We start from the raw sequence: 98,182 nt of genomic DNA, 5'->3' as shown, positions 1-98,182 counted from the left end.
GCCTCCGTTTTCCACTTCCGTACTGTGCGGGGTCGGGTCCTACTGGCCCGCGCCCCACTCGCTCCAGTTCATGTTCCAGCCGCTGAGGCCGTTGTCCGGGGCGAGGATGTCGTCGTTGGAGTTGATGACCTCGACCACGTCGCCGACCAGCGAGTTGTCGAAGAACCAGGCGCCGTCGGTGGAGGAGTCGCCCGCGCCCTGGGTGTCCCGCAGGCCGATGCAGCCGTGGCTGGCGCGGCCGTTGCCGAAGATGTCGCCGCCCCAGTAGTTGCCGTGGATGAAGGTGCCGGACTGGCTCAGCCGCATGGCGTGCGGGACGTCCGGGATGTCGTAGTCACCGTCGAAGCCGACGGTGGCGCCGTCCATCCGGGTCGTCTTGAGCTTCTCGGAGATCACCATCTTGCCGTTCCAGGTGGTCATGCCGGGCGCGCCGGTGGTGACGGCGATGGTCTTGAGCGTTGCACCGTCCCGCACCACCTCCATGCTCAGCGTGGCGTCGTCGACGGTGGTGATCTGGCTGCGCCCGATGGCGAAGGTCACGTCCTGGCTGGCGGTCCCGTACACGCCCTCGGAGCCCTCGACGCCGCGCAGCCGGAACTGCACGCCGACCTCGGTGCCGGGCTGCCAGTACTCGGCGGGGCGGAAGTCCACCCGGTGGCTGCCGAACCAGTGCGGCTCGACCTCGACGGCCGGCTCGGTGGTGATCCTGATGGCGTCGGCGACCGCGGCGGTGTTGGCGATCGGCGAGTCGAAGGTCACCGAGAGGATCATGCCGACGCCGTACTCGGAGCCATCGGCGACGTTCCAGTTGGTGGAGAAGGTGGTGCCGGCCGCCACGGTGGTGAAGGTGGAGGTCTCGTCGGCGCTCTTGCCTTCCTTGTCCTCGGCGGTGGCGGTCACCGTGTACGAGACGCCGTTGGCGAGGTGGTCCAGCGCCTGCCAGCCGGAGTTGTCGTCCTTGAGTTCGCCGTCGACCTCGGCGCCCTCGGCGTCGGTGACGGTGACCCCGGTCAGGGTGCCGTGCTCGACGGCCACCGCGATCTCGCCGGTGGTCGGCACGTCGGTGGCGCCGTCCTCGGGGGTGATGGCCAGGGATATGACGTTCTCCGTGCCGCCCCCGCTCTTGCCGTCGTCGGATCCGTTGTTCTCGGCCGCGCTGCTGCCGCTGCACGCCGATACCGCCAGCAGCACCACACCGAGCAGCGCCGCGACCCCGCTGGATGCAAATCTGCCACCCGGCCGCTTACGCACCATGCCTGCGTTCTCCCTCACTCAACCCACACACCCCAGGGATACCCAGCCCAATGGAAATCCCCTCTCCGGCCAGGTAATCACACTGTGCGGACGGGAACCGCCGTGGATTGTCACCGTTCCGTCGCAGTTCGGCGCCCCGATGTCAACAGTCCTGATGGCCGCCATGGCAAAATGCGCTAATCCGGTCAAAGGGGACTCGTTTTCGGCGGGTTCACCCGCCACCGGAACACCGTCAGCAAACAGCAATCCCAAGCGACTTCAGGAGGCCCGGACGTGTCCCGGACACCCCAGGACGAACGGCGCACCCAGATCTGGCCCGGACGCCCCCAGCCGCTCGGCGCCCGCTTCCACACCGGGCCCGGCGGCACCGAGGGCACCAACTTCGCCCTGTGGGCGGGCGGCGCCGAGGGTGTCGAGGTCTGCCTCTTCGACGATCCGGGCGGTGGCGGCGGCGGTGGCGACGGGGGCGGCGACGGGGGAAGGGTCGAACACGAGACCCGCTACCCCCTCGAAGAGGTCACCCACGAGATCTGGCACGGCTTCCTCCCCGGAGTACGGCCCGGCACCCGGTACGGCTACCGCGTGCACGGCGCCTGGGACCCCGCCACCGGCGCCCGCTGGAACCCCGCCAAACTGCTGCTCGACCCGTACGCCCGCGCCATCGACGGCGAGTTCGCCGCACTGCCCCCCGAGGTGTACGGCCACACCCGCGACTGGCCCCGCCAGGACGCCGCCGACACCGTGCGCGACGACCGCGACTCCGCCCCGTACGTACCCAAGGGCGTGATCACGGACGACCGCGACACCCCGTGGAACGACCCCTGGGCGGAGGACCGCCGCCCCAAAACCCCCTGGGCCGACTCCGTCATCTACGAACTCCACGTCCGCGGCTTCACCATGCGCCACCCCGGCATCCCCCCGCACCTGCGCGGCACCTACGCCGGACTCGCCCACCCCGCCGCCATCGACCACCTCACCTCCCTCGGCGTCACCGCCGTCGAACTGCTGCCCGTCCACCAGTTCGCCCACGAGGACCACCTGCTGCGCCGCGGCCTGCGCGACTACTGGGGCTACAACTCCATCGGCTACTTCGCCCCGCACGCCGGGTACGCCGCCACCGGCACCCGCGGCCAGCAGATCGGCGAGTTCAAGGCCATGGTCGCCGCCCTGCACGCCGCAGGCATCGAAGTCATCCTCGACGTCGTCTACAACCACACCGCCGAGGCCGACGAACGCGGCCCCACCCTCTCGCTGCGCGGCATCGCCAACCCCGGCTACTACCGGCTCGCCGACAACCCCCGCCACTACACCGACTACACCGGCTGCGGCAACACCCTGCACGTCGTCCAGCCCCAGGTGCTGCGGCTCATCACCGACTCCCTGCGCTACTGGGTGCAGGAGATGGGCGTCGACGGCTTCCGCTTCGACCTCGCCGCCGCCCTCGCCCGCTCCATGCACGACGTGGACATGCTCTCCCCGTTCCTCGCCGTCATCGCCCAGGACCCGGTACTGCGCCGCGTCAAACTCATCGCCGAACCCTGGGACATCGGCAGCGGCGGCTACCAGGTCGGCGCCTTCCCACCGCTGTGGACCGAATGGAACGACCGCTACCGCGACACCGTGCGCGACTACTGGCGCGGCGCGCTGCCCGACGTGACCGGCCTCGGCTCCCGGCTGGCCGGCTCCAGCGACCTGTACGCCTGGGGCGGCCGGCACCCGTACGCCTCCGTCAACTTCGTCACCGCGCACGACGGCTTCACGCTGCGCGACCTCGTCTCCTACGACCGCAAGCACAACGAGGCCAACGGCGAGGACAACCGCGACGGCACCGACGACAACCGCTCCTGGAACTGCGGGACGGAGGGCGAGACCGAGGACAAGGAGATCACCGCGCTGCGCCGCCGGCAACTGCGCAATCTGCTCAGCACCGTACTGCTGTCCACCGGCGTGCCCATGCTGGTGGCCGGCGACGAGATGGGCCGCACCCAGCGCGGCAACAACAACGCCTACTGCCAGGACAACGAACTGAGCTGGATCGACTGGAGCCTGTCCCGCGACCCGGCGTGGCGCCCGCTGCTCGACCTCACCCGGCGGCTGATCCAACTGCGCCGCACCCACCCCGTACTGCGCCGCCGTGCCTTCTTCTCCGGACGGCGGCACGGGCCGGGCGGGATGCGCGACCTGGGCTGGTTCACGGCGGACGGCGCCGAGATGACCGAGGAGGACTGGCACCGGCCCAGCCGGACGCTGGGGATGTTCCTGTCCGGGCGCGACATCCCGCAGCGCGACGCGCAGGGCCGGCCGGTGACCGACGACAGCTTCCTGGTACTGCTGCACGCCGGCGCCGAGCCCGCCCGCTTCCCGCTGCCCGGGCCGCCCTGGGCGACGTCGTACGAACTCCTCGTCGACACCGCGCGCGAGGAGCAGAGCACCCCGCCCGGCAGCCACCACGACGGCGGCGCCGAACTGCCGCTGCCGGCCCGCTCCGTACTGCTGTTGCGCGCACTGCCGCCGGGCGCCGACACGCCCCCGATCGGGTGATATTGCCCGGGGTGGGGCGGCGCCGGGACCAGGGTGTGCGGCATGTTCATCAAGCGAATCACCCGCCGGGCGGCGGCCGTTGCGCTGCCGCTCGCCCTGCTGTTCACCACGGCAGGCGTCGCCACCGGCACCACCGGCACCGCGACCGCCGCCGTCGCCTGCCCGGTGGTGGAGGACAAGCTGTACGCCGCCGCCGTCGAGGGCGTGGACCTGGACCGGATCAGCCCCGCCCCGGTCTACCGCGACAACTGCCGCCAGCTGTACCGCGCCGAGACCCGGGCGCCGGAGATCATCTTCGAGGAGGGCTTCCAGCCCCGGGACGTGGTGGACGGGCAGTACGACCTGGAGGCGTACGTCCTCAAGAACCAGCCCTCGCCGTTCGTCTCCACCACCTACGACCACGACCTGTACAAGGACTGGCGCAAGGCCGCCTACAACTACTACATCGACGCCCCGAACGGCATCGATGTGAACGAGACCATCGGCGACACCCACCGCTGGGCCGACCAGGTCGAGGTCGCCTTCCCCGGCGGCATCGACTCCGTCTTCATCGTCGGCGCCTGCCCCGTCGACCAGGCCACCCACACCGAGATCATGTCGCGGTGCGTGGACAACCCGTACTACGAGCCCTGGCGTAACTGATCACGCGGCGGGACCACTTGCGCGTGCTTGTGCCGGTTCTGACAGCAACCTGAGCGGCCCGCCTGCAAGATCCTGCCGCCACCACCCCTCCCCACGCCGCACACCGCGTCCGTACCGTCCGGAGTACCGAACAGGGCGGGCGAGTCGAACCGGACGAGCCGGCGAAGACGCGGGGAGGGGTGGTGTGGTGGCCGTGCGGTTCCAACTGCTCGGGCCGCTCAGTATCACCGACGGCACCGACACCGTCGTCCTGGGACCCTCCAAGCCCACCAACCTGCTGGCCGCCCTGCTGCTGCGCTCCAACACCATCGTCTCGGCCGGCTACCTCCAGCAGATGATCTGGGGCGACGACCAGCCGGCCACCGCCAAGGCGGCCCTCCAGACCTGCGTGCTGCGGCTGCGCCGGCTCTTCGAACGCCAGCACGTGCTGGACACCCCGATCGAGGCCGCCCCCGGCGGCTACCGGATCACCGCCGACGAACGCACGCTGGATCTCATCGAGTTCCGCTCCCGGGTACGCCACGCCGCGGCGCTGGCCGACGACCCGGCCGCCGAACTCACCACGCTGCGACACGCGCTGACCCTGTGGCAGGGCGCCCTGCTGGCCAACGTCCGCTCCGAGACCATGCACCGGGACGAGGTGCCGCGCCTGGTGGAGGAGCGGCTGCGCATCGTGGAGCGGGTGTGCGACCTGGAGCTGACGCTGGGCAACTGCGGCGCGGCACTGGTCGAGCTGTGGAGCGCCACCAGGGCCCATCCCAGTCACGGCCGGTTCCGGGAGCAGCTGATCGAGGCGCTGTACCGCACCGGGCGGCAGTCGGAGGCGCTGAGCGAATACCGGGGCTTCAAGGCGTATCTGCGCGACGAGCTGGGCGTCGATCCGTCTCCGGCGTTGCAGAAGCTGGAGCTGGCGATCCTGCGCGGCGAGAGCATCGGCGGGCCGGTGCCGGTGCCGGTGCCGGTGCCCGTGCCCGTGCTTGTGCCGGCGGTCCCGGTGCCGGACGCCGATTCCGTCCCGGCGGCGCTGCCCCCGGCGCAGCTGCCCGCCGCGCTGCCGGCGCCGCCCGTGCTGCCCACGCCGGTCGCGCCGGTCGCGCCGGTCGCCGGGCCCGCCGCCGCCCCGCCCACCTGGACCCCGGTGCCGTCCTTCACCGGCCGGACGGCCGAGGTCGGCGCCCTGGTGGCACGGCTCACCGCACACCCCGGCACCGAACTCATCTGCGGCGCCCCCGGCATCGGCAAGACCGCCCTGGCCCGGCACGTCGCCGATCTCGTACGCGACCACTTCCCCGGCGGCTGCCGGCTGATCGACATGGCCGCCCCCGACCCCGGTCACGACGCCGGCCACAACCCGCCCGAACCGGTGGACGCCGACCCCGGTACCCTGCTCGTCCTCGACGACGTCAGCGACGCCGACCGGGTCCGCCCGCTGCTCTCCGCCCGGCGCGGCGCCGCCACCCTCATCACCAGCCGGCGCGGCCTCGGCGCCCTCATCGCCACCCACGGCGGCCGGGTCACCCGCCTCGACATCTTCACCCGCGCCGAAGCCCACGACCTGCTGCGCGCCGCGCTCGGTACGGAACGGGTCGCCGCCGAACCCGGCGCCGCCGCCGAACTCGCCCTGCTGTGCGGCCGGCACCCGCTCGCCCTGCGCATCGCCGCCGCCCGGCTGCTCACCCGCCCCACGCTGCGGCTCGCCGACGCCGTCAGCTGGCTCACCGACGACCCGCTCGATCCGCTGGCCCGGCTCACGCTGCCCGACGACCCGCGGCTGTCCGTACCGCGCGTGCTGGAGGGGGCGCTGGAGCGGCTGGCGGCGCCGCTGCCCGAGGTGTTCGCGGCGCTGGGGCGCCTGGGCCACGACCGGTTCCACCCCGCCGACGCTGCCGGTGCCGTGGCGGGCGTGGCGGGCCTGGCGGGCGGCCCGGCCGGGATGACCGTCTCCGAGACCGAGACCGCCCTGGAGCGGCTGGCCGACGCCGGCCTGCTGGAGGACGGGCCACCCGGCCCGTACCGCATGCATCCGCTGCTGCGGGGCTACGCCCGAACCCGTGACCCGGACCCAGATCTCGACCTAGACCTTGACCTAGACCGACAGAAGGTGTGAGACAGGCATGGCCGCAGCGTTCGACAACCTCGCCGGCACCCGCCCGCGCATCCGGCGCGATGTGCTGTACACCCAGACCCCGGGCGGGGTGCTGTTCCACAACGCCGACGGCGGCTTCCATCTGGCCGGGCGCACCGCGTACCGGTTCGCCACGCTGATCGTGCCGCACCTGGACGGCGGGACGCCGCTGCGCGAGATCTGCGCCGGGATGGGTGACGCGCAGCGCGACATGGTCGCCTCGCTCGTCGGCTCGCTGTACGAACGGGACTTCGCGCGTGACGCCAAGGAACCGGCGCCGGGCGACGCGCAGGCGCTGCCGGCCGACGTCGCGGAGCGGTTCGCCGCGCAGATCGCCTATGTCGACCACTACGCGGACGACGCGCGGCGCCGCTTCGCGCGGTTCCGCGCCACCCGGGTGCTGGTGCTGGGCACCGGCGAGACCGCCGAGTGGGCGCAGCTGAGCCTGATCCGCAACGGGGCCGCCGCCGTCGCCGCCGAGCGGGTCACCGCGCGGGTACGGGCCGAGGCGGCCGGCTTCCCGGCGGTCGAGGTGCGCGAGAGCACGGAGTGGGCCGGCGCCGATGTGGTGCTGGTGACCGGCGCCGACGCGCTGATCCGCACCCACGCGATGCTGGCCGCCGGGCTGCCGCAGGGGCAACTGGTCATCCCGGTGTGGACCTTCGGCGAGCGGGTCATCACCGGGCCGCGCGCGGCGGCGGGCGGCGGCGGGTGCGTGTCCTGCGCGCTGCTGCGGCTGGGCGCCTCGGTGGACGCCTCCGCCGCCGCCGAGCGGTGGCGCGAGATCGCCTCCGGCGCGGTGGCCGAGCCGGGCGCGCCGGGCGGCGGGCCGCTGAGCGGACCGATCGCGGCGATGACCGGCAATCTGCTGGGGTACGAGGTGTTCCGGGCGGCGACCGGCGCGCTGCCGGCCGAGACGGACGGTCAGATCCTCATCCAGGACCTGGAGTCGCTGGACGTGGTCGCCGAGCCGCTGCGCCCGCATCCGCGCTGCCAGCTGTGCGGGGCCGGCGCCCCCGCCCCGGACACGGACGGGCTGCCGGACGCCCTGACGGTGTCCCGCACCGCGACGGTGGCCTCGGCGCGCGACGCCGAGGAACTGGTGGACCGGCTCAACGGCCTGGCCACCGCGCTGGTCCGGCCGAACGCCGGGGTCTTCGCCCGCTACGACGACGAGTCGCTGACCCAGCTGCCGCTCAAGGTGGCCCGGGTGGAACTGCCGCTGGGCGCGGCGGGCGGCGGCCGGCGCACCATCGCCGCCTTCGACGTGCACCATCTGGCCGGCGCCCGGCTGCGGGCACTGCGAACGGCGGCCGCCGTGTATGTGGAGCGGGTCGTGCCTGCCCCGCTGCTGCCCGGCGGCCCCGGGGAGCTGCCCGTACTGCTGGCCGGCGGCGAGCGCGCCGAGGTCGCGGCGTGGAGCGCGGTCACCTCGCTGCTGACCAAGGAGCGGGCCGCCGTACCCGCCGCGGCGCTGCGCCCGTACGGCCCGCACAACGGTGACCGGCGGCGGCTCGCCGGGGCGGGGGGCACCGGCGCGGGGGAGAGCGCGGCCGAGGCGGCCGGCCACGCGCTGCTGTCGGCGCTGGCGCTGGACGCGCTGACCCGCGCGGTGCGCGGTACGACGCGGGTCCGGCCGGTGGCGGCGGAGGGTGAGGAGGATCCGGAGCTGACGTTCCTGCACACCTCGGCCCAGCGCCTGGAACTGGCGGCGGAACTGCTGGACCTGGGCGAGGCGGAACGTTCCGGCGCCCATGTGGTGCTGGCCCGCGCGGCCGACGGCCGCTGGGCGATCGGCGCCGACCTCAGCCGCCGGGCGGCGGCGGTCACCGCGCTGCGCGACCTGCTGGGGCAGGCGCAACTGCCGGACGCCGACCCGGGCGATGCGCTGCTCCCCGATCTGGCGCCCGGCACCATCGCCACCACCGACGGCCCCGCCCCGGCCGGCCCCGACACCACCCCCGGGGCGATCCTGGACCGCTTGCGCGCGGCGGGCCGTGACGCCCTGTACGCGGACACCACACCCACCGACCTGCGCACGGGCGGCCTGTACACCGCCCGCGTCCTGCTGCCGGAGGCCGACACCGATGCGCGTCACTGACGTGAAGTCCGATGCCGGGCGCCGGGCGCCCGGCGGGCCGCCCCCGGCCGGCCCGCTCCGCCCGCCCCGGGCCGCCACGGCGCGGATCGCGCCCCGTACCGCCCTGGAGGTGACCCATGCCGGCCGCTGAACTCGCCACGCTGATCCGGCGGGCACGGCCCGGCACGGACGTGGCGGCGCTGGGTGTGCGTGACGCCTTCGCCGACACCGCTCCGCTCGCCGCCGGGCAGGACGTTCCGGTACGGATCTACGGCCGTTACGCGATCGTCGGCCCGCTGCCCTCTCCCGACCACGCCCCCGGCCGGCCGCGCCCGTGCGCCCGCTGCCTGGAACGCCGCTGGCAGTCCGTCAGGTCGGTGGCCCTGCGCGACGCCCTCGAACTGAGCCCCGCCGCCGGGGCGACCCGCGCCGCCGGGGCATACCCCTACGCCACCCCCTTCGCCGCCGACGCCGTCACCGCGCTCATCGCCGCCCGCGAGGCGGCAGCCGGACCGTACGCCGCCGTCCACCTCGTCGACCTCCAGACCCTCGGCGTACGCCGCTACCCCCTGCTGCCCGATCCCGAGTGCCCCGCCTGCGGCCGTACCGAGCCCGACACGGCCGAGGCCGCCACGCTCACGCTGCGTCCCGCGCCCAAGCACAAGCCGGGCACCTTCCGGGTCCGCGACATCGACTCCTACGAACTCCCCACCGACGCCTACGCCAACCCGGTGTGCGGCGCGCTCGGTTCCACCGTCGTGTACGACGTGTCCTCCACCTCGACCTCCGCCACCATCGGCTGCTTCTCGATGCGGTCGGGCGAGTATCTGCGCGAGACGTTCTGGGGCGGCCACGCCGACACCTTTGCGAACAGCGTTCGCATCGGGATTCTGGAGGGCCTGGAACGGTACGCCGGCATGCGCGCCCGCGGCCGTACCGCCGCCGTGCACGACAGCCTGGACGGGCTGCGCGCCCGCTCCGTACCCGCCCTCGATCCGCGCACCTGCGGCCTGTACTCCGACGCCTTCCACGCCGCCAACCCGCACATCCCGCCGTTCACCCCCGACCGGGTCATCCCCTGGGTCTGGGGCCACTCGCTGCGCGAGGGCCGCCCGCTGCTGGTGCCGGAAGTGCTGACGTACTACCACGCGCCGGGCCTGGAGAACCGTTTCGTCCAGGAGTCCTCCAACGGCTGCGCCTCCGGCGGCTCACTCGAAGAAGCCATCTACTTCGGGCTCATGGAGGTCATCGAGCGCGACGCGTTCCTGCTCTCCTGGTACGGCCGCGCCGCGCTCCCCGAACTCGACCCGTACAGCAGCACCCGCCCCGCCACCCGCCACATGGTGGACCGGCTGGCGATGTACGGGTACGAGGCGCGGTTCTTCGACACCCGGGTGAGTTTCCCGATCCCCGTCATCACCGCGGTCGCCGCCCGCCCCGACGGCGGCATGGGCCGGATGTGCTTCGGCGCCGGCGCCGGCCTGGACCCCGAATCGGCCCTCGCCTCCGCGCTGTGCGAGATCGCCACCGACGCCGTCAACCTTCCCGGGCGCACCGAGCGCGACGAGGCCCGGCTGCGCGCCATGGCCGCCGACTTCGACCTGGTGCAAGCCCTGCACGACCACCCCCTGGTGTACGGCGTCCCGGAGATGGGCGAACACGCCGGCTTCCTGCTGGACGGCCCGCGCGGACGGCGGCATCCGCTGGGCGAGCGGTTCGGGTTGGACGGTGTGGTCCCGGCCACCCCCGCGGTTTCCGCCGACATCCGCGAGGACCTGACCGTCTGCGTGAACGCCGTCACCGACGCCGGATTCGAGGTGATCGTCGTCGACCAGACCATGCCCGAACAGCGCGACCTGGGCCTGACCACGGTCTCCGTACTCGTTCCCGGGCTGCTGCCCATCGACTTCGGCTGGGCGCGGCAGCGCGCGCTGGGCATGCCCCGGCTGCGCACCGCGCTGCGCGAGGCGGGGCTGCGCGCCACCGACCTGACGCCCGCCGAGTTCAACCCCGCCCCCCACCCCTTCCCCTGATCGGAGCAGACCCATGGGGTTCGCCCATGACTACGCGGACGCGATCATGTCGCGCGGCCGGGTCCCGATGGAGCCGGTGAATTTCGTACCCGACTGGAGCGACGGGCCGCGCAAGACCAAGTTCTATCCGGGCACGGAGATCGTGCCGCTGCCGGCGGACGACGGCGTGCCGGACGACGCGACGCTGGCGAGCGGCCTGTTCGGGGACGGCGAGGCGGCCGGTGGCTTCACCCTGCCGGCGCTCTCCGGGCTGCTGCGGGACTCGTACGGGCTGACCGGCCGGCGCCTCGGCGTCCAGGCGAACACCGATCTGAGCGCGCTGCCCAGCTACCCGATGGCCAACTGGTCGCGCGGCACGGCCTCCGGGGGCGGCCTGTACCCGGTCGCCGTCTACTGGGCCTCGGGGGCCGGCGGGCCCGGGCTGCCGGGGCTGCACTACTACTCGGCGCGGCACCACGGCATGCGGCGGCTGCTGACGGGCGATGTGACCGGGGAGATCCGGGCGGCGCTGGGGGAGGGCGCGCCGGGGCCCGAGCGGACCGACCAGTACCTGGTGCTCGGCATCAAGTACTGGCAGAACTCCTTCAAGTACAACAGCTTCTCCTTCCACGCGGTGAGCATGGATCTGGGGGCGCTGCTCGGTACGTGGCGCACGTGGGCGCGGGCGCGCGGCCTGGAGATCGAGCCGGCGCTGTGGTTCGACGAGGCGCGGCTGCAACGGCTGCTGGGGGTGGACCCGGAGGCGGAGGGCGTCTTCGCGGTGGTGCCGCTGTCGTGGGCGGGCGGCGCCGCCACGGGCGCGCCTGCCGCGCCCGCGCCGCCCGTAGCGGTGCGGCACCGGGACGCCGAACGCTCCCGTACGGTGCTGACCTTCGACACACTCAAGGAGATGCAGCGGACGACGGCGGCCGGGGCAGGTGACCGGCCGGCGCCGGGCGCGCTGGCCCCGGCGGCGGCGCGCCCGGCGGCGGCGGAGACCGCGGCGTACGAGCTGCCGGAGGCGGCGCCGCTGACCATGAACGTACGGCGCGCGCTGCGCTCCCGGCGCAGCAGCTTCGGCCGCTTCGCCGCTCAGCGCCCGCTCAGCGCCGCCCAGCTGACCGCCGCGCTGGCCGCCGCCCACGCGGGCGCGGCGCTCGGCGGCGACACGGCCCGGGCGGGCGGCGGGCCAGGACTGGCCACGCTGTACGCGTTCGTCAGCCACGTGGACGGCGTACCGCCGGGCGCGTACGCCTACGACCCGGAGCGCGGCGCGCTGCGTCTGGTGAGCGCCGGGCCGCCCGGTCCCTTCCTTCAGAAGAACTACTTCCTGTCCAACTACAACCTGGAGCAGGCGGGCGTGGTCCTGGTGCCCACGCTGCGCACCCACGCCGTCCTGGACGCGGTCGGCGACCGTGGCTACCGCGTGGTGAACGCCACGGTGGGCGCCATCGCCCAGGCCACCTACACCGCCGCGGCGGCGCTGGGCATCGGCTGCGGGGTGGCGCTGGGCTTCGACAACATCTCCTACCGCGAGGAACTCGACCTGCTGGCCACGGACGAGGCCCCGCTGCTGATCATGCTCCTCGGCCACGAACGCCCCTCACCCGCCGACTTCCGCTACGAAATCGCCTGACGGCGCAAAGGAGACCACCCCCGTGCGGAGCCATCCCCACCCCCCGCCACCCCCGGCCGGCGAAGACCCTCGGGCGACGACGCCGCGCGGCCACGCCCCCGGAACCCCCCGGGACCGCACCGGCCGCCGGGCGGCCGACCCCGGCGCGGCCCGGCGGTCCCCCGCAGGCGCCGGAGCGGCGCGGGGCGCGGGTGGTGCCGGTCCGCCGGGAGCGGTGCAGGGGAGCAGGCCCGCTGCGGGGCGGACGTTCGAGGCTCCGGCCGGCTCGCGGGCGACGGGTCGCCGATGGGGCGTCGCGCCGCGCGGGCCCGGGGCCGGACCCGGCCGGGACCGCACCGGGCGCCGGGTGCCCGACCCCGGCGCGGCCCGGCGGTCCCCCGCACGCGCCGTCACCGGGTCGTGGCGCGCGGCCGGTTGGTCGCAGGCACCGTGTGTCGGCCCCGGTGGCCGGCACTCCGGCCCGGTGTCCGAAGGCGCGGGCGGCATGCGACGCCATGGCGGCCGGCCCGCCACCGGCCGGCCCGGGCGGGCGTTCGACGCGTCGGCCGGCCGGCGGCCGGTACCGGCACCGCAGGCCGCTCGCCGGGGTCACCTGTCGCACGCGCTCGATGTCACCCACGCCCCGGAACGGTCCGGCAGCCGGGGTCCGCTGCCGGGCGCCGCCCGGACTGCGGGACACCGCCGTGGCGGGCGTCGCGGCCCGCTGTCGGCGCGCGGGCCGTTCGGGTCCGGGAGGGGATGTCGCGGCCCGGCCCGGCCGGGCGCTCCGCGCGCCATCGGCCGGTACGGACCGGGAAGCCGCGGCCGGCTGCCGCGCACACGCCCGGAGCGGGTGGTCGCCTCGCCGGGGCGGTATGCGCCGGCCGGGTCTGCCGGTCCGCCCGGCATCGAGGCACCGGCGCCCTCGGCCGCCACCGGCCTCCGGCGTGGCGTTGGCGCGGTCGGGGGGTGTGGGCGATGAGCGGGCTCGGACGGCATTTCATGCTGCGGGTCGGGGGGTTGCCCGTCGAGGCGCTGGAGGGGCTGCGCTGTCCCGCGTCGCGGGGGTGGGCGGACGAGGTGCTGGAGCGCACCGGGCGACTCGGCGCCGAGGGGGAGCGGATCGGGGATCTGCTGCACGATCTCGTCGCGCTGACCGGCGAGGACGACAGCGGCACCCGCCGGGATCTGCTGCGGTTGCGGCGTGAGGTGTTCAACAACCGGCTGCCGCGCGCCGCCGAAGCCGGCCTCGCGCTGGTCGAACGGCTCGACCCGGTCACCGGCGCCGCGCTCGGCGGCTGGCTCACCGAACGCCGCGCGCTGGCCGCGCGGATCGACGACGGCGCCGCCCTGCTCGCCGCCGAGACCGGCGACGCCCGCGCCGCGCTGCGCGAACTCGCCGCGCGGGAGCGGCTGCGCTCCGGGCTGCTGCTCGCCTCGCCCGCGCTCGACGGTCAGCTCGACGGCTATCTGCGTGCCCCGAAGGACGACAAGCGGTCGCGGAAGATCGAGCGTTCGCTGCTCGCCTACGTGTACCGGACCGCCGCCAAGACCAGCCCGTTCGCCACGTTCACCGGGGTGGCACTCGGCGAGTTCACCGCCGATCCCGACCCCGAACCCGCCCCCGACGCCCACGTCGCCAGCGCCGCCGCCCCGGACCGTAGCCTCGACGCCGCCGGCCCCTGGCACAGCCACCCGCGCCTCAACGTCCTCGCCCTCGGCCGGATCGCCGAGGCCATCACCGCCGACCCCGCCCGCCGCGCCGATCTCCCGGTCGCCCTCGCCTCCGGCTGGGGCCGCGAGGAGGACCGGGTGCGGTACGTACGGCGCTGGGTGACCGCCGGCGACGACGACACCGCCGTCACCTTCGACACCGTCAAGGACCGGCTGTTCTTCCTGCGCCGCAGCGGCGCCCTGGAGCGGATGCTCGGCCTCTTCGAGCGCCGCCCCGAACTGCGCTACGGAGAACTCGCCGCCTGGCTCACCGAGGTGAGCGGCGCCGAACCCACCGAGGTGGACCGCTACCTGTCCGCCCTCCTCGACGTCGGCATGGTGCAGATCCCGGCCCTGCGCACCCAGGTCCACGACACCGATCCGCTGCGCGCCTTCCAGGAGTCCCTGCGTACGCTGCGCCGCCCCTGGGCCGACCGGGTCGCCGCCGCCCTCGACGAGCCCGCCGCCGCCCTGGACCGCTACCCGGCGGCCGGACCCGCCGAGCGCCGTACCCTGCTGGACCGACTGCGCGCCCAGCTCGCCGCCGTCCAGAGCGACCTCGGGGCCACCACGCCCCGGGTGCCCCGCACACTGCTGTACGAGGACGCCCTGGCCCCCGCCGTACGCACCCCGCGCGCCGCCTGGGAGCGGCCGGTCGCCACCGGCCTGCGCGCCGTGGAACGCGTGCTGCCCGCCTTCGATCTGACCCTGCCGCAGCGCATCACCTTCCAGGGCTTCTTCCTGGCCCGCTACGGCCGCGGCGGGCGCTGCGACGATCTGCTGAAGCTGGTCCACGACTTCCACGAGGACTTCTTCGACCAGTACCTCTCCTTCACCGCCCGCCGCACGCCCTTCGACGCCGCCGGGCGCTACGTCCCGGAGCCCAACTGGCTCGGACTGCCCGCCCTCACCGCCCTGGACACCGCCCGCCGCGCCTTCGCGGACGGCATGCGCGAGCGCTGGGAGCGCTGGGAGGGCGGTCAGCGCGCCGATACCCACCCCGACGACGATCTGCTCCTCGACGAGGCGCTCCTGGACCAGGTGGCCGGCGCCCTCGCCCCCGCCGCGCCCACCCGGCCACTGCACAGCCACCACATCCAGCTCGCCGGCCGCCTCGCCGTTCTCAACCGCTCCTACGGCGGGCTGTCGTTCCCGTTCAGCCGCTTCACCCACGCCCTGGGCCCCGACACCACCGCCGCGCTGCGCGACCGCAACCGCGCCCTCCAGCCGCCCGGCGCGGTCTTCGCGGAGGTCACCGGCGGCCCGGTCACCTCCAACCTCAATCTGCACGCCCGGCTCACCGACCACGAGATCGTCTGCCCGGGCGAGACCAGCGGCGTACCCGAGGAGCAGCGGCTCCATCTCGACGATCTGTATCTGGAGCACGACCCGGCCGCCGACCGGCTCACGCTGCGCTCCGCGCGCCTGGGCGGCACCGAGGTCATCCCGGTCTACCTGGGGTACCTCGTCCCGCTCGCGCTCCCGGAGATCCCGCGCACCCTGCTGCTGCTGTCCCCCAGCTCCATGGCCCCGGTCGATGTGTGGGGCGGGGTTCCGGAGTCGGCGCCGGACGAGGGCGTCACGCACCGCCCCCGGGTGCGGCACGGCGAGCTGGTGCTGGCCCGGCGCAGCTGGAGCGCGCCCGCCTCCGTACTGCCGCTGCGCGCCCCGGGGATGGCCGAGCCGGAGTGGTTCCTTGGCTGGCACCGCTGGCGGCGCCGGCACCGGCTGCCCGCGCGGGTGTTCGTCACCGTCGCCGACAGCGGGGCGCGCGGCGCCACCGGCGCCAAGCCGCAGTTCGTCGACTTCGACAGCCCGCTGTCGCTGGCCGCCTTCGAGGCGCTGCTGAAGTCGCCGGCCGCCCGGGCCGTCTTCCGTGAGGCGCTGCCCGGCGAGCACTCGCTGCACACCCGTACCGAACGCGGCACCCATGTCGCCGAGCTGTCCGTGGAGACCTTCTGATGCCGCAGCCCATGACCACCACGGCGCCCGGCGCCTGGCAGGCCACCCACATCCACTACGCCGCCAACCCGCGCCCGCTGCTGCTGCACTGCGTCCGTCCGCTGGTCGCCGAACTGGAGGCGGACGGGCTGCTGGCGGGCTGGTTCTTCATCAACTACTGGCTGGAGGGGCCGCATGTGCGGCTGCGCCTGAAGCCGGTGAGCGCCGCCGCCGAGCCGGAGGTACGCCGCCGCACCGGCGCGGCGATCGACGCGTTTCTCGCCGAGCGCCCGGCGCTGTACGAGGTGGACGCCGGCTTCCTGAAGGACTTCTACAACCAGCTCTTCGAGATCGAGTTCCGCGAGGACGAGCGTGGCGCGTACCTGAACGCGGAGGGCCAGATGAATCTGCGGCCCAACAACAGCCACGCGCCGATGCCGTACGAGCCGGAGTACGGCAAGTACGGCGGCCCGGCGGGAATCGAGCTGGCGGAGTGGCACTTCCGGCACTCCAGCGAGCTGGTCATCGACGCCTTCCGCACCAAGAATCTGCATCTGCGTACCGTGCTGCTGGGTACGTCGGCGCAGCTGATGATGGTGATGTCGGCGGCCTTCGTGCCCGGCGAGCGCGAGCTGGCCGACTATCTGGACAGCTACTACACCTTCTGGCACCGGGCGTTCCCCGGCACCGGGTTCATCGGCTCCACCGAGTACGAGCGCAAGACCGCCGAGGTCGGCCCGGAGCTGGCGCGGTGGTACGCGCGGATCCGGGCGGCGATCGCCGCCGGGGAGCCGCGGCGGCTGCCCGGGTTCCTGGCCGGCTGGGCCACGCACTGCGTGGAGCTGCGGGAGCGGGCGCACGCGCTGGCGGTGGCGGGGCAGCTGGTGTTCCGGTCCTGGGACGGGGACCGCGACGAGTGCGTCACCGATCCGGACGAGGCGCTGGTCCGGCTCCTCTCCCCGTACATGCACATGACCAACAACCGGCTGCATGTCACCATCCAGGACGAGGCGTATCTCTCCCACGTCCTGGGCCGCGCGCTGCGCGAGTGGGTGATGACCCCGTGACGGGCGCCGCCGCGATGGCCGACTACCGGCCGGCGCTGCGCGCGGGGGTGCTGCTGAGCGAGCCGCTGCTGTACGGGCCCCGCACCGTGCATCTGGTCCACCACCCGGGCAGCGGCCAGTCGTTCGAGATCGGGGTCCGCGAACACTTCCTGCTGGTCCGGATGGACGGTCACCGCACCCTCACCGAACTGGGTACGGCGTACGCGGAGCAGTACGGGCGGCGGCTCGGCGACGCCAACTGGCGGCAGCTGCTCGCCCTGCTCGGCACCAAGGGGCTGCTGGCGGACTCCCCGGAGCCGGCCGCCGACGCCGACGCCGCCGACCCGATCGCCGGCCCCGCCACCGACGCCGCCCCGCCGCCGGAGCGCCCCGCCAACCGCCTGCTGCGCGGCACCCTCCCCCTGGTCGCCGACGCCGGCGCCACCGCCACCCGCCTGCACCGAGCCGTACGCCCGCTCCTGACGCCCCGCCGCATGGCACCGCTGCTGGCGCTGATCGCCGCCATGGAGATCACCCTCGCGCTGCACGCGGGCCAACTGCTCGACGGCGCCGTCACCGTCCTCACCCACCCCGTGCTGCTCGCCGGCGTCTTCGCCCTGCTGTGGCTGAGCACCGCCGCGCACGAACTCGCCCACGGCGTCGCCGCCCGGCACTACGGCGGCACGGTCAGCGAGATCGGCTTGCGCTGGCGGCTACCGATGGTGATCATGTATTGCACGGTCGACAACTACCGCTATCTGGCGACGCGTTGGCGCCGTATCCACATCGCGGCGGCCGGGGCCGTGATGAACGCCCTGCTCCTGCTGCCCTTCTTCGGCTGGTGGCTGCTCGCCCCGGACGGCGCCACCAGGGACGCCCTCGCCGGGCTGCTCCTCCTCGGCTCCCTCCACGCCTTCACCATGCTCATCCCGCTCCCCCCACTGGACGGCTACACCATCGTCTGCCAAGCGGTCGGCGCCACCGGCCTCGCCGCCGCCAGCCGCACCTACCTCGCCGCCGCGGCGCGCCGCGACCGTACGGCGCTGGCCGCCTACCCGCGCCGCGCCCGCCGGGTGTACGCCGGGTACGCCGCCACCGCCGTGCTCACCGTCCTCGCCGTGCTCACCGTCCTCGCCGTCCTCGCGCACACCCTGCTCACCCGCTGAACCGCTGAACCGCTGAACCGCCAGAAGGAGATCCCCCCGTGCCCACCCCCGACCCGGCCGTCGAACTTCTCGACATCCACAAGAGCTACGGCGCCAAGCGCGCCGTGGACGGTATCTCCTTCACCATCGCCCAGGGTGAGTTCTTCGGACTGCTCGGCCCCAACGGCGCCGGCAAGACCACCCTCATCGAGATCATGGAGGGCCTGCGCCAGGCCGACGACGGCACCGTCACCGTCCTCGGCCACCGCCCCTGGCCGCGCGACACCGCGCTGCTGCCCAGGATCGGCCTCCAGACCCAGAGTTCGGCGTTCTTCGTCCGGCTCACCGCGCACGAGCACCTGCGCACCGTCGCCGCCCTCTACCGCGCCGACCGGGCGGCCGTGGACCGTACCCTGGCCCGGGTCGGGCTCACCGAGCAGGCGGACGTACGCGTCGAGGACCTCTCCGGCGGCCAGCGGCAGCGCCTCGCCATCGCCTCCGCCCTCGTCCACGACCCCGAACTGATCTTCCTGGACGAGCCCACCGCCGCCCTCGACCCCCAGGCCCGCCGCGAACTGTGGCAGGTGCTGCGCGAACTCAAGGGCGCCGGCCGCACCATCGTCTACACCACCCACCACCTCGACGAGGCCGAAGCGCTGTGCGACCGGGTCGCCATCGTCGTGGACGGCAAGGTCACCGCGCTGGACACCCCCAACCGGCTGATCGCCGCCGGCTCCGCCGCCACCCGCCTCGTCGTCCCCGCCGACCGGCTCACCCTCGACGCCGCCCGCGCTCTGCCCGGCGTCATCGCGGCGTCGCTGGACGGCGACGCCGTGATCCTGGAGACCGCCGACGCCGGCCCGCTGCTCGCCGCCGTGGAGAAGGCCGCCGGCGGCCTGCACGGCGTCCAGACCCGCACCGCCACCCTGGAGGACGTCTACCTCCAGCTCACCCACCAGCCCTGAAACCGGCCCGGAAGCGACGGAGTACGACCACACATGAGCGCCTACGCGGCCCTGAGCGAGGCCGGCTACCGGGCCTACACCCGCGACAAGACCACCCTCTTCTTCACCTTCGCCTTCCCGCTGCTCTTCCTGGTGGTCTTCGGGCTGATCTTCAGCGGCCAGACGGTGGAGGAGAGCGGCCGTCCCTACATCGCGTACATCGCCCCCGGCGTGCTGTCCTGGGGCGTGGCCAACGCCGCCGTGTTCGGCGTCGGCTTCGTGCTGATGCAGTGGCGGCGTGATGACCTGCTGCGCGTCATCCGGATGACCCCGACCCCGCTGACCACGGTGCTCGGCTCGCGCTATGTGCTGTCGATCGGCATCGGCCTCGTCCAGGCGGTGCTCTTCGTCGCCGTCGCGCTGCTGCCCGCCTTCGGCCTCGAACTGGCCGCCGGCTGGCCGCTGGCCGTCCCGGTGCTGGTGCTGGGGGTCACGGCGTTCCTGGCGCTGGGCGCGATCGTCGGCAGCTACGCCCGCACCCCCGAGGCGGTGGCGGCGGTCGCCAACTGCCTGATGGTGCCGATGGCGTTCCTGTCCGGCTCGTTCTTCCCGCTGGACGCCATGCCGTCCTGGATGCAGACCCTGTCGTGGATCTTCCCGCTGAAGTATCTGAACAACGGCGTCTCCGCCGCCCTCACCGGCTCCGGCTCCGGCGCCGACATCGCGGTGGGCGCGGCCGGGCTGGCGCTGTTCGCCGTGGTCTTCGGCGCGCTGGCGCTGAAGACCTTCCGCTGGAGCGACCGCACCTGAGAAGGGGCCACCCCACGTCATGCGTAACCCCACCGCCACCCCCCTGGAAGCGGCCCGCGCACAACTGGCGGACGCCCTGGGCACCACCGTGGTCCCGCTGGGCGCCACCGACGCGCTCCAGTCCGCCGGGTCCGACCCGTACGCCGACGACCGCCCCGCCGCCACCGTGCACCTCAGCTCCCGCGCCGTGCTGCTCGGCCCGTGGGGGAGCGGCGGTACGGGTACGGGTACGGGGACGGGTACGGACGCGGGCTGCGGGCACTGTCTCGCCATGCGCTGGCAGCGGCTGCGCACCCGCTCCGAACGGGAGGCGCTGGAGCTGGGCTTCGCCCCGGACGGCGGCACCGCCTGGCCGGTCCTGACCGACTACGCGCTGGACGCCATCCGGGCCACCCGCACCGCGCTGGCCACCCGCGCCGTGCCGCCCGGCGAACCCGCCCGCGTCACCCGGATCGACCTGTCCACCCTGGCCCTGGCCACCTTCCCGCTGCTGCCGGACCCGCTGTGCCCGCACTGCGTACGCCGTACCCAGGAGTCGGCGGAGCGCGCCCGCATGGTGCTGACCCCCTCACCCAGGACGGCCGGGCACCGTACCCGCCCGCTCGCCTCCTACCCGCTGCCCGAAACCGCCCTCGCCAACCCGGTGTGCGGCGCGCTCGGCTCGCGCACCGAACTCAACCCGGTGTCCACCACCACCGCCCCGGTCTCCGGCAGCCACTTCGTACGCGGCTACGCCGGGCTCAACGACGTGACCTGGAGCGGCCAGGCGTCCCGCTACGACACCAGCCGCCGGCTCGCCTTCCTGGAGGGTCTGGAACGCTACGCCGGCACCCACTCGCGGCGCGGCACCGAGCCGGTCCGCGCCTCGTACCACGCCCTGCTGCGCACCCACGGCGCGGCGGCGGTGCTCAACCCGGCGGAGTGCGGCTTCTACCCGGAGGCCACCTACCGGGCGGACCCGCTGCTGTCCCCCTTCGACCCGGACCGCGAACTGCCCTGGCTGTGGGGCCACTCGCTGCGCGCGGACCGCCCGATCCTGGTGCCGGCCCGGCTGGCCCACTACGGCGCGGGCGAACGTTCCGACAACTTCGTCTTCGAATGCTCCAACGGCTGCGCCACCGGCGGCACCCTGGCGGAGGCGATCCTGTTCGGGCTGCTGGAGCTGATCGAACGCGACGCGTTCCTGGTCGCCTGGTACGGGCGGACCCGCCCCACCCGGATCGACCTCGACAGCTGCCGCGACCCGGCGGTCCGCACCGCCCTGGACCGGGCGGCGCTGCTCGGCTACGAGGTGCGGGCCTTCGACACCCGCGCGGATCTGCCGATGCCGGTGATCACCGGCGTTGCGGTACGGCGCGACGGCGGCCCCGGCTATCTGTCCTTCGGCGCGGCGGCCGGTCTGGACGCGGAGTCGGCGGTGGACGGCGCGCTGTCCGAGGTGCTCACCTACATCCCGCACCTGCCCTACCAGGTCGGCGAGCGCATCCCCGAACTGAAGGCGATGGCCCAGGACTACAGCAAGGTGGAACACCTCAAGGACCACGCCCAGCTGTACGGCCTGCCGGAGATGGCCCGGCACGCGGAGAACTTCCTCGCCCCGTCCCCGGCCGTACCGCTGCACGAGGTGTTCGCCGACTGGGAGGCGGCCCGGCCCCGTACCGGCGATCTCCTGGACGACCTGCACGCGGTGCGCGACGCGCTCACGGCCGCCGGACACGATGTGATCGCGGTCGACCAGACCACCCCGGAACAGCGCGGGATCGGCCTGCACACGGTGGCCGCCATCGTCCCCGGACTGCTGCCGCTGGACTTCGGCCACCGCCGCCAGCGCGCCCCCCTGATGCCCCGCCTGCACCGGCTGGCCGCGACCCGGGACCTCAACCCGGCCCCGCACCCCTTCCCGTGACGGTCAGTGCGGGCGGGCGGGGCGGGCGGGGCGGGCGACGGTGATGATCTCGGTGCTGTCGTCCGCCGCCGGGGAGCCGTCCCACTCGCCGTGCTGGGTGACGATCTCCAGGCCGGCCCCGGTGAGGAAGCCGGCCAGCTCCGGGCGGTCCAGGAAGCGCAGGGTGCTGTGACTCAGTTCGGGCGGGCCGCCGTCGGTGGTGTAGGCGGTGGTGAAGCTGACGGTGCCGCCGCCGACCGCCGTCACCCGGTGCTCGGAGCGGACCCGCTCGCCGCCCGGCCCGGTCACCTCGCGCGCGTACGCGGCGGACCAGCGTTCCCAGGCGCGGTCCGCCGGGTTGCGGGTGTCGAACGCGAAGCGGCCGTCCGGGCGCAGCGCGGCGCGGATCGCCGCCAGGTTCGTGCGCAGGTCGTCATCGGTCACGAACACCTGGAAGGCGTGGCCGGACATCACCACCAGATCGAACTCCGCCACCCAGCCCACCGGGGGGAGGACGCCGTGCACCCACTCGATGTCGGTACGCCGCCGGGCCACCTCCAGCATCCCGGCGGCCGGATCGAGCCCGGTGAGCCGCCCGGTGTGTCCGGCCTCCCGGGCCCGGTGCAGCAGCATCCCGGTGCCGCAGCCCACATCCAGGACGCTGTCGGCCGCCATTACCATCGGGAAGTAGTACCCGAAGTCGCCGCGCGGATCCCACGGGCAGAACAGGTCGTACAGCGCGGCGAGGCTCGTGTCCTCGAACTGTCGGTCGGCCATCGGGGAAGTCTCGCAGCCCCTCCGTCCCGAGGGCCAACATTTTTCTCCGCGGAGGTCCGGCGTGGGCAGAGGAACATCGGGCGTACTACGGGGCGAGGACGGCAGGTTCGAGCTGGCGGACGGCGTGGTGACCTTCCAGGACCCGGACGGTGCCGTCGCGCTGCCGGTGGCCCGGCTGACCGGGGTCACACTGCTGCGCGAAGCGGGCCGGCTGGGGATCCGGCTGGACCTGACCCGGGGGGCGCACACCGTCTCGTACACCGTACGCAGTGCGGACGCGCCCGACGTGCGTGCCTTTCACGCCCTGCTCGTCCAAGCGATGGAACCGCCGGCACCGACCGGGCGAGGGCTCGCCGCCCCGCCGCCGGTCCCCGAGGCGGCCCCCGAGGCGGCCCCCCGGCCCGACCGGGCCCGGTGCGGGCCGTGGCGCGCCCTGGGCTGGGCGGTGTCCGGCTATGCGCTGCTGGTCACGCTGTCCGCCCTGCTGCTCACCGATCCCCGGCCCGGGCTCGGCGAACTGGCCGTCCCGCACGGTGTGCTCCTGGCCGGCCTGCTCCTCCTCGCGGCGGCCCGCTTCGTCGCGCTGACGCCGCTGATCCTCGCGCTGCGCGGGGCGCCGGCCCGAGCCACCGTCGTCGACAACCACATCACCAAGGACGGGGTGTATCCCTGGTACCGGTTCACCACCGCGGACGGCGCGGTGCACACCGCGAAGTCCGCCCGCCGGCTCTACGCCACCCACGAGAGCGGCGTGGTACGGGTCCGGTACGACCCGCGCCGGCCGAGCCGGGTGGCGGCCGGTCTCCCCGTGCTGGACCTGACCGGCGGGCTGCTGGTCGGTCTGCTCGGCGCCTTCCTCGTCGTCGGGGCGCTGGAACGGCTGTTCACCGCCCTGACGTAGCCGGTGTCCCGGCACGCGTACGGCCGCCGCCGGGGAGCGGAAAGCGCGTCCCGGCGACGGCCGTTGTCCTGGGGTTGCCCGGAATCAGGCGGAGCAGGAGGTGGTGCTCGTGGTGCTGGAGCAGGTGGAGGTGGAGGAGGAGGAGGTGGAACCGGCCAGCACGACCTCGGCCTCGTCCGAGTAGTCCGAGATCTCGAAGGTCTCCGACTCCAGCTCCAGGATCTCGTCGGCGAGGGTGGCCAGCTCGGGCTTCTTCGACATGGGAATCTCCTTTGCGGAAAGCGGGATTCGGCCCCGGAGCACCACCGCGAGCGGCGTACCCTGGGGCACCCGCTCATTCCAGCCGCACCCGCTGGCAGATGGGCCCGCCAACCGCTGTCAGTACGCTGACACCTTCTGTCGGCGGCCTGACCGGCCGCTGCGGCACCGCACCGCGATGATCGATGCCCCGCTGAGTGAGGAGGGAGCCGCCGTGGCCGTACCGCCCGTACCGCCCGTACCACCCGACGTGCTCCGCCCCGCCCTGGAGCTGTATCTCGACCTGCACTCCCACCCCGAACTCTCCGGCGCGGAGCACCACACCGCCGCCCGCTTCGCCGACTGGCTGGCGCAGGACGGCTACGCGGTCACCCGGGGCATCGGCGGCCACGGAGTGGCCGGCGTACTGCGCCGCGGCGAAGGACCCGTCGTCGTGCTGCGCGCCGAGCTCGACGCGCTGCCGGTGACCGAGGACACCGGGCTGAAGTACGCCAGTACGGTCCCCGGCGTGATGCACGCCTGCGGGCACGATCTGCACCTGGCGGCGCTGGCCGGCGCCGCCCGTACCCTGGCCCGCTCCGCGGACTGGCACGGCGGCACCGCCGTGATCGTCGGACAGCCCGCCGAGGAAACCCTCAGCGGCGCCCGCGCCATGCTGGCCGACGGCCTGTACGAGCTGATCGGCGGCCCGCCCGACGCCGTACTGGCCCAGCACGGTGCGCCGTTCCCCGCCGGGTACCTCGCGCACGCCGCGCCCGGGGCGCCCGTGCTGGCGGGCAGCGTCACCCTGGACGCAGTGCTGCACGGCAGCGGCGGCCACGCCGGTACGCCGCAGCTGACGGTGGATCCGGTGGTGATGGCCGCCGCCGCGGTGCTCCGGTTGCAGGGCGTGGTGGCACGGGAGATCGCTCCGGCCGATCAGGCGGTGCTCACCGTCGGACGGCTGCGGGCCGGGGACCGTGCCAATGTGGTGCCGGACCACGCCGAACTGGGGATCAGCCTGCGGGCGTTCAGCGAGCCGACGCTGGAGCGGATGACGGCGGCGGTACGGCGGATCGTGCGCGCCGAGAGCGCGGCGTCCGGGGCGGACCGCCCACCTGAGTTCACCGAGACCTCACGGTCACCGGTGCTGGCCCCCGACGCGGGGCTGACCGCGGCGCTGCGCGCCGCACACGGGGAGTTGTTCGGAAAGTCCAGGGTGTCCGGCCTGCCGCCGGGGACCGCCACCGAGGACTTTCCCTGGTTCGGCCCCGCGGGTGCGGGCGCCGGACTGCACGGGGGACGGGGCATCCGGAGCGCGTACTGGATGCTGGGCACGGTCGGCGCCGCCACCTGGCGCGCCGCCCATGCCCCGGCCGGCCCGGAGGACCAGCCCTCCGTGCTGCCGCCCAACCACTCGCCGCGGTTCGCCCCGGACGTCCGTACCGCCCTGCCGACCGGCATCGAGGCGATGACCGGGGCGTTCCGGTGTGCTCTGCGGCACTCCCGGGAGACGGTCGGAGGCATCGAAGAGCATGTTCCGTGAGCATGAGTACGAACAGCGCCGGAAGCACGGGCGCGCACGGCCCGTGGACATCATCGCCGTGCGCCGCGACGACCGGGCACCCGGTGGTGAGACGACCGCCCTGCGGCTGCTGTGGCTGCTGCCCGCGCAACTGTCGTGTCAGGCGGTGCGGGTGGAGCCGGACCGGGTACGGCTGCGGTTCGACACGGACGCGGCGGCGGCGCGGGAGGCGGTGCGGCGGGCACTGGCGGACACGGCGCTGCGCGGCTGGGCCCAGGAGTAGCCGAGAAGAATCCGAACACCACACCTAGATCCAGCCGCGTTCGCGGGCCAGCAGAGCGGCCTGCGCGCGGCTGGTGGCGCCGAGCCGGCGCATCACGTCGGCGATGTAGCGGCGGTAGGTCCGTACCGACACACCGAGCCCCCGCGCCCCGGCCTCGTCCTTGCCGACGGTGCACATGAGCTGGAGCACCCGCAGCTCGCCCTCCGACAGCGGCGCGGCGTCGTCGCCGGGCCGCTCCAGGCGGACCGCGATGTCCTCGGCCCGCTCCCAGGTCTTCTCGAACAGTCCGACCAGGTTGGCGACCAGCGTGGTGCCCCGGGTGAGCAGCGCGCCCCGGATGGAGTCCCACGGGTCGAGCGGCATCAGCGCGGAGTGGCCGTCGAAGACCAGCACATGCTCGGTGACCGACTCCGCCACCCGGATCCGGGCGCCGCGCGAGACCAGCTTGCTGAGCATGGCGGCGGTCGGCTGGTGGTCCAGCGCGGCGGCCGGGACGACGGCGCGGATGCGTACCCCGCGGCGCAGGGCGCGCAGGGCCAGCGGCTCGCAGTAGGCGATGCGTTCGGCGGGCACCTCGCCCATCGGCTCGGCGTACAGCACCTCGGCGCGGCTGAAGAACGCCAGATCGTCGATCCGGTCCCTGATCTGCGGCCAGCCGTCCAACTGCTCGATGCCGCGCGGAGCGTTGGGCTTGATGGTGGTCTCCGCGCGTAGTGTGGCAAGAATGTGCTGGTTCTGGGTGAGCCGCTGCACCTCCTGGTACAGCTCGCGCAACCGGAGTTCGGCGAGCCGGGCGACGGCGGTCTCCGGGGTGGCGGGGGTGATCCGGCCCGGGGCCGTCCCGGGTCTCAGCAGGCCGAGGCCGGCGAGCCGGTCGAGGGTGGCGCGTACGGTCTCCTCGCCGAGGTCGAACAGCCGGTGCAGATGCCCGGGATGGGTGTCCGGATTGCGGAGGAAATGCCGGTACACGGTCTCATCCGCTGCGGAGATTCCGAAGACCGCCATCTCATGGGCATGCACAACTGAACCTCCTGGTGTGGGGGACATGAGGAGACCTGGTCTCAGGGTAAAGGCGCAAAGTGTGACGGTGGTCGTTCAAGACCAAGAAAACTCCTGCCCGTTGGGGGCACCCGATGAACGCTTGGCGAATGGCCGGTAGCTGCCTGAACTGGCATTTAGGTTAGCCTTGCCAAAGTTTGCGGGCGTGGTGGCCGGGCGGCGTGGCTCCGGCTGCCCCACGGCACTCGTCACCCCCATCCCACCCCGCCGGTCGCACCGACCCGGGTCGCTCCGCTCCACGAGGCCGCACCACCGCCACCGCCACCGGTACCCACCCCGCCCCGCCGGCCGCTCAACCGGCTGCCCCCACCACCCGGACACGCCGAGCGACCCGGCGGGGATTCCCGCCGGGTTCGGCGCACGCCCGATTCGCACCGCGCGGGCACGGTTCCGCCCCCGGCCCCGCCCAGCCGTAACGGCAGGGCCGGGGCGGGGGCCGGCGCCGGCCCCGGCTCAGCCGCGGAACGCGTCCCGCGCGTCCTTGAGCCGGTCCCGCATCGACCGTCCCCCCTCGCTGCCCTTGGCCCGCTTCGCCCGCTGGTCGGCGACCTTGTCCCGGGCCCGCCCCAGCGTTTCCTTGGCCTTGCCGCTCGCCTGCTGCGCCTTGGCCCTGGCCTTCTCCCTGTTCGCGTCCGACTTCTCGCTCACGGTGCCGCACCTCCTGTGCTGCTCCTGTGCTGCTCGGTCAGGGGACTTTCTCCCGGTTGACCGCGATCGCCCGGGTTTAAACCCCACCGGGTCCCGGGGTACTCGCAGCCGCGCCCCCCGAGGGCCGAGGAGGAGGAGACAGACCCATGATTGCGATGCTGCTGGTACTGCTGCTCGCCGCGATCCTGTTCGTGATCGGCTTCGCCGCCAAGGTCCTGTGGTGGATCGCGGTGCTGGTGCTGATCGTCTGGGTCGCGGGTTTCGTCGTTCGCCCGCTGACCGGCCACGGCCGCCGCGGTCGCTGGTACCGCTGGTGATGAACACCTTCTCCCCGCCCTCGCGCGCCCGCCGCGCGAGGACGTTCTCGGCACCCCGCTGACACCGGGGAAGCGCACCGCCGGCGACGCCGCGGAAAAAGTTCCGGCACAGCTGTGACACGGACCGGGGGTCGAGGCGTCTACCGGGGCGTGCAGGAATCAACGGCGGTGAACGAGCGGGAACGAGCCACGGCCGCGAGCGCTCTCGACGAGTTCCAGGGCTTCGCACGGGCCGTGATGCCGAGACTCTTCCGCTCCGCCCTGCTGATGAGCGGCGACTGGCATCTCGCCGAAGATCTCGTACAGACCGCGCTCGGCAAGATCTTCTCCTCCTGGTCCCGGGCACGGCGCGCGGACAGCCCGGAGGCGTACGCGCACACCGTGCTCATGCGCACCTACATCTCCCACCGCCGGCTGCGCCGCTCCTCCGAGCGCCCCGTGGCCGAGCTTCCCGAACCCTGCGGCTCCCCGGGCCCGGACAGCGCGCTGCGGGTCACCCTGCTCGCGGCCCTGGCCCAACTGCCGGTACGCGACCGCGCCGTTGTCGTCCTGCGCTACTGGGAGGACCACAGCGTGGAGGAGACCGCGGCCGTGCTGGGCATGAGCCGGGGCTCCGTACGCAACCGCAGCAGCAGGGGGCTGGCCGCGCTGCGCCGGACGATCGGCGACGGCCGGGACGCGTTCGCCCTGCACTGACTCCAGCACCCCCACCCGAACCCGGACCCCACCACACCAGAAAGGACGGTGCACCCGTGCGGCGCGACAGGACCACCTCGCACGACGACGATCTGCGGTACGGCCCCGAGCTGTCCCGCACGCTCGACACCGCGCTGAACGATCTCCCGCTGCGCACCGAGTACCTGCTGGCGGGCGCGGTGGCACGGGGCACCCGCGCCCGCCGCCGCAGGCGAGTGGCGCTGTGGAGCGCGGCGGGCGCGGTGACGGCCGCGCTGACCGCGACCACGCTGCTGTTCGTCCTGCCGGGCGGTCAGGGCGCGGCCCCGGCCCCGGCCGTCGCCCTGCCCGATTTCTCCGCGCCCGGCGGCGCGCCCGCCCCGGCGGGCAAGGAACCCCTGACGGGCGCCGCCACGGTCGCGCTGCTGATCGAACTGCTGCCGGACAGCCCCTCGGTGACGGGCACCGACGCGCGGGACATCGATCCGGCGAGCCCGGCCCCGCAGACCTACGGCCAGGTCATGCCGGCGGACGGCGGTGAGATCGCGGTATGGGTGATGGGCGCCTTCGTCCAGGACCCGGGAGCGGACCGCTGGGGCAGTGCCCCGTACGGCGATCCGGCGGACAAGCCGGAACCGGGCGCGGCGGCCGACCCGCCGGCGCCGCGGAGCGCCTGGCGCCACCCCTCCTGCGAGGAGGGGGACGACGGCTGCCGGACGGAGAGGCTGGCGGACGGTTCGGCGCTGCTCACCCAGGAGCGGGCCGTCGGCTCCGGCACCGAGCTGACGGCCGACGTACTGCGCCCGGACGGCACGCGGGTGATCGTGATCGCGACCGGGACCGGGTACGCGGCGGCCGAGGTACGCGCCCTCGCGACGAGTCCGCGCTGGCAGTGGTGGGTCGATCCGGACGTGAACGACGCCGCGCGGCGAGCCGGTTCGCCATGAGGTACCCCGGCCCGCGGGAGCGGGCCCCGCCCCAACCCGCGCTCGCACCCCGGTACCGCCGACGTACCTCCTCTCAGCCGAATGGGAAGAACACACCACCATGTCTCGTGCAGTGCAGCGCCTGTCCGCTCTCCTGGCCACCGTGCCGCTCCTCCTGGCCGCCGCGGCCACCGGTGCCGCCGCCACCAGCGCCGCGACGGACGGGCCCAGGACGACCGCCGAGGAACCCCCGCCCGTCACCGAGATCCCGGTGATCACCAACGCCAACGACCGGGCGATGCCGCTGGACGGTTACCTGCTGAACCCGGCCCAGCGGGCGACCGTCGACGCCGCGTACGACCGGCTGGCGTCCGGCTGCATGGCGCGGTTCTCCTTCGACTACAGCGTCCCGAGGTTCCCCGAGCCCAGCCTTCCCGACTCCCCGACCACCCGGACCGACGGCCGCTTCGGACTCCAGAGCGCCGAGCACGCGGCGCAGTGGGGCTATCACTGGGCGGGCGGCTTCCCCGAGTGGGAGCCCTCCCCGCAGCCGACGGGCGAGATGCTGACGGCCCTGACCGGATCGGACGGCCCGGGCCAGAAGCTCGGCCCGGGCGGTCAGATCATCAACGGCGAGGTCGTGCCGTACTACGGCTGCACCGGAGAGGCGCGGACGGGGCTCACCGGCTCGCCCGAGGGGTGGGTGGGCGACCCGTATCTGTCCGAGGACCTCAAGTTCGACACGCTGTTCGCGGCCCGGAACGACGCGCGCACCCGCGCGGTGTTCGACCTCTGGTCGGCGTGCATGCGGGACAAGGGCTTCGACTACCCCGACCCGCTGGCGGCGGCCGCGGACGGGCGGTGGGGCGAGACCCAGCTGCCCACCGCGTACGAGATCCAGGTCGCCGTGGCCGACCAGGAGTGCCGGGCGGCCCACAACGTGGTGGGCGTGTGGTTCGCGGTCGACCACGCCTACCAGGAGCGGGCCGTCCAGCGGTACGCCGAGGGCCTGAGCGAGGCGAAGGCGCAGCTGGACGCCATGATCGCCGCCGCTGAGCGGGTGGTGGCCGCCCCGTAGCCGGGGGCTTCTCCTCCGGCCCCCGAGCGCGCGGGTTCCCCCGTCCTTCCCCCCTGTCCCGGGGGAACCCGCCGCGCGACCGGCGACCGGCGACCGGCGACCGGCGACCGGCTGTCGGCTGTCGGCCGCCCAGGAGCTAGCACTCGATGATGTTCACCGCGAGCCCGCCGCGGGCCGTTTCCTTGTACTTGATGCTCATGTCGGCCCCCGTCTCCTTCATGGTCTTGATCGCCTTGTCCAGCGAGACATGGTGCCGCCCGTCCCCGCGCAGCGCCATCCGGGCCGCCGTGATCGCCTTCACCGCCGCCATGCCGTTCCGCTCGATGCACGGGATCTGCACCAGGCCGCCGACCGGGTCGCAGGTCAGGCCCAGGTTGTGCTCGATGCCGATCTCCGCCGCGTTCTCCACCTGCTCCGGGGTGCCGCCCAGCACCTCCGCGAGCCCGCCCGCCGCCATCGAGCATGCCGAGCCGACCTCGCCCTGGCAGCCGACCTCGGCGCCGGAGATCGAGGCGTTCTCCTTGAACAGCATCCCGATCGCGCTCGCCGCCAGCAGAAAGCGCACCACTCCGTCCTCGTTCGCGCCCGGCACGAAGTCCAGGTAGTAGCGCAGTACCGCCGGGATGATGCCGGCCGCGCCGTTGGTGGGGGCGGTCACCACCCGGCCGCCGGCCGCGTTCTCCTCGTTGACGGCCATCGCGTACAGCGTCACCCACTCCATGGCGGACTCCGCCCGGGCGCCCTCGCCGCGCAGCCTGCGCGCCGCACTCGCCGCCCGCCGCCTGACCTTCAGACCGCCCGGCAGGATGCCTTCCCGCTCCATGCCGCGCGCGATGCAGGCATCCATCACCCCCCAGATCCGCAGCAGCTCGGCCCGGATCTCGCCCTCCTGCCGCCACGCCCGCTCGTTCTCCAGCATCAGCGAGGAGACCGAGAGCCCGGTCTGCCGGGTCAGCCGCAGCAACTCGTCCCCGGTGCGGAACGGATGGCGCAGCACCGTGTCGTCCAGCCGGATCCGGTCCGCGCCCACCGCGTCCTCGTCGACGACGAAGCCGCCGCCCACCGAGTAGTACGTCTTCTCCAGCAGGACGGAGCCGGCGGCGTCCAGCGCCGCCAGCCGCATGCCGTTGGCGTGGTACGGCAGCGACGTCCGCCGGTGCAGCACCAGATCGGTGTCCGGGTCGAAGGCGATGACATGGGTGTCCCCTATGTCGGCGCCCAGCAGCCGCAGCCGGCGCTCGGCGCGGATCGCCGCCACCCGCACGTCGGCCCCGGACACGTCGACCGTGTCGGGCGCGTACCCCTCAAGACCGAGCAGTACGGCCTTGGGTGTGCCGTGCCCGTGCCCCGTGGCGCCGAGCGAGCCGAACAGCTCGGCCCGTACCGCGTGGGTGGGCGCCAGCGCGCCCTCCTTCTTCAGCCGGTGCGCGAACATCCGCGCCGCCCGCATCGGGCCGACCGTGTGCGAGCTGGAGGGCCCGATGCCGATGGAGAACAGATCGAAGGCGGACAGTGCCATGGGGGTCCACTCCTTACCGGGGGACGAGAACGGCGGGGCGCGCACCCGCGCGGGCGGCGCGCCCCACCACAGGGGCCTAACGGCCGGGGTAGAGCGGATGACGGTCGGCGAGCGCCGTCACCCGGGAGGCCAGCTTCTCGGCGGTGCCCGCGTCGTACCCGGGCAGCAGCGCCAGGGCGATGATGTCGGCGACCTCGCGGAAGTCCTCGTCGCCGAAGCCACGGGTGGCCAGCGCCGGGGTGCCGATGCGCAGCCCGGAGGTCACCATCGGCGGGCGCGGGTCATTGGGGATGGCGTTGCGGTTGACGGTGATGCCGATGGCGTGCAGCCGGTCCTCCGCCTGCTGCCCGTCCAGCTCCGCGTCGCGCAGATCGACCAGCACCAGATGGACGTCGGTGCCGCCGGTCAGCACGGACACGCCCGCGCCGGCCACGTCCGCCCGTACCAGCCGCTCGGCCAGCAGCCGGGCGCCGGCGACCGTACGCCGCTGCCGCTCCGCGAACTCCTCGCCCGCCGCGATCTTGAACGCCACCGCCTTGGCGGCGATCACATGCTCCAGCGGGCCGCCCTGCTGCCCGGGGAACACCGCGGAGTTGATCTTCTTGGCGTGCTCCTGACGCGACAGGATCACCCCGCCGCGCGGACCGCCCAGCGTCTTGTGCGTGGTCGTGGTCACGACATCCGCGTACGGTACGGGGCTGGGGTGCAGCCCGGCGGCCACCAGGCCCGCGAAGTGCGCCATGTCCACCATCAGCAGCGCGCCGACCTCGTCCGCGATGCGGCGGAACGCGGCGAAGTCCAGCTGCCGGGGGTACGCCGACCAGCCGGCGATGATCAGCCGGGGCCGGTGCTCGGCGGCGAGCGCCGCGACCTCGGCCATGTCCACCAGGCCGGTGTCGTCCGCCACGTGGTAGGGCACGACGTGGTAGAGCCGTCCGGAGAAGTTGATCTTCATCCCGTGGGTGAGATGCCCGCCGTGCGCCAGGTCGAGACCCATGATGGTGTCGCCGGGCTTGAGCAGCGCGGCCATCGCGGCGGCGTTCGCCGAGGCCCCCGAGTGCGGCTGCACATTCGCCGCTTCCGCCCCGAACAGCGCCTTGACGCGCTCCCGGGCCAGGTCCTCGATGACATCGACATGCTCACAACCGCCGTAGTAGCGGCGCCCGGGATATCCCTCGGCGTACTTGTTGGTGAGCACGGAGCCCTGCGCCTCCAGCGCCGCCACCGGCGCGAAGTTCTCCGAGGCGATCATCTCCAGGGTGGACTGCTGGCGGCGCAGCTCCGCGTCGACGGCGGCGGCGACCTCCGGGTCCACCTCGTGCAGGGACTGGTTCAGTACGGACGAAGACATGGCGGCGGTCCCCCTCAGCCCTGGGTGAAGGCGGTGTAGCCGTCGGCGTCCAGCAGATCGCCGGGCAGTTCGCCGTCGATGCGGACCTTGAACAGCCAGCCGCCCTCGAAGGGCTCGGAGTTCACCAGCGCCGGCTCCTCCACCACCGCGTCGTTGATCTCGGTGACCTCACCGGTGACCGGGGAGTACAGATCGCTGACCGACTTGGTGGACTCCAGCTCGCCGCAGGTCTCGCCGGCGGTGACCGAGGTGCCCGCCTGGGGCAGCTCGACGTAGACGACATCGCCCAGCGCGTCGGCGGCGAAGGCGGTGATGCCGACCGTGGCGACACCGTCCTCGACGGCCGACAGCCACTCGTGTTCCTTGCTGTAGCGCAGCTCGACAGGGTTGCTCATGGGATCGATTCTCCTCGATGGTGACAATGCGGGAGGAAAGCGGGGATGAAGAGAGAAAGGACGAGGGGGCGGCAGCCGGCCGGCCGGCGCCGCGCGCCGCTACTTCTCGCGCCGGTAGAACGGCAGCGCCACCACGGCGAACGGCTCCCGGCCGCCCCTGATGTCCACCGCGACCCCCTCCGTACCGGGCGCGGCGTGCGCGGCGTCAACGTACGCCATGGCGATCGGGGTGCCCAGGGTGGGGGAGGGGGCGCCGGAGGTGACCTCGCCGATCACCGTGCCCGCCGCGTCCAGCACCGGATACCCGGCCCGCGGCACCCGGCGGCCCGCGCCGACCAGCCCGACCAGGCGGCGCGGCGGCGCGCTCGCCGCCCGCTCGGCCGCCGCCTCCAGCGGCGCGCGGCCCACGAAGTCGCCGTCCTTGTCGAACTTCACCACCCGGCCGAGCCCCGCGTCGAAGGGCGTGGTGGCGGCCGTCAGCTCATGCCCGTACAGCGGCATCCCGGCTTCGAGCCGCAGCGTGTCGCGGCAGGACAGGCCGCACGGCACCAGCCCGTACACCTCGCCGGCCGCCGTCAGCGCGCGCCACAGCGGCTCGGCGTCGCCCGGCGCGACGAACAGCTCGAAGCCGTCCTCGCCGGTGTACCCGGTGCGGGCGATCAGCGCGGGCCGGCCGGCCACAGTGCCCGGCAGCCCCGCGTAGTACTTCAGCCCGGCCAGATCGGCGTCGGTGAGCGCGCCGAGGATCGCGGGCGCGCTCGGCCCCTGGACGGCGATCAGCGCGTACGCGTCCCGGTCGTCGCGCACTCCGGCCTCGAAGCCCGCGCCGCGCGCGGTCAGGGCGTCCAGCACCAGCTGCGCGTTGGCGGCGTTGGCGACGACCAGGTAGTGCTCGTCCGCCAGCCGGTAGACGATCAGATCATCGAGGATGCCGCCCTCGGCGTCGCAGATCATGGTGTACCGGGCGCGGCCCACCGCCAGCGCGGACAGCTTGCCGACCAGGGCGTGGTCCAGCAGCTCCCCGGCCTGCGGCCCGGTGATCGCGATCTCGCCCATGTGGGACAGGTCGAACAGACCGGCGGCGGTACGTACCGCCTGGTGCTCGGCGCGCTCGCTGCCGTACCGCAGCGGCATCTGCCAGCCGGCGAAGTCGGTCATGGTGGCGCCCAGCTCGCGGTGAACGGCGTCGAGCGCGGTGATACGGGACGTCATGAGGTGGCTCCAGAGGGTACGGGCGGCGGGCGGTGCGCGGACGCGCGGATACGGCTCGCCCTCCCCATCTGTCATCGGCACCTGAGAGGTTCGCCTTGCGGCTTGCACCGTGGGTGGGGCCCGTTCGGCCGGGCCCGCTTTTCAGATTTGCCTTCCGCGCGCGGTATCGGGGCCTGAGAGATTCAAGGGAGGACTTGCTCCTTCGGCGCCCCGGCGCTGGACCGGGGACTCTCCCGCGCGTGGTCGAACGGCCATTGTTCGATTGTCCTGCGGTTGTTGTGCGGCTCATCATCGCATGACGGCCCGGGCTGAGCCATTAGGGTGCCCTACAGACCGGATCAGATGGTGGTGGGACGAGATGAACGAGCGTTGGCAGGACCCCGGGCACGGCGGCGCCGGCGGCGGCGCGGATGGCGGCGCGGGCGGGGGATGGCCCGGCAATGAGCTGGAGGAGGCGCTGGCGGCGTCCGTCGGCGTGCCGGACGCCGCGCCCCGGCTGCTCCAGGTGCTGGGCCGCAGCCCGGTGTGGGTGCCGCTGCCCGAGGGCGGCGGCCCGGCCAGCCGCACCCTGGACCTGCCGACCATCGACCTGAACGGCGCGGTGTACGTCCCGGTCTTCAGCTCCGCCGAACAGTTCCAGCTGGTGGTGGGCAGCCATATGTCCTTCACCGTCGCCCCGGTCAAGGAGTTCGCCCGCGGACTGCCGCCCCAGGCCGGGCTGGCCGTCAACCCCGGCGGCACCGTCGGCCTCCCCGTGCCGCCGGAGGGCGTCGCCCAGCTGTGCCGCGACACCCCGGGGGAGCGCGCCCCCGGCATGCCCACGGGTGCGCGGATGCGGCTGTTCGAGCCCGACTGGCAGCAGGAGCCCGTCGACTTCCTGGCGGCGGCGGCCGGCGAGCTGTCCCAGCTGCCGTACGTCCGCACCGCGCGGCGCGGCCTGGCCAGCGCGGAGGGCGGCGCCCCGGCGCTGTTCATCGGCGTGGAGCTGGACGAGCTGGCCGAGGAGTACCGGCTGGGCAGCCATGACGCGCTCGGCCGGGCGCTGGCGCGCTGCGCCGTGCCGTGGCCGGTGCAGCTGGTGCTGCTGGACGCGGTGACCGACCCCGTCGTGGACTGGCTGCGGCACAGCGTGCAGCCGTTCTACCGGCGGGACGCATGAGCGAAGCCCAGGGGGCGATCGAGGAACTGCTGCCCCGGGTGACGGCCGGCCGCCCGGACATCTACGAGACGCTGCTCGGCGCGCTGGCCGGCGGCGAGGTGTGGATGCTGCTGTGGCACGGCCGGCCCGGCGACCCGGACGCCCAGTACGGCAGCGTCGAGGTCACCGGGCACGGCTACGCGCCGGCCGTCACCTCGCCCGCCGAGCTGGCCGCCAGCGGCTGGCCGCGCGACCACGAGGTGATCGGCGGCCGGGATATCGCCGCCGCCCTCTACCCCGACCACTGGGGCCTGTGGCTCAACCCCCACACCCCGGGCGGCGGCCTGGGCATCCCCTGGCCCGACCTGCGGCGGATCGCGGGCGGCCTGGACCGGCTGCCGGCCGGTCCGCTGGTGATCACCGAGCCCACCGCGCCGGCCGAGCCGTTCTACCGGCGGCTGACGGCCGAGGCGCGCCGTACCCCGGTGCTGCGCAGCCTGCGGCGCGGCTGGGTACGGCCGGCGGTGGGCACCGCTTATCTGGTGATCGGCCTGGAGGTGGACGATCCGGGGGAGCCGGCCGCCGAGACGGTGCGGCAGATGATGGCGCGGGCCATCGAGGCGGTCCCGGACGGGCTGGTGGTGGCCACGGTGGCGATGGCGGACGCGTACGACCCGGTCGCCATGTGGCTGCGGGCGCGGGCCCGCCCCTTCTACACGGCGTCCTGAGCGCTGCTGCCGCCACCGGGCACCGGCGTGGCGGGCGCGGGCTCCCCGGCATGCCCGGCGAGCGGGAGCTGCCAGTAACTCACATCACGCCAGGCGCCCATCTTGTAGCCGTTCTCCCGGAACGTCCCCACCTGCCGGAACCCCAGCGAACGGTGCAGCCCCTCGCTCCCGGGATTGGGCACGACGACCCCGGCGATCACACTGTGGAACCCCTGCTCGGTCAGCAGCGCGAACAGCCGCCGGTACAGCGCCTTCCCCAGCCCCCGGCCCTGGTGCTCGGCCCCCAGATACACGGCGCACTCCACGGTCCAGGCATAGGCGGCGCGCGGTTTCCACGGGGAGGCGTAACTGACCCCGGCGACCTCACCGGCCACCTCGGCGACCAGCCACGGATGGGCACGGTGCCCGCGCTCCCACTGCTCCAGCCACTCCTCGGGCTTCTGCGGCTCGGTGCGGAAATTGGCGGGGGATGACGCGATGGAGTGGTTCACGATCGCGCACACGGCCGGCAGATCCCCGGCGCGCGCGAACCGGATGACGGGGTCGTTCATGGGCACCACTGTCCCACCCCCCGGCTCCCCCTGCGGGCCCGGGGCGCCGGGGGTACCGTGAGGAGAAAGCCGCATATTCGGATGAAAGTGGACGATTCATGTATGCCGTGAAGAGCACACTGCCCGAGCCCGCCCTCAAGGTCGTCTCCGACGCCCTCCAGGGGGCGCTGGCGGACATCATCGATCTGTCCCTGGTGGCCAAGCAGGTCCACTGGAACGTGATCGGCCCCCGCTTCCGCACCGTGCACCTCCAGCTCGACGACGTGGTGGAAACCGCCCGCTCGCACTCCGACATCGTGGCCGAACGCGCCTCCGCCCTCGGCATCAGCCCCGACGGCCGCGCCGCCACCGTGGCCGGCAGCACCGGCATCGCCACCGTCCCCGAAGGCTGGCTCCCCGACACCGAGGCGGTCGCCATCCTCACCCAGGCCCTGGGCACCTGCATCGTCCGCATGCGCGACCGCATGGTCGCGGTCGGCGAGGTCGACCGGGTCACCGAGGACAACCTCATCCAGCTCGTCAAGGACCTGGAAAAACATCACTGGATGTTCCAGGCCGAGAACGGCAGCTGAGGCGCCGGGACCGCCTTGTTGAAAGGTGCGAGAGCGGGGTGGGGGGCTCTTGCGCACGGGGGTGATGCGACGTACCACTGAGGGGGAGGCTACTGCGTCGTCGCATGCGAACGGGGGTCAGATGTGGCCACTCCACTGAGCGCTGACAAGGTGTTGTCCGCGCTGAAGGCCGAAGGCGTCAAGGTCGTCGAGTACAAGTCCTGGCGCACGCACAACCGGAACAGCGTCGGGGCCTGGGGACCGGTGAACGGTGTGATGATCCATCACACCGTCACCACCGGAACCGATGCCTCGGTCGAGCTGTGTTACGCGGGCCGGTCCGATCTGCCCGGGCCGCTGTGCCACGGGGTGATCGACAAGGCCGGCACCGTCCACCTGGTCGGGCACGGCCGCGCCAATCACGCCGGCAAGGGCGACAGCGCCGTACTCAGCGCCGTCATCGCCGAGAAGGCCCTGCCGCCCGACACCAAGGCCGACACCGACGGCAATCCGCACTTCTACGGGTTCGAGTGCGTCAACCTCGGCGACGGCAAGGACCCGTGGCCGGCCGCCCAGGTGGAGGCCGCGGTACGGGCCGCCGCCGCGCTGTGCCGCGCACACGGCTGGGGCAAGTCCGGGGACACCTCGGTGATCGGCCATCTCGAATGGCAGCCGGGCAAGATCGACCCCTACGGGCCCGGCGTCTCCATGAGCGACATCCGCAAGCGGGTCGCCGCCCGTCTGAAGCAGTCGGCCGGCTGGAGCCCCGGCGGCACGGGCAGCCCCAGCAGCCCCGAGGAGGACGAGATGCCCAAGCGGTCGTTATTCGAGACCCGCTCCTACACCCGTACCGTTCAGCCCGACACCTGGACCACCCTCAACTTCAACCGCTCCTACGACGGCAAGAAGTGGGTGGACAAGGACCCCGAGCCCTCCGTGCTCCTCGGCCCCTGCTACTACACCGCCTCCGTCGCGGTGACGGTGGCCGGGCTGGTCAAGGGCCAGGAGTTCAAGGTGCGGGTGGCCCGCTACCGGCTCCAGGACGGGAAGTACGTACGCGCCTCGGCCATGCCCACCGACTCCCCGGTGAACGACGGCGGCAAGGGCCACTTCGTCTACACCTGGACCGGCCATGTGCCGGCCACCGACAAGGGCCGGCTGCGGGTGGAGGTCCAGCACCACGGCTCAGGACCGGTCACCGTGGAGTGGGCGCGCGCCGAGGCGCTGTACTGGCCGGCCTGACCCCCCGGGGGGCGGCGAAGTGGGACGTCAGGCCGCCGCGCGTATCGCGGCCAGCCACACCCGGCGCAGCCGCGCCAGCTCGGCGGCCTCCCGCTCCCCCCACGGCCGGTTGCCGTGCGCGCGGACGTAACGCCGGATGGCCTCATTCGCCACTGCCGCTTCATCGGCACCGGTGGTCGTGGTGGTCGGGGCGTGATCGCACGTGATGATCATGCCCCCAGGGTAGAGGGCGGCACTGACAGTGCCGACCGGGTTTACGGCCGCTCGCGCGCTTCCTCCCGGGCCAGCTCCGCCCAGATGTCGCCGCAGCGGACCGCGAAATTCTGCACCTCGGGCGCTTCTTCCCAGGCAGCGGGTTCGGTGATGGGTTCGCCGCGCAGAAACCGGCCCAGTGAGATCAGCGCCAGCTCCCAGCCGGTGCCCAGCCCGAAGAGACCAGTCTCATAGTCGTTCAGCACCGGATCGAGCCGCCGGCCCTCCATCTCGATCAGATCGGGGATCGGCGCCTGCTCCAACTCCAGCGCCGTCTCCTCCCGCGAGACATCGGCCAGCCGCAGCACCACCTCGCTGCTCGGCCCGGTGCCGAAGTTCCAGCTCACCGCCAGCAGATTGGGTGCCTCGCAGCGCAGGATCTCCCCGCTCGCGTTGCCCTCGATACGGAAACTGCCGCCCAGCTCCAGCTCACCGCCCACCGGCAGGAACCACTGGGCCAGCAGCTCGGGGACGGTCACCGCGTCCCACACATCCACCAGCCGGGCCGGGTAGTGGCGGCGGATCAGCAGGGTGCGGGCCACACCCTCGGGGACGGGACGCCGCCCCACCTCGCGATAGGTGTCATCGATCCAGCTGGTGATCTCGGTCTTCTCGGTCATGGTGGGGCTCTCCCCTGTCACGGCAGGACCTTGCGGATACGATCCTCACCCGCCGCCCGCGCTCACGCCTGCCGAACCAGCTCCATATAGCGGTCCCAGTCCCAGTACTGCCCCGGACACTCCCGGACCACCTCGGGCACCTCGTTGTGTCCCACGATGTGCTCACGGTCCACCGGAATGCCGTACCGCCGGCAGATCCCCGCCACCAGAGCGGCCGAGGACTCGTACAGCGCGTCCGTCAGATAGGACGGATCCGCCACCCAGCCCTCGTGCTCGATGCCGATGCTGCGCTCGTTGAACCCCCGGTGACCGGCGTGGAAGGCGACATCCAGCTCACGGGCCAGCTGCGCCACATGGCCGTCCTCCGAACGCACCACATAGTGGGTTGCCGCCCCGTGCCCCGGGTCCTGGAAGACCCGCAGCGTGATGTCGTACGTCGCTTCCGGCACATGGATGACGACCCGGTCGATGGAGTAGTCGCGCGGCCGGCTGGCCCGCCGGTAGTTCGCGCTCGACGCCGGTATCCACTCGGCGCCCTCGTGGTCCACCTCACCCGGGGTACGGGGCTCCTCGACCCCCGGCAGCCGCCACCACCAGCGTCCCAGGGTCTCCCGGGCCGCCAGCGCCCCGGCTCCCACGGCGACGGCACCGCCCCCCAGCACCAGGGCGCGCCGCCCCAGCCGCCGCTGCTCCCGTTGCCGCTTCGGCCCCACGTGATCGCCCATGTCATCCTCCGAGGGAAAAGAACGTGACTGTCCGCCATCCGGTTCCATCGGCCGCCCCACCGGGGACGGCTCGTAGAATCGGCCCCACCATGCCGTACTTCGACCACGCCGCCACCACGCCGATGCTCCCCGAGGCCATCGCGGCGATGACCGCGCAGCTGGCCGTCACCGGCAACGCCTCCGCCCTGCACGCCGCCGGACGCCGGGCGCGGCGCGCGGTGGAGGAGGGCCGGGAGACGCTGGCCGCGGCGCTGGGGGCGCGGCCCAGCGAGGTGGTCTTCACCTCGGGCGGCACCGAGGCCGACAACCTCGCGGTCAAGGGCCTGTACTGGGCCCGCCGGGACGCCGACCCGCGCCGGGTACGGGTGCTGGCGAGCCCGGTCGAGCACCACGCGGTGCTGGATGTCGTCCAGTGGCTGGCCGACCACGAGGGGGCGGTGGTGGAGTGGCTGCCGGTGGACGCGGTGGGCCGGGTACGTCCCGGCGTGCTGCGGGAGGCCATCGAGCGCGATCCGGCGGATGTGGCGCTGGTCACCGTGATGTGGGCCAACAACGAGATCGGTACGGTCCTCCCGGTGGCGGAACTGGCGGCGGTCGCCGCGGAGTACGGCATCCCGATGCACGCGGACGCGGTGCAGGCGGTGGGCCAGCTGGAGGTGGACTTCGCCGCCTCCGGGCTGGCGGCGCTGTCCGTGTCCGGGCACAAGATCGGCGGTCCTTACGGCATCGGGGCGCTGCTGCTGGGGCGTCAGTGGACGCCGGTGCCGGTGCTGCACGGCGGCGGCCAGGAGCGCGAGGTCCGCTCGGGCACGCTGGACGTGCCGGCGGTGGCCGGCTTCGCGGCGGCGGCCGGGCTGGCCACGGCGCGCCGGGCCGACTTCGCCCGGGAGATCGGCGGGCTGCGCGACGAACTGATCGCGGCGGTGCGGGAGCGGGTGCCGGACGTGGTGCTGGGCGGTGACCCGGACCCGGCCGGGCGGCTGCCCGGCAACGCGCACTTCGCCTTCCCCGGGTGCGAGGGGGACTCGCTGCTGCTGCTGCTGGACGCGCTGGGCATCGAGTGCTCCACCGGCTCCGCCTGCACGGCCGGGATCGCGCAGCCCAGCCACGTACTGCTGGCCATCGGCGCCGACCCCGAACTGGCGCGCGGCACCCTGCGCTTCTCGCTCGGCCACACCACGACCAGGGCGGACATCGAGGCGGTGGCGGAGGCCATCGCCCCGGCGGTGGCCCGCGCCCGTACGGCGGGCCTCAGCTAGTGTCCTGAGTCGGAAGTTCCTGGCCAGATCTCCGCCCTGGTTCGCACCGCAGGATCCAGTGGCTGCCAGGAACATCGCTGGCGCCGGCCTTCCGTGGTCGCCAACGGCCCATCGGCCATCCGCGAGGAACCACCCAAGAATCTTTGACTCAGGACAAAGGGCCTGTCTGAGGGATAGCGCCGGTTGAGCCCGCGGCGTCTGGTGCAGCGGGCACCTCCCGGCCATGGGCTATCCCCTGCTCGAAGAGCTTGGGGAGGGGCTACTTGGGCGTCTCGACAGCTCTGCTTCCCAGGTCTCTCAACAGAGCAGAGACGGAGCGAAGCGGAGTGCGGCGAGGTTCCCCCAGGCCCTTGGGGGCCTGGGAGGTGCCCCCGGTTCCAGGCGGTGCGGGCCAGGCGGGACCATCGGACAGGCCCCAGGCCCGGCACGGCCGGGCGGATCGGCCCCACCGCCGGGGGCCCCGATGGCCGGCGCCCCCGGCGTCGATGCTGTGTGGCGCCGGTGTTTCCCCGGTCGGCGGTGCTGTCCTCGCCGGTACGTCCGGCATCGGCCGGTCCCGGCGCCGGACGCCCTGCGGTGGCTGGTCTTGGCGTCGATGCTGTGTGGTGCCGGTGTTTCCCCGGTCGGCGGTGCTGTCCTTGCCGGTACGTCCGGCATCGGCCGGTCCCGGCGCCGGACGCCCTGCGGTGGCTGGTCTTGGCGTTGATGCTGTGTGGTGCCGGTGTTTCCCCGGTCGGCGGTGCTGTCCTCGCCGGTATGCCCGGCATCGGCCGGGCCCGGCGCCGGGCGGGGGCTTCGGCCCTGGGCCCTCGGCCCGCGGCGCCGGGACCGGCCGGTCGGCGGGGCCCCGGGGCGTCGACCCTCGCGACGACCCCCTGATCCCATGCCCCGCGTCCCCGTCGCACGGTTCCGGTGTGGCGAGAGCCGGGATCCGTGCGGTGCCCCGCTCCCGCACGGCACCCGCGCCGGTCCCGGCCCCGTGCGGGGCCGTTGGCACGTGGCCCCGCCACCGGGGTCATGTGGTGGGCGGCCGTTCCCGGCCCGTACGGTCGTCGCTCCCGACGGCCGCCCGGCCGCCCGGCCGCCCGGCCGCCCGGCCGCCCGGTCGCCCGGCCCTGCCGGAGCCGGGACCGCACCCCGTAGGGTGGTGGTGCTATGAATGAGTTCCCCGGTGCTCCCTCCGGTCCCCGTACGGGACCGCGTCTTCGTGTTCTCGCCGCGATGTCCGGCGGCGTCGATTCCGCCGTCGCCGCCGCCCGTGCCGTGGAGGCCGGGCATGAGGTGACCGGCGTCCATCTGGCGCTGTCCGCCAATCCGCAGTCCTTCCGCACCGGCGCGCGCGGCTGTTGCACCATCGAGGACTCCCGCGACGCCCGCCGGGCCGCCGATGTCATCGGCATCCCCTTCTATGTGTGGGATCTCGCCGAGCGGTTCCGCCAGGACGTGGTCGAGGACTTCATCGCCGAGTACCGGGCCGGCCGTACCCCCAATCCGTGTCTGCGCTGCAACGAGAAGATCAAGTTCGCCGCGTTGCTGGACAAGGCGCTGGCGCTGGGCTTCGACGCCGTGTGCACCGGCCACTACGCCACCGTGGTGACCGCCCCGGACGGCAGTCGCCAGCTGCACCGGGCCACCGATCTCGCCAAGGACCAGAGCTATGTGCTGGGTGTCCTGGACGAGCGGCAGCTGGCCCACGCGCTGTTTCCGCTGGGCGACACCCGTACCACCAAGGACGAGATCCGGGCCGAGGCCGAGCGCCGTGGGCTGGCGGTGGCGAAGAAGCCGGACAGCCACGACATCTGTTTCATCGCGGACGGCGACACCCAGGGCTTCCTGGCCGGCCATCTGGGCGCCGCCGAGGGCGACATCCTCGACGAGGGCGGCCGGCGGGTGGGCACCCACCAGGGTGCCCACGGGTTCACCATCGGCCAGCGCAAGGGCCTGCGCATCGGCCACCCGGCCGCCGACGGCAAGCCCCGCTACGTACTGGACATCTCGCCGGTGGACAACACCGTCACGGTGGGTCCCGCCGAGGCGCTGGACATCGGGGCGCTGACCGCGATCCGCCCCCGCTGGTGCGGCGCCGCCCCCACCGGCCCCGGCGACTACACCGCCCAGCTGCGCGCCCACGGCGGCGAGACCCCGGTGACCGCCGAGCCGGAGGGCGCGGACCGGCTGCGGGTCCGGTTCGCCGAGCCGGTGCGCGGGGTGGCGCCCGGCCAGGCGATCGTGCTGTACGACGGCTCGCGGGTGGTCGGCTCGGCGACCATCGCCGCCACCGAGCGCGCGGTCACCTCGGTCCCCTCGGTCACCGCGGCTTCCCCGGCTTCCCCGGCCTCCGCGCCCGCCCCGGTCACTTCGGCCGGTGGCTGAGCAGATCCCCCGGCTGGCACTCCAGCACCTCGCACAGGCGGGTCAGGGTGGAGAACCTGATGGCCTTGGCCCGCCCGTTCTTGAGCACGGACAGATTGACGTTGGTCACGCCCACCTGGTCGGCCAGCTCGGTCAGGGTCATGCGCCGCTCGGCCAGCAGCCGGTCCAGATGGACCTCGATGCCGTGCAACTCCGTGTCGCCCACCGGCATCACACCACCCCCTCCAGGTCCTCCCGCATATCCGTGGCCAGTTGGATCAGCCGGCCGAAGGTCAGCAGGCCCAGGCCGGTGAAGATGGGCCACCAGCGGACCTGCTGCGGGTCGATCAGCTGCGCGTAGCCCCAGTAGTCGGTCGCGTAGGAGATCAGTGTGCCGTAGACGAAGCCCTGGAGCAGGTGCAGCGCCACCGAGCCGGCCGCCAGGTACCAGCCGAGCACGGTCAGCCCGCGCACCGTACGGCCGGTGAACGGGCCGTACTTGCGCGCCCGGCGGATCAGCAGCCAGGCCATCACCAGGGCGCCGACGTGCCACAGCAGGGAGGCCTGGGTGGCGAGGATGTTCAGCGCCCGCTGGCCGGCGCTGCCCTCGAAGCAGTAGGTGGGGCTGACCGTGACGCTGACGCCGGGTGCCGCGCCGAACGCGTTCTCCGTCCAGGTGCCGCCGCCGTTGGTGACCGGGTCGGCGACGCACACGTCGGAGGGCAGATAGAAGCCGACCCCGTCGACGAAGATCGCCAGCAGGCCCCACAGCGTCAGCACCACGACGCCCAGGGTGCAGACGGCCGTGACCGCCAGCTCGATCGGCTCCAGCGGATCCTTCGGCGGCCGGCCGGGGCGAGCCGGCCGGCTCTCGCCGGATCTCATCAATGACTTCAAGGCAGCCTTCACGAGGCACCCCCCTTATCGTTTATCGATGCTATCGATTAACGATAAGCCTCTGGTCTCCGGTTGGCAATCACCGGAACGGAGGACCTCGCCGACGCCACCTCGCCCACCGCCACATCCACCACCAGCAACCCCGGCTCCGCTCCCAGCCGCCCCCGTACCTCGCCCAGCGGCGAGACCACCATGCTGTGCCCGATCCCGGTCGGCGCCGACGTGGCCGGCTCCTCACCCACCGCCGCCGGATCCGCCTGCCCCGCCGCCACCACCCAGCAGGTGGAATCCAGTGCCCGGGCCCGTACCAGCAGCTCCCACTGCTCCCGCTTCCCCGCCCCCGCGCCCCACGACGCCGGCACCACGATCACCTGCGCCCCCAGCGCCGCCAGCCGCCCGAACAACTCCGGGAACCGCACGTCGTAGCAGGTCGCGAAGCCGAACGTCACCCCGTCCGCCTCGGCCGTGACCGGCCCGTCGCCGGGCGCCACCGTCCGCGACTCCGCGAAGCCGAACGCGTCGTACAGATGCACCTTGTCGTACCAGGAGTCCACCCCCCGCCCCGTGATCAGCAGCGTGTTGCGCACCCGCCCGTCCGCCGCCGGCGTGAACATCCCCGCCACCACCAGCAGCCCGTGCCGCGCCGCGATCTCCCGCACCCCCGCCGCCCACGGCCCGTCCAGCGGCTGCGCCACCGGCCGCAGCGGAATCCCGAACCGCGCCATCGCCGCCTCCGGGAACACCAGCACCGACGCGCCCCGCTCCGCCGCCCGCTCCGCGACCCGGGCCAGCTCCGCCAGATTCGCCTCCGGGGACACCCCGGACAGCACCTGCCCCACCGCGATCCGCACTGTCCCCGTACCGTCCGTACCCGCCATGCCGCCGCCTCCCGCTGCCGAACCGTTCCTGCCCGTACGAGACCATGCTCGTATGGCAACGCATGTGATCACAGGCGCCGGCTCCGGAATCGGTACCGCCGTCGCCGAACGCCTCGCCGAACGCGGCGACGAACTGTGGCTGTGGGCCCGCGACGCCGGCCGCGCCGCCCAGCTCCGCGACCGCTTCCCCGGCGCCCGCACCCTCGTCGGCGACCTCGCCGACCCCGCCCGGCTCTCCTGGGCGCTCGGCCACCAGACCCTCCCCGACCGCGTCGACTCCCTCCTGCACATCGCCGGCGTCGTCGACCTCGGCGGCATCGGCGACCTCACCCCCAAGGTCTGGCAGGCCACCCTCGCCGCCAACCTCGTCGCCCCCGCCGAACTCACCCGCCTCCTGCTGCCGCAGCTGCGCGCCGCCCAGGGCCATGTGCTGTTCGTCAACTCCGGTGCCGGACTGCGCGCCCACCCCCAGTGGGGCGCCTACGCCGCCAGCAAGCACGGCCTCAAGGCCCTCGCCGACGCGCTGCGCGCCGAGGAGGCCGGCCACGGGGTACGCGTCACCACCGTCTACCCCGGCCGCACCGCCACCCCCATGCAGGCCAAGGTGCACCAGCAGGAGGGCAAGGAGTACGACCCGGACCGCTGGATGACCCCCGAATCGGTGGCCACCACCCTCCTCACCGCACTCGACCTGCCGCGCGGCACCGAGATCACCGACCTCTCCGTACGCCCCACCGGCTGAGCGGACCCGCGCCGCCGAACTCGTAGGCTGCCGGGGTGAACGACACGGCGAACCACGACGCGGCCAGCGACCCGCGACACCCCTGGGGCCCGGCCGCGGCCACCGGAATCGGCTCCATGCCGGGCGTGGACATCAGGGAGTCGGTGCGCACCGTCACCGGCTCCCTGGAGTCCCTGCCGCACCTGCCCGAACTCCCCGCCCGCGGCCCGGGCGCCGACATGATCGGCCGCACCGCCGGACTGCTGGCCGAGCTGTACGTCCATCTGGAGCCCAGCGGCTGGCGGATCAGCGACCGCCCCGGACGCGACACCCGACGCGCCCACGCCTGGCTGCGCGAAGACCTCGACACCCTCGAAGAGTTCACCCAGGGCCACACCGGCGCGCTGAAGATCTCCGCCGTCGGCCCCTGGACCCTGGCCGCCGCCCTGGAACGCCGCACCGGCGAGGCCATGCTCGGCGACCCCGGCGCCTGCCGCGACCTCGCCGCCTCCCTCGCCGAGGGGCTGCGCGCCCACCTCGCCGACGTACGCCGCCGCGTCCCCGGCGCCCGCCCCGTGCTCCAGCTCGACGAACCCTCCCTCACCGCCGTCCTGCACGGCGCCGTCCCCACCGCCAGCGGCTACCGCACCCACCGCGCCGTGGACCGCGCCGTCGCCGAAGGCGCGCTGCGCGACCTCATCGCCGTCGGCCACGCCGCCGGCGCCCCCGTCGTCGTGCACTCCTGCGCCCCCGGCGTCCCCGTCCCGCTGCTGCGCCGGGCCGGCGCCGACGCCGTCTCCCTCGACTTCTCCCTCCTCACCGAGCGTGAGGACGAGGCGATCGGCGAGGCGGCGGAGGGCGGCACCGCGCTGTTCCTCGGCGTCGTACCCGGCACCGGCGAGCACGCGGCGGAATTGTCGGACCCGGCCGGTACGGTCAGTGGAGTCAGGTCGCTGTGGCGCAGGCTGGGGCTGGCACCGGGGCTGCTCACCGAGTCCGTGGTGATCACCCCGGCCTGCGGACTCGCGGGTGCCTCCCCGGCGTACGCCCGGGCGGCGCTGGCGTGTTGCGTCCGGGCGGCGAGATCCCTCGCGGACAACCCTGAGTGAGGACGGAGACAAGACGGTGTCGATCGAAGCGCGGTCAGCAGTGCCCGCCGAGGCACGGGAGCGGCACGCCCGGCTCGCTGAGCGGGTCGAGGAGCACCGCTTCCGCTACTACGTGAAGACAGCGGTGATCAGCGACGCCGAGTTCGACGCGCTGCTGCGCGAACTCCAGGCGCTGGAGGAGGCGCACCCCGAGCTGCGCACCCCCGACTCGCCCACCCAGCAGGTGGCCGGGTCGTACGAGACGGAGTTCACCTCCGTCGAGCACGCCGAACGCATGCTCTCGCTCGACAACGCCTTCGACGACGCCGAACTGTCCGCCTGGGCCGACCGGATCGCCGACGAGCTGGACGGCATCCCGTACCACTTCCTGTGCGAGCTCAAGGTGGACGGCCTCGCGGTCAATCTCACCTACGAGCACGGCCGGCTCACCCGCGCCGCCACCCGCGGGGACGGCCGTACCGGGGAGGACATCACCCCCAACGTGCGTACCATCGAGGAGATCCCGGCCCGGCTGAGCGGGGAGCGGATCCCCGCGCTGGTGGAGATCCGCGGCGAGGTGTTCTTCCCCATGGAGCGCTTCGAGGAGCTGAACGCCCGGCTGGTGGACGCCGGGGAGAAACCGTTCGCCAACCCGCGCAACGCGGCGGCCGGTTCGCTGCGCCAGAAGGATCCCAAGGTCACCGCGTCCCGCCCGCTGCGGATGGTGGTGCACGGCATCGGCGCCCGCGAGGGCTTCGGCATCGACCGGCTCTCGCACGCCTACGAGCTGCTGCACGAGTGGGGGCTGCCCACCGCCCGGGCCGCCAAGGTGGTCACCTCCCTGGACGGGGTGCGCGAGTTCATCGCCTACTACGGGGAGCACCGGCACGCCGTCGAGCACGAGATCGACGGCGTGGTGGTCAAGCTGGACGAGCTGCCGCTCCAGGGGCGGCTCGGCTCGACCTCGCGGGCGCCGCGCTGGGCGATCGCCTGGAAGTACCCGCCGGAGGAGGTCAACACCAAACTGGTGGACATCCGGGTCGGGGTCGGGCGCACCGGCCGGGTCACCCCGTACGCCGTCGTCGAGCCGGTCACGGTGGCCGGCTCCGAGGTGGAGTTCGCCACCCTGCACAACCAGCAGGTGGTCAAGGCCAAGGGCGTGCTGATCGGGGACACCGTCGCGCTGCGCAAGGCCGGCGATGTCATCCCGGAGATCCTGGGCCCGGTGGCGGACCTGCGGGACGGCAGCGAGCGGGAGTTCGTGATGCCCGCCGAGTGCCCCGAGTGCGGTACGGCGCTGCGGCCGATGAAGGAGGGGGACATCGATCTGCGCTGCCCCAACGCGCGCTCGTGCCCCGCGCAGCTGCGCGAACGGCTGTACTACCTGGCCGGCCGCAAGTGTCTGGACATCGACCACTTCGGGTACGTGGCCGCCACCGCGCTCACCCAGCCGCTCCAGCCGGCCACCCCGCCGCTGCGGGACGAGGGCGGCCTGTTCGACCTGCGGGTCGAGGAGCTGCTGCCGATCACCTCCTACGTACTGGACCAGGACACCGGGCTGCCCAAACGCGATCCGGAGACCGGCGAGCCGAAGATCGTGACCTTCTTCGCCAACCAGCAGGGCGAGCCCAAGAAGAACACCCTGGCCATGCTGGAGGCCATCGAGGCGGCCAAGCGACAGCCGCTGGCCAGGATTCTCACCGGGCTCTCCATCCGGCATGTGGGCCCGGTCGCGGCACAGGCGCTGGCCCGGGAATTCCGGTCGCTGGACCGCATCATGACGGCCGGGGAGGAGGAGTTGGCGGCCACCGAGGGGGTGGGCCCGACGATCGCGGCCTCGCTCTCGGACTGGTTCGCCGTCGACTGGCACCGCGAGATCGTCGAGCGCTGGCGGGCCGCCGGGGTGCGGATGGAGGACGAGGGCGCCGGTGAGGAGGCCGGGCCGCGCCCGCTGGAGGGGGTCACCGTGGTGGTGACGGGGACGCTTGGGTCCCACACCCGTGACGGTGCGAAGGAGGCGCTCCAGAGCCGGGGCGCGAAAGTGACCGGATCTGTCTCCAAGAAGACCGGTTTTGTGGTGGTGGGGGAGAGCCCTGGCTCCAAGTACGACAAGGCCGTGCAGCTGAAAGTGCCGGTGCTGGACGAGGCCGGCTTCGCCGTACTGCTGGAGCAGGGCGCCGACGCCGCTCGCGAAGTCGCCCTGAGCGCAGGGGAAGAGGCGGAAACCGGCACCGAAGCGACTGGGGCGGCCGAAGCGGCCGAGGTGACGGGAGAGAAGGGGAAAGAGCGGGCGGAAGGGGAGAAATAACGCCGCCGCAACGGAAGATGACGCGTGGGTGGCGCGGGACAGCGGCATATACCAGGGAATGGGGCAACTGCCCGCCCGGTGTGAAGAAAACGCCCGACTTTCCGCCACCCCGCGTCCGCGGAGCCGGACCGCGGCCTAGTGTGGGGGGTGTGCCTGCCCTGGCGCGGGCAAGCAAGCCGTGAGAGGGACCCGCATGCAGTCAGCCCCCACGGGAAGACCGACCCAGCGGCGCGGCTGCGCGTGGCTGGCCCGGTACACCCGGCCCGCCGTCCTCACCGCCGCCGCGATCGCCCTGATCATCGGCGTCTGCCGCGTGGTCACCGAGGGACACGCCCTGTTCCCCGGCGCCCGCGCCGGATTAGGCTTCGCCCTGCTCACCGGAGCCGTCGTCACCCACCTCGTCGCCGTACGCGGCGACCGCTGGTGGGGCAGCTCCGGATCCGGCGCCGCCCTGGCGCTGGCCATGCTGCTCCAGTACGGCTGGGTCCCGGCCCTGCTGATCAGCCTCTCCGTGGTCACACTCGTGGGCGCCGCCCGCCGCGACCGCAGACAACAGGCCCTGGTGCACGGGGCCATCGACATCCTGGGCGTCGGCGCCGCCGGGGTGACCCTGGCCGCCTTCGGGGTACGCCCCAGCGTCGCCCACCCCTGGCATCCGGACGACTGGACGCCGGCCGTTCTCGTCCAACTGCTGCTGGGCGCCGTCGCCTACCTGGTGGTCTCCCGCACCCTGCACTGGCTGTGCGACACCCCGTCCGCCGCGCTGCCCGCCGCCGGCTCCGCGGTGACCGCCACCGCCCTGCTGCGGCAGGGGATGATAGCGCTGGCTCTGCTCTGCTTCGCCCCGCTCGTCGTCGTGGTCGCCGCCGAAGTGCCCGTCCTGCTGCCCCTGTTCGCCGTCCCGCTGATCGCCCTGGACCGCACCCTGTGGCTGGCCAACGCCCGCGCGGAGGAGCAACTGCTCGACCCGCTCACCGGGCTGCCCAACCGGCAGTGGCTGCTGGACCGCACCCGCACCACCCTGGAGGAGGACGACCGAACCCAGAGTCAGAGCCAGAGCCAGAGCCAGAGCCAGAGCCAGAACCCGGACCCGGACCCGGCCGCCGGGGCCACCCGCTGCGCCCTGATCCTGATCGACCTCGACAGCTTCCGCGACGTCAACGACACCCTCGGCCATCTCACCGGCGACCGGCTGCTGCTCCAGATAGCCGACCGGATCCGCACCGGGCTCCCCCCGGACGCCGCCGCCGCCCGGCTCGGCGGCGACGAGTTCGCCGTCCTGCTGCCCTCCGTCGCCTCCGCCGACGCCGCCCAGCGCGTCGCCCGCGCCCTCATCGACTCCCTCAGCGCCCCCCTCGGACTCGACGGCCTCACCCTGGTCATGGAGGCCAGCGCCGGCGTCGCCATCGCCCCCGACCACGCCCGCGAGGCCGAAGACCTGCTGCGCCGTGCCGACGTCGCCATGTACGGCGCCAAGCGGGACCGCAGCGGCGTCCAGGTGTACGAGGCCAGCCGCGACGACCACACCCCCGACCGGCTCGGGCTGCTCGGCGACCTGCGGCACGCCCTGGACCGCGGCGAGGTCGAACTGCACTACCAGCCCAAGGTCCGCTTCGACGGCGCCGTCGCCGGCCTGGAGGCCCTCATCCGCTGGGCACACCCCGAGCGCGGCCGGGTCCCCCCGGACGAGTTCATCGCCATCGCCGAATCCTCCGGACTGATGCCCCAGCTCACCGAGTACGTCCTGGAGACCGCGCTGCGCCAGGTGGCGCGCTGGCGCGCCGCCGGGCTGAGTGTCCCGGTCGCCGTCAACGTCTCGCCGCGCGACGTGTACACCGAGGGCTTCACCCAGTCCGTCGCCACCCGGCTCGCCCGCCACCGGGTGCCGGCCGGCTCGCTCCAGCTGGAGATCACCGAACACGTCATGCTGGAGGACCCGCAGCACGCCGCCGACACCCTGGCCGATCTCACCCGGCACGGCGTGAAGATCTCCCTGGACGACTTCGGCACCGGCTACTCCTCGCTGTCCTATCTGCGGACCCTGCCGGTCAGCGAACTCAAGATCGACCGCTCCTTCGTCGCCGGCCTCGCCGCCGACCCGCAGAACGCCGAGATCGTCCGCTGCACCATCGAACTCGCCCACTCGCTCGGCCTGGTGGTGGTCGCCGAGGGCGTCGAGGACGACGAGACCTGGGAACGGCTGCGCGACATGGGCTGCGACGCCGTGCAGGGCTGGCTGGTCTCCGCCGCGCTGCCGCCCGCCGAGGCCACCGCCTGGCTGCGCGGCCGGGACAGCGACCCGCCGCCCGCCGAGGCGGCCGGCGGCATCGAGCCCGCAGGCGCCACCGGCGCGGCCGGGGCCACCGGGGCCGGCGAACTCCCGCAGAACCACCAGCCGGTGCGCTGACCACCGGGCCGGGCCCGTACCGTACGAGGCCGGGTGCGGCCGTACGCGGCGGCCCGGCCCGTACCCCCATCCGTAACGCGCGCGCGGCGGCTCCCCGCAGACCCATAGGATTGAGGCGCAAACCAGCCCTCGACCAACAATGAGGATCGCCGCATGCCAGGCATCACGCGCGAGGAGGTCGCCCACCTCGCCCGGCTGGCACGTCTGGAGCTGACGGACGAAGAGCTCGACCACTTCGCCGGGCAGCTCGACGACATCATCGGCGCGGTCGCCCGCGTCTCCGATGTCGCCGACCAGGACGTGCCCCCGACCTCCCACCCGCTGCCGCTGACCAACGTCATGCGGCCGGACGAGGTACGGCCCTCGCTCACCCCGCAGCAGGCGCTCTCCGGCGCGCCCGCCGCCGCCCAGCAGCGCTTCAAGGTGCCGCAGATCCTCGGGGAGGAGGCATGACCGACGTGATCCACCGCACCGCCGCCGAGATCGCCGCGCAGATCGCCGACGGCTCCGTCACCGCCACCGAGGTCACCGAGGCGCACCTCGCCCGGATCGACGCCGTCGACGAGAAGGTGCACGCCTTCCTGCACGTGGACCGCGACGGCGCCCTCGCCCAGGCCCGCGCCGTCGACCGGGCCCGCGCCGCCGGCGAACAGCTCGGCCCGCTGGCCGGCGTCCCGCTCGCGCTCAAGGACATCTTCACCACCGAGGGCGTCCCCACCACCTGCGGCTCGAAGATCCTCGAAGGCTGGATCCCGCCGTACGACGCCACCGTCACCCGCCGGCTCAAGGCCGCCGGGGTGGTGATCCTCGGCAAGACCAACATGGACGAGTTCGCCATGGGCTCCTCCACCGAGACGAGCGCCTACGGCCCCACCGGCAACCCCTGGGACCTCACCCGGATCCCCGGTGGCTCCGGCGGCGGCTCGGCCGCCGCGATCGCCTCCTACCAGGCGCCGCTGGCCATCGGCACCGACACCGGCGGCTCCATCCGGCAGCCCGCCGCCGTCACCGGCACGGTCGGCGTCAAGCCCACCTACGGCGGGGTCTCCCGCTACGGCATGATCGCCTTCTCCTCCTCCCTCGACCAGGGCGGCCCCTGCGCCCGTACGGTCCTGGACGCGGCGCTGCTGCACGAGGCGATCGCCGGCCACGACCCGCTGGACTCCACCTCCATCGACGCGCCGGTGCCCTCGGTCGTCGCGGCGGCGCGCAACGGCTCGGTGGCCGGGCTGCGGGTCGGCGTGGTCAAGGAGTTCCGCGGCGAGGGCTACCAGAGCGGCGTCATGGCGCGCTTCGACGAAGCCGTGGAGCTGCTGCGCGAGCTGGGCGCCGAGGTCGTCGAGGTGTCCTGCCCGTCCTTCGACAAGGCGCTCGCGGCCTACTACCTCATCGCACCCTCCGAGTGCTCCTCCAACCTGGCCCGCTTCGACGCCATGCGTTACGGGCTGCGGGTCGGCGACACCGGCGGGCACTCCGCCGAGGAGGTCACCTCCCTCACCCGCGGCGCCGGCTTCGGCGACGAGGTGAAGCGGCGCATCATGCTCGGTACGTACGCCCTGTCGTCCGGCTACTACGACGCCTACTACGGCAGCGCGCAGAAGGTCCGTACCCTGATCACCCGCGACTTCGAGCGGGCGTTCGGCGACGTGGACGTGCTGATCTCGCCGACCACCCCGACCACGGCGTTCGCCATCGGCGAGCGCGTGGACGACCCGATGGCCATGTACCTGGCCGACCTGTGCACCATCCCCACCAACCTGGCCGGCAACGCCGCCATGTCGCTGCCCTGCGGCCTCGCCGACGAGGACGGTCTGCCGGTGGGGTTGCAGATCATCGCCCCCGCGATGGCCGATGACCGGCTGTACCGCGTGGGAGCGGCGGTCGAGGCCGGCTTCCAGGCACGCTGGGGACACCCGTTGCTGGAGGAGGCACCCGCGCTATGAGCAAGAAGCCCAAGTCCAAGGCCAGTACCTATCTGTCGCTCGGCGCCACGCTGTTCGGCGCGTACGGCGTGGCCAAGCAGCTGCGCGCCGCCCGTGCGGAGCGTGACCCGCTGGAGCTGGCCGACGCGATCATCTCGGCCGCCGGCCTCGTCACCGGCATCGCCCTGCTGAGCCGCGAGCTGCGCCGCATCAACCGGGAGGCGGACCTCGACCTCGCCCTCCCCGAGCCGACTGACCGCGCGTGAGAGGTACCACCCCGTGACCATGACCGACGACCTGGTGTCGTACGAGGACGCCCTCGCGTCCTACGACCCCGTCATGGGCCTTGAGGTCCATGTCGAACTCGGCACCGCGACGAAGATGTTCTGCGGCTGCGCGACCACTTTGGGCGCGGAGCCGAACTCCCAGACCTGTCCCACCTGTCTGGGGCTGCCCGGCGCGCTGCCGGTGGTCAACGCGGTGGGCGTGGAGTCCGCCGTGCGGATCGGGCTCGCGCTGAACTGCGAGATCGCCGAGTGGTGCCGGTTCGCCCGGAAGAACTACTTCTATCCGGACATGCCGAAGAACTTCCAGACCTCGCAGTACGACGAGCCGATCGCGTTCAACGGCTATCTGGACGTGCAGCTGGACGACGGCACGATCTTCCGGGTGGAGATCGAGCGCGCCCACATGGAGGAGGACACCGGCAAGTCCACCCACATCGGCGGGGCGACCGGCCGGATTCACGGCGCGTCGCACTCGCTGCTGGACTACAACCGGGCCGGCATCCCGCTGATCGAGATCGTCACCAAGCCGATCACCGGGGCGGGGGAGCGGGCGCCGGAGGTGGCGAAGGCGTACGTGGCCGAGCTGCGCGAGCTGATCAAGGCGCTGGGCGTCTCCGAGGCCCGCATGGAGATGGGCCAGATGCGGTGCGACGTGAATGTGTCGCTGCGCCCGCACGGGCGGGAGAAGTTCGGCACCCGCAGCGAGACGAAGAACGTCAACTCGCTGCGGAGCGTCGAGCGCTCGGTGCGGTTCGAGATCCAGCGGCACGCGGCGGTGCTGAACGGCGGCGGCACCATCGTCCAGGAGACCCGGCACTTCCACGAGGAGAACGGGTCCACCACCTCCGGGCGGGTGAAGGAGGAGGCGGAGGACTACCGCTACTTCCCCGAGCCGGACCTGGTGCCGGTCGCCCCGGCCAAGGAGTGGGTGGAGCAGCTGCGCGCCGAGCTTCCGGAGCTGCCGCGGGCGCGGCGCAACCGGCTGCGGGAGGAATGGGGCATCTCGGAGCACGAGATGCAGTCCGTCCTGAACGCGGGCGCCATCGATCTGATCACCGCCACCATCGAGGCGGGCGCGGATCAGGCGGCGGCGCGCAAGTGGTGGATGGGCGAGCTGGCGCGGCGGGCGAACGAGGCGGGCAGCGAGCTGGCGGCGCTGCCGGTGACGCCGGCGCAGATCGCCCGGGTCGCGGCGCTGGTGGCCGAGGGGTCGCTGAACGACAAGCTGGCCCGGCAGGTCATCGAGGGCGTGCTGGCGGGCGAGGGCTCCCCTGACGAGGTCGTCGAGGCGCGCGGGCTGAAGATCGTCAAGGACGAGGGCGCGCTGGGCGCGGCCGTCGACGAGGCGATCGCGGCCAACCCGGGCGTGGCCGACAAGGTACGCGGCGGCAAGGTCGCGGCGGTCGGCGCGCTGGTCGGCGCGGTGATGAAGGCGACCCGCGGTCAGGCGGACGCGGCCCGGGCGCGCGAGCTGATCCTGGAACGCCTGGGCGTCCAGGGCTGACACGCGACCGCGTACGCCGTACGCCGTACGCGCCCGGTGGGGGCGGCACCGTCCGAACGGACGGCGCCGCCCCCACCGCCATGTCCGTCAAAGCCGGGCCGCCCCACGAGGCCACGACCGGCACCACGACGGCACGAGCGCCTTCCGGCACACGCATCGCGTACACCGCACGCAGTCCGATCCCCCCACACCACCACCTCCGAGCCGCCCGACCTGCGGAGTAGCGACTGCGCTCGCTGTACGCCGTTTTCCCCCGCGCCGTACCCCGCGCTGTGTCGCCCCGTGCGCCCCGCAGGCCACCACCTCCGAGCCGCCCGACTTGCGGAGTAGCGACTGCGTTCGCTGTACGCCGTTTTCCCCCGCGCCGTACCCCGCGCTGCGTCGCCCCGTGCGCCCCGCAGGCCACCACCTCCGAGCCGCCCGTTCTGCGGAGTGCCGATTGCGTTCGTTGTACGCAGTGGGGTCCCCGGCGTCGTACGCGGGGCGTTGCCGCCCCGCGTTGCCGCCCGGCGGTCGCGGTCCGCGTCGTGGGTCGCCGTGGTGGGTGATCGGGTGCGTCGCTCGTGTCGCGGGTTACTCCCGGGTGTGGACCGTGCCGCGCCCTTGGCCGAGCAGCCCCGCGCCGTCCCGTCGTTCGGCTAAGGACCCCGGAGGGCCGGGCTAAGGCACCCGGGGGTGGGGAACGCGGCGTTCTCCCGATGCGCCCGTACCCCGGCGCCGCGCACAGTGGTGGCGTCGGATCAATGACGCGCACTCATGGGAGAGACGCCTTGTCACTGGAGTACGAACTGCACAAGCAGCGGGCCGCCGAACTGGAGCGGGCCGCCGCCGAGCGGCGCCGCGCCAAGCGGGCCGCCGCCGCGAAGCAGCCGCCCGCCGCCCCCGCCGGAAAGCCGGCCGCGCGCGGGGGATGGTCGACGGCGGCGTGAACCGCACCCCCCACCCGATATCCGGTGTCCTGGTTCGCGCCGACCGTGCCATGCTCGGCAGCGTGGAGAGCCATCGGGTCAGCCCCGTGTTCATCGGCCGGGACACCGAACGCGCCGCCCTGGTCGCGGCGCTGGAGCGCGCCCGCGCCGGGGAGCCACAAGCCGTCGTCATCGGCGGCGAGGCCGGGGTGGGCAAGACCCGGCTGCTGGAGGAGTTCCTGACTGCCGCCCGGGACGGCGGCGCGGTCACCGCGGTCGGCGGCTGCGTCGAGCTGGGCGCGGACGGCCTGCCGTTCGCCCCCGTCTCCGCGCTGCTGCGCGCCCTGCACCGCCACCTCGGCGACGAGCTGATCGCCGCCGCCGGCGGCCAGGAGGCCGAGCTGGCCCGGCTGCTGCCCGAACTGGGCGAGGCGGGCCCCGCGACGGGCGGCGGCGAGCCGGACCGGGCCCGGCTGTTCGAGCTGACCGCCCGGCTGCTGGAGCGGCTGGCCTCGGCCGGCCGCCCGCTGATCATCGCGGTGGAGGATCTGCACTGGTCGGACCGGTCCACCCGGGAGCTGCTCGGCTATCTCTTCCGCTCGCTCCAGCGTTCCCAGCTGATGGTGCTGGCCACCTACCGCACCGACGACATCCACCGCCGCCACCCACTGCGACCCTTCCTCGCCGGGCTCGACCGGCTGCGTACCGTACGGCGGCTGGATCTGGCACGGTTCACGCAGGACGAGGTGGCCGCCCAGATGACGGCGATCACCGGGGCCGTACCGGACGCCGCGCTGGCCCGCTCCGTCTTCGAGCGGTCCGAGGGCAACCCGTTCTTCGTGGAGGAGCTGACCGCCGACGGCGGCGCCGCCCGCGCCGCCCTGAGCCCCACGCTGCGCGATCTGCTGCTGGTGCGGATGGAGACCATGCCGGAGCAGGTCCAGGAGACGCTGCGGATGGTGGCGGCCGGCGGCTCCTTCGTGGAGCACGCCCTGCTCGCCGAGGCCGCCGACTGCGCCGAGGCCGACCTGCTGGCGGCGCTGCGTACCGCGGTCGGCGCCCATCTGCTGGTCCCCACGGACTGCGGCGGCTACGCGTTCCGGCACGCACTGATGCGCGAGGCGGTGCTGGACGACCTGCTCCCCGGCGAACGCGCCCAGCTGAACCTCCGCTACGCGCGCGCCCTGGAACGGGCGGCCCTCGCCGTACCCGAGGATCAGCGCGCCGCCCGGCTCGCGGGGTACTGGTATCACGCTGGCGAGCGGGAGAAGGCGCTGCCCGCCGTCCTGGACGCCGCCGTCCACGCCCGCCGCCGCTACGCCTACGCCGAGCAGCTGCGGCTGCTGGAGCGCGCCCTGGAGCTGTGGGACGCGGTGCCGCCGGGGGTACGGGCCGGGCTGCGGCCCGTCGACTACGTCTGGGCCTATCCGCCCGCCGGCGCCGGCCCCGCCGGAAGCCTGGACTTCGTGGATCTGCTGGCCGAGGCGACCATGGCGAGCCTGCTCGCCGAGCGGTTCGACCGCGCGCTGACCATCAGCCGGCGCGCGCTGCGCACGCTGGAGGAGCACCGCGATCCGCTGCGCGCCGCCTGGTTCTGGCTTCAGCGCTCCCGGATGATCAACGGCCCCGCGCGCAGCGACGGCCGCGCCGAACTGCTCCGGGCACAGGAGCTGGTACGCGGCCTGCCGCCGTCCGTCGTGCACGCCCAGGTGCTGGCGCAGGTCGCCGCCCGGCAGTCGGCGGGGGAGCCGGTCGGGCCGCAGATGTTCGAAACGGCCGAGCGGGCGCTGTCACTGGCCCGGTTGGTGGACGCGGAGTCCACCGAGCTGTACGCCCGCTTCACGCTGGCCTGTCTGCGCACCGAGGCCGGGGAGGTGGAGGACGGCATCGCGGAGATGACGGCGGTGCTGGACCGGGTGCTGGAACGCGGCGAGGTGAGCGTGCTGGGCCGCTGCCTGGTCAATTTCGCGGTCACCGTGGCGGAGATCGGCCGGCTCGACCTGGCCCTGGAGATGACGGACCGGGGGCTGCTGCTGGCCGACCGCTTCGGGCTCGCCGACACCAAGAGCTGGCTGTACAACAACCGGGCCATGGTGCTGCTGCTCCGGGGCCGCTGGGCGGAAACCGGCGAGGCACTGAAGGAGGCCATGGACCGGGCCCGTACCGACACCCCCCGCTCCGCCGCCATGGTGATGTCCGCCCAGCAGGCGCTGCTGCGCGGCGAGGTGCGCGCCGCCCGTGCCGGGCTGGCCGCCGTGCACGCCGGCTTCCACACCCCGGAGCTGCGCCGTGACTTCCTGATCGGGCTGAACCGGCTGGAGCTGGAGCTGGCCGTGCGGGACGGTGACATCCGGCTGGCCAGGGAGCTGTTCCGAGTGGCCATGGCGGGCGGTCCGCCGCCGTTCAACGCCAGCTATCTGTGGGCGATGCTGCACGCGGCGGCCCGCGCCGAGTCCGACACCCGGGGGCTGCCGGAGGCGGACAGCGGTCGTACGGAGGCGGTTCAGGCGATCCGTGAGGCCATGGCACGGGTACCCCGGTATTTTCCGCTGTGGGAGGGCCTGGGCGCGTTGGTCGACGCCGAGTTGTTGCGCGCGGAGCGACGGGACACGGCCGCCCGCTGGGGCGAGGTGGTCGCGGTCCTCGAACCGCTGGGGCTGCCGTACCACCTGGCCGACGCCCGGGTCTGCTGGGCGGAGGCGCTGCTGGCGCAGGACGGAACGGCGGGGGAGGGACGGGAGCGGGCGGTCCGCTTGCTGCGGCGGGCGCGTACGGTGGCGGCCGAGCTGGGCGCGGCGCCGCTGGTCGCCCGGATCGATCAGCTCGCCGCGCGCAGCCGGGTGGCGCTGGAGCAGCGGCTCACGCCGCCGCCGGCGCTGCCCGCGCCCGCCCCTGCCCCCGAGCCGGCCCACGCCGCCCGGGATCCCTTCGGGCTCACGCCGCGCGAGTGGGACGTCCTGGAGCTGGTGGCCGAGGGCCGCAGCAATCGGCAGATCGCCGAGCGGCTGTTCATCTCGCCCAAGACGGCGAGCGTCCATGTCTCCAACATCCTGGCCAAACTGTCGGTCACCAGCCGTGGCGAGGCCGCGGCGCTGGCGCACCGGCTCAGACTGGTGGCGCCGGGGACGGCGACGGCGACAGGAACGGCTACGACGCCGGCGACCGCACCGGCCCCGGGACGCTGACCGTGACCCGGCCCGAGTCCAGATCGATCGGGCCGGTGCCGCCCGGGGCGTTGCTGCCCTCGTCGACCCGGTCGAACTCCAGCCGCCACGCCTCTTCCTCGGTGTGGTAGCCGCCGGGCCGGAACAGCGCGTCCATCAGACTGAACGGATTGGGCATCCCCGCCTCCAGGGTCGAGATCCGATCCTCGTCTCATGAGATAAGACGATTCACGGTGGTCCGGGGGTTCCCCACAGGGGGGGCCTTATCCCCCGCCCAGCTCCCAAGGCCCCGCCCCGACTCCGGCTAAGGCCCCCGCCACCTGCCGGAATGCGCACGCTGCCCGATGCGCCCGCCCCACCTGCCCGAGGAATGTGGAGGCATCAGGAACCACAGGAACCACAGCAGAGGCAGCGACCCCATGTACCCGGACCTCAACCTCATCAAGGACCGCATCGACACCCTGCACCGCGAAGCACGCCACGAACGCCTGCTGCGCGAGGTCCGCACCGCCCGGCGCGGCGCCCGCACCACGGAAGCCGCCGAGGAACCCGAGGAAACGGAGGAACCGCTCGTACGGGTGCCTCGCCCCCACCGCTGGTTCCGGGCCCGCGCATGACCCCCGCTCCCGCCCCCGCCGCCCCCGCCCCCGCCCCGAAAACCCCCGGGAGGTTGTCAGACGGATGTGCGATGCTGCGAAACATGCAGATCAGAACGGTCAGCCCGGTGTTCGTCGGCCGCGACGAGGAGAGCGCCGCCCTGGACCGCGCGCTCCACGAGGCCGCCGAGGGCGACCCACGGGTGGTGCTCATCGGCGGCGAGGCAGGCGTCGGCAAGACCCGGCTGCTGGAGGAAGCGCTCGAACGCGCCCAGCGCGCCGGGGCACTCACCGCCGTCGGAGCCTGCGTGGAGGCCGGCGCCGACGGGCTGCCGTTCGCCCCCGTCTCCACCCTGCTGCGCAGCCTCCACCGGCGGCTCGGCGACGAGATGACCGAGGCCGCCGCAGGATGGGGCGGCGGCGAGCTGGCCCTGCTGCTGCCCGAGCTGAGCAGGCCCGGCGGTCCGCCCTCCCCGGCGGCCGGCAACGGCGAAGGCCGCAGCCGGCTCTTCGAGCTGACCGCCCGGCTGCTGGAGACCCTGGCCCAGCGCCGCACCCTGGTGCTGGCGATCGAGGATCTGCACTGGTCGGACCGGTCCACCCGGGAACTGCTCGGCTATCTCTTCCGCTCCCTGCCGCGCGCCCGCGTGGTGCTGCTGATGACCTACCGTTCCGACGACATCCACCGCCGCCACCCGCTGCGCCCCTTCCTCGCGGAGCTGGACCGGCTGCGCATCGTGGAGCGGATCGAGCTGGAGCGCTTCACCCTGGAGGAAGTCGGCCGCCAGCTGGCCGGCATCCGCGGCAGCGAGCCGCGCGCCCGCCTCGTCGAGCAGGTCTACGCCCGCTCGGACGGCAACGCCTTCTTCGTCGAGGAACTGGCCGGCTGCCTCAAGGAGGGCGACAGCGCCGGGATGATCAGCGACTCGGTACGCGATCTGCTCCTGGTACGGGTCGAGGCGCTGCCGGAGACCGCCCAGCGAGTGATCCGGATCGCCGCCAAGGGCGGATCCCGGGTGGAACACGCCCTGCTGCGCGCCGTCGTGCCCTTCGGCGAGGACGAGCTGATCGAGGCACTGCGCACCGCGGTCGGCGCCAATCTGCTGCGCGCCGACGAGGACGACACCTACCACTTCCGGCACGCCCTGGTACGGGAGGCGGTCGTCGACGACCTGCTGCCCGGCGAGCGGTCCCGGCTCTCCAGGCGCTACGCCGAGGCCCTGGAGGCGGACCCCTCCCTGGTGTGCTCCGACGAACTCCCCGCCCGGCTCGCCGGGTTCTGGCACCAGGCCAACGACCCAGGCAAGGCGCTGCCGGCCGCGCTGCGCGCGGCGGACGAGGCCCGCAGCCGGCACGCGTACGCCGAGCAGCTGAGGATGCTGGAACGGGTGCTGGAGCTGTGGGACAGCGTCCCCGCGTCGATCAGGACCGCCCAGCGCCCGGCCGGCAACGCGGAGTCCTATCCGCTGTGCGACTGCCACGACGAGGTGCTCAGCCATCTCGACGTCCTGGCCGAGATCACGGTGGCGGCCCGGCTCACCGGGGACTCCGAGCGTGGCCTTTCGGTGGTCAAGCGGGCCCTGCGGATCGTCGACGAACTCGACCACCCGCTGCGCGCGGCCTGGTTCTGGACCCAGAAGTCCAAACTCATGAGGCATCTGGCCCGGGGCACCGGCTGGGAGGAGCTCAGCCGCGCCCAGGAACTGCTCGCCGGCTTCGACCCGTCGCCCACCCACGCCCATGTGCTCACCGAGGCGGCCACCTGGGGGGTGCTGTTCGACGCGGGGCCGGCGGCGCTGGAGACGGCCCGGCAGGCCACCGAGCTGGCCCGGGAGCTGGGCAACGAGGACGCCGAGCTGCACGGCCGGGTCAGCCGGGGCGGGCTCATGATCGAGACCGGGGCGGGGGAAGCGGGACTGGCCGAGATGCGGGCCGCCGCCGAACGGGTGCAGGCCGGCCACCACGTCAATGTCTTCACCCGCAGCCACGTGAACCTCCAGTCCGCCCTGGAGACCATGGGCCGCTCACGGGAATCGCTGGACGTCGGCGACCACGCGCTGGAACTGGCCGCCCGCTGGGGACTGCGGCAGACCGCGGTGTGGCTGCACCGCAACCGCGGCGACTCGCTGTACTCCCTGGGGCGCTGGAACGAGGCGTCGGCGGCCGGACAGCTCGCCGCCGACGACGCCACGTCGCCGGTGAACCGGGCGCTGGCGGCGGAGTTCCGGGCCCAGCTGGCCCTGGGCCGTGGCGAGTACGAGGCGGCGGAGACCGAGATCGCCGTGATGACCGAGCAGTACAACGCGTACGACCAGTCGGTCCAACACGCCCATCCGGCGGCCCGCTGCAAGCTGCTGCTGGCGGCGGCGCGGGGCCGGATCCTGGACGCGCGCCGGCTGTTCGCCGACGCGGTGGCCGCCGGGCTCGCGCCGGGCGCCGGCTGCTACACCTGGCCCCTGGTGCACGCCGCGGCGGTGGCCGAGGGGGACGCGGCGGGGGTACCGGCCGCCGGGCCCGGGCAGGCGGCGGCGATCGAGCTGATCCGTCATTACGCGGCGGGGCTGCCCCGCCACTACCCGGTGTGGCAGGCGCACGCCGACCTGATCGAGGCGGAGCTGCGGCGGGCCGAGGGCACCGCGCGAGCCGCGGACTGGGCCGCGGTGACGGCCGCACTGGAGCCGCTGGACCGGCCCTATCTGCTGGCGCAGGCCCGGGCGCACGGCGCGGAGACGCTGCTGGCGGACGGCGACCGGGAGGGTGCGGGCACGCAACTGCTCCAGGCGTACGAGGCGGCCCGCGCGCTGGGCGCGGCGCCGCTGGTCCGCGAGGCCGAACTACTGGCGCAGCGCGCCCGGCTGCCGCTGACCACCGACGGCGCCCGTCCCCAGGCGGCGACCCGCGACGACCGCGGGCTCACCCGCCGCGAACGGGATGTGCTGACCCTGGTGGCGGCGGGCCGCAGCAACCGGCAGATCGCCGAGGAACTGTTCATCTCCCCGAAGACGGCGAGCGTCCATGTCTCCCACATCCTGGCCAAACTGGAAGTCTCCGGCCGTGGCGAAGCGGCGGCCCTGGCCCACCGTGTCGGCCTCCTGACGGAGCCCGGGAGCACCGAACGCTGACCGTCCCCGGCCCCGCGAGGGCATCGCGTCCCGCCACGCCGGACCCCGGGGGCGGATGGCGTGGAGCCGCCGGGTCCGCCCGGTCTGTCCGGCCCGCTGGGTCCGTCCGAGCCGCCCGGTCTGTCCGGCCCGCTGGGTCCGTCCGAGCCGTCGGGTCCGCCCGGTCTGTCCGGCCCGCTGGGTCCGTCCGAGCCGTCGGGTCCGCCCGGTCTGTCCGGCCCGCTGGGTCCGCTGGGTCCGTCCGGCCCGCTGGGTCCGCTGGGTCCGTCCGGTCCGTCCGGTCCGCCGGGTCCGCCGGGTCCGTCCGGTCCGCCGGGTCCGCCGGGTCCGTCCGGTCCGCCGGGTCCGTCCGGCCCGCTGGGTCCGTCCGGCCCGCTGGGTCCGCTGGGTCCGCCCGTTCCGTCCGGTCCGCCGGGTCCGCCCGGTCTGTCCGGCCCGCCGGGTCCGTCCGGCCCGCCGGGTCCGCCGGGTCCGTCCGGTCTATCCGGCCCGCCGGGTCCGCCGGGTCCGTCCGAGCCGCCCGGCTGACCGTGGCGCGGGTCGTACCGGGCGTGGCCGTGCGCGGCGGGACCGGGCTTGGTTCCCACCGCCGGCCGTGGTCCGTTCCCGGCCGGGGGTGGCCGACCACCGACGGCCCGGCAGTACGTGCGCCCCCTGGCGCGCTGCCCGATCCGCGCTGCCCGATCCGCGCGTGGGGGTGCGCGTGTGGGCCGCTTCGTGTTCCGCCGTCGCGGGGGCCTGCCGGGGGACCGCCGCAGTGCCGGGTGGCTTTATCGACGTCTCACGACAGCAGTGGTCGACGACCGCGGGAGGCACCTTCCACGCCGGGATGTCGTTGTCGACGAGAACGGGAGGCACCCGCCGACACCCGGCAACAGACCGGTCCCGGCCGCCACCTGCGCCCGTAGCCAGTGCTTTTCCCCCGAGCACCGGACGGGCGGTCGACGGCGTCTCGCCGGTCACCACCGAGCTGCTGTCCGAAGCCGTGGACATTCGGCGCGGGCAGCGCCTCCCGAGCTGCCGGACAAACGCTGCTCTTCGTCATCGACAGAGCCAGCCGGGAGCGGGCCGGGGCGTGGCCGCGGACGGCAGCGGTCGGTGCGACGGGGGCCGTAGTGGTGGCTGATCGCGGTCGGCCCGCGAACGCCAAGCGCTCGTGCCGGCCGGTGACGCCCGGCCGGGCAGGCCGGGGAAACACCGCGCGGGGGCCCGGCCGCGCTCGCGGACGACCACCCGGGCGTCGGTCAGGCCGCCCCGCCCCGCCCCGCCCCGCCGCGCCGCGCCGCGCCGCTCCGTGCCGGCGCCGCAACGTTTCTCCGCCTCTTCACCCCGCGAGGCCGTGGTTCCGTGCTCACTCCCATGAGCCCTGTGCCGCCGGCAGCGCCGCGATCTCCGTCAAGTCCTCCGGCGTCAGCCGGAGGTCCGTGGCCGCCGCGTTCTCGCGGGCCCAGTGTTCGTGCTTGGTGCCGGGTATCGGGATCACATGGCGGCCCTGCGCCAGCAGCCACGCCAGGGCCACCTGGGCCGCCGTCGCGCCCCCGTGCCGGGCCGCCACCCGGCGCAGCCCGGCCACCAGCGGCTGGTTGGCCGCCATCATCTCCGCCGTGAAGCGCGGATGCCGCGCCCGCAGGTCCTCCGGTTCGAAGCCGCCGCCCGGCGTCAGCGTGCCGCTGAGGAAGCCGTTGCCCAGCGGCATCGCCGCCAGCAGCCCGATGCCGCGCGCCTCGCACCACGGCAGCAGCCCGCGCAGCGCCTCCGGCGACCACACCGAAAGCTCGGCCTGCACCGCGTTCACCGGAAACACCTGCTGGATCCGGCCGAGCACCCGCAGCGTACGGTCGTACCGGTCCGCCGCCGTCCCGCCCTGGCCGCCCTGGCCGCCGCGCCCGCGCCGGCCGCGCGGCTCCAGCGCGCACAGCCCCAGCGACCGGACCTTGCCCGCCGCCACCAGCTCCGCCATCGCCCCCCATGTCTCCTCCACCGGCACGTCCGGATCGATCCGGTGCAACTGGTACAGGTCGATCACATCGGTCCGCAGCCGCCGCAGCGACGCGTCGCAGGCGCGTTTGACGTAAGCGGGGCGGCCGTTGGCCACGATGTGCCGCTCGCCGGCCAGCAGCCCGCACTTGGCAGCCAGGAACACCTCGCCCCGGCGCTCCTTGAGCACCCGCCCCAGCAACAGCTCATTGGTGTACGGGCCGTACATGTCCGCCGTGTCCAGCAGCGTGCAGCCCGCGTCCAGCGCGGCCCGCACCGTACGCAGCGACCCCTGCCGGTCCTGCTGGGAGGCCGAGTACGCCCAGCTCATCGGCATACAGCCCAGGCCGATGGCCCCTACCCGGACCGCCCCCGTGCCGATCGTCCTGTACCGCACCGAACCGTCCTTCCCCAGCTGTCCCCCGCCACCGCGTCCTCCAACGTAACCGGCGGGGCCGACAGCTTCGCCGCAGGGCCGCCCAACCGCCCCGCGTAGCCTGGCGGCCATGACCACAGGAGATGTCTGGCTGCCCCTGCCCCCCGCCGAACTCGCCCCGCTGCCCGCCTCGCTGAACTACGTGCACTGGAACGGCGAGGAGGAGTTCCCGGCCGACCCCGCCGACTGTGTGTTCTACACGGTGCCCTACATGCGGGGCCCCCGGGTCGCGGTGCGCCCGCTGCCGCACATGCCGCGGTTGCGCGTGGTGCAGACCCTGACCGCCGGCGTGGACCACATGCTGCCCGCCGTACCGGCGCTGCCGACCGGGACGCTGCTGTGCAACGCCGGGCCGCTGCACAACACCTCCACGGCCGAACTCGCCCTCACCCTCACCCTGGCCGCGCTGCGCGGCGTCCCCGAGGCGGTGCGCGACCAGGGCGCCGAGCGCTGGGACACCCGGGTGTGGACGTCGCTGGCCGACCGCCGGGTGCTGATCGTCGGATACGGCGGGATCGGCGCGGCGATCGAGGACCGGCTGCTGCCGTTCGAGCCGGCCGAGGTGGTACGGGTCGCGGGCCGGGCGCGTACCTCCCCGCGCGGTCCGGTGCACGCCGCCGCCGAACTGCCGGCGCTGCTGCCCGCCGCCGAGGTGGTGATCCTGGCGACGCCGCTCACCGACGCCACCCGGGGCCTGGTGGGGGCGGAATTCCTGGCCGCGCTGCCGGACGGCGCGCTGCTGGTCAATGTCTCGCGCGGCGCGGTGGTGGACACCAAGGCGTTGCTCGCGGAGCTGGAGTCGGGTCGGCTGCGGGCCGCGCTGGATGTCACGGACCCGGAGCCGCTGCCGGCCGGGCACCCGCTGTGGCAGGCCCCGGGGGTGCTGATCACCCCGCATGTCGGGGGCCCTTCCACCGCCTTCCGGCCACGCGCGGAACGCCTGGTGCGGGGGCAGTTGGAACGGTTCGCCGCCGGGGAAGCGTTGAACTACGTCGTCGCCGAGGCCGGACAGAGCACAGGAGTCACATCAATCACACAGTGAGATGAGTCAGCTACGCATTGTATAAAGGCTCCCCCTCATTATCACTCTGAGTTTAATGGCTATGGCGCTGAGTGACGGTCTGGTGTATCGTCCGTGCCGGGGAGTTCAGCGGAGCAGGGGGGCGACAGGCGGATGCACGGTCCATGGACGAAAAGCCGACTTCAGCACGGCCGCGGTACGGCGTGGCGGGCGATCCGGTGAGCACCGGGGACAGCACCGCGCCCGGGGCGGCTGCGCCACCGCGTCCCGCGCTGCTCGGCGGGCCGCTGCCCCAACTGGCGCTCGCCGCGCTGTGCGGGGCGTATGTACTGGGCGCCGCGTTCGGCTGGGGGTCACCCGAGGTCGCCGCCGTCATGGGCGACTTCGGGCTCAGCGCCGCCGCCTGGCTGGCCGCCGGATCCTGCCTGTGGTACGCGCGCACCCGCGCCGGAGCCCTGCGCCCGGCCTGGGTGCTGTTGGGGGTCTCCTCCGCCATGACCGGCCTCGGCAGCGCCATCTGGGGCTGGTACGAGGTGGTGCTGCGCGTGCCCGTCCCGCGCACCTCGGCCGCCGATCTGTGCTACCTGCTGTTCGCGCCGCTGGCCATCGTCGGCCTGCTGATGCTCGCCAAGCGCCCGCTGAACCGCACCGGCTGGGTCTGCTTCGGCCTCGACGCCTGGCTGGTGGCCGGCTCACTGCTGACCCTCACCTGGAGCGTGGCGCTGGCCCACACCGCCGAGCGGCAGGGCGAGTCGGTGGCCAGGGCCGCGCTCGCGCTCGGCTATCCACTGCTGGACATCGCCCTGGTGTCCATGCTGCTGGTGCTGCACTTCCGGCGCGGCCCCGAACACCGCTCCGCCGTCAACATGGCGGTCGGCGGGCTCGCGGTCACCGTCCTGTGCGACGCCCTGTTCAGCTCGCCGATGCTGCGCGAGCACTACAGCTCCGGGCAGTTGCTGGACGCCGGCTGGTTCGCGGGCTCACTGCTGCTGGCGCTGGCCCCCTGGGTGTCGGGGCGGCCGGGGGAGGAGGAGCCGCCCGGCGCGAAGACCGCTGCGAAGACCGCTGTGCCCGACATCCGCGCCGCCGCCGCCGACCCCTCGGCCGGCACCCCGCTCAGCGCCACCGCCGCCTCCCCCGTCCCCGCCACCGCCTCCCCCGTCCCCGCCACCACCGCCGCCTCCCCCGTCCCCGCCACCGCCTCCCCCGTCCCCGCCACCACCGCCGCCGTCCCCGACGACGAGGACGGCGACGGACGCCCCGACCGGCTCGGCCCCGTCGCCTCCTTGATGCCTTATCTCGCCGCCGCCGTCTGCTTCCTGAGCATCCTGCTCACCTACTACACCGGCGGCGGACAGCCCGACCCGGTGGTGGTGGTCACCGCCGCCACCGTCGTGGTGGTGCTGCTCGCCCGGCAGGGCATCACCTTGATGGAGAACCTGAAACTCACCCGCGAACTCTCCCGGCAGGAGAACCACTTCCGTTCCCTGGTCCAGGGCTCCAGCGACGTGATCATGATCTCCGCCTCGGACGGCCGGCTGCGCTACGTCAGCCCGGCCGCCGCCGGCGTCTACGGGCGGGACCCGGACCGGCTGATCGGCAAGCCGTTCCACAGTCTCATCCACCCCGACGACGCCGACCGCGTGCTCTACGAGCTGTGCCGCTTCCTGGCCGCCTCCCCCGACGTGGAGCCCGCCACCCGCATCGAGTGCCGCATCCGGCACGGCGGCCCGCAGGAGCGGTGGATGCACATCGAATCCACCGTCAACCGCCATCTGAACGGCCTCATCTTCAACAGCCGGGACGTCACCGACCGGGTCCGCCTCCAGGAACAACTGCGGCACAGCGCCTCGCACGACCCGCTCACCGATCTGCCCAACCGCGCCCTGTTCACCGACCAGGTGGAGACGGCGCTCGGCCAAGGCCCGGTGGCGGGCGGCGAGATCGCGGTGCTCTTCATCGACCTCGACGGCTTCAAGGCCGTCAACGACTCCATCGGCCACCAGGCCGGCGACGAACTGCTCACCCAGGCCGCGCAGCGGCTGCGGGAGTCCGTCCGGCAGGGAGACCTGACCGCACGGCTCGGCGGTGACGAGTTCGCCGCCCTCATCACCGGCGACCCCGGCACCGGGACCGCCTCCCGCGAGCAGCGCATGCTGGAGATCGCCGAGCGGGTACGGGCCGCCCTCGCCCGTACCTACCACCTGCGCGAGGGCGAGGTCCGGGTGGCCGCCAGCATCGGCGTCGCCCTCGCCGAGCCGGGCAGTACCCCCGCCACCCTGATGCGCAACGCCGATCTGGCCATGTACCGCGCCAAGCAGGCCGGCAAGGCCCGGGTCGAGTTCTACGCACCCCATCTGCGTACCGAGGCGGTACGGCGCACCCAGCTCGCCGCCCGGCTGCGCACCGCCCTGCACGCCGGCGAGCTGACCCTGCTCCACCAGCCCGTCGTCACCCTCCACGACGGCCGGATCACCGCCCTCAGCGCCCAGCCCCGCTGGCGCTCCGCGCACGCGCCGCTGTCCACCCCGCTGGAGCATCTGCGCACCCGCCGCGACCACGGGTCACCGCTCACCCGGCTCGCCGACCACCACGGCGGCGACCGGACCGCCGACATCTCCCGCTGGCTGCTGGAACAAGCGGTCACCGAGGCCGGCCGGCGGCGCCGCGCCGGGCTGACCCTCCCGGTCAGCGTCCGGGTCCCCGGCAGCAGGCTCACCGACCGGGCGCTGGGCGCCGGCGGCGTCGAGGCGCTCCTCGCCCAGCACGACCTGCCCCCCGAGGCCCTCGTACTGGAACTGCCCGAGGCCGCCCCCGCCCTCGCCTCGCCCGAGCTGTGCCGCCGCCTCGCCGACCTCAGCCGGCTCGGCGTCGGGATCGCCCTGGACGGCTTCGGCGGCACCGCCACCCCACCCGCCGCGCTGCACCGGCTCCCCGTCGATCTGGTCCGGCTCGACCGCGAGCTGACCGAGGGCCTGCTGGATTCGCCCGCGCTGCGCACCATCACCGCCGCGCTGCTGCGGATGACCGCCGACCTGGGCATCCACACCCTCGCGGACGGCGTGGACCACCCCGACCTCGCCGCCACCCTGCGGACCATGGGCTGCTCGCACGCCCAGGGCCCCGCCTTCAGCGAGCCGCTGGACCACGCCCGGCTGCACCGGCTGCTGGAAGGCGGCCGGCTCCCCGTACCCGCCGATCTCGCCGCCGATCTCACCCCCGTGCCGGCCACCGTCCCGGCCCCCCGGCCGCACCGCCGGGGCGACCCCACCGCCGCCGGCCCGCCGCCCTCCCCGGTCTCGCCCACATAGTGAGACGCGCATTCCGCCCGCTTGACATGCGACCGGGCCAAGGAGGAAGGTCGTGGGCATGCGCACCCGAATTCTCGTACTTGGACGGCGCGTCGGCTGACCCGGGCCCACCCACCCGCGGCCCCCAGCGACGCGCTCCCCTCGCATGCCATCCGGCACGAGGGGTTTTTTGTTGCACCGACACCGATCCCCGCACCCGAATCCGTACACGCGCACCACCTCATCTCCGAGAAGAGAACGTCGATGACCGAACAGGCCACCGGGGCTCCCAAGCCGCAGCCGCGGGCCCCCCGCGGCGGCGCCGCCCAGCAGCCCGCCGCCACCGCCGCCGAGCACGTCACGGGCGCCCAGGCGCTCATCCGCTCCCTCGAAGCGGTCGGCGCGGACACCGTATTCGGCATCCCCGGCGGCGCGATCCTCCCCGCCTACGACCCCTTGATCGACTCGACGTCCGTGCGCCACATCCTGGTCCGCCACGAGCAGGGCGCCGGGCACGCCGCCACCGGCTACGCCCAGGCCACCGGCAAGGTCGGGGTGTGCATGGCCACCTCGGGCCCCGGCGCCACCAACCTGGTCACCCCCATCGCCGACGCCTACCTGGACTCCGTGCCGCTGGTCGCCATCACCGGCCAGGTCGCCAGCTCCTTCATCGGCACCGACGCCTTCCAGGAAGCCGACATCTGCGGCATCACCCTGCCCATCACCAAGCACAACTTCCTGGTCACCGACCCCGCGGAGATCCCGCGCACCATCGCCGAGGCGTTCCACATCGCCGCCACCGGCCGCCCCGGACCCGTCCTGGTCGACATCGCCAAGGACGCCCTCCAGGCCCCCACCACCTTCAGCTGGCCGCCGCACACCGACCTGCCCGGCTACCGCCCCGCCTCCCGCCCGCACGCCAAGCAGATCCGCGAGGCCGCCCGGCTGATCGCCGAGGCCGAGCGCCCCGTGCTGTACGTCGGCGGCGGCGTCCTGAAGGCCGGTGCCGCCCCCGAACTGCTGACCCTCGCCGAGCTGACCGGCGCCCCCGTCACCACCACCCTCATGGCCCTGGGCGCCTTCCCCGACAGCCACCCCCAGCACCTGGGCATGCCCGGCATGCACGGCTCGGTCGCCGCCGTCACCGCGCTCCAGAAGTCCGATCTGCTGATCACCCTCGGCGCCCGCTTCGACGACCGTGTCACCGGCCGCGCCGACACCTTCGCGCCGCACGCCAAGGTCATCCACGCGGACATCGACCCCGCCGAGATCGGCAAGATCCGCGTCGCCGACGTGCCGATCGTCGGCGACGCCAAGGACGTACTGACCGACCTCGCCGCCGCCCTCCGCGCCGAGATCGACGCCGGCCACCAGGGCGAGGCCGCCGCCGCCCGCTACGCCGAGTGGTGGCAGCAGCTCAACCGCTGGCGCGAGACGTATCCCCTGGGCTACGACCTCCCGCAGGACGGCTCGCTCTCCCCGCAGCAGGTCATCGAGCGCATCGGCGCCCTCGCCCCCCAGAACACCATCTACACCTCCGGCGTCGGCCAGCACCAGATGTGGGCCGCCCACTACCTGACCTTCGAACGCCCCGGCACCTGGCTCAACTCCGGCGGCGCCGGCACCATGGGCTACGCCGTGCCCGCCGCGCTCGGCGCCAAGGCCGGCCGCCCCGACGCCACCGTGTGGGCCATCGACGGCGACGGCTGCTTCCAGATGACCAACCAGGAGCTGACCACCGCCGCCCTCAACGGCGCCCCCATCAAGGTCGCCATCATCAACAACGGCGCGCTGGGCATGGTCCGCCAGTGGCAGACCCTCTTCTACAACCAGCGCTACTCCAACACCGTGCTGCGCGACGGCCCGGACGCCGACCCGACGGCCACCAGCCGGGGCACCCGCATCCCCGACTTCGTCAAACTCGCCGAAGCCATGGGCTGCGTCGGACTGCGCTGCGAGGACCCCGAGCAGCTGGACGCCGTCATCGAGAAGGCCAACTCCATCAACGACCGCCCCGTCGTCGTCGACTTCATCGTCCACGAGGACGCCATGGTGTGGCCGATGGTCCCCGCCGGAACCTCCAACGACGAGGTCCTCGCCGCCCGCGGGGTGCGCCCCGACTTCGGCGACGCGGACGACTGACGGCAGCGACCGGCCACCGGCACACAGGCGAAGGAACGAAACCCACCCATGTCCAAGCACACCCTCTCCGTCCTGGTCGAGAACAAGCCAGGGGTGCTCTCCCGCATCACCGCCCTGTTCTCCCGCCGCGGATTCAACATCGACTCCCTCGCCGTGGGCACCACCGAACACCCCGAGGTGTCCCGCATCACCATCGTGGTCAACGTCGAGGCCCTCCCCCTGGAACAGGTCACCAAGCAGCTCAACAAGCTCGTCAACGTCCTGAAGATCGTCGAACTCGACTCCGCGTCGGCGGTCACCAGGGAACTCGTTCTGGTGAAAGTCCGGGCCGACAACGACACCAGGTCCCAGATCGTGGAGATCGTCCAGCTCTTCCGCGCCAAGACCGTCGACGTCGCCCCCGAGGCCGTCACCATCGAGGCCACCGGCAGCAGCGACAAACTCGAAGCCATGCTGCGCATGCTGGAGCCGTACGGCATCAAGGAACTGGTGCAGTCCGGCACCATCGCCATCGGACGCGGAGCGAGGTCCATCACCGACCGCTCCCTGCGCGCCCTGGAGCGATCCGCCTAGCGGCCACCGCGTCCGCACAGCGAGATCCGCACCCACCTCTCATCCGCACCACCTACGGTGGACGCACACCGCGACCACCGCAGCAGTAACAACAAGGAGAAAACCCAAGTGGCCGAGCTGTTCTACGACGACGACGCCGACCTGTCCATCATCCAGGGCCGCAAGGTCGCGGTCCTCGGCTACGGCAGCCAGGGCCACGCCCACGCGCTGTCCCTGCGCGACTCGGGCGTCGACGTGCGCGTCGGTCTCCACGAGGGCTCGAAGTCCCGCGCCAAGGCCGAGGAGCAGGGCCTGCGCGTGACCACCCCCGCCGAGGCCGCCGCCGAGGCCGACGTGATCATGATCCTGGTGCCGGACCCGATCCAGGGCAAGGTCTACGAGGAGTCCGTGCGCGAGCACCTCAAGGACGGCGACGCGCTGTTCTTCGGCCACGGCTTCAACATCCGCTTCGGCTTCATCAAGCCCCCGGCCGGTGTGGACGTCTGCATGGTCGCCCCCAAGGGCCCCGGCCACCTGGTGCGCCGCCAGTACGAGGAAGGCCGCGGCGTCCCCTGCATCGCCGCCGTCGAGAACGACGCGACCGGCAACGCCTTCGCGCTCGCGCTCTCCTACGCCAAGGCGATCGGCGGCACCCGGGCCGGCGTCATCAAGACCACCTTCACCGAGGAGACCGAGACCGACCTCTTCGGCGAGCAGGCCGTGCTGTGCGGCGGCGCCTCCGCGCTCGTCAAGGCCGGCTTCGAGACCCTGGTCGAGGCCGGCTACCAGCCGGAGATCGCCTACTTCGAGTGCCTGCACGAGCTCAAGCTCATCGTGGACCTGATGTACGAGGGCGGCCTGGGCAAGATGCGCTGGTCCATCTCGGAGACCGCCGAGTGGGGCGACTACGTCACCGGCCCGCGCATCATCACCGAGGAGACCAAGGCCGAGATGCGCCGCGTGCTCGCGGACATCAAGGACGGCACCTTCGCCACCAACTGGATGGCGGAGTACAACGCCGGTCTGCCCAAGTACAACGAGTACAAGAAGGCGGACGAGGACCACCTGCTGGAGACCACCGGGCGCGAGCTGCGCAAGCTGATGAGCTGGGTCGACGACCAGGACTGAGCGGGACCGCGAACGCACGGCCGGCCGCGGCGGAGTCCCACCCCGACCCCGCCGCGGCCCGCCGCGTTCCACCCCCGTCGTACCCGTACAAACCCCCCGTCCGCGGGGATTCGCTCGATCGAGCGGCCACTGCGGCCAACCCGGCCCGCGGCGGCACCGCGCCGAATACACTGCACCCCAGCACCAAGCGCGTCACAGGCTCACAGCGTCGTGCGTCTTCACGCGGCTGCCTACTCCACCGCCTCGGCCGTCGGGACGCGGCCTTCCGCAAAGGACAGTGAGACCGAAGTGAGCAAGCCCGCCGTACTCATCGCCGAAGAGCTTTCCCCCGCCACCGTCGAAGCGCTGGGCCCGGATTTCGACATCCGGCACTGTGACGGCGCGGACCGCGCGCAGCTGCTGAGCGCCATCGCCGACGTCGACGCCATCCTCATCCGCAGCGCCACCAAGGTGGACGCCGAGGCCATCGCCGCCGCCCGCAAGCTGCGCGTCGTCGCCCGCGCCGGGGTCGGTCTCGACAACGTGGACGTGGCCGCCGCCACCAAGGCCGGCGTGATGGTCGTCAACGCCCCCACCTCCAACATCATCACCGCCGCCGAGCTCGCCTGCGGCCTGCTGGTCGCCACCGCCCGGCACATTCCGCAGGCCAACACCGCCCTGAAGAACGGCGAGTGGAAGCGCAGCAAATACACCGGCGTCGAACTCTCGGAGAAAACCCTCGGCGTGGTGGGCCTGGGCCGCATCGGTGTGCTCGTCGCCCAGCGGATGGCCGCGTTCGGCATGAAGATCGTCGCCTACGACCCCTACGTGCAGCCCGCCCGCGCCGCACAGATGGGCGTCAAGCTGCTTCCGCTGGACGAACTCCTGGAGATCTCCGACTTCATCACCGTCCACCTCCCCAAGACCCCCGAGACGCTGGGCCTGATCGGCGACGAGGCGCTGCACAAGGTGAAGCCCTCGGTGCGCATCGTCAACGCCGCGCGCGGCGGCATCGTCGACGAGAGCGCCCTGCTGTCCGCCCTCAAGGAGGGCCGGGTGGCCGGCGCCGGTCTCGACGTCTACTCCACCGAACCGTGTACGGACTCCCCGCTCTTCGAGTTCGACTCCGTGGTGTGCACCCCGCACCTGGGCGCCTCCACCGGAGAGGCCCAGGAGAAGGCCGGCATCTCGGTGGCCCGCTCGGTGCGCCTCGCGCTGGCCGGCGAACTGGTCCCGGACGCCGTCAACGTGCAGGGCGGCGTGATCGCCGAGGACGTACGCCCCGGAATCCCCCTCGCCGAGAAGCTCGGGCGGATCTTCACCGCGCTGGCCGGCGAGGTCGCCATGCGGCTCGACGTGGAGGTGCGCGGCGAGATCACCCAGCACGATGTGAAGGTGCTGGAGCTCTCCGCGCTCAAGGGCGTCTTCGAGGATGTCGTCGCCGAGACGGTGTCCTACGTCAACGCCCCGCTGTTCGCGCAGGAGCGCGGCGTGGAGGTGCGGCTCACCACCAGCTCCGAGTCGCCCGACCACCGCAACCTGATCACGGTGCGCGGCACCCTCACCGGCGGTGGGACGGTGGCCGTCTCCGGCACCCTGGCCGGCCCCAAGCACCAGCAGAAGATCGTCGGCATCGGCGAGCACACCGTGGACCTGGCGCTCGCCGACCACATGGCCTTCCTGCGCTACACCGACCGCCCCGGCGTGGTCGGCACCCTGGGCCGGATCCTGGGCGAGTCCGGGATCAACATCGCCGGCATGCAGGTGGCGCGGGCCGAGGAGGGCGGCGAGGCGCTGATCGCGCTCACCCTGGACGAGACCGTCTCCACCCAGGTGCTCGCCGAGATCGCCCAGGAGATCGGCGCCACCTCCGCGCGCGGCGTCAATCTGACCGACTGACACCCCGCCGCACCGCCGTACGGAAGGACGGGCCGCCGGGGAGTTCCCGGGCGGCCCGTCCCCGTACCGCTCGCGGGGCGGTTCAGCTGCCGCCGGCCAGCCGGTAGGCGTGCTCCGGGGAGAACTGCCCGGCCGGGCCGGCGCAGCCGTCCAGCTCGCCGGGGCGCTTGATCCACAGATACGCGTCCACCCGCCCGTGGGTGGTGTGCACGGTCGGGTTCGTGCCGATCAGCCGGCCGTCGGGGTCGCACCACTCGCTGCCGCGCGGCCCGTTGCCGTTCCGGCTGGTGTCGATGACCGCCTGGAGCCGTGCGTCGCCCAGCTGGGCCAGGACCGCGTCGGCGAACGCCGTCTCGTTGGCGGTGGTGTGGTAGTTCGAGGCGTTGGTGTAGATGCCGTCGCCGGTTGCCAGCACCCCGGCGGCGCGCAGCCGCTGGGAGATCACCGTGGGGCTGTGCCAGCCGGAGTGCCCGGCGTCGAAGTACACCCGGGCCTGCGGGTTACCGAGGTGGATGATGCCGGCCGCCTCGCGGAGCGCGGCGAACCGCTGGTTGATCTGGGCGTCGTTGAGGCAATCGGTCAGGGCGATGGCGTCGGGCTCCAGGATCACCACCACGGGGTCGCTGCCCAGGCCCGCCGCGAAGTTCTTCGTCCAGTTCAGATAGCTGGGGAAGTCGGGCGCGCCGCCGGCCGAGGCGCCGCCGCAGTCCCGGTCGGGCAGGACGTACGGCACCAGGACGGGCACCTCGCCGGCCGCCCTGGCGGCGCCGGTGACCGCCGCCACGTCCTGGGTCACCGAGTTCGGCTGGTAGTTGGCGAACCAGATGCCCTGCGGCTGGTTCGCTATCCGCTCGATGATCAGTCCGCTCCGCCGGTCGTTCGGGTTGGCGGCCAGCCACGCGTGCACCGCGCCGGGGTAGTTGTGGAAGACGGTGTCGGGCGGCAGTCCCGGGGTGGCCCGGGTCGTCGGCTCCTGCGGCGCGGCGCCCTGCGCCGGGCCCAGCAGGCCGAGCGAGAGCAGCCCGCCCAGGGCCGCCGCGGCGGCGGCGAACAGCAGCCGGGGTCGGGTGCGGGACCTGGTGGGTGGGGTGTGTCGCGTGCGCACGTGGATCGTTCCTCTCACAACGAGGGGATGGAAGGTGATCACGGTACGGAACCGGTTGTTTGGGAGCGCTCCCAGTCGGACGTGAAGCTAGCGGTTCCGGCCGGTTCCGTAAACCGTTCCCGGGGCGGCGTCTCGGCCGTCCGGGTGGCCGGCCGGGCGGGGCGGGCAGCGGGGCGCAGGACCGCGCCCGATCATGGGGCTGCCGGAGTGCCGAGACCTGGGGAGTGACGCATCGTGACCACCACCACGCGGCGCGGGGCGCGCGGCCCGCGGGCCCGGCTGCTGATTCCGCTGTGCCTCTCGCTGTCGCTGCTGTTCACGGCCTGTTCGGCCTCGGGCGACGCCTCCCGCGCCGCCGACGAGAGCACCGCGCCGCCCAGTGGGGAGCCGTCGCCCTCCATCGACCCGGCGGACTTCGTCACCGAGATCGACAACCCGTACCTCCCGCTGGCCCCCGGCACCGTCCACCACTTCCGGGGGATCTGCACAACGGGCGAGCAGTCCATGTCGACCGAGGTGACCCAGGACCGGGAGGACATCCTGGGGGTCTCCACCCTGGTGGTGCGCGAGCGGCGGCACTGCCAGGACGAGGCGGCGGTCGAGGTACGGCAGTTCTACGCCCAGGACCAGGGCGGCAATGTCTGGTACTTCGGCCGGGACACCGGCAGCGCGGACGGCAGTTGGCGCGCGGGTACGGACGGCGCGCAGCCGGGCGTGGTGATGTTGGCGGAGCCGCTGGTGGGGGAGATCTACCGCCAGGAGTTCGTCCCGGACGTGGCGGAGGACGAGGCCAAGGTGGTCAGTCTGAGCGAGGACATCGCGATCAGCCTGGGGCGGTTCAGCGAGGTGCTGAAGACCCGGGAGACCAGCCGGCTCGACCCCGAGGTGGTGACCGAGAAGTACTACGGGAAGGAGCTGGGGCTGATCCGCGTCCAGCGGGTGCAGGGCGGCGACGACAATCTGGAACTCGCCGAGATCACCGGCGCCTCCTGAGTACCGGTTCCGCCCAGCGGCTTGCCGAGTCCCGGCCCGGCGACTACCAACGACGGCAGCAGATGTCCGACCGTCCAGTCCCCGGCCCGCCGTGATGGAGTGTGAAATGGTCAGCAAGCCGAACCGTCGTGCGGTGATGGGTGTCACCGCCGGTGCCGTGCTCACCGGAGCCTTCGCCGCCGCCCCCGCGGCCGGGGCAGGGGCCGGTGCCGGCTCCGCCGCGCCGCCCGGCCGGGTCACCGTCCACTCACCGGACGGCCTGCTGCGGGTGACCGCCGCCGTGACGGACGGCCGGCTGCGGTACGAGGTGGTACGCCGCGGCCGGGTCCTGGTTGCCTCCTCGGGGCTCGGGCTCGATCTGGCCGACCGGCCCCCGCTCACCGGCGGCCTGGTGCTGACCTCGGTCGAGCACCGGACGGTCGACGAGACCTGGCGCCCGCTGTGGGGCCCGGACGCGCTGGTCCGCAACCACGCCAGGGAGTGCGTCCTGCGGACCGTGCAGAGCGCCACCGGGATACGGCTGCATCTGATCGTGCGGGTCTTCGACGACGGTGTCGGCTTCCGCTACCACCTGCCGGCCCAGCCCGGCCTCGACGCGTACACCGTCACCGCCGAGCGCACCGAGTTCGCGCTGGACCCGGCCGCCACCAGCTGGTCGCTGGAGGCGGGCACCGACTGGAACGCCGACGAGCGGCACTACCGCCGGGCGCGGCTGTCGGAGGTGGCCACCGCGCAGACCCCGCTGACGCTGGCCACCCCGGAGGGCCAGTACATCGTGGTGCACGAGGCGGCGCTGATCGACTATCCGAGCATGACCCTGGCCGCCGCCCCTGCGGCCGGCCGGCCGGGGACGCTCGCCAGTGAGCTGATCAGCCTGCCGGACGGTACGAAGGCCAAGCTGGCGGGGGAGTTCGCCACCCCGTGGCGCACGCTGACCATCGGCGACCGTCCCGGCGATCTCGCCGAGTCGCATCTGATCGAGAACCTCAACGAGCCGTGCCGGTACGCCGACACCTCGTGGATCTCGCCCGGGACGTACGTGGGGGTGTGGTGGGAGCTGCAACGCCGGCACACCACGTGGACGGCCGGTCCGCGGCACGGGGCGACGACCGAACGGGTCAAGCAGTACATCGACTTCGCCCGGGAGGCGGGGGCCGCCGGGGTGCTCGCCGAGGGGTGGAACACCAACGCCGGCGGCACCTGGGCCGGCCAGGACTTCCTCACTCCGCAGCCGGACTTCGACCTGCCCGAGGTGCTGCGCTACGCGCGGGCCAACGGCGTCGGGTTCATCGCGCACAACGAGACGCGCGGCTTCGTCGATTACTACGACCGGCATTTGGAGACGATCTTCGCGCGGTACGCCGAACTCGGCATCCACGCCGTCAAGACCGGCTACGCCACCCGGTTCGAGCTGGGCGGGGTGAACCGCAGCCATTACGACCAGGAGGCCGTTCGCCACTACCAGCGGGTCATCGACGCCGCGGCCCGGCACCGGATCATGATCAACGCGCATGAGGCGATCAAGCCGACCGGGCTGGCCCGTACCTTCCCGAACATGATGACCGGCGAAGGGGTGGCCGGCATGGAGCAGCACAACTACATGGGGCGGGAGGGGAATCCGCCGGAGCAGGCCACCATCCTCCCCTTCACCCGCTTCATCGGCGGGCCGGCCGACTACACCCCGGGCGTGCTGAATGTGACCTGGGACCCGGCCGGGCTCGGTACCCGGGTGCAGACCACCTCGGCCACTCAGCTGGCGCTGTACGCGCTCTTCTTCAGCCCGCTGCAAATGCTGGCCGACACCCCGGAGAACTACCGCGCCCACCCCGGGTACGCCTTTCTGCGCGGCATGCCGGCGAGCTGGGACGAGACCCGGTTCCTGGACTGTGTGATCGGCGACTACACGGTCGCCGCCCGCCGCAAGGGCGACACCTGGTACCTGGGCGCGATCACCGACGAGTACGACCGTACGCTGCGGGTGCCGCTGCGCTTTCTGGGCCCGGGCCGGCACCGTGCCGAGATCTACCGCGACGCCGCCGACACCAGCTGGCGCGGCAACCCGCTGCCCATCGAGATCGAGACCCGTACGGTGCGTTCGGCCACGGTGCTCACCCTGCCGCTGGTCGCGGGCGGCGGCACCGCGATCCGCTTCCGTCCCGACCGTTCAGGGCCGGACGACGGCCAGTTCCAGGAGGTCCTGTAGGGCGCGCTGCTGCGGGGCGGTGAGGGCGGCCAGGGGTGAATCCCGGCCGAGGAGTGCGAGGAGTTGTTCGCGCAGGGCGGTGCCTTCGGCGTTGAGGAGCAGGTGCTTGGCGCGGCGGTCGGTGGGGTGCGGGTGGCGCTCGATGAGGCCCTGTTTTTCGAGTCTGTCGACGATGAAGGTGGCGTTGGAGGGCTCGCAGCTCATGCGCTCGGCGAGCTCCCGCATGGTCATCGGTCCGGTCATCTCGCGCAGTGCGGTGGCCTGCGCCGCGGTGAGGCCGAGGGTGGCGGCGTGCTGCCGGACGTGGTCCGCGATCTGCTGGGCCAGTCCGTTCACCAGTCCGCACAGTTCTCGTTCGGCGCCGGCCCGCGACTCCTGGGGCGTCGTCATGGGTCCCACTCTAGCAAGTCCATCAAGCCTTAATAATAGAAGCTTGAATAGTTCTAACTTGATGCTTATGGTGGGCCCGGACCGACACCGCGAGAAAGGCGAACCACCATGGTGATGAACTCCGCGCTCGACCCGGGTCAGCGGCCCCGGCGGCCGGCGCCCGTCCGCTCGATCCGGATGGGCGACACCACGGTCTCCTTCGTACCCGACGGGGAGGTACGGCTCCCGGCACGCGGCTGGATCCCGGACAGCACCGAGGAGGTGTGGGCCGCACATCCGGAATACCTGGACGCCACCGGCCACCTGGTGGCGAGCGTCGGCGCCCTGCTGGTCGAGCGCGGTGATCGCGCGCTGCTGATCGACGCCGGGTTCGGGCCACGGACCCTGCCGCCCGACCCGGCCGCCCCGCACGGCGGGATCCGGGGCGGCGCCCTGCTGGAGAGTCTGGCCGAACTCGGGCGCGCGCCCGGCGGGATCGAGGCACTCGCGTTCACCCATCTGCACTCCGACCACCTCGGCTGGGCGTGGCACGCCGCCCCGGGCGGCGACCGCCCCGCGTTCGCCCATGCCACCTGTCTGGTGTCCGAGGAGGAATGGGCCCAGCGGGACCGGCCGGCGGCGCACCGCCCGGCGGCGGAGATCGCCGCCCTGGCGCCGTACGTCCGCACCGTGCGGGACGGCCAGGAGATCTTCCCCGGGGTACGCGTCCGGGTCACCGCAGGACACACGGCCGGGCACGCCGAGTACGTCATCACCTCGGGCGGGCGGCGGCTGATCGCCTTCGGCGACGCCCTGCACTCGCCGATCCAGGTCGACCACCCCGACTGGTCCGCGGTGGTCGACCACGACCCGGTCCGGTCCGCCGCCCACCGCCGCCGCCTCGTCGCCGAACTCGCGGAGCCGGACACCATCGGTTTCGGCGTCCACTTCGCCGATGCCGCCTTCGGCCGGGTCCGGCCGCACGCCGACGGCCCCGCCTGGCGCCCCCTGGAGCGCTGACCGCCCGGCGGGCCGGTGGCGCCGCGCCGGCCGGACGGCGTCCGGCGGCGTCCGGCGGCGTCCGGCGGTGGGCGGCGTCCGGCGCGGCCCGCCGCGATCACCCGCCCCGATGATCCGCCCCGATGATCCGCCGTGCTCCGTGGCCCCGTCACCCGCCGTGCAGCCGCGCCGCCTTCAGCGCCAGGTGGAGGAGCAGCCGGTGTTCACCGTTGGCCAGGTCGAGGCCGGTGAGGTGTTCGACCCGGGCCAGCCGGTAGTACAGCGTCTGCCGGTGTATGCCGAGCGCGGTCGCGGTACGGGCGGGCGAGCCCGCCTGGTCCAGGAAGGTCTCGGCGGTACGGGCCAGCTCCCGGTGGGCCGGGTCCAGCAGCGGGGCCACGGCCGGATCGGGGGCGGCCGGCGGCAGCGTGGTGAGCAGCCGGTACGGGCCGATCGCACTCCACGGGGCGATCGGGCCCAGCGCCGGCTCGGCCCGCGCCGCCCGCGCCGCGCCCAGCGCCTCCCGCCACGCCGCGGGCAACTCCGCCGCCGCCGCGCGCGCCGCGCCGATGCCCGCCGCCACCGGCGGCGCCCCCGCCCCCGCCCCGCCGCACAGCCGCTCGGCCACCGCCCGCGCCGAGGGCGGCCGTACCAGCGCGGCCAGCGCCCCCTCCAGCGGGCACAGCGCCAGCGCGCCCGGCAGCCCCGGCGCGGCGTCGCTCCACGGCAGCGCCGCCACCAGCGTCAGCGGCCCGGCGCCCGCCGGGCCCAGTGCCTCGGTCAGCTCACCGGCCGCCGCCTCCCGCTGCGGCGTGGTCAGCAGCGTGTGCAGCAGCGCGCCGAGCCGGCCGCCGAGCCCCGCCGACCTGGCCAGCAGCGAGCCGATCCGCTCCGCCGTGGCCTGGGCGTCGGCCAGCCGGGGGTCGGTCAGCTCCAGCGCGCCGTCGTCGACCAGCCAGATGTAGCCGTACACCACCCCGTGGTGCCGGGCCGGCAGACAGATCCGCCCGGTCCGTACCCCCGCCGCCGGATCGGGCGGGATCCGCACCGGGCCGCGCGCCCGGGCGATGCCGAACCGCTCGAACCACGCCCGTACCTCCACCGAGGAGCGCCGGTGCAGGATCGAGCGGGTGCGCACCGGGTCCATCACCCGGTCGTCCGCGCTGTCGTGGGCGCCGAACGCGATCAGGGCGAAGTCGCGGCCCTCCAGCGTCGCGGGGGTGCCAAGACGTGCCGAGACCTCGTCGATCAGCTCCTGGTAATCGGTTTCCATCCGGTCTCCCGTCCTCCTGTCCCTCTCCCGCCGCTTCCGCGTCGCATCAGGCCGCCGCTGCGCGCACCATTCTCATACAGATGTCTGACGGCGGTGCGTGCGGTGACAGACATCTGTTGATAGCCCGTGGGCGGGGCGCTGCCTAGGTTGCGAGTGACCGAAGTTCTTCCTGGTTTCCGGAGGTGAGGTGCCCGTGCTGGGACCCGTGCTTCTCGCGGCGGCGCGCAGCGATGTCATCCGGCGGGCGGTCTCCGCCACCCCCCTGACCCGCCCCGTGGTGGACCGTTTCGTGGCCGGCGAGCGGCTCGACCAGTCCCTCGTGGCGGTACGGGAGCTGACCGGCGCCGGGCTCGCGGTCACCCTGGACCATCTCGGCGAGGACATCACCGACAAGGCGCAGGTGGTACACGCCCGCGACGCCTATCTGGCGCTGCTGGACGCGCTGCGGCGCGAGGGCCTGGGGGAGCGGGCCGAGCTGTCGCTGAAGCTGTCGGCGTTCGGGCTGCGGCTGCCGGGCGGCGGCGAGGAGTACGCCCACCGCGCCGTGGAGCCGGTGGTGGCCGCCGCCGCCGAGGCCGGGACCATGGTGACCCTCGACATGGAGGACCACACCGCCGTCGACGGCACCCTCGCCGTGCTGGGCGCGCTGCGCACCCGGTTCCCGCGCACCGGCGTTGCCGTCCAGTCGTACCTCTACCGCACCGAGGACGACTGCCGCGCGCTGGCCGCCACCGGCTGCCGGGTGCGGCTGGTCAAGGGCGCCTACCGGGAGCCGGCCGCCGTCGCCCACCAGGACAAGCGGCAGGTGGATCTCGCCTATGTCCGGGCCCTGCGCATCCTGCTCACCGGCGGCGGCTACCCGATGATCGCCACCCACGACCCGCGGCTGATCGCCATCGCCGAGGAGCTGGCACGCCGGCTGCGCCTTGGCCCGGACGGTTACGAGTTCCAGATGCTGTACGGGATCCGCACCGACGAGCAGCTGCGGCTCGCCCGGGCGGGACACGCGATGCGGGTGTACGTCCCGTACGGCACCGACTGGTACGGCTACTTCATGCGGCGGCTCGCCGAGCGCCCCGCCAACCTGGGCTTCTTCGCCCGTTCTCTGCTGACCCGGGGCTGAGTGCCCCGCCCCCTCTTCCGAAGGAGACCCCACGGCATGGACGCTGTGACCCAGGTGCCGCCGCCGGTGAACGAGCCGGTGCACACCTACGCCCCCGGTTCGGCGGAGCGCGCCCGTCTTGAGCACAAGCTCAAGGAGCTGGCCGACCACCCCATCGAGCTGCCGATGACCATCAACGGGGTCCGGCGGATGGGCGGCGGCGAGCGGTTCGACGTGGTGCAGCCGCACCGGCACGCCGCCCGGCTCGGCACGTACGGCAACGCCACCCGGGCGGACGCCCGGGACGCCATCGACGCGGCGCTGGCGGCGGCCCCCGCCTGGCGCGCGCTGCCCTTCGACGAGCGGGCGGCCGTCTTCCTCAAGGCCGCCGAGCTGCTGTCCGGGCCGTGGCGCGAGACGATCGCCGCCTCCACCATGCTGGGCCAGTCCAAGACGGTGCAGCAGGCGGAGATCGACGCGCCCTGCGAGCTGATCGACTTCTGGCGGTTCAATGTGCACTTCGCCCGGGAGATCCTGGCGGAGCAGCCGCTGGTGCAGCCCAAGGGGACGTGGAACCGCCTGGACTTCCGCCCGCTGGAGGGCTTCGTCTACGCGATCACCCCGTTCAACTTCACCGCCATCGCCGGCAATCTGCCCACCGCCCCGGCGCTGATGGGCAATGTGGTGGTGTGGAAGCCGTCGCCGACCCAGACCCACTCGGCGGTGCTGCTGATGGAGCTGCTGGAGGAGGCCGGGCTGCCGCCGGGCGTCATCAACCTGGTGACCGGTGACGGCAAGGAGGTCTCCGCGGAGGCGCTGCCGCACCCGGACCTGGCCGGGGTGCACTTCACCGGCTCGACCGGCACCTTCCAGTACCTGTGGCGGGAGATCGGCACCCACATCGAGCGGTACAAGGGGTACCCGCGGATCGTGGGCGAGACCGGCGGCAAGGACTTCATCGTCGCGCACCCGAGCGCCGATCCGGCGGCGCTGAAGACGGCGATCACCCGGGGCGCCTTCGAATACCAGGGCCAGAAGTGTTCGGCGGCCTCCCGGGCGTACATCCCGCGCTCGCTGTGGGAGGGCGGGCTGCGCGCCGCGCTGGTGGCGGAGACCGAGGGCCTGTCGATGGGTGATCCGAGCGATCTGTCGAACTTCATGGCCGCTGTCATCGACGAGCGGGCCTTCGCCAAGAACAAGGCGGCGATCGAACGGGCCAAGGCCGATCCGTCCTGCGAGATCGTGGCGGGCGGCCGTTACGACGACTCGGTGGGCTACTTCGTGCGGCCCACCGTGCTCACCTGCTCCGATCCGGAGAACGAGGTGTTCAGCACCGAGTACTTCGGCCCGATCGTCGCGGTGCACGTGTACGAGGACGACGCGTTCGACGCGATGCTGGAGCAGATGGAGTCGGTGGCCCCGTACGCGCTGACCGGCGCCGTACTGGCCAGGGACCGGGCGGTGGCGCACGCGGCGAGCGAGAAGCTGCGGTTCGCGGCGGGCAACTTCTATCTGAACGACCGGCCCACCGGCTCGGTGGTGGGGCAGCAGCCGTTCGGCGGCGCGCGGGCCTCGGGCACCAACGACAAGGCCGGGTCCAAGTTCAATCTGCTGCGCTGGACCTCGCCGCGCTCCCTCAAGGAGACCCAGGTGCCGGCGACCGACTACCGCTACCCGCACATGGGCTGAGCGCGAACGGCCCATCACCGAACAGAACGGCCCCGGTGTCGCACGCGTGTGCGCACCGGGGCCGTCGCCATCTCACATACTAGGATGGTCGAGTATCTGGCGGGACATCACTGCCGCAGGCCGCTACTTTTGTGGAAGCCGACAGTGCCGCTCCATCCAGCGCGCGGTGGCCACGGCCAGGTGCAGCAGCGCGGGCGACCCCCGCCGCACCGGCCCGCCCCCTGCGGCAGCCCTCGCCGTACCCCGCCGTACCCCCACCCCTGGAGCCGATCCGTCATGGACGACACGCTCACCACCCCGGTCGCCGCCGCGCCGCAGGCCGCCACCGTCCGCGCCCCCCGTGTCCCGCACGCCGCCGCCACCCGCGACGACGCCTCCCGCCGCTACGCCACCGACGCCCTCCAGCGCGCCCTGGACCGCCGGGACAACGGCGGCGCCCCGGCCCCCGCCCACTGAGACCCGCTGTCCGGATCGTGGACACCGGCCGTCCGCCGACCGGGGCGCGGCGTAGGGTCACCTCCATGGCGCGCAGCATCGATCTCGCAGTGATCCCCGGCGACGGCATCGGCCCCGAGGTGGTGGCCGAGGGCCTCAAGGTCCTCGCCGCCGTTCTGCCCTCCGACGTCAAGCTGGAGACCACCACCTACGATCTGGGCGCCAAGCGCTGGCACGCCACCGGGGAGACCCTCCCCGAGGCGGACCTGGAGCGGCTGCGCGGCCACGACGCCATCCTGCTCGGCGCCATCGGCGACCCGGGCGTGCCCTCCGGGGTGCTGGAGCGCGGCCTGCTGCTCAAGCTGCGCTTCGCCTTCGACCACTACGTCAACCTGCGCCCCTCCGTGCTGCTGCCGAACACCGCGACCCCGCTGGCCGGCCGCCCCGCCATCGACTTCCTGGTGGTCCGCGAGGGCACCGAGGGCCCGTACGTCGGCAACGGCGGCTCGATGCGCACCGGCACCCCCGCCGAGGTGGCCACCGAGGTCTCCATCAACACGGCCTACGGGGTCGAGCGCGTGGTCCGCGACGCCTTCGAGCGCGCCGCCGCCCGCCCGGCGAAGAAACTGACCCTGGTCCACAAGAACAACGTCCTGGTGCACGCCGGCCACCTGTGGAAGAACACGGTGGACCGTGTCGCCCAGGAATACCCGCAGGTCACCACGGACTATCTGCACGTCGACGCCGCGACGATCTTCTTCGTCACCCAGCCCGAGCGGTTCGACGTCATCGTCACCGACAACCTCTTCGGCGACATCCTCACCGACCTCGCCGCCGCCATCACCGGCGGCATCGGGCTCGCCGCGTCCGGGAACATCAACCCCACCGGCGCCTTCCCCTCGATGTTCGAGCCGGTGCACGGCTCCGCGCCCGACATCGCGGGCACCGGCAAGGCCGACCCCACCGCCACCGTGCTCTCCGTCGCCCTGCTCCTGCGCCACCTCGGTTACGAGGAGCAGGCCGCCCGGATCGAGGCCGCCGTGACCGCCGACCTGGCGGAGCGCGACGGCACGCCGCGTACCACCGACACCATCGGGGACGCCCTCGCCGTACGCGTAGCCGGTTCCGTAACCGGCTAGCCCGCGGCTGCTCCCACCCAACACAGCCGCCGGGCAGCTCACGCGCCCGGCGGCTGGGCCCACCCCGCCGCTGGGTGCACCCTCACCAGCAGGACCGCCTCCCGTGCGCACGCCGCACCGCCCCGCGCGATAATCGGACGGGGCCGAACTGTCCCCCGATGCTCGGACTTCCTAGTACCGTGCCATCGGGGGGACGGGCCGGCGGTCCGCCACATCACTCAGCGAAGGACGCGCTCACCATGACGACGCCGCCGATCGAATTCGACCTCAAGCCCTCCGCGACACCGCTGTCCGACGCGGAGCGCGACGCCGTGCTCGCCGCCCCCGGCTTCGGCCGGCACTTCACCGACCACATGGTCACCATCAAGTGGAGCGAGGGCCGCGGCTGGCACGACGCGCAGCTCACCCCGTACGCGCCCTTCCAACTGGACCCGGCGAACATGACGCTGCACTACGGGCAGTCGATCTTCGAAGGGCTCAAGGCGTACCGGCAGCCCGACGGCTCCATCGGCGTCTTCCGTCCCGACGCCAACGCCCGCCGCTTCCAGGGCTCGGCCCGCCGGCTGGCGATGCCGGAGCTGCCGGTGGACACCTTCATCGAGGCCATCGACGTGCTGCTGGCCCAGGACGGCGCCTGGGTGCCCGCGAACGGCGGCGAGGAGTCCCTGTACCTGCGGCCGTTCATGTTCGCCACCACGGACGGGCTCGGCATCAACAACCCCGCCGGTGACTACCTCTTCGTGCTGATCGCCTCCCCGGCCGGCGCCTACTTCCCGCGCGGGGTCAAGCCGGTCTCGGTGTGGCTGTCCCGCGAGTACGTGCGCGCCGTGCCCGGCGGCACCGGCGAGGCCAAGTGCGCGGGGAACTACGCGGCGTCCTTCGTCGCCCAGGCGGCGGCCGTCGCCCAGGGCTGCGACCAGGTGGTGTGGCTGGACGCCGTCGAGCGCCGCTGGATCGAGGAGATGGGCGGCATGAACCTCTACTTCGTGCGCGGCTCGGGTGACGACGCCACCGTCGTCACCCCGCGGCTCACCGGCAGCCTGCTGGCTGGCATCACCCGCGACTCGCTGCTGACCATCGCCGCCGACCTCGGGTACGCCACCGACGAGGTCCGGATCTCCACCGAGGACTGGCAGCGCGGCTGCGCGGACGGCTCGCTCACCGAGACCTTCGCGTGCGGCACCGCCGCCGTGATCACCCCGGTCGGCTCGGTGAAGTCCGCCGACGCCGCCTGGACGGTCGGCGACGGTACGCCGGGGTCGGTCACCCTGCGGCTGCGCGAGGCGCTGCTGGCCGTCCAGACCGGCCAGGCCCCCGACCCGCACGGCTGGATGCACCGGGTCGGCTGACCCCGCCCCCGCGACGCGGCGCCGCTGGTCACGACCCCACCCATCCCGCACCAGCGCCGCCGCGCCGCGCCGCACTCCGCGCCGCGCCGCGCCGCACTCCGCGCCGCGCCGCGCCGCACTCCGCGCCGCGCCGCGCCGCACTCCGCGCCGCGCCGCGCCGCGCCGCACTCCGCGCCGTACGCCGCGCCGCACTCCGCGCCGTACGCCGCGCCGTACGCCGCGCCGTACGCCGCGCCGTACGCCGTGCCGCGCCGCGCCGTGCCGTACGCCGTGCCGCGCCGCGCCGTGCCGTACGCCGTGCCGCGCCGCGCCGTGCCGTACGCCGTGCCGCGCCGTGCCGCGCCGCGCCGCGCCGAGCCGCACCGCGCGGCGTATGCCGCACCGCGCCACCGCGCGGCGTACGCCGCGCTGCCGTGCCGCCGCGGTGGCCGGGCATCGTCCGGATCGTGAGACGGACGGGGCATCGGGGGCATCCTGTGCCACACTGGTCGCGTGCTCTCGTGCGCCATGATTATTGGTGATGAGCGCGCCGGTCCGCAGTGATCGCCGCCCCACCCCACCCCGGGTGACGCGGCCACCGTGCCTCGACCCGCGCGCAGACCTCTCGCATCCGCGAGGGGTTTTTTCGTTTTCCGGCCCCACCACGGCCGGACGGGAGCAGGGCAGTGGAGCCGACCAGAACCGCATCCTCCGCAGGAGCCACACCACCATGACCACACCGGCCACCCCCGCCGCAGCCGCGGCCGACGCCCCCGACGACAGCTTCCACGTCTTCGACACCACCCTGCGCGACGGCGCCCAGCGCGAGGGCATCCATCTGACCGTCGCCGACAAGCTGGCCATCGCCCGGCACCTGGACGACTTCGGCGTCGGCTTCATCGAGGGCGGCTGGCCGGGCGCCAACCCCCGCGACACCGAGTTCTTCCGCCGCGCCCGCGAGCTGCCCTGGCGCCACGCCCAACTGGTCGCCTTCGGCGCCACCCGCAAGGCCGGCACCACCGCAGCCGAGGACCCCCAGGTACGGGCCCTGCTGGAGTCCGGCGCCCCCGTCGTCACGCTGGTCGCCAAGTCCCATGACCGGCATGTCGAGCTGGCCCTGCGCACCACCGCCGACGAGAACCTCGCCATGATCGCCGACACCGTACGCCACCTGCGCGCCGCCGGCCGCCGGGTCTTCGTCGACTGCGAGCACTTCTTCGACGGCTACGCCGACAACCCCGGCTACGCCCTGGACGTGGTGCGCACCGCCGCCGGCGCCGGCGCCGACGTCGTCATCCTGTGCGACACCAACGGCGGCATGCTGCCCGCCCAGGTGCAGGCCACCGTCCGCACCGTCGTCGCCGACACCGGCGCCCGGATCGGCATCCACGCCCAGGACGACACCGGCTGCGCCGTCGCCAACACCCTCGCCGCCGTGGACGCCGGCGCCACCCACGTCCAGTGCACCGCCAACGGCTACGGCGAGCGGGTCGGCAACGCCAACCTCTTCCCGGTGGTCGCCGCCCTGGAGCTCAAGTACGGCAAGCGGGTGCTGCCGCCCGGCGCGCTCAAGGAGATGACCCGCATCTCGCACGCCATCGCCGAGGTGGTCAATCTGACCCCCAGCACCCACCAGCCGTACGTGGGCCTGTCCGCGTTCGCCCACAAGGCGGGCCTGCACGCCTCCGCGATCAAGGTGGACCCCGACCTCTACCAGCACATCGACCCCGAACTGGTCGGCAACTCCATGCGGATGCTGGTCTCCGACATGGCCGGCCGCGCCTCCATCGAACTCAAGGGCCGCGAGCTGGGCTACGACCTGGAGGGCGACCGCGAGCTGGTGGGCCGGATCGTCGCCCGGGTGAAGGAGCAGGAGCTCAAGGGCTACACGTACGAGGCCGCCGACGCCTCCTTCGAGCTGCTGCTGCGCGACGAGGTCACCGGCCGTACCTCCCGCTTCTTCCGCCTGGAGTCCTGGCGCACCATCACCGACCAGCGCCCCGACGGCGCCCTCGACAACGAGGCCACCGTCAAGCTGTGGGCCAAGGGCGAGCGGCTGGTCTCCAGCGGCGAGGGCAACGGCCCCGTCAACGCCCTGGACCGGGCGCTGCGCGGCGGCCTGGAACGCATCTTCCCCGAGCTGGCCCGGCTCCAGCTGGTGGACTACAAGGTCCGCATCCTGGCCGGCCGCTCCGGCACCCAGTCCACCACCCGCGTGCTGATCACCACCGGCGACGGCGAGGGCGAATGGTCCACGGTGGGGGTGGCGGACAATGTCATCGCCGCGTCCTGGCAGGCGCTGGAGGATGCCTACACCTACGGGCTGCTGCGCGCCGGACTGCGGCCGACCGACTGAGCCGGGCCGGGGGGCGCGAGGGGAATTATAGGGTTCCTCTAGTTCCCCCCGCGTCTGCTGTGTTACTTCCCTGCACCCTGGCCCGGCGTCCCGGTGGTTCTGTACAGGCCGACCACGAAACAGCGGCGGAGACTGTACGGATCTGACGAGAGCGTTCGCTCCCCACGTTTCATAGGGTCTATACATGACCGATGAGTCCCTGACCCCTGTGGCCGCTCCCGACGCCCGGGGCCGCGTGGCGGAGCTGCGCGCCATCCGCGAAGAGATCGGCCGCGGTCCCAGCGAGAAGGCGACCGAGGCACAGCACGCCAAGGGCAAGCTGACCGCCCGCGAGCGGATCGAGCTGCTGCTGGACGAAGGCTCCTTCCAGGAGGTCGAAGGGCTGCGCCGGCATCGGGCCACCGGTTTCGGTCTGGAGGCCAAGCGTCCGTACACCGACGGTGTGATCACCGGCTGGGGCACGGTGCACGGCCGTACCGTCTTCGTCTACGCGCACGATTTCCGGATCTTCGGCGGGGCGCTGGGCGAGGCGCATGCCCAGAAGATCCACAAGATCATGGACATGGCCATCGCGGCGGGTGCCCCGCTGGTCTCCCTCAACGACGGCGCCGGCGCCCGGATCCAGGAAGGCGTCTCGGCGCTGGCCGGCTACGGCGGGATCTTCCAGCGCAACACCAAGGCGTCCGGTGTCATCCCGCAGATCTCCGTGATGCTCGGCCCCTGCGCGGGCGGCGCCGCCTACAGCCCGGCGCTGACCGACTTCGTCTTCATGGTCCGCGAGACCTCGCAGATGTTCATCACCGGGCCGGACGTGGTCAAGGCCGTCACCGGCGAGGAGATCACCCAGAACGGCCTGGGCGGCGCGGACGTGCACGCGGAGACCTCGGGAGTGGCGCACTTCGCCTACGACGACGAGGAGTCGTGCCTGGAGGAAGTGCGGTTCCTGCTGTCGCTGCTGCCCTCCAACAACCGCGAGAACCCGCCCACCGCCGAGACCGAGGACCCGGCCGACCGCTCCGGCGACGCGCTGCTCGACCTCGTCCCGGCGGACGGCAACCGCCCGTACGACATGCGCGCCGTCATCGAGGAACTCGTCGACGACGGGGAGTTCCTGGAGATCCACGAGCGCTGGGCCACCAACATCCTGTGCGCGCTGGGCCGGCTCGGCGGCCAGGTGGTGGGCATCGTCGCCAACCAGCCGCAGTCCCTGGCCGGGGTGCTGGACATCCACGCCTCGGAGAAGGCCGCCCGTTTCGTCCAGCTGTGCGACGCCTTCAACATCCCGATCGTCACGCTGCTGGACGTCCCCGGCTTCCTGCCCGGCGTCGACCAGGAGCACGGCGGCATCATCCGGCACGGCGCCAAGCTGCTGTACGCGTACTGCAACGCGACCGTGCCGCGGATCTCCGTGGTGCTGCGCAAGGCGTACGGCGGCGCCTACATCGTGATGGACTCCCAGACCATCGGTGCCGACCTCACCTACGCCTGGCCCACCAACGAGATCGCGGTGATGGGCGCGGAGGGCGCGGCCAACGTGATCTTCCGCCGGCAGATCGCCGCCGCCGAGGACCCCGAGGCCACCCGGGCCCGGCTGGTCAAGGAGTACAAGACCGAGCTGATGCACCCGTACTACGCCGCCGAGCGGGGCCTGGTGCACGACGTGATCGACCCGACGGAGACCCGCGCGGTGCTGATCCAGTCCCTGGCGATGCTGCGCACCAAGCACGCCGATCTGCCGGCCCGCAAGCACGGCAACCCGCCCCAGTGACCACTCCCAAGAGCACCGAGGAGCCCCCGCAGATGAGCACCGACACGGACACCAAGCTGGTTCGGGTGGAGAAGGGCGCGGCCAGCGACGAGGAACTGGCGGCGGTGACCGCGCTGCTGATCGCCCGCGCTGCGCAGACCCCCGCGCCCGGCGCCGGGCACCGGGTGGCCGGCCGCAACACCGCCGGCTGGCGCCGGCTGGAGCGCACCCCGGGCTTCCGGGCCCCGCACAGCTGGCAGGGCTGACCGCGTACACGGTACGCGGTACCCGGCGGCGGCACGCCGCGCCGCACGGTGCCGCGTACGCCGTACGCCGTACGCACAAGGCGGGCCGGACACCGGTGGATCGGTGTCCGGCCCGCCTTGCTGCGTATGCCGGTGGGCCCGTACGCACCGTGCGGTACGTGGTGGGCGGTGTCTCAGCTCGCGTCCGGCGCCTTCATCACGATGGTGCGGCGCGGGTTGGCGGTCGCTCCGGGCAGCTCCTCCGAGGCGGCGTACGCGACGGGGGCGGGGGTCAACTCCTGGGCGTCCGGCAGATGTGCGAGGGTGGTGCGCCGGGGGTTGGCGGTGGAGCGGACGCTCAGGGTGCTCTTCACGGAGAATCTGCCTTAGGTAGAGCTGCTGCTTGTAAAGCCTGACACTAGGTGCCGTATACCCGCGACCGTTCCTTATCGGCCACCGCCGTTATGTGATTCTCCTCACGAGTGGAGTAGCAAAAGCCGCATAGCGGTCAGGAGTTCGACAGCAAGAAAGGAGTCATAGCGGATGAAACCGTACGTACCACCTCGGTTGAGGCACCCTCAGGTGTATCGATTCGATGGCAATGTGGTGGAGAAAAGTCCGCTATGCCTGCTCAAGGCTTCCACGGCAGGTAGCGGGATGCCTGCGGAGCGTCATACATGTCACGGGACCATTCCGGGCCCTTGTTGGAGATCGGCCACTGTGCTGGAATTCCACGGACCGCCGCGTGACACAAGCTCATGTGCAGGGCGCGCCCCAAGCGTCACGCGCTGGCTGAACACCGGACACGCCGGTTACCGACGACCGCCGGGGGGTCGTATGCCCCTGGCTCGATACCGTCACGCCGCAGCGCGGCGCGACGCCTGGTCCAGAGGTTGCGACGCATAGTGCAGGGACGTTTCAAGAGGGAAGGCACCGCTGCGGGCGAACCGGAGCAGGGTGGTGCCACGCAACGTGGCTCCTCCGGCGGACCTGCCTCCAGCGGCGACCCGGCGCGCCCCGCGCCCGGTTCCGGGGAGGCCCCGGCCGATCGGAGCGCCACCGCGAACGACCCCACGGCCGTTGCCACGGCGAGACCCAGCCGCGCCGGCTCCCGGCTCGCGCTGCGCAACTGGCGCATCAGCACCCGGCTGGTCTCCCTGATCGCCCTCCCCGTGATGGCCGCCACCGTGCTGGGCGGGCTGCGCATCCAGTCCTCGATGGACGACATCGAGCAACTGGACGCCATGCAGATGCTCACCGACATGACCCAGCAGGCGACCCTGCTGGCCGCCGCCCTCCAGGAGGAGCGCGACCGGTCGGCCGGCCCACTGGTCGCCGGACTCAGCGCCAAGAGCGACGAGATCGCCACCGCGCGGGAGAAGACCGACGACGCCCGCGCCGCGTTCAGTGACGCCACCAACGCGATCACCGCCGACGACGAGGTCATGAAGGGCGTCCAGGCCACCGTCCTGGACATCAGCCGGCAGCTCACCGGCATCAAGGAGATCCGGGACGAGGCGTACGCCGACCCGGAGTACGTCTCCCAGACGATCATGCGCTACAGCGACCTGATCGACGCGCTGCTCTCGCTGTCCCAGGACATGGCCCAGGCCACCAGCAACAGCGAGATGATCCGCTCCACCCGCGCGCTGGCCACCTTCTCGGCCGCCAAGGAACACGCCTCCATCCAGCGCGCCGTCATCACCGCCGGCCTCGCCCGCGGCGAGCGCGACGGCGACGACGTCGGCCTGTCACCCAGTGACTGGCGGTACGGCAAGACCCACGCCGCCAGCGAGCAGGCGGCGATCACCAGCTTCACCCAGATCTACGGCAACGACGAGACGGCCACCGGCCTGCTCGACTCGCTCGAAGGCGGCATCGTCAACGTCCTGTCCGCGGACACCTACCGCGACATGGTCTTCGCCGCCCCGGACGGCATCCTGCGCCAGGACCGTTCCTACCGCGACTGGTTCGACCAGGACCGCACCAAGATCGACGCGATGAACGCGATCGAGCGGACCCTGATCACCGAGATGGAGGAACAGGCCCGCGACCTGCGCAACGAGGCGCAGCAGGAGGCCATCCTCAACGGCGCCGTCGTGGTCCTGGTGCTCGGCATCTCCCTGGTCGGCGCCTTCGTGGTGGCCCGCTCCATGGTCCGCTCGCTGCGCCGCCTCCAGGACACCGCGCAGGAAGTCGCCCACAAGCGGCTCCCCGAGGTCGTCCGCCAGATGTCCGAGGCGGAGCCCGAGGACGTCGACACCTCCGTGCAGTCCGTCGGTGTGCACACCCGCGACGAGATCGGCCGGGTGGCCGAGGCGTTCGACGACGTGCACCGCGAAGCCGTCCGGCTGGCCGGCGAACAGGCCCTGCTGCGGGGCAACGTCAACGCGATGTTCACCAACCTCTCGCGCCGCAGCCAGGGCCTCATCCAGCGTCAGCTGTCGCTGATCTCCGAACTGGAGTCCCGCGAGGCCGACCCCGACCAGCTGTCCTCGCTCTTCAAGCTGGACCACCTCGCCACCCGCATGCGCCGCAACGGTGAGAACCTGCTGGTGCTCGCCGGTGAGGAGCCGGGCCGCCGCTGGACGCGGCCGGTGCCGCTGGTCGACGTGCTGCGCGCCGCCGCCTCCGAGGTGGAGCAGTACGAGCGCATCGAGCTGAGCGCCGTACCGAAGACCGACGTGGCCGGCCGGGTCGTCAACGACCTCGTGCACCTGCTCGCCGAGCTGCTGGAGAACGCCACCTCGTTCTCCTCGCCGCAGACCAAGGTCAAGGTCACCGGTCACGCGCTGCCGGACGGCCGGGTGCTGGTGGAGATCCACGACACCGGCATCGGGCTCTCCCCCGAGGACCTCGCCGAGATCAACGACCGGCTGGCCAACCCGCCCACCGTCGATGTCTCGGTCTCCCGCCGGATGGGCCTGTTCGTGGTCGGCCGGCTGTCCCTGCGGCACGGCATCCGGATCCAGTTGCGGCCCTCCGACTCCGGCGGCACCACCGCGCTGGTGATGCTGCCCGCCGAGGTCGCCCAGGGCGCCGGGCGCGGTCCGCGCCCCGGTGCGCAGGGCGGCGGCATGCCGGGTGGCGGCGCCGGTACGGCGGCGACCGCCCCGCCCACCACCACCGTGCAGCGGGAGAACCCGCCCGGGCAGCGGCCCGGCGGGCCGCAGGGCCCCGGCGGCGGTCCCGGCGGCGGCCGTGGCCGTGGGCTGGCGAACCTGGGCAAGGGCCCCTCCGCGTCGCGTGGCCAGGTGGCCGGTGGTCCCGACCGCCCGGCGCTGCCGCCCCGCCCCGGCAATACCTCCTTCCCGGCCACCGGCGCCGGGACCCCGGCGGCGCCGGCCCCGGCGGGCGCCGCCGGGCCCGATCGGGGCCGCGACCCGCTGGCCGGCGGCCCCGGCGCACCGGGTGCCCCCGGTGACGGCGGGCCCGACCGGTCAGGACGCCCGAGCTGGGCCAGCCGGGTCGAGGACAGCGGCCGAATACCCGTCGTCGGCGACCACGGTGAGGGACCGCGCGGGCACGAGGAGCCGGACACCGGCGAGTACGCCCGGCCCGGTTTCACCGGCGCCAGCGGCCCCGCGCCGCGGCCGGCCGCCCAGCCCGGCCGTTCCCAGCAGTTCGACGCCTTCGGCGACAGCGGCGAGTTCCGCTCGCCCGCCGCCCAGGGCCCCGGCCGACCCGGCGGCGGTTACCCCGGCGACACCGCCGAGTTCCCGGCGGTGGGCGGCCAGGACTTCGGTACCGGCCGCCCCGGCGGCTACCCCTCCGACACGGGGTCCTTCCCCGCGGTGGGCGGGAACCAGAACCGGCAGGATCCCGGCTACCCCTCCGACACGGGGTCCTTCCCCGCGGTCGGCGGGAACCAGAACCGGCAGGATCCCGGCTACCCCTCCGACACCGGGTCGTTCCGGCAGGACTCCGGCCCCAGCGGTTACGCCTCCGATACGGGGTCGTTCCCCGTCGTGGGCCACCAGCAGCGCCAGGACCGGCAGGACTCCGGCCCCACCGGCTACGCCTCCGACACCGGATCATTCCCGGCGGTGGGCGGAGGCCAGGACCGTTCGGGTTTCCCGGCGGACACCGGCTCGTACCCGGCGGTCGGTCAGGGATCGGGCCCCGGCGGCGGTTACCCCGCCGACACCGGGGAGTTCCCGGTGCTCGGCCAGGGCCCGGCGCCCGATGGCTATCGGTCCGACACCGGCGAGTACCCGATGCCCGGACAGCAGGAGCGGGCCCCGCAGCCGGCCCAGCCGGCCGCCTTCACCGATCCGCTCCCCACCGGCGGCCCCGCCTCCTCGGAACGCACGCCGATCTTCGAGGAGATGGAGTCCACCTGGTTCGGCACCCGGCGGGTGGTACCCCCCACCCCCGCGGCATCCGCCGCGCCGGAGCCGGCCCCGGCCCCGGCCCCCGACGCCGGGCCCGGACTTCCGGTACGCGGCCGGAACGCCCCGCGCACCACGCCGGAGCCCACGCCGGCCCCCGCGTCGACCACGGGCGGCAGGGGTTACGACGCCGCACCGCGCGACGACTTCCCCCGTACCGGCCCGGCCGCCGCCACCGCCCCGCCGGCCGCCGCTCCGCAGACCGCCGCTCCCACCTGGCGGTCGTCCCCCAACGACGAACTCGGCCGTCAGGCCGGGCAACTGCGCCAGCCAAGCGCCGGCGGGGTCACCACCTCGGGGCTGCCCCGCCGGGTGCCCCGCGCCAATCTGGTCGCGGGCGCGGCACAGCAGTCACAGCAGCAGGCCGCCCCGACCGGCCCGCAGGTCTCCCGCGCACCGGACGCAGTCCGGGGCCGGCTGACCAATCTCCGCCGGGGAATTCAGCAGGGACGCCAGGCCAATTCCGGAGCCGGCAGAACCGACCGGGGCTCCGGCCCCAGATACCAGT

General features: G+C 73.4%; 78 protein-coding genes, 1 pseudogene and 2 riboswitches. Of the genes and pseudogenes, 56 read left to right on the top strand and 23 right to left on the bottom strand.

Annotated features, from left to right (window positions below; translation table 11 throughout):
* Window positions 1-39: 39 nt before the first annotated feature.
* Window positions 40-1,254 (bottom strand): L,D-transpeptidase, encoded by a 1,215-nt coding sequence (locus tag AC5WRL_RS26105; RefSeq protein ID WP_496091117.1) that lies wholly within the window; start codon window positions 1,252-1,254, stop codon window positions 40-42.
* Window positions 1,255-1,527: 273 nt separating this feature from the next.
* Between AC5WRL_RS26105 and glgX the strand changes: the two genes are divergently transcribed.
* The 13 genes from glgX to AC5WRL_RS26040 all read left to right on the top strand — a co-directional run bounded on the left by glgX (window position 1,528) and on the right by AC5WRL_RS26040 (window position 21,774).
* Complete coding sequence (glgX, locus tag AC5WRL_RS26100) at window positions 1,528-3,795, top strand: glycogen debranching protein GlgX (protein WP_496091116.1); 2,268 nt, start codon at window positions 1,528-1,530, stop codon at window positions 3,793-3,795.
* A gap of 42 nt (window positions 3,796-3,837) precedes the next feature.
* The gene (locus AC5WRL_RS26095; RefSeq protein ID WP_496091115.1) at window positions 3,838-4,437 is read left to right on the top strand and encodes an ADP-ribosyltransferase; all 600 of its coding nucleotides are present in this window, start codon (window positions 3,838-3,840) and stop codon (window positions 4,435-4,437) included.
* A gap of 193 nt (window positions 4,438-4,630) precedes the next feature.
* Window positions 4,631-6,544: an AfsR/SARP family transcriptional regulator gene (locus tag AC5WRL_RS26090; RefSeq protein ID WP_496091122.1), complete on the top strand. Its 1,914-nt coding sequence runs from the start codon at window positions 4,631-4,633 to the stop codon at window positions 6,542-6,544.
* A gap of 7 nt (window positions 6,545-6,551) precedes the next feature.
* Window positions 6,552-8,663 carry a TOMM precursor leader peptide-binding protein gene (locus tag AC5WRL_RS26085; RefSeq protein WP_496091114.1) on the top strand — a complete coding sequence of 704 codons (2,112 nt, stop codon included), beginning with the start codon at window positions 6,552-6,554 and terminating at the stop codon, window positions 8,661-8,663.
* Window positions 8,650-8,793, top strand: coding sequence for a hypothetical protein (locus AC5WRL_RS26080; RefSeq protein WP_496091113.1), 144 nt, complete (start codon window positions 8,650-8,652; stop codon window positions 8,791-8,793). The genes AC5WRL_RS26085 and AC5WRL_RS26080 overlap by 14 nt, the downstream gene beginning before the upstream one ends.
* Window positions 8,780-10,675: a TOMM precursor leader peptide-binding protein gene (locus AC5WRL_RS26075; RefSeq protein ID WP_496091112.1), complete on the top strand. Its 1,896-nt coding sequence runs from the start codon at window positions 8,780-8,782 to the stop codon at window positions 10,673-10,675. The genes AC5WRL_RS26080 and AC5WRL_RS26075 overlap by 14 nt, the downstream gene beginning before the upstream one ends.
* Window positions 10,676-10,688: 13 nt before the next feature.
* Window positions 10,689-12,290 carry a nitroreductase family protein gene (locus AC5WRL_RS26070; RefSeq protein WP_496091111.1) on the top strand — a complete coding sequence of 534 codons (1,602 nt, stop codon included), beginning with the start codon at window positions 10,689-10,691 and terminating at the stop codon, window positions 12,288-12,290.
* 957 nt (window positions 12,291-13,247) lie between these two features.
* On the top strand, window positions 13,248-15,944 hold the full coding sequence (locus AC5WRL_RS26065; protein WP_496091110.1) for a lantibiotic dehydratase: 2,697 nt from the start codon (window positions 13,248-13,250) through the stop codon (window positions 15,942-15,944).
* The gene (locus AC5WRL_RS26060; protein ID WP_496091109.1) at window positions 15,944-16,990 is read left to right on the top strand and encodes a lantibiotic dehydratase C-terminal domain-containing protein; all 1,047 of its coding nucleotides are present in this window, start codon (window positions 15,944-15,946) and stop codon (window positions 16,988-16,990) included. The genes AC5WRL_RS26065 and AC5WRL_RS26060 overlap by 1 nt, the downstream gene beginning before the upstream one ends.
* A 14-nt stretch (window positions 16,991-17,004) precedes the next feature.
* Entirely contained in the window at window positions 17,005-18,135 is a 1,131-nt protein-coding gene (locus tag AC5WRL_RS26055; protein WP_496091121.1) for a site-2 protease family protein, read from the top strand.
* Window positions 18,136-18,173: 38 nt separating this feature from the next.
* Window positions 18,174-19,079: an ABC transporter ATP-binding protein gene (locus tag AC5WRL_RS26050; RefSeq protein WP_496091108.1), complete on the top strand. Its 906-nt coding sequence runs from the start codon at window positions 18,174-18,176 to the stop codon at window positions 19,077-19,079.
* Window positions 19,080-19,112: 33 nt separating this feature from the next.
* The gene (locus tag AC5WRL_RS26045; protein ID WP_496091107.1) at window positions 19,113-19,868 is read left to right on the top strand and encodes an ABC transporter permease; all 756 of its coding nucleotides are present in this window, start codon (window positions 19,113-19,115) and stop codon (window positions 19,866-19,868) included.
* Between the two features lie 19 nt (window positions 19,869-19,887).
* On the top strand, window positions 19,888-21,774 hold the full coding sequence (locus AC5WRL_RS26040) for a TOMM precursor leader peptide-binding protein (RefSeq protein WP_496091106.1): 1,887 nt from the start codon (window positions 19,888-19,890) through the stop codon (window positions 21,772-21,774).
* Between the two features lie 3 nt (window positions 21,775-21,777).
* On the opposite strand, the gene AC5WRL_RS26035 is transcribed toward AC5WRL_RS26040, so the two are convergent.
* Complete coding sequence (locus tag AC5WRL_RS26035; RefSeq protein WP_496091105.1) at window positions 21,778-22,530, bottom strand: class I SAM-dependent DNA methyltransferase; 753 nt, start codon at window positions 22,528-22,530, stop codon at window positions 21,778-21,780.
* 61 nt (window positions 22,531-22,591) lie between these two features.
* Here AC5WRL_RS26035 and AC5WRL_RS26030 point away from each other — a divergent pair, with 61 nt between their 5' ends.
* The gene (locus AC5WRL_RS26030) at window positions 22,592-23,431 is read left to right on the top strand and encodes a hypothetical protein (RefSeq protein ID WP_496091104.1); all 840 of its coding nucleotides are present in this window, start codon (window positions 22,592-22,594) and stop codon (window positions 23,429-23,431) included.
* A gap of 84 nt (window positions 23,432-23,515) precedes the next feature.
* On the opposite strand, the gene AC5WRL_RS26025 is transcribed toward AC5WRL_RS26030, so the two are convergent.
* Window positions 23,516-23,692, bottom strand: coding sequence for a thiazolylpeptide-type bacteriocin (locus AC5WRL_RS26025; protein ID WP_496091103.1), 177 nt, complete (start codon window positions 23,690-23,692; stop codon window positions 23,516-23,518).
* Between the two features lie 175 nt (window positions 23,693-23,867).
* On the opposite strand from AC5WRL_RS26025, the gene AC5WRL_RS26020 reads away from it, so the two are divergent.
* Both AC5WRL_RS26020 and AC5WRL_RS26015 read left to right on the top strand, forming a co-directional pair.
* Entirely contained in the window at window positions 23,868-25,214 is a 1,347-nt protein-coding gene (locus tag AC5WRL_RS26020) for an amidohydrolase (protein WP_496091102.1), read from the top strand.
* Window positions 25,204-25,476: a hypothetical protein gene (locus tag AC5WRL_RS26015; protein WP_496091101.1), complete on the top strand. Its 273-nt coding sequence runs from the start codon at window positions 25,204-25,206 to the stop codon at window positions 25,474-25,476. Before AC5WRL_RS26020 ends, AC5WRL_RS26015 begins: the two co-directional genes overlap by 11 nt.
* A 24-nt stretch (window positions 25,477-25,500) precedes the next feature.
* Here AC5WRL_RS26015 and AC5WRL_RS26010 read toward each other — a convergent pair whose 3' ends face one another.
* Together AC5WRL_RS26010 and AC5WRL_RS26005 are read right to left on the bottom strand one after the other, a co-directional pair.
* Window positions 25,501-26,496: a helix-turn-helix transcriptional regulator gene (locus AC5WRL_RS26010; RefSeq protein WP_496091100.1), complete on the bottom strand. Its 996-nt coding sequence runs from the start codon at window positions 26,494-26,496 to the stop codon at window positions 25,501-25,503.
* A 492-nt stretch (window positions 26,497-26,988) separates the two neighbouring features.
* Entirely contained in the window at window positions 26,989-27,183 is a 195-nt protein-coding gene (locus AC5WRL_RS26005; protein WP_496091099.1) for a CsbD family protein, read from the bottom strand.
* A gap of 146 nt (window positions 27,184-27,329) precedes the next feature.
* On the opposite strand from AC5WRL_RS26005, the gene AC5WRL_RS26000 reads away from it, so the two are divergent.
* From AC5WRL_RS26000 to AC5WRL_RS25985, 4 genes are all read left to right on the top strand, one after another.
* The gene (locus AC5WRL_RS26000) at window positions 27,330-27,500 is read left to right on the top strand and encodes a hydrophobic protein (protein ID WP_496091098.1); all 171 of its coding nucleotides are present in this window, start codon (window positions 27,330-27,332) and stop codon (window positions 27,498-27,500) included.
* A 150-nt stretch (window positions 27,501-27,650) separates the two neighbouring features.
* Complete coding sequence (locus AC5WRL_RS25995; protein WP_496091097.1) at window positions 27,651-28,196, top strand: SigE family RNA polymerase sigma factor; 546 nt, start codon at window positions 27,651-27,653, stop codon at window positions 28,194-28,196.
* A 56-nt stretch (window positions 28,197-28,252) separates the two neighbouring features.
* The gene (locus tag AC5WRL_RS25990) at window positions 28,253-29,122 is read left to right on the top strand and encodes a hypothetical protein (RefSeq protein ID WP_496091096.1); all 870 of its coding nucleotides are present in this window, start codon (window positions 28,253-28,255) and stop codon (window positions 29,120-29,122) included.
* A 100-nt stretch (window positions 29,123-29,222) separates the two neighbouring features.
* Window positions 29,223-30,179 carry a hypothetical protein gene (locus AC5WRL_RS25985; RefSeq protein WP_496091095.1) on the top strand — a complete coding sequence of 319 codons (957 nt, stop codon included), beginning with the start codon at window positions 29,223-29,225 and terminating at the stop codon, window positions 30,177-30,179.
* Window positions 30,180-30,315: 136 nt separating this feature from the next.
* Here the strand turns inward: AC5WRL_RS25985 and AC5WRL_RS25980 are convergent, their stop codons facing one another.
* The 4 genes from AC5WRL_RS25980 to gcvT all read right to left on the bottom strand — a co-directional run bounded on the left by AC5WRL_RS25980 (window position 30,316) and on the right by gcvT (window position 34,656).
* The gene (locus AC5WRL_RS25980; protein WP_496091094.1) at window positions 30,316-31,698 is read right to left on the bottom strand and encodes an L-serine ammonia-lyase; all 1,383 of its coding nucleotides are present in this window, start codon (window positions 31,696-31,698) and stop codon (window positions 30,316-30,318) included.
* 76 nt (window positions 31,699-31,774) lie between these two features.
* On the bottom strand, window positions 31,775-33,049 hold the full coding sequence (gene glyA, locus AC5WRL_RS25975; RefSeq protein WP_496091093.1) for a serine hydroxymethyltransferase: 1,275 nt from the start codon (window positions 33,047-33,049) through the stop codon (window positions 31,775-31,777).
* Window positions 33,050-33,063: 14 nt separating this feature from the next.
* Window positions 33,064-33,444 (bottom strand): glycine cleavage system protein GcvH, encoded by a 381-nt coding sequence (gcvH, locus tag AC5WRL_RS25970; RefSeq protein WP_496091092.1) that lies wholly within the window; start codon window positions 33,442-33,444, stop codon window positions 33,064-33,066.
* A gap of 99 nt (window positions 33,445-33,543) precedes the next feature.
* Complete coding sequence (gene gcvT, locus AC5WRL_RS25965) at window positions 33,544-34,656, bottom strand: glycine cleavage system aminomethyltransferase GcvT (RefSeq protein WP_496091091.1); 1,113 nt, start codon at window positions 34,654-34,656, stop codon at window positions 33,544-33,546.
* A 58-nt stretch (window positions 34,657-34,714) separates the two neighbouring features.
* A riboswitch (glycine riboswitch) is annotated at window positions 34,715-34,806 on the bottom strand.
* A gap of 1 nt (window position 34,807) precedes the next feature.
* Window positions 34,808-34,902: riboswitch (glycine riboswitch) on the bottom strand.
* 112 nt (window positions 34,903-35,014) lie between these two features.
* Between gcvT and AC5WRL_RS25960 the strand changes: the two genes are divergently transcribed.
* Together AC5WRL_RS25960 and AC5WRL_RS25955 are read left to right on the top strand one after the other, a co-directional pair.
* Window positions 35,015-35,815, top strand: coding sequence for an enhanced serine sensitivity protein SseB (locus AC5WRL_RS25960; RefSeq protein WP_496091090.1), 801 nt, complete (start codon window positions 35,015-35,017; stop codon window positions 35,813-35,815).
* The gene (locus AC5WRL_RS25955; protein ID WP_496091089.1) at window positions 35,812-36,522 is read left to right on the top strand and encodes an enhanced serine sensitivity protein SseB C-terminal domain-containing protein; all 711 of its coding nucleotides are present in this window, start codon (window positions 35,812-35,814) and stop codon (window positions 36,520-36,522) included. The genes AC5WRL_RS25960 and AC5WRL_RS25955 overlap by 4 nt, the downstream gene beginning before the upstream one ends.
* Here AC5WRL_RS25955 and AC5WRL_RS25950 read toward each other — a convergent pair.
* Window positions 36,507-37,073, bottom strand: coding sequence for a GNAT family N-acetyltransferase (locus AC5WRL_RS25950; protein ID WP_496091088.1), 567 nt, complete (start codon window positions 37,071-37,073; stop codon window positions 36,507-36,509). The genes AC5WRL_RS25955 and AC5WRL_RS25950 overlap by 16 nt on opposite strands.
* Window positions 37,074-37,171: 98 nt before the next feature.
* On the opposite strand from AC5WRL_RS25950, the gene AC5WRL_RS25945 reads away from it, so the two are divergent.
* A complete protein-coding gene (locus AC5WRL_RS25945) occupies window positions 37,172-37,645 on the top strand; it encodes a Dps family protein (protein ID WP_496091087.1) in 474 nt (157 codons plus the stop codon).
* A gap of 123 nt (window positions 37,646-37,768) precedes the next feature.
* Window positions 37,769-38,455: pseudogene (locus AC5WRL_RS25940) on the top strand (peptidoglycan recognition protein family protein); the annotation flags it as partial.
* Between the two features lie 438 nt (window positions 38,456-38,893).
* Here the strand turns inward: AC5WRL_RS25940 and AC5WRL_RS25935 are convergent.
* The 3 genes from AC5WRL_RS25935 to AC5WRL_RS25925 all read right to left on the bottom strand — a co-directional run bounded on the left by AC5WRL_RS25935 (window position 38,894) and on the right by AC5WRL_RS25925 (window position 40,463).
* Window positions 38,894-39,079, bottom strand: a complete 186-nt coding sequence (locus AC5WRL_RS25935; protein WP_496091086.1) for a hypothetical protein — start codon at window positions 39,077-39,079, stop codon at window positions 38,894-38,896.
* 41 nt (window positions 39,080-39,120) lie between these two features.
* The gene (locus AC5WRL_RS25930; protein WP_496091085.1) at window positions 39,121-39,738 is read right to left on the bottom strand and encodes an SRPBCC domain-containing protein; all 618 of its coding nucleotides are present in this window, start codon (window positions 39,736-39,738) and stop codon (window positions 39,121-39,123) included.
* 62 nt (window positions 39,739-39,800) lie between these two features.
* Window positions 39,801-40,463 carry an N-acetylmuramoyl-L-alanine amidase gene (locus AC5WRL_RS25925; RefSeq protein ID WP_496091084.1) on the bottom strand — a complete coding sequence of 221 codons (663 nt, stop codon included), beginning with the start codon at window positions 40,461-40,463 and terminating at the stop codon, window positions 39,801-39,803.
* 89 nt (window positions 40,464-40,552) lie between these two features.
* Here AC5WRL_RS25925 and AC5WRL_RS25920 point away from each other — a divergent pair, with 89 nt between their 5' ends.
* A complete protein-coding gene (locus AC5WRL_RS25920; protein ID WP_496091083.1) occupies window positions 40,553-41,722 on the top strand; it encodes a cysteine desulfurase family protein in 1,170 nt (389 codons plus the stop codon).
* 1,155 nt (window positions 41,723-42,877) lie between these two features.
* Window positions 42,878-44,095, top strand: a complete 1,218-nt coding sequence (gene mnmA, locus AC5WRL_RS25915) for a tRNA 2-thiouridine(34) synthase MnmA (protein WP_496091082.1) — start codon at window positions 42,878-42,880, stop codon at window positions 44,093-44,095.
* On the opposite strand, the gene AC5WRL_RS25910 is transcribed toward mnmA, so the two are convergent.
* The 3 genes from AC5WRL_RS25910 to AC5WRL_RS25900 are packed head-to-tail and all read right to left on the bottom strand — an operon-like array spanning window position 44,076 to window position 45,822.
* The gene (locus AC5WRL_RS25910; RefSeq protein WP_496091081.1) at window positions 44,076-44,306 is read right to left on the bottom strand and encodes a helix-turn-helix domain-containing protein; all 231 of its coding nucleotides are present in this window, start codon (window positions 44,304-44,306) and stop codon (window positions 44,076-44,078) included. The genes mnmA and AC5WRL_RS25910 overlap by 20 nt on opposite strands.
* Window positions 44,306-44,959, bottom strand: a complete 654-nt coding sequence (locus AC5WRL_RS25905; protein ID WP_496091080.1) for a DUF2975 domain-containing protein — start codon at window positions 44,957-44,959, stop codon at window positions 44,306-44,308. The genes AC5WRL_RS25910 and AC5WRL_RS25905 overlap by 1 nt, the downstream gene beginning before the upstream one ends.
* Window positions 44,960-45,018: 59 nt before the next feature.
* Window positions 45,019-45,822, bottom strand: a complete 804-nt coding sequence (locus AC5WRL_RS25900; protein ID WP_496091120.1) for a carbon-nitrogen hydrolase family protein — start codon at window positions 45,820-45,822, stop codon at window positions 45,019-45,021.
* A gap of 79 nt (window positions 45,823-45,901) precedes the next feature.
* On the opposite strand from AC5WRL_RS25900, the gene AC5WRL_RS25895 reads away from it, so the two are divergent.
* From AC5WRL_RS25895 to AC5WRL_RS25850, 10 genes are all read left to right on the top strand, one after another.
* Window positions 45,902-46,591, top strand: a complete 690-nt coding sequence (locus tag AC5WRL_RS25895) for an SDR family oxidoreductase (RefSeq protein WP_496091079.1) — start codon at window positions 45,902-45,904, stop codon at window positions 46,589-46,591.
* Window positions 46,592-46,626: 35 nt separating this feature from the next.
* On the top strand, window positions 46,627-47,679 hold the full coding sequence (locus AC5WRL_RS25890; protein ID WP_496091078.1) for a methionine synthase: 1,053 nt from the start codon (window positions 46,627-46,629) through the stop codon (window positions 47,677-47,679).
* A 16-nt stretch (window positions 47,680-47,695) separates the two neighbouring features.
* Window positions 47,696-49,966 (top strand): NAD-dependent DNA ligase LigA, encoded by a 2,271-nt coding sequence (gene ligA / locus AC5WRL_RS25885; RefSeq protein ID WP_496091077.1) that lies wholly within the window; start codon window positions 47,696-47,698, stop codon window positions 49,964-49,966.
* Between the two features lie 193 nt (window positions 49,967-50,159).
* Window positions 50,160-52,373 carry a putative bifunctional diguanylate cyclase/phosphodiesterase gene (locus AC5WRL_RS25880; protein ID WP_496091076.1) on the top strand — a complete coding sequence of 738 codons (2,214 nt, stop codon included), beginning with the start codon at window positions 50,160-50,162 and terminating at the stop codon, window positions 52,371-52,373.
* 153 nt (window positions 52,374-52,526) lie between these two features.
* Window positions 52,527-52,826 (top strand): Asp-tRNA(Asn)/Glu-tRNA(Gln) amidotransferase subunit GatC, encoded by a 300-nt coding sequence (gene gatC, locus AC5WRL_RS25875; protein WP_019434265.1) that lies wholly within the window; start codon window positions 52,527-52,529, stop codon window positions 52,824-52,826.
* Entirely contained in the window at window positions 52,823-54,316 is a 1,494-nt protein-coding gene (gene gatA / locus AC5WRL_RS25870; protein ID WP_496091075.1) for an Asp-tRNA(Asn)/Glu-tRNA(Gln) amidotransferase subunit GatA, read from the top strand. Before gatC ends, gatA begins: the two co-directional genes overlap by 4 nt.
* Window positions 54,313-54,561, top strand: coding sequence for a hypothetical protein (locus tag AC5WRL_RS25865; protein ID WP_496091074.1), 249 nt, complete (start codon window positions 54,313-54,315; stop codon window positions 54,559-54,561). The genes gatA and AC5WRL_RS25865 overlap by 4 nt, the downstream gene beginning before the upstream one ends.
* A 19-nt stretch (window positions 54,562-54,580) precedes the next feature.
* Complete coding sequence (gatB, locus tag AC5WRL_RS25860; RefSeq protein WP_496091119.1) at window positions 54,581-56,086, top strand: Asp-tRNA(Asn)/Glu-tRNA(Gln) amidotransferase subunit GatB; 1,506 nt, start codon at window positions 54,581-54,583, stop codon at window positions 56,084-56,086.
* A gap of 770 nt (window positions 56,087-56,856) precedes the next feature.
* On the top strand, window positions 56,857-57,015 hold the full coding sequence (locus tag AC5WRL_RS25855) for a hypothetical protein (protein ID WP_496091073.1): 159 nt from the start codon (window positions 56,857-56,859) through the stop codon (window positions 57,013-57,015).
* Between the two features lie 50 nt (window positions 57,016-57,065).
* A complete protein-coding gene (locus AC5WRL_RS25850; protein WP_496091118.1) occupies window positions 57,066-60,179 on the top strand; it encodes a helix-turn-helix transcriptional regulator in 3,114 nt (1,037 codons plus the stop codon).
* Here AC5WRL_RS25850 and AC5WRL_RS25845 read toward each other — a convergent pair.
* Window positions 60,142-60,336, bottom strand: coding sequence for a DUF6191 domain-containing protein (locus AC5WRL_RS25845; RefSeq protein WP_496091072.1), 195 nt, complete (start codon window positions 60,334-60,336; stop codon window positions 60,142-60,144). The two genes, AC5WRL_RS25850 and AC5WRL_RS25845, sit on opposite strands and share 38 nt — an antisense overlap.
* 241 nt (window positions 60,337-60,577) lie before the next feature.
* Between AC5WRL_RS25845 and AC5WRL_RS25840 the strand changes: the two genes are divergently transcribed.
* Together AC5WRL_RS25840 and AC5WRL_RS25835 are read left to right on the top strand one after the other, a co-directional pair.
* A complete protein-coding gene (locus AC5WRL_RS25840) occupies window positions 60,578-60,775 on the top strand; it encodes a hypothetical protein (RefSeq protein ID WP_496091071.1) in 198 nt (65 codons plus the stop codon).
* Between the two features lie 83 nt (window positions 60,776-60,858).
* Window positions 60,859-63,876 carry a helix-turn-helix transcriptional regulator gene (locus tag AC5WRL_RS25835; RefSeq protein WP_496091070.1) on the top strand — a complete coding sequence of 1,006 codons (3,018 nt, stop codon included), beginning with the start codon at window positions 60,859-60,861 and terminating at the stop codon, window positions 63,874-63,876.
* A gap of 1,351 nt (window positions 63,877-65,227) precedes the next feature.
* Here the strand turns inward: AC5WRL_RS25835 and AC5WRL_RS25830 are convergent.
* Window positions 65,228-66,250 carry an aldo/keto reductase gene (locus AC5WRL_RS25830; RefSeq protein WP_496091069.1) on the bottom strand — a complete coding sequence of 341 codons (1,023 nt, stop codon included), beginning with the start codon at window positions 66,248-66,250 and terminating at the stop codon, window positions 65,228-65,230.
* Between the two features lie 109 nt (window positions 66,251-66,359).
* Between AC5WRL_RS25830 and AC5WRL_RS25825 the strand changes: the two genes are divergently transcribed.
* From AC5WRL_RS25825 to serA, 6 genes are all read left to right on the top strand, one after another.
* Complete coding sequence (locus AC5WRL_RS25825; RefSeq protein WP_496091068.1) at window positions 66,360-67,331, top strand: 2-hydroxyacid dehydrogenase; 972 nt, start codon at window positions 66,360-66,362, stop codon at window positions 67,329-67,331.
* Between the two features lie 143 nt (window positions 67,332-67,474).
* Window positions 67,475-70,621 carry a putative bifunctional diguanylate cyclase/phosphodiesterase gene (locus tag AC5WRL_RS25820; protein ID WP_496091067.1) on the top strand — a complete coding sequence of 1,049 codons (3,147 nt, stop codon included), beginning with the start codon at window positions 67,475-67,477 and terminating at the stop codon, window positions 70,619-70,621.
* 243 nt (window positions 70,622-70,864) lie between these two features.
* The gene (locus AC5WRL_RS25815; protein WP_496091066.1) at window positions 70,865-72,742 is read left to right on the top strand and encodes an acetolactate synthase large subunit; all 1,878 of its coding nucleotides are present in this window, start codon (window positions 70,865-70,867) and stop codon (window positions 72,740-72,742) included.
* A 48-nt stretch (window positions 72,743-72,790) separates the two neighbouring features.
* Window positions 72,791-73,315, top strand: coding sequence for an acetolactate synthase small subunit (gene ilvN, locus AC5WRL_RS25810; protein WP_496091065.1), 525 nt, complete (start codon window positions 72,791-72,793; stop codon window positions 73,313-73,315).
* 108 nt (window positions 73,316-73,423) lie between these two features.
* A complete protein-coding gene (gene ilvC / locus AC5WRL_RS25805; RefSeq protein ID WP_496091064.1) occupies window positions 73,424-74,422 on the top strand; it encodes a ketol-acid reductoisomerase in 999 nt (332 codons plus the stop codon).
* Window positions 74,423-74,710: 288 nt separating this feature from the next.
* A complete protein-coding gene (gene serA, locus AC5WRL_RS25800; RefSeq protein ID WP_496091063.1) occupies window positions 74,711-76,300 on the top strand; it encodes a phosphoglycerate dehydrogenase in 1,590 nt (529 codons plus the stop codon).
* Window positions 76,301-76,382: 82 nt separating this feature from the next.
* Here the strand turns inward: serA and AC5WRL_RS25795 are convergent, their stop codons facing one another.
* Complete coding sequence (locus AC5WRL_RS25795; protein ID WP_496091062.1) at window positions 76,383-77,405, bottom strand: glycoside hydrolase family 6 protein; 1,023 nt, start codon at window positions 77,403-77,405, stop codon at window positions 76,383-76,385.
* 234 nt (window positions 77,406-77,639) lie between these two features.
* Between AC5WRL_RS25795 and AC5WRL_RS25790 the strand changes: the two genes are divergently transcribed.
* The gene (locus AC5WRL_RS25790; RefSeq protein ID WP_496091061.1) at window positions 77,640-78,398 is read left to right on the top strand and encodes a hypothetical protein; all 759 of its coding nucleotides are present in this window, start codon (window positions 77,640-77,642) and stop codon (window positions 78,396-78,398) included.
* Between the two features lie 106 nt (window positions 78,399-78,504).
* Complete coding sequence (locus AC5WRL_RS25785; protein ID WP_496091060.1) at window positions 78,505-80,601, top strand: glycoside hydrolase family 97 protein; 2,097 nt, start codon at window positions 78,505-78,507, stop codon at window positions 80,599-80,601.
* On the opposite strand, the gene AC5WRL_RS25780 is transcribed toward AC5WRL_RS25785, so the two are convergent.
* Window positions 80,563-80,991, bottom strand: a complete 429-nt coding sequence (locus AC5WRL_RS25780) for a MarR family winged helix-turn-helix transcriptional regulator (RefSeq protein ID WP_496091059.1) — start codon at window positions 80,989-80,991, stop codon at window positions 80,563-80,565. The genes AC5WRL_RS25785 and AC5WRL_RS25780 overlap by 39 nt on opposite strands.
* 108 nt (window positions 80,992-81,099) lie before the next feature.
* On the opposite strand from AC5WRL_RS25780, the gene AC5WRL_RS25775 reads away from it, so the two are divergent.
* Window positions 81,100-81,990: an MBL fold metallo-hydrolase gene (locus tag AC5WRL_RS25775; protein WP_496091058.1), complete on the top strand. Its 891-nt coding sequence runs from the start codon at window positions 81,100-81,102 to the stop codon at window positions 81,988-81,990.
* Between the two features lie 148 nt (window positions 81,991-82,138).
* Here AC5WRL_RS25775 and AC5WRL_RS25770 read toward each other — a convergent pair whose 3' ends face one another.
* The gene (locus tag AC5WRL_RS25770; RefSeq protein WP_496091057.1) at window positions 82,139-83,242 is read right to left on the bottom strand and encodes a helix-turn-helix domain-containing protein; all 1,104 of its coding nucleotides are present in this window, start codon (window positions 83,240-83,242) and stop codon (window positions 82,139-82,141) included.
* Window positions 83,243-83,435: 193 nt separating this feature from the next.
* Between AC5WRL_RS25770 and AC5WRL_RS25765 the strand changes: the two genes are divergently transcribed.
* From AC5WRL_RS25765 to AC5WRL_RS25745, 5 genes are all read left to right on the top strand, one after another.
* Window positions 83,436-84,365 (top strand): proline dehydrogenase family protein, encoded by a 930-nt coding sequence (locus AC5WRL_RS25765; RefSeq protein ID WP_496091056.1) that lies wholly within the window; start codon window positions 83,436-83,438, stop codon window positions 84,363-84,365.
* Between the two features lie 36 nt (window positions 84,366-84,401).
* Window positions 84,402-86,033, top strand: coding sequence for an L-glutamate gamma-semialdehyde dehydrogenase (pruA, locus tag AC5WRL_RS25760; RefSeq protein WP_496091055.1), 1,632 nt, complete (start codon window positions 84,402-84,404; stop codon window positions 86,031-86,033).
* A 276-nt stretch (window positions 86,034-86,309) separates the two neighbouring features.
* Complete coding sequence (locus AC5WRL_RS25755) at window positions 86,310-86,489, top strand: hypothetical protein (RefSeq protein ID WP_496091123.1); 180 nt, start codon at window positions 86,310-86,312, stop codon at window positions 86,487-86,489.
* Window positions 86,490-86,554: 65 nt separating this feature from the next.
* Window positions 86,555-87,607, top strand: coding sequence for a 3-isopropylmalate dehydrogenase (locus tag AC5WRL_RS25750; protein WP_496091054.1), 1,053 nt, complete (start codon window positions 86,555-86,557; stop codon window positions 87,605-87,607).
* A 239-nt stretch (window positions 87,608-87,846) separates the two neighbouring features.
* Entirely contained in the window at window positions 87,847-88,956 is a 1,110-nt protein-coding gene (locus AC5WRL_RS25745) for a branched-chain amino acid aminotransferase (protein ID WP_496091053.1), read from the top strand.
* Between the two features lie 28 nt (window positions 88,957-88,984).
* Here AC5WRL_RS25745 and AC5WRL_RS25740 read toward each other — a convergent pair whose 3' ends face one another.
* Entirely contained in the window at window positions 88,985-89,392 is a 408-nt protein-coding gene (locus AC5WRL_RS25740) for a hypothetical protein (RefSeq protein ID WP_496091052.1), read from the bottom strand.
* Between the two features lie 273 nt (window positions 89,393-89,665).
* Between AC5WRL_RS25740 and cimA the strand changes: the two genes are divergently transcribed.
* The 3 genes from cimA to AC5WRL_RS25725 all read left to right on the top strand — a co-directional run bounded on the left by cimA (window position 89,666) and on the right by AC5WRL_RS25725 (window position 93,304).
* On the top strand, window positions 89,666-91,291 hold the full coding sequence (gene cimA / locus AC5WRL_RS25735) for a citramalate synthase (protein WP_496091051.1): 1,626 nt from the start codon (window positions 89,666-89,668) through the stop codon (window positions 91,289-91,291).
* A gap of 184 nt (window positions 91,292-91,475) precedes the next feature.
* Complete coding sequence (locus tag AC5WRL_RS25730; protein WP_496091050.1) at window positions 91,476-93,059, top strand: acyl-CoA carboxylase subunit beta; 1,584 nt, start codon at window positions 91,476-91,478, stop codon at window positions 93,057-93,059.
* 32 nt (window positions 93,060-93,091) lie between these two features.
* Window positions 93,092-93,304, top strand: a complete 213-nt coding sequence (locus tag AC5WRL_RS25725) for an acyl-CoA carboxylase subunit epsilon (RefSeq protein ID WP_496091049.1) — start codon at window positions 93,092-93,094, stop codon at window positions 93,302-93,304.
* A gap of 173 nt (window positions 93,305-93,477) precedes the next feature.
* Here AC5WRL_RS25725 and AC5WRL_RS25720 read toward each other — a convergent pair whose 3' ends face one another.
* Window positions 93,478-93,657, bottom strand: a complete 180-nt coding sequence (locus AC5WRL_RS25720; protein WP_496091048.1) for a hypothetical protein — start codon at window positions 93,655-93,657, stop codon at window positions 93,478-93,480.
* Between the two features lie 531 nt (window positions 93,658-94,188).
* Between AC5WRL_RS25720 and AC5WRL_RS25715 the strand changes: the two genes are divergently transcribed.
* Window positions 94,189-98,182, top strand: a 3,994-nt coding sequence (locus AC5WRL_RS25715; protein ID WP_496091047.1) for a sensor histidine kinase, incomplete at its 3' end; no start/stop codon positions are given.

Source organism: Streptomyces sp. NTD107 (assembly GCF_059510435.1).
The sequence above is the reverse complement of the archived record's forward strand: the minus strand, read 5'-3'. Positions and strand labels throughout refer to the sequence as shown.

Excerpts from the sequence above, each read along its gene's own strand:
- AC5WRL_RS26040 (WP_496091106.1), top strand. The coding sequence starts at position 19,888 with ATGCGTAACCCCACCGCCACCCCCCTGGAAGCGGCCCGCGCACAACTG.
- AC5WRL_RS25850 (WP_496091118.1), top strand. The coding sequence starts at position 57,066 with ATGCTCGGCAGCGTGGAGAGCCATCGGGTCAGCCCCGTGTTCATCGGC.
- AC5WRL_RS26080 (WP_496091113.1), top strand. The coding sequence starts at position 8,650 with ATGCGCGTCACTGACGTGAAGTCCGATGCCGGGCGCCGGGCGCCCGGC.
- AC5WRL_RS25840 (WP_496091071.1), top strand. The coding sequence starts at position 60,578 with ATGTACCCGGACCTCAACCTCATCAAGGACCGCATCGACACCCTGCAC.
- AC5WRL_RS25880 (WP_496091076.1), top strand. The coding sequence starts at position 50,160 with ATGCAGTCAGCCCCCACGGGAAGACCGACCCAGCGGCGCGGCTGCGCG.
- AC5WRL_RS26035 (WP_496091105.1), bottom strand. The coding sequence starts at position 22,530 with ATGGCCGACCGACAGTTCGAGGACACGAGCCTCGCCGCGCTGTACGAC.
- gcvH (WP_496091092.1), bottom strand. The coding sequence starts at position 33,444 with ATGAGCAACCCTGTCGAGCTGCGCTACAGCAAGGAACACGAGTGGCTG.
- AC5WRL_RS26065 (WP_496091110.1), top strand. The coding sequence starts at position 13,248 with ATGAGCGGGCTCGGACGGCATTTCATGCTGCGGGTCGGGGGGTTGCCC.
- AC5WRL_RS25910 (WP_496091081.1), bottom strand. The coding sequence starts at position 44,306 with ATGCCGGTGGGCGACACGGAGTTGCACGGCATCGAGGTCCATCTGGAC.
- AC5WRL_RS26045 (WP_496091107.1), top strand. The coding sequence starts at position 19,113 with ATGAGCGCCTACGCGGCCCTGAGCGAGGCCGGCTACCGGGCCTACACC.
- gcvT (WP_496091091.1), bottom strand. The coding sequence starts at position 34,656 with ATGACGTCCCGTATCACCGCGCTCGACGCCGTTCACCGCGAGCTGGGC.
- AC5WRL_RS25775 (WP_496091058.1), top strand. The coding sequence starts at position 81,100 with ATGGTGATGAACTCCGCGCTCGACCCGGGTCAGCGGCCCCGGCGGCCG.
- AC5WRL_RS25980 (WP_496091094.1), bottom strand. The coding sequence starts at position 31,698 with ATGGCACTGTCCGCCTTCGATCTGTTCTCCATCGGCATCGGGCCCTCC.
- gatB (WP_496091119.1), top strand. The coding sequence starts at position 54,581 with ATGACCGACGACCTGGTGTCGTACGAGGACGCCCTCGCGTCCTACGAC.
- AC5WRL_RS25725 (WP_496091049.1), top strand. The coding sequence starts at position 93,092 with ATGAGCACCGACACGGACACCAAGCTGGTTCGGGTGGAGAAGGGCGCG.
- AC5WRL_RS26020 (WP_496091102.1), top strand. The coding sequence starts at position 23,868 with ATGATCGATGCCCCGCTGAGTGAGGAGGGAGCCGCCGTGGCCGTACCG.
- AC5WRL_RS25845 (WP_496091072.1), bottom strand. The coding sequence starts at position 60,336 with ATGCCCAATCCGTTCAGTCTGATGGACGCGCTGTTCCGGCCCGGCGGC.
- cimA (WP_496091051.1), top strand. The coding sequence starts at position 89,666 with ATGACCACACCGGCCACCCCCGCCGCAGCCGCGGCCGACGCCCCCGAC.
- AC5WRL_RS26060 (WP_496091109.1), top strand. The coding sequence starts at position 15,944 with ATGCCGCAGCCCATGACCACCACGGCGCCCGGCGCCTGGCAGGCCACC.
- AC5WRL_RS25825 (WP_496091068.1), top strand. The coding sequence starts at position 66,360 with ATGACCACAGGAGATGTCTGGCTGCCCCTGCCCCCCGCCGAACTCGCC.
- AC5WRL_RS25935 (WP_496091086.1), bottom strand. The coding sequence starts at position 39,079 with ATGATCATCACGTGCGATCACGCCCCGACCACCACGACCACCGGTGCC.
- mnmA (WP_496091082.1), top strand. The coding sequence starts at position 42,878 with ATGAATGAGTTCCCCGGTGCTCCCTCCGGTCCCCGTACGGGACCGCGT.
- AC5WRL_RS25755 (WP_496091123.1), top strand. The coding sequence starts at position 86,310 with ATGGACGACACGCTCACCACCCCGGTCGCCGCCGCGCCGCAGGCCGCC.
- AC5WRL_RS25815 (WP_496091066.1), top strand. The coding sequence starts at position 70,865 with ATGACCGAACAGGCCACCGGGGCTCCCAAGCCGCAGCCGCGGGCCCCC.
- AC5WRL_RS25770 (WP_496091057.1), bottom strand. The coding sequence starts at position 83,242 with ATGGAAACCGATTACCAGGAGCTGATCGACGAGGTCTCGGCACGTCTT.
- gatA (WP_496091075.1), top strand. The coding sequence starts at position 52,823 with ATGACCGACGTGATCCACCGCACCGCCGCCGAGATCGCCGCGCAGATC.
- AC5WRL_RS26095 (WP_496091115.1), top strand. The coding sequence starts at position 3,838 with ATGTTCATCAAGCGAATCACCCGCCGGGCGGCGGCCGTTGCGCTGCCG.
- glyA (WP_496091093.1), bottom strand. The coding sequence starts at position 33,049 with ATGTCTTCGTCCGTACTGAACCAGTCCCTGCACGAGGTGGACCCGGAG.
- ilvN (WP_496091065.1), top strand. The coding sequence starts at position 72,791 with ATGTCCAAGCACACCCTCTCCGTCCTGGTCGAGAACAAGCCAGGGGTG.
- AC5WRL_RS25745 (WP_496091053.1), top strand. The coding sequence starts at position 87,847 with ATGACGACGCCGCCGATCGAATTCGACCTCAAGCCCTCCGCGACACCG.
- AC5WRL_RS26070 (WP_496091111.1), top strand. The coding sequence starts at position 10,689 with ATGGGGTTCGCCCATGACTACGCGGACGCGATCATGTCGCGCGGCCGG.
- AC5WRL_RS25780 (WP_496091059.1), bottom strand. The coding sequence starts at position 80,991 with ATGACGACGCCCCAGGAGTCGCGGGCCGGCGCCGAACGAGAACTGTGC.
- AC5WRL_RS25740 (WP_496091052.1), bottom strand. The coding sequence starts at position 89,392 with ATGCCCGGCCACCGCGGCGGCACGGCAGCGCGGCGTACGCCGCGCGGT.
- AC5WRL_RS25785 (WP_496091060.1), top strand. The coding sequence starts at position 78,505 with ATGGTCAGCAAGCCGAACCGTCGTGCGGTGATGGGTGTCACCGCCGGT.
- AC5WRL_RS25945 (WP_496091087.1), top strand. The coding sequence starts at position 37,172 with ATGTATGCCGTGAAGAGCACACTGCCCGAGCCCGCCCTCAAGGTCGTC.
- AC5WRL_RS25835 (WP_496091070.1), top strand. The coding sequence starts at position 60,859 with ATGCAGATCAGAACGGTCAGCCCGGTGTTCGTCGGCCGCGACGAGGAG.
- AC5WRL_RS25905 (WP_496091080.1), bottom strand. The coding sequence starts at position 44,959 with ATGAGATCCGGCGAGAGCCGGCCGGCTCGCCCCGGCCGGCCGCCGAAG.
- AC5WRL_RS25895 (WP_496091079.1), top strand. The coding sequence starts at position 45,902 with ATGGCAACGCATGTGATCACAGGCGCCGGCTCCGGAATCGGTACCGCC.
- AC5WRL_RS25985 (WP_496091095.1), top strand. The coding sequence starts at position 29,223 with ATGTCTCGTGCAGTGCAGCGCCTGTCCGCTCTCCTGGCCACCGTGCCG.
- AC5WRL_RS25955 (WP_496091089.1), top strand. The coding sequence starts at position 35,812 with ATGAGCGAAGCCCAGGGGGCGATCGAGGAACTGCTGCCCCGGGTGACG.
- AC5WRL_RS25920 (WP_496091083.1), top strand. The coding sequence starts at position 40,553 with ATGCCGTACTTCGACCACGCCGCCACCACGCCGATGCTCCCCGAGGCC.
- AC5WRL_RS25950 (WP_496091088.1), bottom strand. The coding sequence starts at position 37,073 with ATGAACGACCCCGTCATCCGGTTCGCGCGCGCCGGGGATCTGCCGGCC.
- AC5WRL_RS26055 (WP_496091121.1), top strand. The coding sequence starts at position 17,005 with ATGGCCGACTACCGGCCGGCGCTGCGCGCGGGGGTGCTGCTGAGCGAG.
- AC5WRL_RS25750 (WP_496091054.1), top strand. The coding sequence starts at position 86,555 with ATGGCGCGCAGCATCGATCTCGCAGTGATCCCCGGCGACGGCATCGGC.
- AC5WRL_RS25865 (WP_496091074.1), top strand. The coding sequence starts at position 54,313 with ATGAGCAAGAAGCCCAAGTCCAAGGCCAGTACCTATCTGTCGCTCGGC.
- AC5WRL_RS25960 (WP_496091090.1), top strand. The coding sequence starts at position 35,015 with ATGAACGAGCGTTGGCAGGACCCCGGGCACGGCGGCGCCGGCGGCGGC.
- AC5WRL_RS25730 (WP_496091050.1), top strand. The coding sequence starts at position 91,476 with ATGACCGATGAGTCCCTGACCCCTGTGGCCGCTCCCGACGCCCGGGGC.
- AC5WRL_RS26075 (WP_496091112.1), top strand. The coding sequence starts at position 8,780 with ATGCCGGCCGCTGAACTCGCCACGCTGATCCGGCGGGCACGGCCCGGC.
- gatC (WP_019434265.1), top strand. The coding sequence starts at position 52,527 with ATGCCAGGCATCACGCGCGAGGAGGTCGCCCACCTCGCCCGGCTGGCA.
- AC5WRL_RS25930 (WP_496091085.1), bottom strand. The coding sequence starts at position 39,738 with ATGACCGAGAAGACCGAGATCACCAGCTGGATCGATGACACCTATCGC.
- AC5WRL_RS26025 (WP_496091103.1), bottom strand. The coding sequence starts at position 23,692 with ATGTCGAAGAAGCCCGAGCTGGCCACCCTCGCCGACGAGATCCTGGAG.
- AC5WRL_RS25820 (WP_496091067.1), top strand. The coding sequence starts at position 67,475 with ATGGACGAAAAGCCGACTTCAGCACGGCCGCGGTACGGCGTGGCGGGC.
- AC5WRL_RS26000 (WP_496091098.1), top strand. The coding sequence starts at position 27,330 with ATGATTGCGATGCTGCTGGTACTGCTGCTCGCCGCGATCCTGTTCGTG.
- AC5WRL_RS25925 (WP_496091084.1), bottom strand. The coding sequence starts at position 40,463 with ATGGGCGATCACGTGGGGCCGAAGCGGCAACGGGAGCAGCGGCGGCTG.
- pruA (WP_496091055.1), top strand. The coding sequence starts at position 84,402 with ATGGACGCTGTGACCCAGGTGCCGCCGCCGGTGAACGAGCCGGTGCAC.
- AC5WRL_RS26085 (WP_496091114.1), top strand. The coding sequence starts at position 6,552 with ATGGCCGCAGCGTTCGACAACCTCGCCGGCACCCGCCCGCGCATCCGG.
- AC5WRL_RS26105 (WP_496091117.1), bottom strand. The coding sequence starts at position 1,254 with ATGGTGCGTAAGCGGCCGGGTGGCAGATTTGCATCCAGCGGGGTCGCG.
- AC5WRL_RS26015 (WP_496091101.1), top strand. The coding sequence starts at position 25,204 with ATGTTCCGTGAGCATGAGTACGAACAGCGCCGGAAGCACGGGCGCGCA.